110 protein-coding genes, 5 tRNA genes, 4 pseudogenes and 1 riboswitch (1 of these 120 only partly in view) are annotated in these 113,525 nt (G+C 53.1%); of the genes and pseudogenes, 52 read left to right on the top strand and 67 right to left on the bottom strand.

The window, feature by feature from the left end; translation table 11 throughout:
* Both clsB and OGY09_RS14725 read left to right on the top strand, forming a co-directional pair.
* On the top strand, positions 1 to 686 hold the 3' portion of the coding sequence (gene clsB, locus OGY09_RS14730) for a cardiolipin synthase ClsB (RefSeq protein WP_032942766.1). It extends 556 nt beyond the left edge of the window; the window shows 686 of its 1,242 coding nt (coding positions 557–1,242); its start codon lies off the left edge, out of view; it ends in the stop codon at positions 684 to 686.
* Positions 686 to 1,648 (top strand): lysylphosphatidylglycerol synthase domain-containing protein, encoded by a 963-nt coding sequence (locus OGY09_RS14725; RefSeq protein WP_032942764.1) that lies wholly within the window; start codon positions 686 to 688, stop codon positions 1,646 to 1,648. Before clsB ends, OGY09_RS14725 begins: the two co-directional genes overlap by 1 nt.
* 72 nt (positions 1,649 to 1,720) lie before the next feature.
* Here the strand turns inward: OGY09_RS14725 and OGY09_RS14720 are convergent, their stop codons facing one another.
* The 6 genes from OGY09_RS14720 to moaA all read right to left on the bottom strand — a co-directional run bounded on the left by OGY09_RS14720 (position 1,721) and on the right by moaA (position 5,168).
* Positions 1,721 to 2,425: a Bax inhibitor-1/YccA family protein gene (locus OGY09_RS14720; protein WP_003831536.1), complete on the bottom strand. Its 705-nt coding sequence runs from the start codon at positions 2,423 to 2,425 to the stop codon at positions 1,721 to 1,723.
* Positions 2,426 to 2,466: 41 nt separating this feature from the next.
* Positions 2,467 to 2,919 carry a molybdopterin synthase catalytic subunit MoaE gene (gene moaE / locus OGY09_RS14715; protein WP_008784190.1) on the bottom strand — a complete coding sequence of 151 codons (453 nt, stop codon included), beginning with the start codon at positions 2,917 to 2,919 and terminating at the stop codon, positions 2,467 to 2,469.
* Between the two features lies 1 nt (position 2,920).
* A complete protein-coding gene (moaD, locus tag OGY09_RS14710; RefSeq protein WP_003831530.1) occupies positions 2,921 to 3,166 on the bottom strand; it encodes a molybdopterin synthase sulfur carrier subunit in 246 nt (81 codons plus the stop codon).
* Positions 3,159 to 3,644, bottom strand: a complete 486-nt coding sequence (gene moaC, locus OGY09_RS14705) for a cyclic pyranopterin monophosphate synthase MoaC (protein WP_003035188.1) — start codon at positions 3,642 to 3,644, stop codon at positions 3,159 to 3,161. The genes moaD and moaC overlap by 8 nt, the downstream gene beginning before the upstream one ends.
* Before the next feature lie 2 nt (positions 3,645 to 3,646).
* Entirely contained in the window at positions 3,647 to 4,159 is a 513-nt protein-coding gene (gene moaB, locus OGY09_RS14700; RefSeq protein ID WP_003035187.1) for a molybdenum cofactor biosynthesis protein B, read from the bottom strand.
* A gap of 19 nt (positions 4,160 to 4,178) precedes the next feature.
* Positions 4,179 to 5,168: a GTP 3',8-cyclase MoaA gene (gene moaA / locus OGY09_RS14695; protein WP_275399145.1), complete on the bottom strand. Its 990-nt coding sequence runs from the start codon at positions 5,166 to 5,168 to the stop codon at positions 4,179 to 4,181.
* A riboswitch (molybdenum cofactor riboswitch) is annotated at positions 5,156 to 5,301 on the bottom strand. (Overlaps the previous gene by 13 nt.)
* A gap of 329 nt (positions 5,302 to 5,630) precedes the next feature.
* On the opposite strand from moaA, the gene yvcK reads away from it, so the two are divergent.
* Positions 5,631 to 6,539, top strand: coding sequence for a uridine diphosphate-N-acetylglucosamine-binding protein YvcK (yvcK, locus tag OGY09_RS14690; RefSeq protein ID WP_003831525.1), 909 nt, complete (start codon positions 5,631 to 5,633; stop codon positions 6,537 to 6,539).
* 121 nt (positions 6,540 to 6,660) lie between these two features.
* Here yvcK and uvrB read toward each other — a convergent pair whose 3' ends face one another.
* Positions 6,661 to 8,682: an excinuclease ABC subunit UvrB gene (gene uvrB, locus OGY09_RS14685; RefSeq protein WP_008784186.1), complete on the bottom strand. Its 2,022-nt coding sequence runs from the start codon at positions 8,680 to 8,682 to the stop codon at positions 6,661 to 6,663.
* Between the two features lie 768 nt (positions 8,683 to 9,450).
* On the opposite strand from uvrB, the gene OGY09_RS14680 reads away from it, so the two are divergent.
* Positions 9,451 to 10,173 carry an ABC transporter ATP-binding protein gene (locus OGY09_RS14680; protein WP_008784184.1) on the top strand — a complete coding sequence of 241 codons (723 nt, stop codon included), beginning with the start codon at positions 9,451 to 9,453 and terminating at the stop codon, positions 10,171 to 10,173.
* Here the strand turns inward: OGY09_RS14680 and bioD are convergent.
* From bioD to bioB, 4 genes are read right to left on the bottom strand one after another with little or no spacing between them, the layout of a single operon-like run.
* A complete protein-coding gene (gene bioD, locus OGY09_RS14675; RefSeq protein ID WP_032942763.1) occupies positions 10,139 to 10,837 on the bottom strand; it encodes a dethiobiotin synthase in 699 nt (232 codons plus the stop codon). The genes OGY09_RS14680 and bioD overlap by 35 nt on opposite strands.
* Positions 10,830 to 11,585 carry a malonyl-ACP O-methyltransferase BioC gene (gene bioC / locus OGY09_RS14670; RefSeq protein WP_032942762.1) on the bottom strand — a complete coding sequence of 252 codons (756 nt, stop codon included), beginning with the start codon at positions 11,583 to 11,585 and terminating at the stop codon, positions 10,830 to 10,832. Before bioC ends, bioD begins: the two co-directional genes overlap by 8 nt.
* Positions 11,569 to 12,726 (bottom strand): 8-amino-7-oxononanoate synthase, encoded by a 1,158-nt coding sequence (gene bioF, locus OGY09_RS14665; RefSeq protein WP_208744517.1) that lies wholly within the window; start codon positions 12,724 to 12,726, stop codon positions 11,569 to 11,571. Before bioF ends, bioC begins: the two co-directional genes overlap by 17 nt.
* Positions 12,723 to 13,763 (bottom strand): biotin synthase BioB, encoded by a 1,041-nt coding sequence (gene bioB, locus OGY09_RS14660; RefSeq protein ID WP_008784180.1) that lies wholly within the window; start codon positions 13,761 to 13,763, stop codon positions 12,723 to 12,725. The genes bioF and bioB overlap by 4 nt, the downstream gene beginning before the upstream one ends.
* Before the next feature lie 76 nt (positions 13,764 to 13,839).
* On the opposite strand from bioB, the gene bioA reads away from it, so the two are divergent.
* Both bioA and OGY09_RS14650 read left to right on the top strand, forming a co-directional pair.
* Positions 13,840 to 15,129, top strand: a complete 1,290-nt coding sequence (gene bioA, locus OGY09_RS14655; RefSeq protein WP_032942760.1) for an adenosylmethionine--8-amino-7-oxononanoate transaminase — start codon at positions 13,840 to 13,842, stop codon at positions 15,127 to 15,129.
* A 57-nt stretch (positions 15,130 to 15,186) separates the two neighbouring features.
* A complete protein-coding gene (locus OGY09_RS14650) occupies positions 15,187 to 15,663 on the top strand; it encodes a kinase inhibitor (RefSeq protein ID WP_008784178.1) in 477 nt (158 codons plus the stop codon).
* 95 nt (positions 15,664 to 15,758) lie between these two features.
* Here the strand turns inward: OGY09_RS14650 and hutH are convergent, their stop codons facing one another.
* The 5 genes from hutH to hutI form a co-directional block, all read right to left on the bottom strand.
* The gene (gene hutH / locus OGY09_RS14645; protein WP_032942757.1) at positions 15,759 to 17,279 is read right to left on the bottom strand and encodes a histidine ammonia-lyase; all 1,521 of its coding nucleotides are present in this window, start codon (positions 17,277 to 17,279) and stop codon (positions 15,759 to 15,761) included.
* 1 nt (position 17,280) lies between these two features.
* Positions 17,281 to 18,966: a urocanate hydratase gene (gene hutU, locus OGY09_RS14640; protein ID WP_032942756.1), complete on the bottom strand. Its 1,686-nt coding sequence runs from the start codon at positions 18,964 to 18,966 to the stop codon at positions 17,281 to 17,283.
* Positions 18,967 to 19,102: 136 nt separating this feature from the next.
* Positions 19,103 to 19,822, bottom strand: a complete 720-nt coding sequence (locus OGY09_RS14635) for a histidine utilization repressor (protein WP_003831502.1) — start codon at positions 19,820 to 19,822, stop codon at positions 19,103 to 19,105.
* Between the two features lie 87 nt (positions 19,823 to 19,909).
* Positions 19,910 to 20,851 carry a formimidoylglutamase gene (hutG, locus tag OGY09_RS14630; RefSeq protein WP_032942754.1) on the bottom strand — a complete coding sequence of 314 codons (942 nt, stop codon included), beginning with the start codon at positions 20,849 to 20,851 and terminating at the stop codon, positions 19,910 to 19,912.
* Positions 20,848 to 22,077: an imidazolonepropionase gene (gene hutI / locus OGY09_RS14625; protein ID WP_032942753.1), complete on the bottom strand. Its 1,230-nt coding sequence runs from the start codon at positions 22,075 to 22,077 to the stop codon at positions 20,848 to 20,850. Before hutI ends, hutG begins: the two co-directional genes overlap by 4 nt.
* A gap of 224 nt (positions 22,078 to 22,301) precedes the next feature.
* Between hutI and OGY09_RS14620 the strand changes: the two genes are divergently transcribed.
* The gene (locus OGY09_RS14620) at positions 22,302 to 23,585 is read left to right on the top strand and encodes a putative acyl-CoA thioester hydrolase (protein ID WP_032942752.1); all 1,284 of its coding nucleotides are present in this window, start codon (positions 22,302 to 22,304) and stop codon (positions 23,583 to 23,585) included.
* Positions 23,586 to 23,667: 82 nt separating this feature from the next.
* On the opposite strand, the gene pgl is transcribed toward OGY09_RS14620, so the two are convergent.
* Positions 23,668 to 24,663: a 6-phosphogluconolactonase gene (gene pgl, locus OGY09_RS14615; protein WP_020996535.1), complete on the bottom strand. Its 996-nt coding sequence runs from the start codon at positions 24,661 to 24,663 to the stop codon at positions 23,668 to 23,670.
* 165 nt (positions 24,664 to 24,828) lie between these two features.
* Between pgl and OGY09_RS14610 the strand changes: the two genes are divergently transcribed.
* Positions 24,829 to 25,647, top strand: a complete 819-nt coding sequence (locus OGY09_RS14610) for a pyridoxal phosphatase (RefSeq protein ID WP_032942751.1) — start codon at positions 24,829 to 24,831, stop codon at positions 25,645 to 25,647.
* Here OGY09_RS14610 and modC read toward each other — a convergent pair whose 3' ends face one another.
* The 4 genes from modC to OGY09_RS14590 all read right to left on the bottom strand — a co-directional run bounded on the left by modC (position 25,648) and on the right by OGY09_RS14590 (position 28,520).
* A complete protein-coding gene (gene modC / locus OGY09_RS14605; RefSeq protein ID WP_003831474.1) occupies positions 25,648 to 26,706 on the bottom strand; it encodes a molybdenum ABC transporter ATP-binding protein ModC in 1,059 nt (352 codons plus the stop codon).
* Positions 26,707 to 26,708: 2 nt separating this feature from the next.
* Entirely contained in the window at positions 26,709 to 27,398 is a 690-nt protein-coding gene (gene modB / locus OGY09_RS14600) for a molybdate ABC transporter permease subunit (protein ID WP_032942750.1), read from the bottom strand.
* Positions 27,398 to 28,171 (bottom strand): molybdate ABC transporter substrate-binding protein, encoded by a 774-nt coding sequence (gene modA / locus OGY09_RS14595; protein WP_032942749.1) that lies wholly within the window; start codon positions 28,169 to 28,171, stop codon positions 27,398 to 27,400. Before modA ends, modB begins: the two co-directional genes overlap by 1 nt.
* Before the next feature lie 199 nt (positions 28,172 to 28,370).
* A complete protein-coding gene (locus OGY09_RS14590) occupies positions 28,371 to 28,520 on the bottom strand; it encodes an AcrZ family multidrug efflux pump-associated protein (protein ID WP_020996536.1) in 150 nt (49 codons plus the stop codon).
* Between the two features lie 129 nt (positions 28,521 to 28,649).
* Between OGY09_RS14590 and modE the strand changes: the two genes are divergently transcribed.
* From modE to gpmA, 7 genes are all read left to right on the top strand, one after another.
* A complete protein-coding gene (modE, locus tag OGY09_RS14585) occupies positions 28,650 to 29,438 on the top strand; it encodes a molybdenum-dependent transcriptional regulator (RefSeq protein ID WP_032942748.1) in 789 nt (262 codons plus the stop codon).
* 67 nt (positions 29,439 to 29,505) lie between these two features.
* Positions 29,506 to 30,978 carry a molybdate ABC transporter ATP-binding protein ModF gene (gene modF, locus OGY09_RS14580; RefSeq protein ID WP_032942747.1) on the top strand — a complete coding sequence of 491 codons (1,473 nt, stop codon included), beginning with the start codon at positions 29,506 to 29,508 and terminating at the stop codon, positions 30,976 to 30,978.
* Between the two features lie 217 nt (positions 30,979 to 31,195).
* Complete coding sequence (gene galE / locus OGY09_RS14575) at positions 31,196 to 32,212, top strand: UDP-glucose 4-epimerase GalE (protein WP_003831462.1); 1,017 nt, start codon at positions 31,196 to 31,198, stop codon at positions 32,210 to 32,212.
* A gap of 9 nt (positions 32,213 to 32,221) precedes the next feature.
* Positions 32,222 to 33,268, top strand: coding sequence for a galactose-1-phosphate uridylyltransferase (gene galT, locus OGY09_RS14570; RefSeq protein ID WP_032942745.1), 1,047 nt, complete (start codon positions 32,222 to 32,224; stop codon positions 33,266 to 33,268).
* Between the two features lie 3 nt (positions 33,269 to 33,271).
* Complete coding sequence (gene galK, locus OGY09_RS14565) at positions 33,272 to 34,420, top strand: galactokinase (protein WP_032942744.1); 1,149 nt, start codon at positions 33,272 to 33,274, stop codon at positions 34,418 to 34,420.
* Positions 34,414 to 35,454, top strand: a complete 1,041-nt coding sequence (galM, locus tag OGY09_RS14560) for a galactose-1-epimerase (protein ID WP_032942743.1) — start codon at positions 34,414 to 34,416, stop codon at positions 35,452 to 35,454. The genes galK and galM overlap by 7 nt, the downstream gene beginning before the upstream one ends.
* 232 nt (positions 35,455 to 35,686) lie before the next feature.
* Entirely contained in the window at positions 35,687 to 36,439 is a 753-nt protein-coding gene (gpmA, locus tag OGY09_RS14555) for a 2,3-diphosphoglycerate-dependent phosphoglycerate mutase (RefSeq protein ID WP_003022999.1), read from the top strand.
* 108 nt (positions 36,440 to 36,547) lie between these two features.
* Here the strand turns inward: gpmA and aroG are convergent, their stop codons facing one another.
* Positions 36,548 to 37,600, bottom strand: a complete 1,053-nt coding sequence (aroG, locus tag OGY09_RS14550) for a 3-deoxy-7-phosphoheptulonate synthase AroG (RefSeq protein WP_032942742.1) — start codon at positions 37,598 to 37,600, stop codon at positions 36,548 to 36,550.
* A gap of 317 nt (positions 37,601 to 37,917) precedes the next feature.
* On the opposite strand from aroG, the gene OGY09_RS14545 reads away from it, so the two are divergent.
* Positions 37,918 to 38,292, top strand: coding sequence for a YbgS-like family protein (locus OGY09_RS14545; RefSeq protein WP_003022994.1), 375 nt, complete (start codon positions 37,918 to 37,920; stop codon positions 38,290 to 38,292).
* Between the two features lie 113 nt (positions 38,293 to 38,405).
* The gene (gene zitB, locus OGY09_RS14540; RefSeq protein ID WP_032942740.1) at positions 38,406 to 39,347 is read left to right on the top strand and encodes a CDF family zinc transporter ZitB; all 942 of its coding nucleotides are present in this window, start codon (positions 38,406 to 38,408) and stop codon (positions 39,345 to 39,347) included.
* Here the strand turns inward: zitB and pnuC are convergent.
* From pnuC to cydA, 18 genes are all read right to left on the bottom strand, one after another.
* Positions 39,344 to 40,063, bottom strand: a complete 720-nt coding sequence (gene pnuC / locus OGY09_RS14535) for a nicotinamide riboside transporter PnuC (protein WP_003831446.1) — start codon at positions 40,061 to 40,063, stop codon at positions 39,344 to 39,346. The two genes, zitB and pnuC, sit on opposite strands and share 4 nt — an antisense overlap.
* 26 nt (positions 40,064 to 40,089) lie before the next feature.
* Positions 40,090 to 41,133 (bottom strand): quinolinate synthase NadA, encoded by a 1,044-nt coding sequence (gene nadA / locus OGY09_RS14530; protein WP_003837113.1) that lies wholly within the window; start codon positions 41,131 to 41,133, stop codon positions 40,090 to 40,092.
* Between the two features lie 281 nt (positions 41,134 to 41,414).
* Positions 41,415 to 41,490 (bottom strand) — tRNA-Lys (locus tag OGY09_RS14525).
* A gap of 32 nt (positions 41,491 to 41,522) precedes the next feature.
* A tRNA-Lys gene (locus OGY09_RS14520) sits at positions 41,523 to 41,598 on the bottom strand.
* Positions 41,599 to 41,643: 45 nt separating this feature from the next.
* Positions 41,644 to 41,719 (bottom strand) — tRNA-Lys (locus tag OGY09_RS14515).
* Between the two features lie 3 nt (positions 41,720 to 41,722).
* Positions 41,723 to 41,798 (bottom strand) — tRNA-Val (locus OGY09_RS14510).
* 137 nt (positions 41,799 to 41,935) lie between these two features.
* Positions 41,936 to 42,011, bottom strand: a tRNA-Lys gene (locus tag OGY09_RS14505).
* A gap of 165 nt (positions 42,012 to 42,176) precedes the next feature.
* Entirely contained in the window at positions 42,177 to 42,968 is a 792-nt protein-coding gene (gene cpoB / locus OGY09_RS14500) for a cell division protein CpoB (protein ID WP_003831441.1), read from the bottom strand.
* A 9-nt stretch (positions 42,969 to 42,977) separates the two neighbouring features.
* Entirely contained in the window at positions 42,978 to 43,496 is a 519-nt protein-coding gene (pal, locus tag OGY09_RS14495; protein WP_003022983.1) for a peptidoglycan-associated lipoprotein Pal, read from the bottom strand.
* 34 nt (positions 43,497 to 43,530) lie between these two features.
* A complete protein-coding gene (gene tolB, locus OGY09_RS14490; RefSeq protein WP_003022981.1) occupies positions 43,531 to 44,823 on the bottom strand; it encodes a Tol-Pal system beta propeller repeat protein TolB in 1,293 nt (430 codons plus the stop codon).
* 128 nt (positions 44,824 to 44,951) lie between these two features.
* Positions 44,952 to 46,208: a cell envelope integrity protein TolA gene (gene tolA / locus OGY09_RS14485; RefSeq protein ID WP_008784157.1), complete on the bottom strand. Its 1,257-nt coding sequence runs from the start codon at positions 46,206 to 46,208 to the stop codon at positions 44,952 to 44,954.
* A 64-nt stretch (positions 46,209 to 46,272) separates the two neighbouring features.
* Positions 46,273 to 46,701 carry a colicin uptake protein TolR gene (tolR, locus tag OGY09_RS14480; RefSeq protein WP_003022978.1) on the bottom strand — a complete coding sequence of 143 codons (429 nt, stop codon included), beginning with the start codon at positions 46,699 to 46,701 and terminating at the stop codon, positions 46,273 to 46,275.
* A gap of 3 nt (positions 46,702 to 46,704) precedes the next feature.
* On the bottom strand, positions 46,705 to 47,397 hold the full coding sequence (gene tolQ / locus OGY09_RS14475) for a Tol-Pal system protein TolQ (protein WP_003022976.1): 693 nt from the start codon (positions 47,395 to 47,397) through the stop codon (positions 46,705 to 46,707).
* Complete coding sequence (ybgC, locus tag OGY09_RS14470) at positions 47,394 to 47,798, bottom strand: tol-pal system-associated acyl-CoA thioesterase (RefSeq protein ID WP_003831439.1); 405 nt, start codon at positions 47,796 to 47,798, stop codon at positions 47,394 to 47,396. Before ybgC ends, tolQ begins: the two co-directional genes overlap by 4 nt.
* Positions 47,799 to 48,340: 542 nt before the next feature.
* Positions 48,341 to 48,634: a cyd operon protein YbgE gene (gene ybgE / locus OGY09_RS14465; RefSeq protein ID WP_003831434.1), complete on the bottom strand. Its 294-nt coding sequence runs from the start codon at positions 48,632 to 48,634 to the stop codon at positions 48,341 to 48,343.
* The gene (gene cydX, locus OGY09_RS14460) at positions 48,634 to 48,747 is read right to left on the bottom strand and encodes a cytochrome bd-I oxidase subunit CydX (RefSeq protein WP_003022970.1); all 114 of its coding nucleotides are present in this window, start codon (positions 48,745 to 48,747) and stop codon (positions 48,634 to 48,636) included. The genes ybgE and cydX overlap by 1 nt, the downstream gene beginning before the upstream one ends.
* 14 nt (positions 48,748 to 48,761) lie before the next feature.
* Positions 48,762 to 49,901, bottom strand: a complete 1,140-nt coding sequence (gene cydB, locus OGY09_RS14455) for a cytochrome d ubiquinol oxidase subunit II (protein ID WP_003831431.1) — start codon at positions 49,899 to 49,901, stop codon at positions 48,762 to 48,764.
* A 15-nt stretch (positions 49,902 to 49,916) separates the two neighbouring features.
* Positions 49,917 to 51,485: a cytochrome ubiquinol oxidase subunit I gene (gene cydA / locus OGY09_RS14450; RefSeq protein ID WP_008784156.1), complete on the bottom strand. Its 1,569-nt coding sequence runs from the start codon at positions 51,483 to 51,485 to the stop codon at positions 49,917 to 49,919.
* Positions 51,486 to 52,704: 1,219 nt separating this feature from the next.
* Here cydA and glmS point away from each other — a divergent pair.
* From glmS to cobO, 10 genes and pseudogenes are all read left to right on the top strand, one after another.
* Positions 52,705 to 53,154 (top strand): methylaspartate mutase subunit S, encoded by a 450-nt coding sequence (glmS, locus tag OGY09_RS14445; protein WP_003022963.1) that lies wholly within the window; start codon positions 52,705 to 52,707, stop codon positions 53,152 to 53,154.
* A complete protein-coding gene (gene glmL / locus OGY09_RS14440) occupies positions 53,154 to 54,542 on the top strand; it encodes a methylaspartate mutase accessory protein GlmL (RefSeq protein WP_275399144.1) in 1,389 nt (462 codons plus the stop codon). Before glmS ends, glmL begins: the two co-directional genes overlap by 1 nt.
* Before the next feature lie 18 nt (positions 54,543 to 54,560).
* Positions 54,561 to 56,006 (top strand): methylaspartate mutase subunit E, encoded by a 1,446-nt coding sequence (locus tag OGY09_RS14435; RefSeq protein ID WP_003831428.1) that lies wholly within the window; start codon positions 54,561 to 54,563, stop codon positions 56,004 to 56,006.
* Complete coding sequence (locus OGY09_RS14430) at positions 56,006 to 57,247, top strand: methylaspartate ammonia-lyase (RefSeq protein WP_032942736.1); 1,242 nt, start codon at positions 56,006 to 56,008, stop codon at positions 57,245 to 57,247. The genes OGY09_RS14435 and OGY09_RS14430 overlap by 1 nt, the downstream gene beginning before the upstream one ends.
* Positions 57,248 to 57,250: 3 nt before the next feature.
* Positions 57,251 to 58,621, top strand: a complete 1,371-nt coding sequence (locus tag OGY09_RS14425) for an acyclic terpene utilization AtuA family protein (RefSeq protein ID WP_003022951.1) — start codon at positions 57,251 to 57,253, stop codon at positions 58,619 to 58,621.
* Positions 58,618 to 58,935 (top strand): DUF4387 domain-containing protein, encoded by a 318-nt coding sequence (locus OGY09_RS14420; RefSeq protein WP_003831425.1) that lies wholly within the window; start codon positions 58,618 to 58,620, stop codon positions 58,933 to 58,935. The genes OGY09_RS14425 and OGY09_RS14420 overlap by 4 nt, the downstream gene beginning before the upstream one ends.
* 169 nt (positions 58,936 to 59,104) lie before the next feature.
* Positions 59,105 to 60,386, top strand: a pseudogene (locus OGY09_RS14415) (dicarboxylate/amino acid:cation symporter); the annotation flags it as partial.
* Positions 60,387 to 60,537: 151 nt separating this feature from the next.
* The gene (glsA, locus tag OGY09_RS14410) at positions 60,538 to 61,539 is read left to right on the top strand and encodes a glutaminase A (protein WP_032942734.1); all 1,002 of its coding nucleotides are present in this window, start codon (positions 60,538 to 60,540) and stop codon (positions 61,537 to 61,539) included.
* Positions 61,540 to 61,648: 109 nt separating this feature from the next.
* Complete coding sequence (locus tag OGY09_RS14405) at positions 61,649 to 63,301, top strand: class I fumarate hydratase (protein ID WP_032942733.1); 1,653 nt, start codon at positions 61,649 to 61,651, stop codon at positions 63,299 to 63,301.
* 9 nt (positions 63,302 to 63,310) lie between these two features.
* Positions 63,311 to 63,913, top strand: a complete 603-nt coding sequence (gene cobO / locus OGY09_RS14400) for a cob(I)yrinic acid a,c-diamide adenosyltransferase (protein WP_032942732.1) — start codon at positions 63,311 to 63,313, stop codon at positions 63,911 to 63,913.
* Positions 63,914 to 63,995: 82 nt separating this feature from the next.
* Here the strand turns inward: cobO and OGY09_RS14395 are convergent, their stop codons facing one another.
* Positions 63,996 to 64,898: a LysR substrate-binding domain-containing protein gene (locus OGY09_RS14395; protein WP_003022936.1), complete on the bottom strand. Its 903-nt coding sequence runs from the start codon at positions 64,896 to 64,898 to the stop codon at positions 63,996 to 63,998.
* Positions 64,899 to 65,303: 405 nt separating this feature from the next.
* Between OGY09_RS14395 and cobA the strand changes: the two genes are divergently transcribed.
* Positions 65,304 to 66,092, top strand: coding sequence for a uroporphyrinogen-III C-methyltransferase (cobA, locus tag OGY09_RS14390; protein WP_003831416.1), 789 nt, complete (start codon positions 65,304 to 65,306; stop codon positions 66,090 to 66,092).
* Here the strand turns inward: cobA and OGY09_RS14385 are convergent.
* Complete coding sequence (locus OGY09_RS14385; RefSeq protein ID WP_032944354.1) at positions 66,071 to 66,964, bottom strand: PocR ligand-binding domain-containing protein; 894 nt, start codon at positions 66,962 to 66,964, stop codon at positions 66,071 to 66,073. The genes cobA and OGY09_RS14385 overlap by 22 nt on opposite strands.
* Before the next feature lie 372 nt (positions 66,965 to 67,336).
* On the opposite strand from OGY09_RS14385, the gene otnK reads away from it, so the two are divergent.
* From otnK to OGY09_RS14345, 8 genes are read left to right on the top strand one after another with little or no spacing between them, the layout of a single operon-like run.
* Complete coding sequence (gene otnK, locus OGY09_RS14380) at positions 67,337 to 68,593, top strand: 3-oxo-tetronate kinase (protein WP_032942731.1); 1,257 nt, start codon at positions 67,337 to 67,339, stop codon at positions 68,591 to 68,593.
* Positions 68,590 to 69,234 carry a 3-oxo-tetronate 4-phosphate decarboxylase gene (gene otnC, locus OGY09_RS14375; RefSeq protein ID WP_008784146.1) on the top strand — a complete coding sequence of 215 codons (645 nt, stop codon included), beginning with the start codon at positions 68,590 to 68,592 and terminating at the stop codon, positions 69,232 to 69,234. The genes otnK and otnC overlap by 4 nt, the downstream gene beginning before the upstream one ends.
* Positions 69,235 to 69,240: 6 nt before the next feature.
* Positions 69,241 to 70,050 carry a DeoR/GlpR family DNA-binding transcription regulator gene (locus OGY09_RS14370; protein WP_172313033.1) on the top strand — a complete coding sequence of 270 codons (810 nt, stop codon included), beginning with the start codon at positions 69,241 to 69,243 and terminating at the stop codon, positions 70,048 to 70,050.
* Positions 70,031 to 70,807, top strand: a complete 777-nt coding sequence (locus OGY09_RS14365) for a hydroxypyruvate isomerase family protein (RefSeq protein ID WP_032942728.1) — start codon at positions 70,031 to 70,033, stop codon at positions 70,805 to 70,807. The genes OGY09_RS14370 and OGY09_RS14365 overlap by 20 nt, the downstream gene beginning before the upstream one ends.
* A gap of 28 nt (positions 70,808 to 70,835) precedes the next feature.
* Positions 70,836 to 71,648: a beta-keto acid cleavage family enzyme gene (locus tag OGY09_RS14360; RefSeq protein WP_008784143.1), complete on the top strand. Its 813-nt coding sequence runs from the start codon at positions 70,836 to 70,838 to the stop codon at positions 71,646 to 71,648.
* A 21-nt stretch (positions 71,649 to 71,669) separates the two neighbouring features.
* A complete protein-coding gene (locus OGY09_RS14355; RefSeq protein ID WP_032942727.1) occupies positions 71,670 to 73,016 on the top strand; it encodes a bile acid:sodium symporter family protein in 1,347 nt (448 codons plus the stop codon).
* A gap of 5 nt (positions 73,017 to 73,021) precedes the next feature.
* On the top strand, positions 73,022 to 73,441 hold the full coding sequence (locus tag OGY09_RS14350) for a GlcG/HbpS family heme-binding protein (RefSeq protein WP_032942726.1): 420 nt from the start codon (positions 73,022 to 73,024) through the stop codon (positions 73,439 to 73,441).
* Positions 73,438 to 74,091, top strand: coding sequence for an aspartate/glutamate racemase family protein (locus OGY09_RS14345; RefSeq protein ID WP_032942725.1), 654 nt, complete (start codon positions 73,438 to 73,440; stop codon positions 74,089 to 74,091). The genes OGY09_RS14350 and OGY09_RS14345 overlap by 4 nt, the downstream gene beginning before the upstream one ends.
* 96 nt (positions 74,092 to 74,187) lie before the next feature.
* On the opposite strand, the gene sucD is transcribed toward OGY09_RS14345, so the two are convergent.
* The 8 genes from sucD to sdhC all read right to left on the bottom strand — a co-directional run bounded on the left by sucD (position 74,188) and on the right by sdhC (position 83,862).
* Entirely contained in the window at positions 74,188 to 75,057 is an 870-nt protein-coding gene (gene sucD, locus OGY09_RS14340) for a succinate--CoA ligase subunit alpha (protein WP_003022929.1), read from the bottom strand.
* On the bottom strand, positions 75,057 to 76,223 hold the full coding sequence (gene sucC, locus OGY09_RS14335) for an ADP-forming succinate--CoA ligase subunit beta (protein WP_003022927.1): 1,167 nt from the start codon (positions 76,221 to 76,223) through the stop codon (positions 75,057 to 75,059). The genes sucD and sucC overlap by 1 nt, the downstream gene beginning before the upstream one ends.
* Before the next feature lie 90 nt (positions 76,224 to 76,313).
* On the bottom strand, positions 76,314 to 77,537 hold the full coding sequence (gene odhB, locus OGY09_RS14330) for a 2-oxoglutarate dehydrogenase complex dihydrolipoyllysine-residue succinyltransferase (RefSeq protein ID WP_003022925.1): 1,224 nt from the start codon (positions 77,535 to 77,537) through the stop codon (positions 76,314 to 76,316).
* A gap of 14 nt (positions 77,538 to 77,551) precedes the next feature.
* Complete coding sequence (gene sucA / locus OGY09_RS14325) at positions 77,552 to 80,353, bottom strand: 2-oxoglutarate dehydrogenase E1 component (protein ID WP_003831411.1); 2,802 nt, start codon at positions 80,351 to 80,353, stop codon at positions 77,552 to 77,554.
* A 265-nt stretch (positions 80,354 to 80,618) separates the two neighbouring features.
* Positions 80,619 to 81,335 carry a succinate dehydrogenase iron-sulfur subunit SdhB gene (gene sdhB, locus OGY09_RS14320; protein ID WP_003022921.1) on the bottom strand — a complete coding sequence of 239 codons (717 nt, stop codon included), beginning with the start codon at positions 81,333 to 81,335 and terminating at the stop codon, positions 80,619 to 80,621.
* 15 nt (positions 81,336 to 81,350) lie between these two features.
* The gene (gene sdhA, locus OGY09_RS14315) at positions 81,351 to 83,117 is read right to left on the bottom strand and encodes a succinate dehydrogenase flavoprotein subunit (RefSeq protein WP_003831409.1); all 1,767 of its coding nucleotides are present in this window, start codon (positions 83,115 to 83,117) and stop codon (positions 81,351 to 81,353) included.
* Complete coding sequence (gene sdhD / locus OGY09_RS14310) at positions 83,117 to 83,464, bottom strand: succinate dehydrogenase membrane anchor subunit (protein WP_003831408.1); 348 nt, start codon at positions 83,462 to 83,464, stop codon at positions 83,117 to 83,119. The genes sdhA and sdhD overlap by 1 nt, the downstream gene beginning before the upstream one ends.
* Positions 83,458 to 83,862, bottom strand: coding sequence for a succinate dehydrogenase cytochrome b556 subunit (sdhC, locus tag OGY09_RS14305; RefSeq protein WP_003831406.1), 405 nt, complete (start codon positions 83,860 to 83,862; stop codon positions 83,458 to 83,460). The genes sdhD and sdhC overlap by 7 nt, the downstream gene beginning before the upstream one ends.
* 383 nt (positions 83,863 to 84,245) lie before the next feature.
* Here sdhC and OGY09_RS14300 point away from each other — a divergent pair.
* The 3 genes and pseudogenes from OGY09_RS14300 (at position 84,246) to OGY09_RS14290 (ending at position 87,065) form a co-directional block, all read left to right on the top strand.
* Positions 84,246 to 84,356, top strand: a pseudogene (locus OGY09_RS14300) (hypothetical protein).
* A 203-nt stretch (positions 84,357 to 84,559) separates the two neighbouring features.
* Positions 84,560 to 85,843 carry a citrate synthase gene (locus tag OGY09_RS14295; protein ID WP_003831404.1) on the top strand — a complete coding sequence of 428 codons (1,284 nt, stop codon included), beginning with the start codon at positions 84,560 to 84,562 and terminating at the stop codon, positions 85,841 to 85,843.
* Positions 85,844 to 86,018: 175 nt separating this feature from the next.
* The gene (locus OGY09_RS14290; RefSeq protein ID WP_032942724.1) at positions 86,019 to 87,065 is read left to right on the top strand and encodes an AbrB family transcriptional regulator; all 1,047 of its coding nucleotides are present in this window, start codon (positions 86,019 to 86,021) and stop codon (positions 87,063 to 87,065) included.
* On the opposite strand, the gene nei is transcribed toward OGY09_RS14290, so the two are convergent.
* Genes nei through ybgI form a run of 8 tightly spaced genes read right to left on the bottom strand, consistent with a single transcriptional unit; the run spans position 87,062 to position 93,357 of the window.
* Positions 87,062 to 87,853, bottom strand: coding sequence for an endonuclease VIII (nei, locus tag OGY09_RS14285; RefSeq protein WP_032942723.1), 792 nt, complete (start codon positions 87,851 to 87,853; stop codon positions 87,062 to 87,064). The genes OGY09_RS14290 and nei overlap by 4 nt on opposite strands.
* A gap of 14 nt (positions 87,854 to 87,867) precedes the next feature.
* Positions 87,868 to 88,512, bottom strand: coding sequence for a pyroglutamyl-peptidase I (pcp, locus tag OGY09_RS14280; protein ID WP_008784132.1), 645 nt, complete (start codon positions 88,510 to 88,512; stop codon positions 87,868 to 87,870).
* Between the two features lie 9 nt (positions 88,513 to 88,521).
* On the bottom strand, positions 88,522 to 89,517 hold the full coding sequence (locus OGY09_RS14275; protein ID WP_032942722.1) for a DUF979 domain-containing protein: 996 nt from the start codon (positions 89,515 to 89,517) through the stop codon (positions 88,522 to 88,524).
* The gene (locus tag OGY09_RS14270; protein WP_048235867.1) at positions 89,514 to 90,236 is read right to left on the bottom strand and encodes a DUF969 domain-containing protein; all 723 of its coding nucleotides are present in this window, start codon (positions 90,234 to 90,236) and stop codon (positions 89,514 to 89,516) included. Before OGY09_RS14270 ends, OGY09_RS14275 begins: the two co-directional genes overlap by 4 nt.
* 55 nt (positions 90,237 to 90,291) lie before the next feature.
* A complete protein-coding gene (gene pxpA / locus OGY09_RS14265; RefSeq protein ID WP_032942719.1) occupies positions 90,292 to 91,026 on the bottom strand; it encodes a 5-oxoprolinase subunit PxpA in 735 nt (244 codons plus the stop codon).
* Positions 91,016 to 91,948 (bottom strand): 5-oxoprolinase subunit PxpC, encoded by a 933-nt coding sequence (gene pxpC / locus OGY09_RS14260; RefSeq protein WP_032942717.1) that lies wholly within the window; start codon positions 91,946 to 91,948, stop codon positions 91,016 to 91,018. Before pxpC ends, pxpA begins: the two co-directional genes overlap by 11 nt.
* Positions 91,942 to 92,598, bottom strand: a complete 657-nt coding sequence (gene pxpB, locus OGY09_RS14255) for a 5-oxoprolinase subunit PxpB (RefSeq protein WP_032944353.1) — start codon at positions 92,596 to 92,598, stop codon at positions 91,942 to 91,944. Before pxpB ends, pxpC begins: the two co-directional genes overlap by 7 nt.
* Before the next feature lie 15 nt (positions 92,599 to 92,613).
* The gene (gene ybgI / locus OGY09_RS14250; protein WP_032942716.1) at positions 92,614 to 93,357 is read right to left on the bottom strand and encodes a radiation resistance protein YbgI; all 744 of its coding nucleotides are present in this window, start codon (positions 93,355 to 93,357) and stop codon (positions 92,614 to 92,616) included.
* A 289-nt stretch (positions 93,358 to 93,646) separates the two neighbouring features.
* On the opposite strand from ybgI, the gene dtpD reads away from it, so the two are divergent.
* Entirely contained in the window at positions 93,647 to 95,128 is a 1,482-nt protein-coding gene (gene dtpD, locus OGY09_RS14245) for a dipeptide permease DtpD (protein WP_032942714.1), read from the top strand.
* 47 nt (positions 95,129 to 95,175) lie between these two features.
* Here dtpD and OGY09_RS14240 read toward each other — a convergent pair whose 3' ends face one another.
* From OGY09_RS14240 to OGY09_RS14225, 4 genes are all read right to left on the bottom strand, one after another.
* Positions 95,176 to 96,090, bottom strand: coding sequence for an Rpn family recombination-promoting nuclease/putative transposase (locus OGY09_RS14240; RefSeq protein WP_032942713.1), 915 nt, complete (start codon positions 96,088 to 96,090; stop codon positions 95,176 to 95,178).
* A gap of 162 nt (positions 96,091 to 96,252) precedes the next feature.
* Positions 96,253 to 97,671, bottom strand: a complete 1,419-nt coding sequence (gene phrB / locus OGY09_RS14235; RefSeq protein WP_032942711.1) for a deoxyribodipyrimidine photo-lyase — start codon at positions 97,669 to 97,671, stop codon at positions 96,253 to 96,255.
* Between the two features lie 18 nt (positions 97,672 to 97,689).
* A complete protein-coding gene (locus OGY09_RS14230) occupies positions 97,690 to 98,244 on the bottom strand; it encodes a DUF1722 domain-containing protein (RefSeq protein WP_122973777.1) in 555 nt (184 codons plus the stop codon).
* Positions 98,245 to 98,341: 97 nt separating this feature from the next.
* The gene (locus tag OGY09_RS14225; protein WP_003022870.1) at positions 98,342 to 98,548 is read right to left on the bottom strand and encodes a YbfA family protein; all 207 of its coding nucleotides are present in this window, start codon (positions 98,546 to 98,548) and stop codon (positions 98,342 to 98,344) included.
* 308 nt (positions 98,549 to 98,856) lie between these two features.
* Here OGY09_RS14225 and kdpF point away from each other — a divergent pair, with 308 nt between their 5' ends.
* From kdpF to kdpE, 6 genes are read left to right on the top strand one after another with little or no spacing between them, the layout of a single operon-like run.
* On the top strand, positions 98,857 to 98,946 hold the full coding sequence (kdpF, locus tag OGY09_RS14220; RefSeq protein ID WP_001670793.1) for a K(+)-transporting ATPase subunit F: 90 nt from the start codon (positions 98,857 to 98,859) through the stop codon (positions 98,944 to 98,946).
* On the top strand, positions 98,946 to 100,625 hold the full coding sequence (kdpA, locus tag OGY09_RS14215; RefSeq protein WP_032942710.1) for a potassium-transporting ATPase subunit KdpA: 1,680 nt from the start codon (positions 98,946 to 98,948) through the stop codon (positions 100,623 to 100,625). Before kdpF ends, kdpA begins: the two co-directional genes overlap by 1 nt.
* A 20-nt stretch (positions 100,626 to 100,645) precedes the next feature.
* Positions 100,646 to 102,694 carry a potassium-transporting ATPase subunit KdpB gene (gene kdpB, locus OGY09_RS14210; RefSeq protein WP_032942708.1) on the top strand — a complete coding sequence of 683 codons (2,049 nt, stop codon included), beginning with the start codon at positions 100,646 to 100,648 and terminating at the stop codon, positions 102,692 to 102,694.
* A gap of 8 nt (positions 102,695 to 102,702) precedes the next feature.
* On the top strand, positions 102,703 to 103,269 hold the full coding sequence (gene kdpC / locus OGY09_RS14205) for a potassium-transporting ATPase subunit KdpC (RefSeq protein ID WP_032942707.1): 567 nt from the start codon (positions 102,703 to 102,705) through the stop codon (positions 103,267 to 103,269).
* 10 nt (positions 103,270 to 103,279) lie between these two features.
* Positions 103,280 to 105,964 carry a two-component system sensor histidine kinase KdpD gene (gene kdpD / locus OGY09_RS14200; RefSeq protein WP_032942706.1) on the top strand — a complete coding sequence of 895 codons (2,685 nt, stop codon included), beginning with the start codon at positions 103,280 to 103,282 and terminating at the stop codon, positions 105,962 to 105,964.
* On the top strand, positions 105,961 to 106,638 hold the full coding sequence (gene kdpE, locus OGY09_RS14195) for a two-component system response regulator KdpE (protein ID WP_008784118.1): 678 nt from the start codon (positions 105,961 to 105,963) through the stop codon (positions 106,636 to 106,638). Before kdpD ends, kdpE begins: the two co-directional genes overlap by 4 nt.
* 88 nt (positions 106,639 to 106,726) lie before the next feature.
* On the opposite strand, the gene pgm is transcribed toward kdpE, so the two are convergent.
* Positions 106,727 to 108,367: a phosphoglucomutase (alpha-D-glucose-1,6-bisphosphate-dependent) gene (gene pgm, locus OGY09_RS14190; RefSeq protein WP_008784117.1), complete on the bottom strand. Its 1,641-nt coding sequence runs from the start codon at positions 108,365 to 108,367 to the stop codon at positions 106,727 to 106,729.
* 24 nt (positions 108,368 to 108,391) lie between these two features.
* Positions 108,392 to 108,934 carry a replication initiation negative regulator SeqA gene (seqA, locus tag OGY09_RS14185; RefSeq protein WP_003022848.1) on the bottom strand — a complete coding sequence of 181 codons (543 nt, stop codon included), beginning with the start codon at positions 108,932 to 108,934 and terminating at the stop codon, positions 108,392 to 108,394.
* Between the two features lie 194 nt (positions 108,935 to 109,128).
* Between seqA and ybfF the strand changes: the two genes are divergently transcribed.
* From ybfF to OGY09_RS25455, 6 genes and pseudogenes are all read left to right on the top strand, one after another.
* Entirely contained in the window at positions 109,129 to 109,902 is a 774-nt protein-coding gene (ybfF, locus tag OGY09_RS14180; RefSeq protein WP_032944349.1) for an esterase, read from the top strand.
* Positions 109,903 to 110,030: 128 nt separating this feature from the next.
* Positions 110,031 to 110,318 carry a LexA regulated protein gene (gene ybfE / locus OGY09_RS14175; protein ID WP_003831362.1) on the top strand — a complete coding sequence of 96 codons (288 nt, stop codon included), beginning with the start codon at positions 110,031 to 110,033 and terminating at the stop codon, positions 110,316 to 110,318.
* Between the two features lie 155 nt (positions 110,319 to 110,473).
* Positions 110,474 to 111,004, top strand: coding sequence for a flavodoxin FldA (gene fldA, locus OGY09_RS14170; RefSeq protein ID WP_032942704.1), 531 nt, complete (start codon positions 110,474 to 110,476; stop codon positions 111,002 to 111,004).
* A 210-nt stretch (positions 111,005 to 111,214) separates the two neighbouring features.
* Positions 111,215 to 111,301, top strand: coding sequence for a ryhB-regulated fur leader peptide (locus tag OGY09_RS14165; RefSeq protein ID WP_100247215.1), 87 nt, complete (start codon positions 111,215 to 111,217; stop codon positions 111,299 to 111,301).
* The gene (gene fur / locus OGY09_RS14160) at positions 111,294 to 111,740 is read left to right on the top strand and encodes a ferric iron uptake transcriptional regulator (protein WP_032942703.1); all 447 of its coding nucleotides are present in this window, start codon (positions 111,294 to 111,296) and stop codon (positions 111,738 to 111,740) included. Before OGY09_RS14165 ends, fur begins: the two co-directional genes overlap by 8 nt.
* A 103-nt stretch (positions 111,741 to 111,843) precedes the next feature.
* Positions 111,844 to 112,191, top strand: a pseudogene (locus OGY09_RS25455) (IS3 family transposase); the annotation flags it as partial.
* Positions 112,192 to 112,437: 246 nt separating this feature from the next.
* Here the strand turns inward: OGY09_RS25455 and OGY09_RS14150 are convergent.
* The 3 genes and pseudogenes from OGY09_RS14150 to OGY09_RS14140 all read right to left on the bottom strand — a co-directional run.
* Positions 112,438 to 112,676, bottom strand: a pseudogene (locus OGY09_RS14150) (RHS repeat-associated core domain-containing protein); the annotation flags it as partial.
* Positions 112,669 to 112,917 (bottom strand): hypothetical protein, encoded by a 249-nt coding sequence (locus tag OGY09_RS14145; RefSeq protein WP_008784112.1) that lies wholly within the window; start codon positions 112,915 to 112,917, stop codon positions 112,669 to 112,671. The pseudogene OGY09_RS14150 and the gene OGY09_RS14145, both read right to left, overlap by 8 nt.
* 11 nt (positions 112,918 to 112,928) lie before the next feature.
* On the bottom strand, positions 112,929 to 113,525 hold a 597-nt coding region (locus OGY09_RS14140), incomplete at its 5' end, for an RHS repeat-associated core domain-containing protein (protein WP_286590566.1).

Here is a 113,525-nt window from a genome sequence, read left to right as displayed (position 1 = left end):
ATCATCGCCCCGGAGAAGCGCAGGCGCTGTTCGTCTGGCGCGATAACGAAGAGCATCGCGATGATATTGAACGCCACTATCTTAAAATGCTGACCCAGGCCCGACGGGAAGTGATCATTGCCAATGCCTATTTCTTTCCCGGTTATCGCCTGCTGCATGCCCTGCGTAAAGCAGCACGACGCGGCGTTCGGGTAAAACTCATTGTGCAGGGTGAACCGGATATGCCGATTGTGAAAGTGGGTGCCCGCCTACTGTACAACTATCTGGTTAAAGGTGGCGTCCATGTCTACGAATACCGCCGTAAACCTCTGCATGGCAAAGTGGCGCTGATGGACGATCACTGGGCGACGGTGGGCTCCAGCAATCTTGATCCGCTGAGCCTGTCGCTGAATCTGGAAGCGAATCTGATTATTCATGACCGCACGTTTAACCAGACCCTGCGCGACAACCTGAACCCTATTATTGCGCAGGACTGCAAGCGGGTTGATGAATCTATGCTGCCAAAACGCACCTGGTGGAACCTGACTAAGAGCGTGCTGGCCTTCCACTTTTTACGCCACTTCCCGGCGCTGGTCGGCTGGCTTCCGGCGCATACCCCGCATCTGGCCGAGGTAGAGCCGCCCGCGCAGCCCGCTCTGGAAACTCAGGACCGTATACAAACTGAGGATGCAGGAGGGAAAACCTGATGGCAAAAAATCACCGACGCTGGCGGTTAGCGAAAAAGATCCTCACATGGTTATTTTTTATTGCGGTGATCGTGTTGCTGGTCGTTTATGCCAGCAAAGTCAACTGGCAGGAAGTGTGGACGGTAATTCGCGATTACAACCGGATCGCCCTGCTCAGCGCCGTGGGGTTGGTGATCGTCAGTTATTTACTTTACGGTTGTTATGATCTGCTCGGGCGCTACTACTGCGGGCACAAGCTGGCAAAACGCCAGGTCATGTTGGTGTCGTTTATCTGTTACGCGTTCAACCTGACGTTAAGCACCTGGGTGGGCGGTATTGGGATGCGATATCGGCTCTACTCGCGTCTCGGGTTGCCGGGGGGCACAATAACGCGGATTTTTTCGCTGAGCATTACCACTAACTGGCTGGGCTATATTCTGCTGGGCGGTTTTATATTTACCTTCGGCGTCGTCGAACTGCCCGATCACTGGTATATCGATGAAGGCACATTGCGCATTTTAGGCATAGCGCTGCTGCTTATTATTGTTGTTTATCTGTGGTTTTGCACCTTCGCTAAACATCGTCACATCACCATCAAGGGCCAAAAGCTGGTGCTCCCCTCCTGGAAATTTGCCCTCGCGCAGATGGCGATATCCGGGACTAACTGGATGGTTATGGGGGCGATTATCTGGTTGTTGCTGGGTCAGAATATTAACTATTTCTTCGTGCTTGGCGTGCTGCTGGTGAGCAGTATTGCCGGGGTTATTGTGCATATTCCGGCAGGGATCGGCGTGCTGGAGGCGGTTTTTATGGCGCTGCTGGCGGGAGAGAATACGTCTCAGGGCACGATCATTGCTGCCCTGCTCGCGTATCGCGTGCTGTACTATTTTATTCCGCTACTGCTGGCGCTGTTGTGTTATTTGCTGTTGGAGAGTCGGGCGAAAAAGCTACGGACAAAGAACGAGAAGGCGATGGCGAAATGAGGATGTATATAGTGCCGGATGCGGCGTAACGCCTTATCCGGCCTACTTTTTATACCATCCGGCAACAGACAATTAACGACGATTGCCGAAAATACGCAGCAGCATCAGGAACAGGTTGATGAAGTCCAGATACAGCGTTAAGGCCCCAAGAATTGCGTATTTACGCAGATTGGAGCTGTCGCGCAGGTCGATCTGCTCACCGATATTTTTCAGCTTCTGCGTGTCATAGGCGGTCAGACCGACAAACACAATCACCCCGATATAGGTCACCGCCCACATCAGCGCTTCGCTCTTCAGCCAGAAGTTAACCAGCGAGGCCAGCACAATACCGATCAGCGCCATAAACAGCATATTGCCGAAGCCGCTCAGATCGCGCTTGGTGGTGTAGCCATACAAACTCATGATCCCGAACATCCCGCCAGTGACCACGAAGGTGCTGGCGATAGACGAGTAGGTATAGACAATAAAGATGCTTGATAGCGTCAACCCGGTTAATGCCGAATAGAGCATAAACAGCGTGGTCGCCATACCCGCGCTCAGCCTTTGCACCATGCCGGACAGAACAAACACCAGCGCCAGTTGAGCGATGATCAGGCCAAAGAAGGTGATTTTGCTGGAGAAGACAAACATCATCACCGCGGGCGTATTTGCCGCATACCAGGCGATAAACGCCGTCAGCAACAGTCCGCAGGTCATCCAGCCGTACACCTGCGCCATATACGTTTGCAGGCCGGAACGGGCCTGTACAATAGAATCGGATCGTGGGAATCGGTCCATGACAATCTCCTGAATCAGTATGAGCCTACAACAATTGTACTCTACCAGCGTTTTGCTGCTAGCTTATCACTGTCGCGGGCATCAACCCAGCGCTCACCTTCCGGCGTGGCCTCGCGCTTCCAGAACGGCGCGCGGGTTTTCAGATAATCCATAATGAACTGCCCGGCATCAAACGCGCTGCTGCGATGCGCGCTGGTCACGCCAACAAAAACGATTTCGTCACCCGGCCACAGTTCGCCAATGCGATGGATCACCGTCACCCGACCCAGCGGCCAGCGCGAACGCGCTTCGTCGACAATCTCCGCAAGTGCTTTTTCGGTCATTCCCGGATAGTGTTCCAGCGTTAACGCCTTAACGCTGTCACCGAGATTGTGATTGCGCACTTTACCGGTGAAAGTGACTACCGCGCCGTCTTCATCGCGCTCTGCCAGCCAGGGATACTCATCCCCGACGCTGAACGGCGCATGGCCAACAACAATTCGCGTTTCAGCCATTTTAGCCTCCGGTTACCGGCGGGAAGAAAGCGACTTCATCACCCGCGTTAAGAGGATGGTCAAAACTGACCAGCGTCTGATTCACCGCCGCCAGCAGCTTGCCGTCTTCCAGCGCCAGCGCCCAGCGATCGCTTTGCGCCGCCAGATGCTTGCGCAGCGCTTCTACCGTTGCAAACTCGGCGGCAACTTCTAACGCATCGGTGTTCACCAGTTCCCGTACCTGAGCAAAGAAAAGAACCTTAATCATGCGCATCCACCTTAAAATCACCCGATTTGCCGCCGCTTTTTGCCAGCAAACGCACCGGACCAATCACCATATCCTTTTGCACCGCTTTGCACATATCGTAGATGGTCAACGCCGCCACGGAGGCTGCCGTTAACGCTTCCATTTCAACGCCGGTTTTACCGGTCAGGCGACACAGCGTTTCAATACGTACGCGATTGTGCTCCGGCTCGGCGTGCAAATTGACTTCGACCTTGCTCAACATCAGTGGGTGACACAGTGGGATAAGATCCCAGGTCCGTTTGGCAGCCTGAATACCGGCAATACGCGCCGTGGCGAAAACATCACCCTTATGGTGACTGCCGTCGATGATCATCGCCAGCGTTTCGCTACGCATGGTTACAAATGCTTCTGCACGCGCCTCGCGTACGGTTTCCGCTTTGGCGGAGACATCCACCATATGCGCTTCGCCAGCGGCGTTAATATGAGTCAGTTGCGACATACTTATTTCTTCAAATGTGGGTGGAAATTACACGGACGCGTACGGGCATCAAGCTGCGGCGCAATGATATTTTCCCAGGCAGTACGACACGCTTTGGTCGAACCCGGCATGGCAAAAATCAGCGTTTTATTCGCCACCCCGGCAATCGCACGGGATTGCAGCGTCGCGGTGCCAATCTCTTCAAACGACAGCATACGGAATACTTCGCCAAACCCTTCGACTTCTCTGTCGAACAGCGGTTGCAGCGCTTCCGGCGCCTGGTCCCCTTCGGTTAAGCCAGTGCCACCGGTAATGAGCACCACCTGTACATCGTCACTGGCAATCCAGGCAGAAACCTGGGCGCGGATGGCGTAGCGGTTCTCTTTGACAATCGCCTTATCGACAATCTGATGACCCGCTTCTTGCGCCGAGTCACGCAGATAATGGCCGGAGGTGTCATCTTCTTCGCCGCGACGGTTGGAAACAGTAAGAATAGCAATGCGTGTCGGGATAAATTCAGCGCTTACCTGACTCATGAAAAACTCCTTTTAGCGATCAGCCGCCAATGTAAGATAAGTTTTGCGTAATACCGGTATTGTTCTGATGCAGGAAATGGGTCTGCTTTTTCTCCAGCAGCGCGGCTGAAATACGTTCTTCCAGCGCCGGTTGCTGAGCATCGTCTTCCAGCAAATCACGCAGGCTTACGCCGCCTTCACCAAATAAACACAGATGAAGCTTGCCGACAGAGGAAACGCGCAGACGATTACAGGTGGCGCAGAAGTCTTTCTCATAAGGCATGATCAGACCAATTTCGCCAACATAATCAGGATGACAGAAAACCTGAGCCGGGCCGTCGCTACGCTGTCGGATCTGGTGGATCCAGCCGCGACGCAGCAGCTCATCGCGCAGTACCTGTCCGGAAATATGGTGTTTACGGAAGAGAGAGCTGCCCTCGCCCGTTTCCATCAGTTCAATAAAACGCAGTTGGATTGGTCGAGGTTGGATCCACGCCAGGAAGGTGTCCAGTTGATGATGGTTTACGTCGCGCATCAGCACGGTGTTGACTTTCACTTTTTCAAAACCGGCATCAAAGGCGGCATCAATGCCCGCCATCACCTGCTGAAACTTGTCCTGTCCGGTAATGGCGTGAAACTGACGGGCGTCGAGGCTGTCGACGCTGACGTTGAGCGCGATCAGTCCGGCATCGCGCCAGGCGGCGGCATCGCGCGCCAGACGATAACCATTGGTGGTTACCGCAATCTGGCGAATGGCGTCGTTTTCGCGCACGGCGGCGATAATGTCAGTGAAGTCGCGACGCAGTGAAGGTTCGCCCCCCGTCAGACGCACTTTTTCCGTTCCCAGACTGGCGAACGCACGCGTGACACGGCGAATTTCATCAACGGTTAAAAAGCCGTTATTGGTGACCCCGCCGGGCTTATAGCCATCCGGCAGGCAGTAGGTGCAACGAAAGTTACACACATCGGTAATCGACAAACGTAAGTAGTAAAACTTACGTGCGAAAGCATCGGTAAGTTGAGAGCCCATGTACACCTTTCCAAATACGGGAGACGTAGTCATTTCTTCCTGCGCCCTGGTGACAAACTTTTTCAAGTCTTGTCACGGCCAAAGCACCGTATCATTTGACCCAGGTGCAGAGGCTAGAGTGTTTATACTCATCATACTTCGAGTTGCAGATGCGTTGGCTTCCGGCAACTCAAATTCTTAAGAGTACTTTGTGGTTATGCCGATACTAGCGTGTAAATGGCGCTTTTGCCATGTACACTTTCGCTGTATAAATATGTATATAGCGACATGATCGTGCAATTTCGCTACAGAATAAGCAAAAATCACAGTTTTGCATTGATATACATCATCTTGCCATCAGGTGAGTGTCGTCAGAAAGGAGTAGATCGCAGAAAAAAATTACGGCAGATGCCGACTGGATAATTGCTGAAAACACGCTATTTACGTTACTGTAGCGCCGATCAATTGATATCAGGAAAATATATGCGCACTCGCACGCTGGCAGATTTGGACCGCGTTGTCGCTCTCGGCGGAGGGCATGGATTAGGACGCGTTCTCTCCTCTCTTTCCCCATTAGGTTCCCGCCTGACGGGTATCGTCACCACCACCGATAACGGCGGGTCGACAGGTCGTATTCGTCGCTCTGAAGGAGGGATTGCCTGGGGAGACATGCGTAACTGTCTGAACCAGTTAATTACCCAACCCAGCGTTGCATCCGCTATGTTTGAGTATCGTTTTGGCGGTAATGGCGAACTTTCCGGGCATAACCTCGGAAATCTGATGTTAAAGGCGCTCGATCACCTCAGCGTGCGGCCTCTGGAAGCTATCAATTTAATTCGTAGCCTGCTGAAAGTTGACGCACATTTAATTCCGATGTCGGAGCTGCCGGTGGATCTGATGGCCATTGATGACCAGGGACACGAAGTTTATGGCGAAGTGAATATCGATCAGCTCACCGTCCCACCTCAGGAACTGATGCTTTCGCCAAAAGTCCCGACTACACGGGAGGCCGTTGAGGCTATCGCTGAAGCGGATTTAATTTTGATAGGCCCCGGCAGTTTTTACACCAGCCTGATGCCGATTCTTTTACTCGATGAAATGTCACAGGCATTACGTCGCACACCGGCTCCGATGGTCTACATAGGCAATCTTGGACGCGAATTAAGCCTGCCAGCAGCCAGCCTGACGCTTAGCGATAAGCTGGCCATTATTGAACAGTACGTCGGGAAGAAAGTGATTGATGCGGTGGTTGTGGGGCCGAAAGTGGATGCTTCCGCCGTTACCGACCGCGTTGTGATCCAGGAAGTGCTGGAAGCCAGCGATATTCCCTACCGTCATGACCGCCAGCTATTGCATAGTGCGCTGGAGAAAGCGGTGCAGGCGCTGGGCTGAACGGATTTGCCTGATGCGCTGCGCTTATCAGGCCTACAAAACGAATTGCTCCGGCATCCGGCCTACGTACGCTATCTACCCCGTAGGTCGGATAAGGGTTTACCCCGCATCCGACACCGTCTTACGATGCCGCAATAAACAACTCGCGCAACTGATGCAACTGGTCACGGATTGTCGCGGCCTCTTCAAACTCGAGATTCTGCGCGTGTTGCATCATCTGCCCTTCCAGCTCGTGAATCTTCTGCTGCAGCGCTTTTGGCGTCATATCCAGTTCGACAACCTCAGACTTCGCGCCTGCGCGTGACTTCCCTTTGCCTTTCGCTTTGGTCTTCGCAATATTCTGACCCAGCGCCAGAATATCGACCACTTTCTTGTTGAGCCCCTGCGGCGTAATACCGTGTTCTTCGTTATAGAGCTGCTGCTTCTCACGGCGACGTTCGGTTTCACCAATCGCTTTAGCCATAGAGGCGGTAATTTTATCGCCGTAGAGAATCGCCTTACCGTTGATGTTACGCGCCGCACGACCAATGGTCTGAATAAGTGACCGCTCAGAACGCAGGAACCCTTCTTTGTCTGCGTCCAGAATCGCCACCAGGGAGACCTCAGGCATGTCCAGACCTTCACGTAGCAGGTTGATACCCACCAGCACATCAAACTCGCCCAGACGCAGATCACGAATGATTTCCATACGTTCCACGGTATCGATGTCAGAGTGCAGATAACGCACCCGTTCACCGTGCTCTTCAAGATACTCGGTGAGATCCTCCGCCATCCGTTTGGTGAGCGTGGTGACCAGCACACGTTCGTTAATCGCCGCACGGGTGCGGATCTCAGATAGCAGATCGTCAACCTGCGTCGCCACCGGGCGCACCTCAATGACCGGATCCAGCAGGCCGGTCGGTCTTACTACCTGATCGACCACATCATCGCCGGATTTCTCCAGCTCATAGTTGCCCGGCGTCGCCGAAACGTAGATGGTTTGCGGGGCCAGCGCTTCAAACTCTTCAAATTTAAGCGGACGGTTATCCAGCGCAGACGGCAGACGGAATCCGTATTCGACCAGGGTTTCTTTACGCGCCCGGTCACCGCGATACATGCCGCCAATTTGCGGGATAGTCACGTGAGATTCATCCACCACCAGCAGGCCATCGGCAGGCAGGTAATCAAACAGCGTCGGCGGCGGCTCGCCCGGGCCACGCCCGGACAGATAGCGGGAATAGTTTTCAATCCCCGAGCAGTAACCCAACTCGTTCATCATTTCCAGATCGAACTGAGTACGCTGACTTAAGCGCTGTTCTTCCAGCAGTTTGTTATTTGCCAACAGGACTTTTCGCCGCTCTGCCAGCTCAACCTTAATTTCTTCCATCGCCTGAACAATACGTTCGCGCGGCGTCACGTAGTGCGTTTTGGGATAGATGGTAAAGCGCGAAATAGTGGATTCGACCTGTCCGGTAAGCGGGTCAAACAGCGACAAACGTTCGACCTCTTCATCAAACAGTTCCACGCGCAACGCGATGTCGTCAGATTCCGCCGGGAATATGTCGATCACTTCACCGCGCACGCGGAAGGTCCCGCGCTGGAATGCCTGATCGTTACGAGTATATTGCAGCTCCGCCAGACGACGCAGGATCGCGCGCTGGTCGATAATCATCCCCACCGTCAGGTGCAGCATCATTTTCAGGTACAGGTCCGGGTCACCCAGACCATAAATCGCGGAAACCGACGCTACGACGACGACATCCCGTCGCTCAAGCAACGCTTTGGTTGCTGACAGACGCATCTGCTCAATGTGTTCGTTAACCGAAGCATCCTTCTCGATGAAGGTGTCAGAACTTGGCACGTAGGCTTCCGGCTGATAATAGTCGTAGTAGGAGACGAAATACTCCACCGCGTTATCCGGGAAGAACTCTTTCATCTCACCGTACAACTGCGCGGCAAGCGTCTTATTGGGGGCCAGCACCATGGTAGGGCGCTGTAGGTCCGCAATCACGTTCGCGATGGTGAATGTTTTCCCCGACCCCGTCACCCCCAGCAACGTCTGATGCGCCAGACCATCCTCCAGACCTTCTTCCAGGCGACGTATCGCCTCAGGCTGATCGCCAGAGGGTTTAAAAGCGGAATTTAGTTTGAACGGTTTACTCATGAGCAGCTACCTGAAGCAATGGGCGGGCAGGTGTGTAATTTTACTCGCAGCAGTATATTTTGCCAGTAAAATATACTGGATGAAAAAACAGTAACGCGCCAGAATATTTCTGTTACGCCAGCAAAATGGCCGTGACTACAGGCTAAAATTTGTCCGCAGGCAAGATAAAACACCAGCAAAAATGTGTTATCCCCAAACCAATGACTTTTTTAACATTTGTCAAGCTACCCGATGAAAGTTTTGTGGCAACACATGACACTTCTGCGACAGCCATTGCATTTATCTAACACACTGTAATTTAATGACTATTATCTCAAGCCGTCTTTCGCATCAATTTAGTCGCAGGCCGCGTCTTCTCTCGCTTACCTTGTGTTTTCTAACTCTAATACACAAGGTTATCCACAGGAATAGTGGATAACTGCCTCCAGCCCGTACGGACTGTAGCCTGGCAAAAACGTCCTGATGATCTTTTCTGGTGGGATAAAAAAAAATTATCGCTATTTTTTGATATTTATCAGCTAACGAAGCGACCTGGGATGGCCGAGATCTTGCTCGCATTTTCATCATTTTCCTGCCTGCACCATCACAACGCCACCAGGCACTGACAATGTGCACACTGCGGCGCTCATCCACAACAAGCCGGATACCGCAACCCGCTCAATACTCTATTCTGCTGTATTTTCCCCTAATTCCGCTTCTGGCAAGAGATTTGCAGTTTTCTCCCGACCATCAGCCCGCAAGGCGGATATCATCATGAGGGAGAAATCTATGTTGAGTCTTCGTGCAGTGAATCACTATTACGGTAATCAACACTCGCTTTGGGATGTCGATCTCGACCTGTTGCCCGGTAAATGTACCGCCGTGCTGGGTCTTCCAGGGATGGGAAAAACCACGCTGGCCAATTGCATCATCGGCAATTTACCGATTGAGAGCGGAACCATGTTCTGGCATCAGGCTGGCGCACCACCTTGCGATCTGCTTCAGATTCCGGCGGCAAAGCGCATTGCGCTGGGTATTAACTGTGTATCGCAGGAACGGCGAATTTTTTCGCAGCTGACGGTAGAGGAAAATCTGCACATTGCGCGCCAGGCGGTTGAGGAAAGCGAAGCGATGAACAGCAGCGATATTTACCGCCTGTTTCCACAGCTGTTTGTACTGCGTCAGGCCAAAGGGGTGGCATTGTCGGAGGAAAATCAGCACCAGCTTGCACTCGCCAGTGCACTGGTCACTCGCCCGCGCCTGCTGATCCTCGATGAGCCGACGCGAGGAAGTGGCCAGGCGTATATCCACAAACTGGGGAATCTGATTGTGAGGCTAAGCCAGGAGCTTGGCATCGCCATTATGCTCGCGGAGCAGAGCCTGCCGTTCATTCGTCGGGTCGCCGACTGCTATTGCTTGTTACATCGTGGACGCAACGTGGCTCAAGGGCAAATAACACAATTCAGCGACCCGCTAATCAACGACTGGTGGATGCCGGAGACAAAGCGCTAAGATCGATATAACGACCTGTCGATGCTCGTTCCGGCTCTTCTGCCAGCCAGGGTATTTCCCCCAGTAGCGGAGCCGCAAGCGCACGCTTTAGCGTCGCCATATATTCAGCATGACGCTTGCCAGGTGGCATCACATCATTGGCAACCCATCCGGCGAGCATCAGCCCGGCCTGCTGCACCGCCTGGGCGGTCAAAATGGCATGGTTGATACAACCGAGCTTAACACCAACCACCAGAATCACCGGCAGTTGTTCCGCTTTTACCCAGTCAGAAAAACTCAGCGTTGGTGAAAGTGGCGTAAACCATCCGCCTGCGCCTTCCACCAATACCCAGTCAGCCTGTTCTTCAAGCAAGCGTAAACCCGCAGACATCACTGAGGCCTGAATGGGGCGTCCTTCGTCAGCACTGATGATATGCGGTGAGGTAGGTTCGGCGAAGGTATACGGATTGATGGCCGCATAATCCACTGCCACAACACTGTTGCGCTGTAGAGCCATCGCATCGCTGTTTCGCAGACCTTCAGCCGTCATTTCACTGCCTGACGCCACCGGCTTATAGCCGACCGTTCGCAACCCCAGCTGTCCCGCCGCCTGAAGCAACGCACAGCTGGCGATAGTTTTACCTACTTCGGTGTCCGTCCCGGTGACAAAATACGTGTTAGTCACGTTGAATTACTCCCAAAAAAAGATGATAGGTCAGCGGATATTTCCCCTGCTGACAGGGCCAGGCGAGCTGTAACTGGCGCAACTGCGAGCGGGTCAGCACACGCTGCTCACGTCCATCATGCAAATGCGTCGCGCCAATGCCCTTCAGCGAGCGCATGGCACTCAGCGCATCGTCAAACCACAGCGTGACGGCATGAGACTGGTATTCAACGTCCCAGCCGCACAGAGCGTTTTCCAGTTGCTCCACAGGCAAAAAACGGTTGGCGTGCTCCCGATCATCAACCGCTCTCCACGCCTGACGAAGTTCCGGCATCGACCCTTGCGCCAGCGTACTAAACGCCACCGCCCCTCCAGGACGCACCACCCGGTATAGCTCGCGTAACGCGCCGCGCAGGTCGTTGCACCACTGCACGGCCAGATTGCTCCAGGCTAGGTCGAAAGTGGCAGCGGCCTGCGGAATGGCTTCGATATCCGCCAGCAGATAGTGATGGGCGACATCGTGACGCTGCGCTTGCGTAAGCATTTGCGCCGACAGATCCAGCGCACAGACCTCGCTCCCCTGCTCCCGCCAGTAACGACTCATACGCCCAGGCCCACAGCCCGCGTCCAAAACCCGTGAGAACGCCCGGCCATTGAGTTGCGCCAGTAACGCATCGGCGCTCTGACGCTGAAGCTCCGCATGTTGCTCATAGTGCGTGGCCGCGCGACCAAACGCAGCGGCAATCGCCTGCTTATTGACCTGCGCCATGCAGCACCTCCAGTAAGTTGTCGATATCCTGGACTTCATGCGCCTGGGTCAGCGTAATCCGCAGCCTGGCCGTCCCAACCGGCACCGTCGGTGGACGAATCGCCGTCACCCAGCATCCCTGTTGCCGTAACGTCTGTGCCAGTTGCAAGGCTTTATGATTGTCGCCAACGATCAGCGGTTGAATAGCGCTGTCTGAATGTGCCAGCGTCAAATCCGTAGTATTCACCCCTGCGCGAAAACGCTGGATCAGCATCGCCAGCTTTTCTCTGCGCTCATCGCCTTCGCGGCTGCGGATCACCGCCAGCGCGGCGCGCAAGGCCTGAGCCTGGGCTGGCGGCATGCTGGTGCTGTAGATCAGATGACGGGCAAACTGCAGCAGATAATCGGCCACGCTATCAGAACACAGGATCGCCGCACCGCTGACGCCGAACCCTTTGCCAAATGTCACCACCAACAGCTCAGGTTTCACCTGCTGTCGGGAGCACGAACCACGCCCTTCCTCACCGCTTACGCCAATCCCATGCGCATCATCCACCAGCAGCCACGCGCCCTGCCGTTTCGCCACCGCGTGGATTTCTGCCAGCGGCGCGCTGTCGCCATCCATGCTGAACACGCCTTCGGTGACCACCAGCTGCTGCCCCGGACAGGGGGCTGTCAGCAGACGATCCAGATGTTGCGAGTCGTTATGAGTAAAGCGACGTAACACGGCAGGGCTAAGACTGGCAGCCTCCAGCAGCGAGGCATGGCTGAGCCTGTCGGCAACAATCTTGTCATCTTTTCCCATCAGTGCGGCAATGACCGCCTGATTGGCGGCAAAACCAGAGATGAACAACAGCGCCCGGGAATAGCCGAGCCACTGCGCCAGGTCTTCTTCCAGAGCCTGATGAGCAACGGAATAACCGCTGACATGGCCCGAGCCGCCGCTGCCGACGCCAAAACGCTCAGCGCCCTGCTGCCACGCGCAGATAATCTGCGGATGGTGGCTTAAGCCGAGGTAGTCGTTGCTGGAGAAATTCAGATACTGGCGACCGTCGGCCTGCAGCCAGCGCCCGGCTCCCTGCGTCACTGCATAGCGCTGACGCAGGGCATCAGCACGACGACGCGCTGTTAGCGCATCGTCAATTTTTTGCTGCCAGGTCATACGGTTGCCGCGTTGTAGTAATCGTCGGTATCCGGGGTACGCAGCGCCTGTTCCAGACGTTGTTGCTGTTCGTTATCGCCCGCCAGTACCGCCGTTTGCTGCGGGTTAAGACCCAGCTTGCGAAATAACAGCAAATCTTTATCTTCGTTCGGGTTCGGAGTGGTCAGCAGTTTGCAGCCGTAGAAAATCGAGTTGGCCCCGGCCATAAAGCACATCGCCTGGGTTTGTTCGTTCATCTGCTCGCGCCCGGCAGAAAGACGCACGTATGAGGTCGGCATCATGATACGCGCCACGGCGATAGTACGAATAAAATCAAAAGCATCTACGTCGTCGTTATCGGCAAGCGGCGTGCCCTTCACTTTCACCAGCATGTTGATCGGCACACTTTCCGGCGGCGTCGGCAGATTCGCTAATTGCAGCAGCAGACCCGCGCGGTCGGTCACCGTTTCGCCCAGCCCAACAATCCCGCCGGAGCAAACTTTAATGCCCGCCTCGCGCACTTTATCCAGCGTATCCAGGCGCTCCTGGTACGAGCGGGTGGTGATGATATTGCCGTAAAATTCCGGCGAGGTGTCGAGGTTGTGGTTGTAGTAGTCCAGACCGGCATTGGCCAGGCGCTGGGCCTGAGATTCGTCCAGCGTGCCCAGCGTCATACAGGCTTCCAGCCCTAGTTCTTTCACGCCCTGAACCATTTGTTCCAGGTACGGCATATCGCGCTCATGCGGGTTCTTCCACGCCGCGCCCATGCAAAACCGCGTTGAACCGGCCTGCTTCGCCTTACGTGCCGAGTCCAGTACCTGTTCAACCTCCATCAACCGTTCAGTTTCCAGACCGGTTTTATAGCGGGAGCTTTGCGGGCAGTATTTGCAATCTTCCGGGCAAGCACCGGTCTTAATCGACAGCAGCGTACTAACTTGTACCTGCTGCGGATCGAAATGCTGACGATGAACCTGCTGCGCTTCAAACAGCAGATCCAACAGTGGTTTTTCAAATAATTCGGTGACTTGCGACATTGTCCAGCGAGAAGAATGAGCCATATTGGTATACGTTTCGTTGTTAGTTTGGTGTAGACTCGTAAACCTAAATCTTTTTAATTTGGTTTACAAGTCGATTATGACAACGGACGATCTTGCGTTTGACCAACGCCATATCTGGCACCCATACACCTCCATGACCTCCCCGTTGCCGGTTTATCCGGTGGCGCGTGCCGAAGGTTGCGAACTGATCTTAGCCAGCGGTGAGAAGCTGATTGACGGCATGTCATCCTGGTGGGCGGCAATCCACGGTTACAATCACCCACAGCTGAACGCCGCGATGAAAACGCAGATTGATGCCATGTCGCATGTGATGTTTGGTGGCATTACCCATGCCCCGGCCATTGCGCTGTGCCGCCAGTTGGTGGCGATGACGCCAGAGGCACTGGAGTGCGTTTTTCTCGCAGATTCAGGGTCGGTCGCCGTAGAAGTTGCAATGAAAATGGCACTGCAATACTGGCAGGCTAAAGGCGAACCCCGCCAGCGTTTCCTGACATTTCGTAATGGTTATCATGGTGATACCTTCGGCGCGATGTCGGTCTGCGATCCTGACAACTCAATGCACAGTCTGTGGAAGGGGTACCTGCCGGAGAACCTGTTTGCCCCTGCCCCACAAAGCCGCATGGGCGGCGAGTGGGACGAACTGGATATGGTGCCTTTTGCCCGTCTGATGGCCGCGCATCGCCACGAAATTGCGGCAGTGATCCTAGAGCCAATCGTACAGGGCGCTGGCGGTATGCGCATGTATCATCCCGAATGGTTAAAACGCATCCGTAAGATGTGCGACCGTGAAGGGATCCTGCTGATTGCCGATGAAATCGCCACCGGATTTGGTCGTACAGGCAAGCTTTTTGCCTGCGAGCATGCCGACATCACTCCGGACATTTTATGCCTGGGCAAAGCGTTAACCGGCGGAACAATGACCCTTTCTGCAACCCTCACCACCCGCCAGGTTGCGGAAACCATCAGCAACGGTGAAGCCGGATGCTTCATGCACGGCCCGACCTTTATGGGCAATCCGTTGGCCTGCGCCGTCGCCTCCGCCAGCCTGTCGTTAATCGAAACCGGCGAGTGGCGCGCGCAGGTAGCGGCCATTGAAGCGCAACTGCGGGCAGAACTCGCCCCGGCGGTAGATTCCTGCTGGGTCGCGGACGCACGCGTGCTCGGCGCCATCGGCGTCATCGAAACCACCCATCCGGTGAATATGGCAGCGTTACAGAAGTTCTTTGTCGAACAGGGCGTGTGGATAAGACCGTTTGGCAAGCTCATCTACCTGATGCCGCCGTACATTATCCAGCCCGATCAGTTACGTCGCCTGACGCAGGCCGTGAACGAGGCTGTGCGCAATGCAACATTTTTTAGCGATTAATCAGCGGTAAGCTCTACGGTTTCTGGCTACACTTTTTGGCTAACGAGAGGAGTCAGCATGAAACTAATCAGTAACGATTTGCGCGATGGCGATAAGCTTGGGCATCGCCACGTCTTTAACGGCATGGGGTATGACGGGGATAATATTTCCCCGCATCTGGCATGGGATGACGTACCCGCAGGAACCAAAAGCTTTGTCGTGACCTGCTTTGATCCTGATGCGCCAACCGGCTCCGGCTGGTGGCATTGGGTGGTGGTAAATCTGCCGGCTGATACCCGCGTACTCCCACAAGGATTCGGCTCCGGGCTGGTTGCGCTGCCGGATGGGGTGATTCAGACCCGTACAGATTTTGGCAAAGCCGGTTATGGCGGCGCTGCGCCGCCGAAGGGTGAAACCCACCGCTATATCTTTACGGTTCACGCCCTGGATGTGGAGCGTATTGATGTCGATGAAGGTGCCAGCGGCGCGATGGTTGGATTTAACGTCCATTTCCACTCGCTCGCCAGCGCCTCGATTACGGCGATGTTTAGCTAAGCTGTGTTGTGCCGGATGTCGGCTTCACCTCATCCGGCCTACAAAGCAGACCGTGGGCCTGATAAGACGCGTCAGCGTCGACATCAGGCAATTTTCTACAGAAATTCAGGCAGCAATTGCAGCAACGTTCCTTGCGCTAACAGCTCGGTCGCGCACTCAATATCCGGGGCAAAAAAGCGATCCTGCGTGTAGTGGGCAACCTGCTCGCGCAGCGCCTGTCGCGCCTGCTCCAGCAACGGACTGGAGGTTAACCCTTCACGCAGGTCAATCCCCTGACACGCCGCCAGCCACTCCACGGCAATCACGCCGCGCGTATTTGCTGCCATCTCCCACAGTCTGCGCCCCGCCGCCGGCGCCATAGAAACATGATCTTCCTGGTTGGCGGAGGTCGGCAAGCTGTCCACGCTGTGCGGATGCGCCAGCGCTTTGTTCTCGCTCGCCAGCGCGGCGGCGGTTACCTGAGCAATCATAAAGCCGGAGTTAACCCCGCCATTTTTCACCAGGAACGGCGGCAACTGCGACATATGTTTGTCCATCATCAGCGCAATGCGCCGCTCTGACAAAGAGCCGATTTCCGCAATCGCCAGCGCCAGATTATCTGCCGCCATCGCCACCGGTTCAGCATGGAAATTCCCACCGGAAATCACATCGCCCTCTTCGGCAAACACCAGCGGGTTGTCGGAAACCGCGTTGGCTTCAACCAGCAGAACATCCATCACCTGGCGCATTTGTGTCAGACACGCCCCCATCACCTGTGGCTGACAGCGCAGAGAATACGGGTCCTGCACCTTTTCACAGTTATGATGCGACTGCGAAAGTGCGCTGGAGTCGGTCAACACATGACGGTATAGCGTTGCGGCATCAATCTGCCCACGCTGCCCTCGCGCGGCATGAATACGGGCGTCAAACGGACGACGGGAGCCCAGCACGGCTTCTGTGGTCAGCGCCCCGCACACCGTCGCAGACGCAAACAGTTCCTGAGCTTCAATTAACCCGCGCAGTGCAAAGGCGGTGGAAGCCTGAGTGCCGTTGAGCAGCGCCAGTCCCTCTTTCGCCTCCAGCGTGATCGGCTCCAGTCCGGCCTTTTTCAGCGCGTCGGTAGCCGGGAGCCATTCCCCCTGCCAGCGCGCTTTACCTTCGCCCAGTAGCGTCAACGACATATGTGCCAGCGGCGCCAGGTCGCCCGATGCGCCCACCGACCCTTTCGCCGGGATCAGTGGATACACCTCGGCATTCACCAGCGCAATCAGCGCTTCAATCACGCTCAAACGAATGCCGGAAAAACCGCGCGCCAGGCTGTTGATTTTCAGCACCATAATCAGGCGAACCATTGCGTCATCCAGCGCCTCGCCAACGCCTGCCGCATGGGAAAGCACCAGCGAACGCTGTAAATTCTGCAAATCTTCCGTGGCGATACGGGTCTGAGCCAACAGGCCAAAGCCGGTATTAATGCCATACGCCGTACGGCCTTCTGCGACAATATTATTGACGCAGGCGACGCTGGCGTTGATTGCATCAATCGCCCCGGCATCCAGGCTCAGTTTGACCGGCTGCTGCCAGATTTCACGTAGCTGGGTAAAACTCAGATGGCCCGGCGTGAGTGTCATGGTGTTCATATCAGCGTTTCTCCTGCGTCGCAGCAATCATTGGCAAATTCAGCCCTTCTTCAACGGCGCACTCCACCGCAATGTCATACCCGGCGTCGGCGTGGCGCATCACCCCGGTAGCCGGATCGTTATGTAATACCCGGGCGATGCGCGCCGCGGCTTCATCGGTGCCATCGCAAACAATCACCATCCCGGCATGCTGAGAGAAGCCCATGCCAACCCCGCCGCCGTGATGCAGCGACACCCAGGTCGCTCCGCTGGCGGTGTTAAGCAGCGCGTTCAGCAGCGGCCAGTCGGATACGGCGTCTGAACCGTCGCGCATAGCTTCTGTTTCGCGGTTTGGGCTGGCAACAGAACCGGAGTCCAGATGATCACGGCCAATAACAATCGGCGCAGATACTTCACCGCTGCGCACCATCTCATTAAACGCCAGCCCCAGCTTTTGTCGCCACTCCAGGCCGACCCAGCAGATACGCGCTGGTAAGCCCTGGAAGTTGATCCGCTCACGCGCCATATCCAGCCAGTGATGAAGGTGCTTATCATCAGCCACGATCTCTTTCACTTTGGCATCTGTCTTATAAATATCCTGCGGATCGCCCGACAGCGCCACCCAACGGAACGGGCCTATACCGCGACAGAACAGGGGGCGAATATAAGCAGGTACGAAGCCGGGGAAATCAAAGGCGTTTTCCACGCCCATCTCTTTGGCCATCTGGCGAATGTTATTACCGTAATCAAACGTCGGTACGCCCATTTTGCTAAACGCCAGCATCGCTTCGACATGCGTTGCCATTGAACGTTTCGCCGCCTGCACCGTACCCTGCGGATCGGACACCGCTTTCGCCTGATACTCTTCCCAGCTCCAGCCGGACGGCAGATAACCATGCAGCGGATCGTGGGCGCTGGTCTGGTCGGTGACCATATCCGGGCGCACACCGCGCTTCACCAGTTCCGGCACAACGTCGGCGGCATTAGCACACAGCGCAATGGACACAGCTTTACCCTCGCGGGTGTATTTGTCGATACGCGCCAGCGCATCGTCAAGCGATGTCGCCTGCTCGTCGACATAACGGGTACGCAGACGGAAATCAATTCGGCTTTGCTGGCATTCAATGTTCAGCGAACACGCACCCGCAAGTGTAGCGGCTAGCGGTTGTGCTCCGCCCATGCCGCCCAGCCCGGCGGTCAGCACCCAGCGTCCGCTGAGGTTACCCTGATAATGCTGACGCCCGGCCTCAACGAAGGTTTCATAAGTCCCCTGCACGATGCCCTGGCTGCCGATGTAGATCCAGCTTCCGGCAGTCATCTGGCCGTACATCGCCAGCCCTTTGGCGTCCAGTTCGTTGAAGTGTTCCCAGGTAGCCCAATGCGGCACCAGGTTGGAGTTAGCAATCAGCACGCGCGGTGCGTTGTCGTGAGTTTTGAATACGCCTACCGGTTTACCAGACTGGACCAGCAGAGTTTCATCGGTCTCCAGTTTGGTCAGCGCGTTGACGATAGCGTCATAACATTCCCAGTCCCGCGCGGCGCGGCCAATCCCACCGTATACCACCAGCTCATGCGGATTTTCCGCCACATCGGGATCCAGATTATTCATTAACATGCGCAGCGGCGCTTCGGTCAGCCAGCTTTTGGCCGTTAAGGTGGTGCCGCGTGGGGCACGAATATCCTGCTGACGATATTTGCTATGGGACATGACAGAAAACTCCTCGCGAACGTCGGATAGATAAGCAACATATACCTGTCTATACAAGTCATCGCAAGGATGATTTTAACAATTAGGATACATTTTTATTATATTGCGTCAGCAATCACGGTTTTCATGTCCTGTATCAGGACATAAACCGTCCTTGCAGGCGATAGCGGGAACCTGGAAACAGCAAGCGGGCATGAGAGACTATGGACGACGCAGACCAGGTCTTACGACGAATCAGCAGGCAGGGATCGTGTTCTTTAATATTCAGCAGCGCGCACTCTTCAGCGCTGGCACGTACCGCTTCAACAATATGCTCACCTTCCGTTAAAGGGGCTATCAACGACAGGTATGCGTGCGGCGTGGTCTGGCTGTAATCCTGCGCCAGATACTCCGGCACAATTTCGGCATTCACGCAGCGATCTTCAATCTGTACCGGCAGATCGTTCTCGTAGTGCACCATGACAGAGTGAAAAATGGAGGTGCCTTCTTTGACATTTAACACCAAAGCCTGCTGCGCGTTGGCCTGGGTTTTTTCCAGCGTCAGCACTTCGCACCGGTGCTGATGCTGACGGGCGTTGATTTCATCCGCGATGCTGCGGATTTCAAACAGCGCAGACTGACCTTTGGGCTCGGCGACAAACGTCCCGACGCCCTGCAAACGCACCAGTAAACCTTCATCCGTTAACTCACGCAGCGCCCGGTTGATGGTCATGCGGCTGAAACCATATTGCGCCACCAGCTCTGCCTCAGACGGAATGCGATCGTGAGGCTGCCAGATACCGCTGGCAATTTTTTCGCTGATCTCCTGTTTGACCTTTTCGTAAAAAGGAGCCGGAGCAGAACGGGATGGGAGCATGCGTGAGCCTTCCTTAAGCTGAAAATGTGAGTGGGTAGAGTTTACAGGCATTACCCGAGCCTGATAAGCGCAACGCCATCAGGTATATCAGTGCCACCAGTGGGCGATTTGCCAGCCTAATCGCGCCGCCACGCGTGCTGCTCTGCCATCATCGTCAAAGCGTGGATTAAATTCAACCATATCCACCGCCAGGAGTTTACCGCTACGACACAGAGGCTCAATCAGTCTCAGCAGCGTCGCCAACGGTACGCCAAGCGCGGCGGGGGCCGACACGCCGGGCATTTCCCACACCGGCAGCACGTCGAGGTCGATTGTCAGATAGATGACATCCAGATTGGCAATGAACTGCGCTAACTGCGCCTGCGCCGTATCACAATGCAGATCCTCCACCACGGTAACACCGAGCCGCTGGGCCTCATCCCAAAGCGCCTGGGTGTTTGCCGCCCGACTGACGCCGATACAGGCATAGTGAAATTCACGCTGCTGTTCATCGCAAAGCTGCGCCAGCTGGCGAAATGGCGTACCGGATGTAGCTTGTTCAGCTTTGCGCAAATCGAGATGCGCATCGAAGTTGACTATCCCCACTTTCGCCTGCGGGAACGCATCCAGTACGCCCGCGCCGTGCGCAAAGGCAGTTTCGTGTCCCCCGCCCAAAACAAAGGTACGCATGTTCTCGTGCTGACATCGCTGTACCGCATTGCGTAACGCCTGCTGCGCGCCCTCAAGATCGGGAGCCTGCGCCACAATATTTCCCAGATCCACCAGCCGATTGTGCCCATCATGACTGGCTAAATTCGCCAGCGCCTTGCGCAGCACATCGGGCGCTCCCGCGGCGCCCGTGCGCCCCTGATTGCGTTTAACGCCTTCGTCGCAGGCAAACCCGAGTAACGCTATCTGCTCGCGGTACATTTCTGGGCTAAACGTCTGGCTCAGGGTGATAGTCTGAAACAGGCGCAGCGCATTCGGCGATTCGGCGCGGTCATCACGTCCCTGCCACAGCGCAGGTGAGGCTGGTTGCCAGTTGGTCATGCTATTTGTCCTTTGAATACGCGTTGGTAGAGCGGATTGCGCCCGGGTTCATACAGGATCTCGACCGGGAGGGTTGCATCCCACACCACAAAATCGGCCACAAACCCGGCCTTCAATTGACCGTGGGTGGCATGACGCCCCAGTGCCCGGGCCGCATGACGGGTTACGCCCGCCCATGCTTCTTCCGGCGTTAGGCCAAACTGAACGCAGGCCATATTCATCGCCCAGTGCAGGCTGATAAACGGACTGGTACCGGGGTTAAAATCTGTCGCTACCGCCATCGGTACCTGATATTGACGCAGCAACGCTACCGGTGGGCGCTGCTGCTCTTTGAGGAAATAGAATGCGCCGGGCAGCAGCACACCGACCGTACCGCTTTGGCTCATCGCCGCTACACCCGCTTCATCGAGGTATTCAATATGATCGGCGGATAGCCCGTGGTAGCGGCTTACCAACTGTGCGCCGCCAAGCAATGACAGTTGTTCGACATGGCCTTTAATCGGGATGCCCAGCGCCTGTGCAGCCTGAAACACCCGCTCGCTCTGCGCCAACGAAAAACCAACGCTTTCACAGAACAGATCGACGGTCTCAAACAGCCCTTGTTCCCACAATTGCGGCATAATGGTCTCACACACCAGCGTAATATAGCCGTCAGGATCATCCCGGTATTCCGCTGGAGTTGCATGCGCAGCCAACAGCGTCGGGCTGATTTCAACGATATTCTCTGCCGCCAGCGCTGCCACCACGCGCAATATTTTCTCTTCTGTCGGCAAATCCAGGCCGTAGCCGGATTTTATTTCCAGCAGCGTAACACCTTCTTTGATCAGCTGTTCCATCCGCTGATGGGCTACGTGTAAGAGTTGTTCATCCGTGGCGCTGCGGGTCGCCGATACGGTGGCATTGATCCCCCCACCCTGAGCGCTTATCTGCTGGTAGGAGACACCATTTAGCCGCTGCTCCCACTCACCTGCGCGGTTTCCGCCAAAGACCAGATGCGTATGGCAATCAATCAGGCCAGGCGTAATCAGCCTGCCCTGCATATCAAAAGTATTGTCATGCGTGAGATATAACGATGATTCCGGGACGATATCGCGAATCTTGCCCTGGCGGACGATCAGCGCGTGACCATCCAACAGCCCATATGGGGTACCACGTTCAGGGTCCATAGTCGCCAGACGAACATTGCGCCAGATAACATCATCAGGATCAGGGAAGAATTGCTGCATTCGACTCACCACTTGTCATAGGTTGTATAGACATTTATTTTTGATTATAGGGATGTTGTCAACCTGAAGGACCGTAATTGTTATGTATTTGTGATATAAGGACTCTCCGCACCGGGCTTTGTGGTGATAAAAACAACTTTTTACCTTTTAACCTTCCCGTTTCGCTCAACTTAGTATAAAAAAGCAGGCTTCAATGGATAACTTTTCAAAGCCCGGAGCAACCTGTGAACATATCATCAGTTTCCCGTCTGGCGCTGGCTATGGCTTTTGGCGTGACGCTGACCGCCTGTAGCTCTACGCCGCCCGATCAAATTCCTTCCGATCAGACCGCGCCAGGCACCTCTTCGCGCCCGATCCTGTCGGCCAATGAAGCGAAAAACTTCGTTGCTGCGCACTATTTTTCCGCACTGACGCCAAACACCGCGCCGTGGAGCCCTTCTTCTATTTCTCTGCCTGCACAGCCTGACTTCGTCGTTGGCCCGGCAGGGACTCAGGGCGTCACCCATACCAGCATTCAAGCCGCTGTTGATGCAGCAATCATCAAACGTACTAACAAACGTCAGTACATCGCGATTATGCCAGGCGAGTACCAGGGCACGGTATATATTCCGGCAGCAACAGGTAGCCTGACGCTGTACGGTATGGGCGAAAAACCGCTTGATGTGAAAATTGGCCAGGCCATTGACGGTGAAATGAGCACCGCTGACTGGCGTCGTACGGTGAACCCAGCCGGTAAATATATGCCGGGTAAACCTGCGTGGTATATGTTTGATAATTGCCAGAACAAACGTGGCACAAATATTGGTGTGATGTGTTCTGCTGTCGTCTGGTCGCAAAATAACGGTCTGCAATTGCAGAATCTGACCATCGAAAACAACCTGGGTGACAGCGTTGATGCGGGTAACCACCCAGCCGTTGCACTGCGTACCGATGGCGATAAAGTGCAGATCAACAAGGTCAATATCCTGGGCCGCCAGAATACCTTCTTCGTGACCAATAGCGGCGTACAAAACCGTCTGGAAAACGATCGTCAGCCGCGTACGCTGGTTACCAACAGCTACATTGAAGGCGATGTGGATATCGTTTCCGGTCGCGGTGCCGTAGTGTTCGATAACACCGATTTCCGTGTAGTGAACTCCCGTACCCAGCAGGAAGCCTATGTCTTCGCACCGGCTACCCTGTCTAACATCTACTACGGTTTCCTGGCGATTAATAGCCGCTTCACGGCAAGTGGCGATGGCGTGGCGCAGTTAGGCCGCTCGCTGGATGTCGATTCCAACACTAACGGTCAGGTTGTTATTCGTGACAGCGTGATTAACGAAGGCTTTAACATGGCAAAACCATGGGCTGACAGCGTTATCGCAAAACGCCCGTTTGCCGGTAATACCGGTGCGGAAGATGACAAAGGTGAAATCCAGCGTAATCTGAACGACACCAACTTCAACCGTATGTGGGAATACAACAACCGTGGTATCGGTAGCAAAGTGGTTGCTGAACCTAAGCAGTAAACGTCATTCTCTGATGTAAACCCGGCAGATTCATGCTCTGCCGGGCAATGTGCCGGATACTCATCCGGCATTAGACGCAATATTAGTACGCGTTAACCACCACCCACATCGGGCCTTGTCCTACCGCGTAACGACCTTTCTCCGTCAACAGTCCTTGTTCGCCAGCAATCTCGTATACCGCGATATGGTGCGATTTTTGTCCGGCTGCAATCAGGTATTTACCTCTGTTATCGATATTAAAACCGCGTGGCTGAGTTTCGGTAGGTTGGAAACCTTCTTTGGTCAACACGCTGCCATCTTCAGAGACGCTAAAGACCGTAATCAGGCTGGCGGTGCGATCACAGGCATACAGATGGCGACCATCCGGTGTGATGTGAATATCTGCTGCCCAACGGGTATCCGCGAAATCAGCAGGCATCATATCCAGCGTCTGCACACACTCAATCTTGCCGTACGGATCTTTCAGCTCCCAGACATCAACAGAGCTATTCAGCTCGTTCACGCAGTAGGCATATTGCTTATTCGGATGGAACGCCATATGACGCGGGCCCGCGCCTTCAACGGTAGTCACTTCAGCCGGTTCCTGCGCAACCAGATGGCCATCATCGCTAACGTCAAACAGGCAGATACGATCCTGTTTCAACGCCGGAACCCAAAGGGTACGGTTATCCGGAGAGATGTTGGCTGAGTGGCAACCATCCAGACCTTCTACCACGTCAACCAGTTCCACCGGCAGGCCGTCTTCCAGACGCGTGACACTCACGCTACCCGCGTTATAAGAGCCAACGAACACGAAACGTCCCTGATGATCGGTAGAAATATGCGTCGGGCTACCCGGCAGCGCTGACTCTGCCGCGAAGGTCAGCGCTCCGTCATCAGGCGCAATACGATAAGCCAACACGCGAAACTCCGGGCGCACACCAACATAGAGGTAACGCTTATCCGGGCTGACGACCATCGGCTGTACCTGACCCGGTACATCAACCACCTGCGTCAGCGTCAGAGAACCATCGTGATTCAGGCTCCAGACGTGGATTTGCTGACTTTCAGGGCTGGCGGTATAAACGGTTTGCTTCATGAATACTCCTTTGCTTTTTGGCAGGTGGCTGCAATTGCCTGACACACGCCTAAGGTAGACGCTTTTAACGGTGAATGCTTAATTAAGGCTCAGAATTTTGTCCGGCTCCCGTCTCGGTGTACCATTCCAGCAGACAAAATTCTCAACCTTAATCTGGAAAAAACTATGACCGCACGCGTGATTGCCCTGGATTTAGACGGTACCCTGTTGACCCCGAAAAAAACCATGCTGCCATCCTCCCTCGAAGCGCTCTCGCGCGCCAGAGAAGCAGGCTACCAACTTATCATTGTCACAGGTCGCCATCACGTTGCTATTCATCCTTTTTATCAGGCACTGGCGCTGGATACACCTGCAATTTGCTGTAACGGTACTTACTTGTATGATTATCAGGCAAAAAAGGTACTGGAATCCGATCCCCTCCCGGTAGACCAGGCATTACAGCTGATCGAAATGCTGGATGAACATCAGATCCACGGGCTGATGTATGTGGATGAGGCCATGCTGTATGAGCGCCCAACCGGGCATGTGGTGCGTACCGCTAACTGGGCGCAAACTCTGCCGCCGGAACAGCGCCCGACCTTCACCCAGGTTCCTTCGCTGGCGCAGGCCGCACATGACGTCAACGCCGTCTGGAAATTTGCCCTGACCGACGAAGATATTCCGAAATTGCAGCAGTTTGGTCGGCACGTCGAGCAACAGCTGGGGCTGGAGTGTGAATGGTCCTGGCACGATCAGGTCGACATTGCCCGTAAAGGCAACAGCAAAGGACGACGCCTGACCCAGTGGATTGAAGCACAGGGCGGGTCAATGGAAAACGTGATTGCCTTTGGCGATAACTTTAACGACATCAGCATGCTGGAAGCCGCAGGTACCGGAGTGGCGATGGGCAACGCGGATGACGCGGTCAAAGCCCGCGCCAACATCGTGATTGGTGACAACACCACAGACAGCATTGCGAAATTTATCTACTCCCACCTGCTGTAATCAGGCGGTAATCGATACGCTCTTAATTTGCGCGTACAGCCACAGGCCAGGTTTGATACCCAGTTCATCCCTGGCCCACGGGCTGATCCTTGCCCACAGCGTCTTACCGCCCACCTCAAGCTGAACTTCCACCTGACCGTTATCGTCATAACATTGCGCGACTTTTGCCCGGAGAACGTTACGAATACTGGTCTGCTGGGGGGGTTGGAGCACCAGTGAAACATCAGAGGCCTGAATACGAATACGCAGCGCGGTTTGCAGCGGTTGCTCCAGCTTATTGACCCACAGATGCTGATCGCCGAGCGCCAGCGCGGTCATCGCATAGTGTGGATGATGTTCCAGCACGCTGACTTTCAGAATACTGCTTTGCTGTTCCTTAGGCAGCCAGGGGTGCATCACGCTGCTACCCCAGACATCTTCCAGCGAACCAAACGCTTTGACCTGCCCGTTCTCCAGCACCATCACTTTATCCGCCAGGTGCAAAATCTCATCAAGCGAGTGGCTGACATACAGCATCGGAATATTGATTTCACGTGCAAGGCGTTGCAGGTAAGGCAGCAGTTCGCGTTTACGCGGTATATCCAGTGAGGCTAACGGCTCATCAAGCAGCAATAACTCAGGCGCGGTCAGCAGCGCCCGACCGATGGCGACACGCTGCTTTTCACCGCCAGAAAGACCGCCAGGCAGACGGTCAAGCAGCGGTTCAATGCCCAACAGCGCCACCAGCTTATCAAACTGTCCGGCCATGCTTTTCGCCATTCCGTAACGCAGGTTGCCGCGCACTTTATAGTGCGGGAACAGGCGCGCATCCTGGAAAACATAGCCCACCCGGCGTTTTTCCGGCGTTAAACAGATACCGTTCTCGACGTCGTTTAAGACCCGACCATTTAGCACGATGCGTCCGGACTGCGGCTGCGTCAGGCCGCTGATGGCGTTAATCAGTGAGGTTTTGCCCGCGCCGGAAACGCCAAAAATAGCGGTGATGCCGCTGGCTGGCAGCGTTTCGTTGAGCGTCAGGCAATGCGTCCCCAGCGTCTGGGAGAAATTGAGTTCCAGCATAATTATCGCCCCGTCCGCTCACGGCTAATACGCGCCAGCCATTCAGAAATCAGCAGCGAAATCAGCGCTAAAACAATAGAAATGATACACAACCTCGCCGCCGCGCTTTCGCCGCCGGGAGTCTGGATCAGGGTATACATCGCCGAAGGAATGGTGCGGGTTTCGCCAGGAATGTTGGAAACAAAAGTAATGGTTGCGCCGAATTCCCCGAGGGAACGCGCGAACGCCAGCACCGTACCGACAATAATGCCGGGCAGCATCAGCGGTAGCGTAATGGTCATGAATACACGCCAGCGTCCGGCTCCCAGCGTGCGGGCCGCCTGCTCCAGCTTGACGTCGACACCTTCCAGCGCCAGACGAATTGCCCGTACCATCAGAGGAAAAGACATCACCGCCGCAGCCAGTACCGCACCGCGCCAGCTAAAGGCAAAGGTAATGCCAAACCAGTCGTACAGCCATTCGCCAATGAATCCGCGCCGCCCCATAGCAATCAACAGCAGATAGCCCACCACCACCGGCGGCAGAACCAGCGGCAAATGCAGAACGCTGTCGAGCAGTGCTTTGCCCGGGAACTTGCATCGCACAAGCAGCCAGGCAAAGAAGATCCCAAACGGCAGGCTAAACAAGACGGCCAGGGAAGAAACTTTCAGGCTCAGTATGACGGCCTGCCATTCAGGATCGGTCAGTATCATTACTTGGTCGTAAATCCATAACGTTTAAAGATTTCAGCAGCCTGCGGTCCTTTCAGGTAATCATAGAACGCGCTAACCGTTGCGTTTTTGTGCCCATCAACAATCGCGATAGGGTATTCCACTTTTTTGTGCGAATCTTCCGGGAAAGTCGCAACGACTTTTACGCCTTTGCTGGCGACGGCATCGGAACCATAGACGATACCCAGCGGCGCTTCGTTACGCTCTACCAGCGCCAGCGCACCGCGCACATCTTCAGCAGGTGCCAGTTTCGGGGCCAGGGTATCCCATGCACCCAGTTTTTGCAGCGCTTCTTTGGCATAAATGCCCGCCGGAACATGTTCCGGATCGCCAACGGCCAGACGTCCACCGTTCAACAGGCTGGTCCAGTTGGTTTTGCTGTCAATAGTGAAGTCTTTCTGTGCACTGGCTTTCGGCGCGACCACCACCAGGCTGTTACCTAACAGCGTTGCACGCGTTGCGGTATCAATCGACTTTTTGTCTACCGCGTAATCCATCCATTTCTGATCGGCAGAAATAAACAGATCGGCCGGTGCGCCTGCTTCAATCTGACGCGCCAGTGTGGATGAAGAGGCAAAAGAGGAGACAACATCAACGTTCTTCTCTTTTTTGTATTGCGTCGCAATGTCCTGCATCGCGTTGGTCAGTGAAGCCGCGGCAAACACCGTAATTTTGCCTTCATCCGCCAGCGCATGCCCGGCAACGGTAAGAGAAAGTGTTGCCCCTGCAAACAAGCGTAACCATGTACGTGCCATCTGTAACTCCTTTGCGTTTCGTTATGTAGGCGCAAATATAACGAGTAAATCAGGATTTTCCCAGAGGTTATTGATACCAATTAGAGGTTAGACAAAGAAAATATCGGCAGGGAAAGCAGGATCTTGAGAAACTGTAGTCAGCGAAAACGGGTTGGCAGGCGAAAAATATAAACGCCCGACTGAGCGGGCGTTTGGGGAATCAATGATTCTGTCTGGACTGGTCTTTCTGACCGATAGAGGAGAAGATGTTGAACACTTCACCCAGTCCGTAAATCAGCCCCAGGATGACAGCCATCACCACAGGAACCATAATTACGGCGAATACCAGACTTTTCAATAACTCTAACATGGTCAACTCCAGATATAGTCCTTAGTTGTATTCTAACCACATAACACAGAAAAGCACTCCCCTTTTGTGCGGTTGGCTTTGCGCGCGCGCGGTTTTCCGTCACAATACCCCTTTTGCCAGGAGCTTGTGATGCAGGCCGAAATCCTTCTTACGCTGAAACTTCAGCAAAAACTGTTTGCCGATCCCCGTCGCATTTCTCTGCTTAAGCACATTGCGCTTTCCGGCTCCATCAGTCAGGGCGCGAAGGATGCAGGTATCAGCTATAAAAGCGCCTGGGATGCGATTAACGAAATGAATCAACTCAGCGAGCAGACGCTGGTTGAGCGCGCCACTGGCGGCAAAGGCGGCGGCGGCGCGGTGTTAACGCGCTACGGCCAACGCTTAATCCAGCTGTATGATTTATTAGCGCAAATCCAACAGAAAGCCTTCGATGTTTTGAGCGATGACGACGCACTGCCGCTCAATAGCCTGCTGGCGGCGATCTCTCGCTTTTCGCTGCAAACCAGCGCCCGTAACCAGTGGTTTGGCACCATTACCGCCCGCGACCACGATCAGGTTCAACAGCATGTCGACGTGCTGCTGGCGGATGGCGAAACGCGCCTGAAAGTGGCAATCACTGCGCAAAGCGGCGAGCGTCTCGGGCTTGAAGAAGGCAAAGAAGTACTGATTCTGTTGAAAGCGCCATGGGTGGGAATCACTCAGGACGACGCGATCGCTCAGGCCGCCGATAACCAGTTGCAGGGCACGATTAGCCATATCGAACGCGGAGCGGAGCAGTGTGAAGTGTTGATGACCTTGCCAGACGGCCAGACGCTGTGCGCGACTTTGCCGATAGAGCAGGCCCACACATTAACGGAAGGCGCTAACGTCACAGCATATTTTAATGCGGACAGGGTGATTATCGCCACACTGTGCTGAGTTAATTGACATCAGCCTGAAGAACACGTATCCCTGTTATTCATCGCTGCAAATAATGGGATACAAAATGTCATCATTGCAAATTTCGCAAGGCACGTTTCGTCTTAGCGACACAAAAACGCTCCAGTTAGATGCGTTGACGTTAAACGCGGGTGATAGCTGGGCGTTTGTTGGCTCTAACGGCAGCGGGAAATCTGCGCTGGCCCGCGCGCTGGCGGGCGAGTTACCGCTTCTGAAAGGCGAACGTCACTGTCATTTCACACGTATTACCCGACTCTCTTTTGAGCAGCTACAAAAGCTGGTCAGCGACGAGTGGCAGCGAAACAACACCGATCTTCTTAGTCCCGGTGAAGACGACACCGGGCGCACTACCGCAGAAATCATTCAGGACGAAGTTCACGACCCCGCCCGCTGCGCTGCACTGGCGCAGCAGTTTGGCATTTCATCCCTACTTAACAGGCGTTTCAAATACCTTTCCACCGGTGAAACGCGCAAAACCCTACTCTGCCAGGCATTAATGTCCACACCGGATTTACTGATCCTTGATGAACCCTTTGACGGGCTGGACGTGGCGTCCCGTCGCCAGTTAGCAGAGTTGCTCGCTGAGTTGCACCGGGCCGGTTTAACGTTGGTACTGGTGCTTAATCGCTTTGATGAAATTCCTGAGTTCGTGCAGTTTGCCGGCGTACTTGCCGACTGCACGCTGACGGAAACCGGTGCAAAACCCGACCTTCTGCAACAGGCATTAATCGCTCAGCTTGCCCATAGCGAACGGCTGGAAGGCATCCAGTTACCCGAACCGGATGAGCCTTCGGTGCGCCACACGCTGTCAGATAACGAGCCGCGCATTGTGCTTAACGACGGCACCGTCTCGTATAACGATCGCCCTATCCTGCATCATCTGAGCTGGCGGGTAAATCCGGGGGAACACTGGCAAATCATCGGCCCCAACGGTGCGGGGAAATCAACCCTGCTCAGTTTAATCACCGGCGATCATCCCCAAGGATATAGCAACGACCTGACCCTGTTTGGCCGCCGCCGGGGCAGCGGTGAAACTATCTGGGATATCAAAAAACACATTGGCTATGTCAGCAGCAGCCTGCATCTGGATTACCGGGTAAGTACGACAGTTCGCAACGTTATTCTCTCCGGTTATTTCGATTCAATCGGCATTTATCAGGCCGTCTCCGACAGACAGCACAAGCTGGTACAACAGTGGCTGGATATTCTGGGCATCGATAAACGTACCGCGGATGCGCCATTTCATAGTCTTTCCTGGGGGCAGCAGCGGCTGGCATTGATTGTTCGTGCACTGGTGAAACATCCTACGTTGCTGATCCTCGATGAACCGTTGCAAGGATTAGATCCGCTCAACCGTCAACTGATCCGTCGGTTTGTGGATGTCCTGATCGGTGAAGGTGAAACTCAGCTTTTGTTTGTCTCTCATCACGCCGAAGATGCCCCGGCCTGCATTACCCATCGGCTAGAGTTTGTACCCGAGGGTGATATCTACGCCTATCGACAAACCTCTCTGCGTTAATTTTCATGCCAGGGCGTTTATCACGCCCTTTTTTCTGCTTTTTTTTCAGACAAGTGCTGAAATAACAACCTAACACAATGATTTATAATAAAATAACTGGCAGCATCTAGTGAAAACACCGGAGTGTAAACGATTCCACTAATTTATTCCGTGTCACACTTTTCGCATCTTTGTTATGCTATGGTTATTGCATACCATAGGCTTAACGGAGCGAATTATGAGAGTATTGGTTACAGGTGGTAGCGGTTACATTGGAAGCCACACTTGCGTGCAGTTGCTGAAAAACGGTCACGAAGTGGTGATCCTGGATAATCTCTGCAACAGCAAGCGCAGCGTACTGCCCGTCATTGAGCGTTTAGGCGGCAAGCATCCGACCTTCGTGGAAGGAGACATCCGTAACGAAGCGCTGATAACCGAAATTCTGCACGATCATGCCATTGATACGGTCATCCATTTTGCCGGTTTAAAAGCCGTTGGAGAATCCGTTGCCAAGCCGCTGGAGTACTATGACAACAACGTCAACGGCACTCTGCGTCTGGTGAATGCAATGCGCGCTGCCAACGTGAAAAACTTCATTTTCAGCTCCTCCGCGACCGTCTATGGCGATCAGCCGCAAATTCCTTACGTTGAAAGCTTCCCCACCGGCACGCCGCAAAGTCCGTACGGCAAAAGCAAGCTGATGGTGGAACAGATCCTGACCGATCTGCAAAAAGCACAGCCCGACTGGAGCATTGCCCTGCTGCGCTACTTTAACCCGGTTGGCGCTCATCCATCGGGAGATATGGGGGAAGATCCGCAAGGTATTCCAAACAACCTGATGCCTTACATCGCGCAGGTTGCCGTTGGCCGTCGCGAATCTCTTGCCATATTTGGCAATGACTACCCTACTGAAGATGGCACCGGCGTACGCGACTACATCCACGTGATGGATCTCGCCGACGGCCATGTTGCTGCCATGGAAAAACTGGCGGGCAAACAGGGCGTACATATTTACAACCTCGGTGCAGGCATCGGTAGCAGCGTGCTGGACGTGGTCAACGCCTTCAGCAAAGCTTGCGGTAAACCGGTGAATTACCATTTCGCCCCGCGCCGTGATGGCGATCTTCCGGCCTACTGGGCTGACGCCAGCAAAGCCGATCGCGAGCTCAACTGGCGCGTGACCCGCACACTGGATGAAATGGCACAAGATACCTGGCACTGGCAGTCACGCCACCCGCAGGGATATTCGGATTAAGGACCAATCATGACGCAATTCAATCCTGTCGATCATCCACATCGCCGTTTTAACCCGCTCACCGGGCAGTGGATCCTCGTATCACCACATCGCGCCAAACGCCCGTGGCAAGGGGCGCAGGAAACTCCGTCTAAGCAGGTACTGCCTGCACATGACCCGGACTGCTTCCTGTGCGCTGGCAATACGCGCGTTACCGGCGACAAAAACCCGGATTACACCGGGACCTATGTCTTTACCAATGACTTTGCGGCGCTGATGTCCGATACCCCGGACGCGCCGGACAGTCACGATCCGTTAATGCGCTGTCAGAGCGCGCGCGGTACCAGCCGTGTAATTTGCTTCTCACCCGATCACAGCAAAACGCTGCCGGAACTCAGCGTCCCTGCGCTAACAGAAATTGTGAAAACGTGGCAGGAGCAGACTGAAGACTTAGGCAAAACCTATCCCTGGGTGCAGGTATTTGAGAATAAAGGCGCAGCGATGGGGTGCTCGAACCCGCATCCACACGGACAAATTTGGGCCAACAGCTTTTTGCCTAACGAAGCCGAACGTGAAGATCGCCTGCAGAAAGCGTACTTCGCCGAACAAGGCGCGCCGATGCTCGTTGATTACGTCCAGCGTGAGCTGGCGGACGGCAGCCGTACGGTCGTTGAAACCGAGCACTGGCTGGCAGTTGTCCCTTACTGGGCCGCGTGGCCGTTCGAAACGCTGCTGCTGCCGAAAGCGCACGTGTTGCGAATTACCGATTTGACCGACGAACAGCGTGCTGACCTGGCGCTGGCGTTGAAAAAACTGACCAGTCGTTATGACAACCTGTTCCAGTGCTCATTCCCCTATTCTATGGGCTGGCACGGCGCACCGTTTAACGGTGAAGAAAACCAACACTGGCAGTTGCACGCACACTTTTACCCGCCGCTGCTGCGTTCCGCGACTGTGCGTAAATTTATGGTCGGTTATGAAATGCTGGCAGAAACCCAGCGCGACCTGACGGCAGAACAAGCGGCTGAACGACTGCGTGCGGTCAGCGACATCCATTTTCGCGAATCCGGAGTTTAAATAATGAGTCTGAAAGAAAAAACACAATCTCTGTTTGCTGAAACATTTGGCTACCCTGCCACCCATACTATTCAGGCACCGGGTCGTGTGAACCTGATCGGTGAACATACCGATTATAACGACGGCTTCGTTCTGCCCTGCGCTATCGACTATCAAACCGTTATCAGCTGTGCGGCACGCGACGATCGAAAAGTCCGTGTGATCGCCGCTGATTACGACAATCAGGTTGATGAGTTCTCGCTTGATGCGCCAATTATCGCTCATGACAGCCAGCAGTGGTCAAACTACGTGCGTGGCGTAGTGAAACATCTGCAAAAGCGCAATAACGCCTTTGGCGGTGCTGATCTGGTGATCAGCGGTAACGTCCCGCAGGGTGCGGGCTTAAGCTCTTCTGCCTCACTGGAAGTCGCTGTGGGTACGGTATTCCAGCAGCTCTATCATCTGCCGCTCGACGGCGCGCAGATTGCCCTGAATGGCCAGGAAGCTGAAAACCAGTTTGTCGGCTGTAACTGCGGCATTATGGATCAACTGATCTCGGCACTTGGTAAGAAAGATCATGCGCTACTGATCGACTGCCGAACGCTGGGCACCAAAGCCGTTTCCATGCCTGAGGGCGTAGCGGTGGTGATCATCAACAGTAACTTTAAACGCACATTGGTCGGTAGCGAATACAATACCCGTCGCGAACAGTGTGAAACCGGCGCGCGTTTCTTCCAGCAGCCAGCGCTGCGTGATGTCAGCCTTGAAGCGTTTAACGCCGTCGCCCACGAACTGGATCCGATTGTCGCCAAACGCGTTCGCCACGTGATCACGGAAAATGCGCGTACCGTTGAAGCCGCACAGGCGCTGGAAAAAGGCGACCTGCTGCGCATGGGCCAGCTGATGGCGGAATCTCACGCCTCAATGCGCGATGACTTTGAAATTACCGTGCCGCAAATTGATACGCTGGTCGAGATTGTCAAAGCGACCATCGGCGATAAAGGCGGTGTCCGTATGACCGGCGGCGGCTTCGGCGGCTGCATCGTGGCGCTGATCCCGCAAGATTTGGTACCTGCCGTACAGCAGGCCGTCGCGGAACAATACGAAGCAAAAACCGGTATCAAAGAAACATTCTACGTCTGCAAACCTTCACAAGGAGCAGGACAATGTTAAGCGAAATCCCTGTGCAGGCTCCGGACGGTCAGCCGTTTCGCCTGCTCACCCTGCGCAATGACGCAGGGATGGTCGTCACGCTCATGGACTGGGGCGCGACGCTGCTCTCTGCGCGTATTCCGCTTAGCGATGGTAGCGTGCGTGAAGCATTGCTCGGGTGCGCCAGTCCGGAACAATACCCGGAGCAGGCTGCGTTTCTGGGCGCTTCAATTGGTCGCTACGCTAACCGTATCGCCAACAGCCGCTATACCTTTGCCGGCGAAACCGTTGAGTTGGTACCAAGTCAGGGCAACAACCAGCTGCACGGCGGGCCAGACGGTTTCGACAAACGTCGCTGGCAGATAGTCAATCAGAATGACCGTCAGGTGCTGTTCGCCTTAACATCTGACGATGGCGATCAGGGTTTTCCTGGCCATCTATGCGCCACCGCGCAGTATCGCCTGACTGACGATAATCGTATTTCGATAACCTACCGCGCCACGGTCGATAAGCCCTGTCCGGTGAATCTGACGAATCACGTTTATTTTAACCTCGACGGTGACAAAACGGATGTGCGCCAGCATAAGCTGCAAATTATGGCGGACGAGTACTTGCCGGTTGATGAAATGGGCATCCCGCATGACGGGCTGAAATCCGTCGCTGGTAGCACTTTCGATTTCCGCACGCCTAAAATGATCAGTAGTGAATTTCTTGCCGATGACGATCAGCGCAAGGTGAAAGGTTACGATCACGCCTTCCTGCTTCAGGCACAGGGCAATGCGCGTACGCCGGTCGCCCGACTGTGGTCCCAGGATGAAAAACTGCAGATGGTGGTATACACCTCCGCCCCGGCATTGCAGTTTTACTCCGGCAACTTCCTCGGCGGTACACCATCTCGTGGACCAGACGCCTACGAAGACTGGCAAGGTCTGGCGCTGGAAAGTGAGTTTCTCCCGGACAGCCCGAACCATCCAGAGTGGCAGCAGCCGGACTGCTTCTTACGCCCGGGTGAAGAGTATGCCAGCGTGACGGAATATCAGTTTATTCCAGTCTGATCCTTTCCCCTCACAGGCCCGACGACGTAACGTAGCGGGCCTGTTATTTGTTTATCACAGTAGAACCGCTCAAATCCCCACCACTCAAAGACAAAATCGCAACCTTGAATTCACAAGAACCTTACACTGTGGCGCTATTTTCGCTATGGTTATGCGTAAGCATTGCCGCTGACGCTTTACGGCAATATAATGAGAATTATTATCATTCAATATGATTTATAGGAGTGAGTGTATGGCTGTAACTAAGCTGGTTCTGGTACGTCACGGTGAAAGTCAGTGGAACAACGAAAACCGTTTTACCGGTTGGTATGACGTTGATCTGTCAGAGAAAGGCGTGGGCGAAGCAAAAGCGGCAGGTAAACTGCTGAAAGAAGAAGGCTACAGCTTCGATTTTGCTTATACCTCTGTGCTGAAACGTGCCATCCACACCCTGTGGAACGTACTGGACGAACTGGATCAGGCCTGGCTGCCGGTTGAAAAATCCTGGAAACTGAACGAACGTCATTACGGCGCGCTGCAAGGTCTGAACAAAGCTGAAACCGCTGAAAAATACGGTGACGAGCAGGTTAAACAATGGCGTCGCGGCTTTGCGGTAACGCCACCGGAACTGACCAAAGATGACGAGCGTTATCCGGGTCACGATCCGCGTTATGCGAAGTTGACCGACAAAGAGTTACCGGTTACCGAAAGCCTGGCGCTGACCATCGATCGCGTTATCCCCTACTGGAACGAAACCATTCTGCCGCGCATGAAAAGCGGTGAGCGCGTAATTATCGCCGCTCACGGTAACTCTCTGCGTGCGCTGGTTAAATACCTGGATAACATGGGCGAAGATGAGATCCTTGAACTGAACATCCCGACCGGCGTACCGCTGGTATATGAGTTCGACGAAAACTTCAAACCAATCAAACATTACTATCTGGGTAATGCTGACGAGATCGCAGCAAAAGCGGCAGCCGTGGCGAACCAGGGTAAAGCGAAGTAATTTTCATCTTGGGTCAAACGAAAAAAGCGTGGAATGCTCCACGCTTTTTTATTGCCGAATGACGGCGTTGCCTTATACGGCCTACCGAGCGTAGCCCGGATGAATTTTTTAACCGCGGCGCACTTTTACCGCATCCGCCAGCTGGCGCAACACCGCATCGGTATCTTCCCAGCCAATGCAGGCGTCGGTGATGCTCTTACCGTAGGTCAGCGGCTCACCGCTATCCGGGTTTTGATTGCCTTCTACCAGATGGCTTTCGATCATCACGCCAATAATTGCTTTTTCGCCCCCAGCAACTTGTCCGCAAACATCTTTCGCGACATCCATCTGCTTTTTGAACTGCTTGCTGGAGTTGGCATGGCTAAAGTCGATCATCACCTGCGCTGAAAGCCCTGCTTTGATCAGACCTTCTTTCACGTCGGCAACGTGCTGAGCGCTGTAGTTCGGCTCTTTGCCGCCGCGCAAAATAATATGGCAATCGCCATTACCACTGGTATTTACGATCGCCGAATGACCCCATTTGGTCACAGACAGGAAGCAGTGCGGCGCTCCTGCGGCGTTAATCGCATCAATCGCTACTTTGATGGTGCCATCAGTACCGTTTTTAAAGCCAACCGGGCAGGACAGACCAGACGCCAATTCGCGATGCACCTGAGATTCTGTGGTACGTGCCCCAATCGCGCCCCAGCTCATCAGGTCGGCGAGGTATTGCGGCGTAATCATATCGAGGAATTCACCCGCAGCAGGCAATCCGCTGTCATTGATATCCAGCAGCAGTTTACGCGCAATGCGCAGCCCATCGTTGATCTGGAAGCTGTTGTCCATGTGCGGATCGTTGATAAGCCCTTTCCAGCCAACGGTAGTTCGCGGTTTTTCAAAATAGACGCGCATAACGATTTCAAGCTCGTCTTTTAACTCTTCACGCAGTGCCAGCAGGCGAGCGGCATACTCTTTGGCGGCTGCCGGATCATGAATAGAGCAAGGCCCAATCACTACCAGCAGGCGATCGTCACTCCCTTTCAGGATTTTATGAATCGCCTTACGGGCATGAGCCACCGTGTTTGCGGCATTTTCAGTAGCGGGGAATTTTTCCAACAATGCGACTGGCGGTAATAACTCGTTGATCTCTTTAATGCGTAAATCGTCGTTCTGATAATTCATGATTATTCCAGCGTTGCCATACTTATATAAATGAATGCAATCCCTCCAATCTATATCTTCAGTCATAAAGTGTAAACGGGGTTTTACACTTTGGACGGATTAATCCTGGAATTGGCCAAAAAAACGCAATAAAGTAGCGAAAAACGAGATCCAACCTACAATTTATAACTGTAACGGCTTTAATTTTCATAAATTTCAAGATTCTATGCTGGGTTTAATTTCTCTGGCAAAACTATTAACCACATATTGATGATGTAACTGGCACATGCACTGTTGGAAGACGTTATCCGACATATCGACCATAACAGGAGCATATTATGCATATGACAAAGCTGGCTTCACTCTTTCTTACCGCTACACTCAGCCTCGCCAGCGGCGCGGCGCTGGCAGCTGAAACCAATACGCAGTCCAATAACGGCCAGGCAAATTCCTCGGCGGATGCCGGTCAGGTCGCCCCAGACGCACGCGAAAACGTGGCACCAAATAATGTCGACAACAGTAACGTGAATTCGGGTGGCACAATGCTGCACCCGAACGGTTCATCAATGAACCATGAAGGGATGACCAAAGACGAGATGCACAAAAACACAATGTGTAAGGACGGTCGCTGCCCTGATGTGAATAAGAAAGTTGAGACCGGAAACGGCATTAACAATGATGCTGAGACAAAAACTGATGGCACTACGCAGTAACGCTGAAAATAAAGCTAATAATGGGAGAGCAATAGCTCTCCTTTTTAATTTTATCATCCCAAAAACGGTATGATGGCATACAGTAAAGATGAGAATAACAAAGGGATGGCATAATGGCGCACTCGCATACTCATACTTCTTCTGAGCAACCCAAGGACAATAATGCCCGCCGCTTGATGTTTGCATTCTGCATTACAGCCGGATTTATGTTGGTTGAAGTGGTGGGTGGCATACTTTCAGGTTCACTGGCCTTGTTGGCCGATGCCGGGCATATGCTCACTGATGCCGCAGCGCTCCTTTTTGCGCTACTGGCCGTCCGGTTTTCCCATCGCCCGCCCACAATACGACACACCTTCGGCTGGCTGAGGCTCACGACACTGGCCGCGTTTGTTAACGCCATCGCATTGGTCGTGATCACCATTTTAATCGTCTGGGAAGCCATTGAGCGCTTCCATACGCCCCGCCCCGTGGCTGGCGGCATGATGATGGTTATAGCTGTCGCGGGTTTACTGGCTAACGTGCTGGCTTTTTGGGTTCTACACCGCGGCAGTGAGGAGAAAAACCTGAACGTCCGCGCCGCGGCACTACATGTGATGGGCGATTTACTCGGCTCGGTCGGGGCGATCATCGCTGCGCTGATTATTATCTGGACGGGCTGGACGCCTGCGGACCCGATTCTCTCGATTCTGGTTTCCGTGCTGGTACTGCGTAGCGCCTGGCGACTGTTAAAGGATAGCGTTAATGAATTACTGGAAGGCGCCCCGCTGACGCTGGATATCGCCGCACTACAACGCCATCTCAGCCGGGATATCCCCGAAGTCCGCAATGTGCACCATGTCCATGTCTGGATGGTGGGTGAAAAACCGGTAATGACGCTGCATGTGCAGGTGGTCCCGCCGCACGATCACGACGCGCTGCTGGAGCGTATTCAGCATTTCCTTATCCATCACTACCAGATTGAACACGCCACGATCCAGATGGAGTATCAGCCGTGTAATGGGCCGGACTGCCACCTGTATCAGGGGGTATCCGGCCATTCACACCATCACCATTAATGGGACAGCGCGTGGGAACCCCGCTCGCGCGCGCTGTTAATCCACATCCTGCTACCGTTCAGTGCGATAACCGTCAGGATCACATATTCCAGCGACATGGCATATACGCCTTGCAGGGCGAAAATCACTACGCTTATTACGTTAATGATCACCCACAGCAGCCAGTTTTCAACGTACTTACGCGTCATCAGGATCATCGCCGCAATCGACAACACCATCATGCAGGAGTCCCAGAACGGGAATGCATCGGGTTGCAACTCAGGCACAACAACCTGCAATCCTAATGCCTGCATAATGTTCACCGCAATGCGGGTCAGGAACGCAAAGACCGGATCGATATAGACCGACATCAGGCCGATCGCCACCACGCAAGCCGCCAGCCAGCCGATCGCTTTTGGTAACGGCAACCAGCGAATTTTCAGTTCCGCTTCATGCTGGTTGGTTTGCCTGGACCAGGCATACCAGCCGTAGATGTTGGCGGCAAAGAAGAAAACTTGCAGCAACAGGCTTGCATAGAGCTGGATCTGAAAGAAGATAATCGCAAACAGCGTGACGTTTATCAGGCCGAAGAAGTAATTGCTGATTTTCTCAAGGCTTGCCAGGCCAATACACAGCAACCCGGCGATCGTCCCCACAGCTTCGATCCACGACAGATCGTAACCGCCAGCGCCAATCGGAATATGTACCAGAATGTTCTGCGTGCTAAAAAAGTCCATCTTTTCCCCCAGAGCAAAAAAATTAATTAAGCTCGAAGTGTAGCCGCAAATTCCAACATGCGGTTTAACGGCAACAACGCCCCTTCTCGCAGCGCAGCATCAACATGTATCTCATGAGCCGCTCCGCCTTGTTCCAGGCCCTCAGCAATCGCCTTGAGGCCGTTCATCGCCATCCACGGACAATGCGCACAGCTGCGGCAGGTTGCCCCCTCACCAGCCGTCGGCGCTTCAAGCAATTCTTTATCCGGAACGGCCTGCTGCATTTTGTAAAATATGCCCCGGTCAGTCGCCACAATCAGCTGTTGATGCGGTAACGATTTAGCTGCGTTGATTAACTGGCTGGTTGAGCCAACCGCATCGGCCATATCAACGATAGACTGAGGGGACTCCGGGTGCACCAACACCGCGGCATCAGGGTAAAGCCCCTTCATGCGTGTTAAAGCCTGAGTTTTAAATTCGTCGTGGACGATACAGGCCCCCTGCCAACAAAGAACGTCTGCACCGGTCTGTTTTTGGACGTAGTTGCCCAGATGTCTGTCCGGAGCCCAGATGATTTTTTCACCCAAACTATCAAGATGCTCAATAAGTTCTACCGCGATACTGGATGTGACGACCCAGTCCGCACGTGCTTTAACGGCGGCTGAGGTATTGGCGTAAACCACCACGGTACGATCCGGGTGCGCATCGCAAAACGCGCTGAACGCATCAATCGGACAGCCCAGATCTAATGAGCATTCCGCCTGTAGGGTCGGCATCAGGATGGTCTTTTCCGGGCTGAGGATTTTGGCGGTTTCCCCCATAAACCTCACGCCTGCAACCAACAGCGTAGAGGCAGAATGTTTTGAGCCGAAACGCGCCATCTCCAGAGAATCAGAAATACAACCACCGGTCTCTTCGGCCAACTGCTGAATTTCAGGATCGGTGTAATAGTGCGCGACCATAACGGCATCACGCTCTTTCAGCAGGCGCTTGATTTTTTCACGATAAAATTGCTTTTCATCCACACTCAGCGGGGCTGGCTTCGGCGGAAACGGATAAATTGCTGCTTCTGGATCAAACATCACGCTCATCTTGCTTTCTCGTTTTACTGGCTTAACGAAATAACCGATTAAAAGCGTGACGCACGCCGTATTCGGTTAGATTTGTTTTATATGCTAAACAAGATAGCGGATTGGCGTAAGAAAGTCACAATAATTGCGTGTGAGGAATGCCGGAAGGCGACTGACGTCTTATCCGGCTTACGTGAATAGTGTCGTCTGTAGGACTGATAAGCGAAGCGCATCAGGCAAGCAGATTCGAATCTTATAAATCGCAGATAGCAAAAAGGCGCCTTTAGGGCGCCTTTTTACACTGGTGGGGCGTGCAGGATTCGAACCTGCGACCAATTGATTAAAAGTCAACTGCTCTACCAACTGAGCTAACGCCCCCTTATGGGGTTTACTTCTTTATACTTTCAGGATGGTGGGTCGTGCAGGATTCGAACCTGCGACCAATTGATTAAAAGTCAACTGCTCTACCAACTGAGCTAACGACCCGCTCGGGTATAACCTGAAAATTTTTACTCGGTGCCACCAATAAATTGGTGGGGCGTGCAGGATTCGAACCTGCGACCAATTGATTAAAAGTCAACTGCTCTACCAACTGAGCTAACGCCCCGAGTGGTGGGTGATGACGGGATCGAACCGCCGACCCCCTCCTTGTAAGGGAGGTGCTCTCCCAGCTGAGCTAATCACCCGATACTGCGCTGGATACTACTTACTAACTAAGTTAGTGGTGGGTCGTGCAGGATGACTCGGCTTCGCCTCGCCCTACGGGCCGTTGCTTACGCAACGTTATCCTTCACGTTTTACAATCGCGTTCCACCTTAGCGATTGGTGGGTCGTGCAGGATTCGAACCTGCGACCAATTGATTAAAAGTCAACTGCTCTACCAACTGAGCTAACGACCCACTTTTTTTGCCGCTTTCGGGCTGTTTGATATCCCTTGGCAACGGCGGCATATATTACTGATTTCAGATTTTAGCGCAACAAAAATTTCGATGTAAATAACTCAACTGCTTAGGAATCACACGACGCGACCAGAATTAACACGATTTCTGGTCGCATGGTGTTCATTACATCGCGCCAAGGCGTTTTTGCGCTTGTTTCGCGCCATCAGTGCCAGGGTATTTAGTGATAACCTGCTGATAAACGGCTTTCGCTTTCTCTTTATCACCTTTGTCCTGCATGATGACGCCGACTTTATACATCGCGTCTGCAGCCTTTGGTGATTTCGGGAAGTTTTTGACTACTGAAGCAAAATAGAACGCTGCATCATCTTTTTTCCCCTTGTTGTAATTCAACTGACCCAGCCAGTAATTCGCATTTGGCAGGTAAGTTGAGTCTGGGTACTTTTTAATGAAGTTCTGAAATGCTTCAATCGCGTCATCCTGGCGGGATTTATCCTGCACCAGAGCAATGGCCGCATTGTAATCGGTATTCGCATCGCCAGTTTGTACCGGAGCACCTGACGCTGCCGCTGCACCCGCATCAGGTGCAGGGGTTGCTGCTGCCCCACTCTGATCGCCGCCCGCAGATTGCGCCGCAGGTGCACTACCGCTACCAAGATTATTCATCTGCAGCAATATCTGCTTCTGGCGTTCAACAACCTGATTCAGTTGATACTGATTTTCCTGAATTTGACCGCGCAGGGAATCAATATCGGACTGATTATCGGAGAGTTGTTGCTGGAGTTGGGTTAAAAGCTGACTGTGAGCGTTAGAAATACGCTCGAGTTGAGTGACACGGTCTTCGACCGAGCCAGAGCCGACACTACTGATTGGCGCCTGTGCAAAAGCGGCCCAGGGGGCCGCTATGCCAACCAGTAACGACAGACTCAACAGATGATGTCTGAAGTTACTGCTCATGCAATTCTCTTAGTAAACCAGTACGGCGCGACGGTTTTTGGCGTAAGCCGCTTCGTCATGACCCAGTACTGCAGGTTTTTCTTTACCGTAAGAAACGATGGAGATCTGGTCAGCAGAAACGCCTTTACCCTGCAGGTACATCTTAACGGCGTTCGCACGACGCTCACCCAGGGAGATGTTGTACTCAGGAGTACCACGTTCGTCCGCATGACCTTCTACGGTGACTTTGTAAGACGGGTTGCTACGCAGGAAGTTAGCGTGAGCATCCAGCATTGCAGCGAAGTCAGAACGGATATCGTACTTGTCCAGATCGAAGTAAACGATGTTGTTCTGCTGCAGCTGTTGCATCTGAAGACGCGCTTGCTCTTCAGAAGACATGTTGCCGCTGCCGTTTGCATCCATACCAGTGCCGGCACCCAGCATGCCTTCGCTGCCGTCATTGCTGGCGTTCTTGTTAGAAGAACACGCTGCAATAGCCATAACAGGCAGAGCAATCATCAGCCCTTTCAGCACTTTGTTCAGTTGCATTTCAATGATTCCTTTATTAATCAATTATTTATTATCACAGATACGGCGACCAGGCAGGGAATTTAACCTGTCCATCAGTTGCCGGAAGACGCGCTTTGAAACGCCCATCTGTAGAAACCAAATTCAGCACGGATCCCATCCCCTGAGAAGAGCTGTAGATTACCATAGTGCCGTTAGGTGCCAGACTTGGCGTTTCGTCCAGGAACGTTGACGACAGAACTTGTACGCCACCCGCTACCAGATCTTGTTTGGCAATGTGCTGCTGACCGTTGGCCGAGCTTACCATTACCATAAATTTACCGTCGCTGCTCACATCCGCATCCTGGTTTTGCGAACCTTCCCAGGTAATGCGCTGCGGAGCACCGCCGTTGACGTTAACTTTATATACCTGCGGACGACCGGCCTGGTCAGACGTAAAGGCCAGGTTTTGGCTGTCCGGGAACCAGGTAGGTTCCGTGTTGTTGCTACGACCATCCGTCACCTGACGGATCTGACCTGAACCAATGTCCATGACATACAGGTTCAGGCTACCGGTTTTAGACAGGGCAAACGCCAGTTTGCTGCCATCCGGAGAAAACGCAGGCGCACCGTTGTGACGTGGGAACGAGGCTACCTGACGAACCGCGCCGTTAGACAGTGTCTGAATAACCAGTGCAGAACGACCGCTTTCGAAGGTAACGTACGCCAGTTTTGAACCGTCCGGGGACCACGCCGGAGACATCAGCGGCTGCGGAGAACGGTGTACCACGAACTGGTTGTAACCATCGTAGTCGGACACACGTAATTCGTACGGGAACTGACCACCGTTAGTCTGAACAACATAAGCGATACGGGTACGGAATGCACCTTTAATGCCGGTCAGTTTTTCAAACACTTCGTCACTTGCAGTATGGCCCGCGTAACGCAGCCACTGCTTGTTCACTTTATAGGTGTTCTGTGCCAGTACGGTACCCGGTGCGCCACCGGTGTCAACCAGCTGATAGGCAACGCTGTAAGAACCATCCGGGTTCGGCGTAACCTGGCCGACGACTACGGCATCAATGCCCAGCGCAGACCACGCGGCAGGTTGAACTTCCTGCGCGGTACCGGGCTGCTGAGGCAGACGAGAACGGTCTAACGGGTTAAATTTACCGCTGTTACGCAGGTCAGCACCTACGATACCACCGATATCTTCAGGTGCAGCACCCGGTCCTGCCCACTGGAAGGGGACAACACCAATCGGGCGCGCCGAGTCCACCCCCTGGGTGATCTCGATACGTACTTCTGCGTGCAGCACCGCTGCCCACAGCATCAGAAAACCAAATGCTACTCGTAATGCCTGCTTCATCATATCTCCCTTATCTGGACGGAAAGCCCACGATAATTTAGCAGAATGTTAACAAACTCAAATACACAAAACTACCAGAACTCTGTCTCAACCTTAGACCGTTTCCCCTGATTTCTCAGGGGGCGTTATTACAGTTTGAAGTCCAGTTTGGCATCTTTTACTTTTTCATAAACTGCCTGGCTAGGCGGTTTAGGAATTCTGGCGGTTTTCGCAGCCGTCAGCGCAGCCTGACACAATGCCGGATCCCCGCCCTCTTCGGTCACATCCAGTAACAGACCATCGGGTGCTAACTTGATATGTAATACGCAAGATTTACCTGCATACAAATCTGCACCATACAGACGGCTCTGGATCGCATTACGAATTTGAGATGCGTAAGCACTGATATCAGCGCCAGATGCACCGCCATTGGCACCACTTGTACCACTATCTTTCGCCGGTTGGCCGTTTCCTTTCGCTCCACCGCCCGATTTCGGTGCATTCTTACCAGAGCTCAGGTCGCCCAACAAGTCGTCAACGCCAGAGGCTGCAGCGGCTTTTTCGGCCGCAGCCTTTTTAGCAGCAGCTGCTTTATCTGCCGCAGCTTTCTTATCGGCAGCGGCTTTCTCAGCTGCAGCTTTTTTGTCTGCCGCTGCTTTTTCTGCAGCGGCTTTCTTATCAGCCGCCGCTTTTTCAGCAGCGGCAGCTTTCGCGGCAGCGGCTTTTTCTGCTTTCTCAGCAGCAGCTTTCTCGGCTGCAGCTTGCTTAGCGGCCTCAGCCTGTGCTTTCTTCGCAGCGTCCGCAGCTGCCTTAGCAGCTTGTGCTTCTGCAGCTTTCTTCGCATCAGCGGCGGCTTTAGCGGCTTCAGCCTCAGCTTTTTTCTGTGCGTCCGCAGCGGCTTTCTTCGCGGCATCTGCCGCTTGCTTCGCCTGAGCATCAGCTTTAGCCTTCGCGTCTGCAGCAGCCTTCGCCGCAGCCTCTTCAGCCTGTTTCTGTTGCTCTTGCGCTTTCGCTGCGGCGGCTTCAGCTTGCTTCTGCTGTTCCGCCTGTTCGCGCACTTTTTCCTGCGCGGCTAAACGTTCTTTTTCCAGCTGCTTCAGTCGCTCTTGCTCAGCTGCCTGCTTCTCGCGAAGTTCTTCAGCTTGCTGCTGCGCCTGCTTTTCACGCTGCTCTTCAGCACGTTTCGCACTTGCCTGCTGTTGCTGCTGCCTGTCGTACTGTTGCACAACGGCGCCTGGATCGACCATAACGGCGTCGATGGACGAACCGCCACCGCCGCCGGCTGAAGCATCAATGTGCTCATCGAACGAACTCCAGATCAGCGCTGCAAATAAAATGACATGCAGCACCGCTGAAATAATTATCGCCCTTTTGAGCTTGTCGTTTTGTTCGGTTGCCTTTGACACTCTCGGTTCCCAAAAAACTGTTCGCCTGTTACGTGCTATCTTTCAAGCCAGCAAAACGCAGTCATCAGATTGGCTGCGTCATCAAGCCAACCGATTTTACGCCTGCACTGTGTAACAAGTTCAGCGCTTTAATTATTTCATCATAAGGCACGTCTTTCGCACCACCGATTAAAAAGACCGTTTTCGGATTGGTCTGCAGGCGGCTTTTCGCCTCCGCGATAACCTGCTCCGGCGGCAGTTGATCCATACGATCTTTCTCAACTACCACGCTGTATTGCCCAATACCGGAAACTTCAATAATGACCGGGGGTTCGTCGTTACTGCTGACGGCTTGCGACTCGGTCGCATCCGGCAGGTCGACTTCCACACTCTGCGTAATGATCGGCGCGGTTGCCATAAAGATCAGCAACAGCACCAGCAGTACGTCGAGCAGCGGTACAATATTGATTTCGGACTTGAGTTCGCGACGACCTCGTCCACGCGTTCTGGCCATGGCTTACCCCTTGTTGCTCTCGCTAACGGTAAACGCCTGGCGGTGCAGAATCGCGGTGAACTCTTCCATAAAGTTGTCGTAATTCAGTTCCAGTTTGTTCACGCGCTGGTTCAGACGGTTGTAGGCCATAACCGCTGGAATTGCCGCAAACAGACCGATAGCCGTTGCAATCAACGCTTCTGCGATACCCGGTGCGACCATTTGCAGCGTCGCCTGTTTTACCGCGCCCAGCGCGATAAATGCGTGCATGATCCCCCAAACGGTACCGAACAGACCGATATACGGGCTAATGGAGCCAACGGTGCCGAGGAATGGAATATGCGTTTCCAGCGTTTCCAGTTCACGGTTCATCGAGATACGCATCGCACGGGAAGCCCCCTCTACGACCGCTTCCGGCGCGTGGCTATTTGCCCGATGCAAACGCGCAAATTCTTTGAATCCGCTATAGAAAATTTGTTCCGAGCCCGCCAAATTATCACGACGCCCCTGGCTTTCCTGGTACAGGCGCGACAATTCAATGCCGGACCAGAACTTGTCTTCAAATGCTTCGGCTTCACGTGAAGCAGCATTAAGAATACGGGTCCGTTGGATGATAATGGCCCAGGATGCGATTGAGAAACCAATCAAAATCAACATGATAAGTTTAACCAGAAGGCTTGCCTTCAGGAACAAATCAAGGATATTCATGTCAGTCACTGCTTAAACTCCGCGACAATAGACTTGGGAAGCGCACGAGGCTTCATTTTGAGTGGATCAACGCAAACAATCAGAACTTCGGCTTCATTCAGCACGGTGTTCTCTGCGTTGACAATGCGTTGCGTGAAAACCAATGAGGTGCCACGCATTGACGTAATTTCGGTTTGAACTTCGAGCATATCGTCGAGCCGGGCAGGCGCAAAATACTCGAGGGTCATCTTGCGCACCACAAAGGCTACACGTTCGGCCAACAGGACCTGCTGACTGAAGTGATGATGACGAAGCATTTCTGTGCGTGCTCTTTCATAAAAAGCGACGTAACTGGCGTGGTAAACCACCCCACCGGCATCGGTATCTTCATAATAGACACGAACCGGCCATCGAAACATATACTTATTCATTCCTACTGCCTCTTTGTTGGCTTCGCCCACTCGCACCAGTTACTTACCTTTGTAAGCGTCTGGTGATTCGCGTTCTTGCCGCCGCGATGCATCAAGAATGTCGTTGTATATCGCGCTGTCTTCACTGTACATCCCGGTAATGCAATTAGGTTGTGTCCTGTGGTTGTTCGCGGATGGCGCTGACGAAAATTTTTGCACAGAACAAGGCGCGAGTGGCGAAGTTTGGTAATTCCAAACAAGACGCAAGTAACGCAGTACTGTGCAAAAAGATTCTCAGCCCTTCGGGACGCGTTCCATCAGGATGTTCTCTGTGTTGTCGCACTTGGACATAGTTCTACGATGTCCAGCGCACTCCGCCTTGATAACGTCCTGATGGTACAGCGTCGCCACCGCACACAACCACAGGGCACAACCTCAGGTTAGTGCTTTCAAACTTCGCTACTATACGCGCGGGAATGGTGCTTTGGAATGGGGGAAAGTAAACGGAGAGTAAAAAATTATGGGCTTATGCAAGCCCATAAATATTTAAGGATGTTTCTTATTCAAAAGAAGAAGAAAATCAGACCAACAACGAGGACAATATCCGCGATCAGCGGGCAGAAGATGCCCTGCCAATGTACGGCGCGAGGACGGAAGCCAACGCCGTGAATAATGCCTGCGCAGACCGCCCACATCAGCAGGAAACCATGCCAGATTTCAAGCTCGCTGGTTTTGGCCGCGAAACGAGACGGATCCCAGAATATGCAGCCAGCCAACACGATTGCCAGCACAAATGAAAGCGCCCGCAAGGGGCGCTTGTCCATCGCGTTGTATACCATCGCGATAATGTTGGTCATTAGCTATCTTCTTGCCCGGCTTTGCCTGATTCAACGTGCTCAAGCGCCAGCGCTGTGATTATCCCAAATGCACAGGCAAGAAGCGTTCCCAAAATCCATGCGAAATACCACATTTTAAGCTCCTTACTTAGTACAGAGAGTGGGTGTTGCTTTCAATATCTTCTTTAGTGATGCGACCGAACATCTTCCAGTAACACCAGCTGGTGTACAGCAGAATGATCGGTACAAACACCGCCGCGACCCAGGTCATCAGATTCAATGTACGCTGGCTGGAGGTGGCATCCCACATGGTCAAACTTGCGTTCATCATGGTGCTGGATGGCATCACAAACGGGAACATTGCGATACCGGCAGTCAGGATGATGCAGGCTAACGTCAGTGAGGAGAAGACGAACGCCCATGCCCCTTTCTCCATGCGAGAAGTCAGGATGGTCAACAGCGGCAGAACCACGCCCAGAGCAGGAACCAACCACAGGATAGGTGCATTGTTAAAGTTCACCATCCATGCGCCAGCCACACGAGCCACTTCTTTGGTCAGCGGGTTAGAGGCGGCATGATGATCCAGTGCAGAGGTCACAACATAACCGTCAATACCGTAAATTACCCACACACCGGCCAGCGCGAAGCAGACCAGAGTCACCAGCGCCGCAACCTGTGAAGTTGCACGAGCACGCAGATGCAGTTCACCTACCGTACGCATCTGCAGATAGGTCGCACCCTGGGTGATGATCATCCCAACGCTCACGACACCTGCCAGCAGACCAAACGGATTCAGCAACTGGAAGAAGTTACCGGTGTAGTACAAACGCATGTAGTCATCTACGTGGAACGGAACCCCTTGCAGCAGGTTACCGAACGCCACGCCAATCACCAGCGGTGGCACGAAGCTACCAATGAAGATGCCCCAGTCCCACATGTTGCGCCAGCGCATATCTTCAATCTTAGAGCGGTAGTCAAAACCGACCGGACGGAAGAACAAGGACGCCAGAACCAAAATCATCGCCACATAGAAACCGGAGAACGCAGCGGCATACACCATCGGCCAGGCAGCGAACAGTGCGCCCCCCGCGGTGATGAGCCAAACCTGGTTACCGTCCCAGTGCGGGGCGATGGAGTTAATCATAATTCGACGCTCGGTATCATTACGACCGAGGAAACGGGTGAGCATGCCCACCCCCATGTCGAATCCATCAGTGACTGCAAAACCAATCAGCAGAATGCCAACCAGCAGCCACCAGATAAAACGCAATACTTCATAATCGATCATTTGACGACTCCTGTCTTAGCGTGCCGGCTGAGAAGTCACAGTGGACTGCTCGTAGTGATAACGACCGGTTTTCAGGCTACTCGGCCCAAGGCGTGCGAACTTGAACATCAGATACAGTTCAGCCACCAGGAACAGGGTATACAGGCCGCAAATCAACAGCATCGAGAAGATGAGGTCGCCAGCAGTCAGCGAAGAGTTCGCTACGGCTGTTGGTAACACTTCACCAATCGCCCACGGTTGACGACCGTACTCTGCAACAAACCAACCGGATTCAATAGCAATCCACGGCAGAGGAATCGCATACAGCGCGGTGCGCAGCAGCCATTTTTTCTCACCGATACGGTTACGAAGCACAGTCCAGAAGGACACCGCGATAATTGCCAGCATCAGAATGCCGCATGCCACCATGATACGGAAAGCGAAGTACAGCGGCGCAACACGAGGAATAGAATCTTTCGTTGCCTGCTGAATTTGCGCTTCGGTCGCGTCGGTAACTTTGTCCGTATAGCGTTTCAACAGCAGACCATAACCCAGGTCTTTCTTCATGCTGTTGAACTGGTCGCGAACGGCCTGGTCGGTAGTACCAGCACGCAGTTCTTCCAGCAGCTGATACGCTTTCATCCCGTTACGGATACGCTCTTCGTGTTGCACCATCAGGTCTTTCAGACCAATGACCGGTGTATCAACAGAGCGGGTGGCAATGATGCCCAGCGCATAAGGAATTTGAATCGCAAAATGGTTTTCCTGCGCATCCTGGTCCGGAATACCGAACAGCGTGAAGGAAGCCGGTGCAGGCTGAGTTTCCCATTCTGCTTCAATCGCAGCGAGTTTGGTTTTCTGCACGTCGCCCATTTCGTAACCAGATTCATCACCCAGAACGATAACAGACAGAATAGCAGCCATACCAAAGCTGGCAGCGATAGCAAAAGAACGTTTAGCAAACGCGAAGTCACGACCGCGCAGCATATAGTAGGAGCTGATACCCAGAACGAACATCGCGCCACATACATAACCAGATGCCACAGTGTGAACAAATTTCACCTGTGCTACCGGGTTGAGCACCAGTTCAGAGAAGCTCAGCATCTCCATACGCATGGTTTCGAAGTTGAAATCCGCTGCGATTGGGTTCTGCATCCAGCCGTTCGCAACCAGAATCCACAACGCGGACAGGTTAGAACCCAGAGCCACCAGCCAGGTGACACACATATGCTGGACTTTACCCAAACGGTCCCAGCCGAAGAAGAACAGACCTACAAAGGTGGATTCGAGGAAGAAGGCCATCAAACCTTCGATCGCCAGCGGCGCACCGAAAATATCCCCTACATAGTGGGAGTAGTAAGACCAGTTAGTCCCGAACTGGAACTCCATGGTCAGACCGGTAGCCACACCCAGAGCGAAGTTGATACCAAACAACTTGCCCCAGAACTTGGTCATATCTTTATAAATCTGTTTGCCGGAAAGGACGTAGACCGTTTCCATGATGGCCAACAAGAACGCCATACCGAGCGTCAGTGGCACAAACAGGAAGTGGTACATCGCGGTCAAGGCAAACTGTAAGCGCGACAGTTCGACTATATCTAACATCATGACTCCTTGCTCATCGCATGAAGACTCCGAGAGTGAACCCCGTTAGAAAGGGTCACACGCATGCCCCAATACAAATTTATCTGCTTCCTTCCGCCGCTACCCTTTCCTCTCATTTGAAGAAAGGACAATGATGAAAGGTTACAAACATGTTAATAAAACACTCAAATTGATCCCGCAATTATATTACGCCGTAAAATCCTTACAATAAACAGGTTTTTATCGAGACAAATTTGCATTTTTCGATAGTGATCAATTTATAGCTAATTTACCACTTTCAGACCAATTTGATCTGAAGCAATTTACCCTCTTTTGATGCTGTTTTCCAAGTTTTAAACATTGATTTAAATCAATTTTCAAATTTAATGTTAATAGTGTTTAGCACTCACGCTACTAGTAAACGCGATGTTAACAACATGTTTTTCAATGAGTAATTGCCGTTACTACAAATGATAGGATATTTATTTAAATGTACACGATCTTTTAACCAGCCCAGCTGACAAAATTGATAACAGATAAAGAATCACTAATGCTGGGTAGCTCACAGTTTTTTGTTTAGCAAGTCATGGATTTGTTATTTCATACAAATTATTCATTTAAATTTTACTTATAATTAACACCGAGATGTAACTATCTCAACTGGAAGCGAAAACGTTCCACAATGACCGATGCATTGCGTTTGTCGTTCTGCGACAGAACGCTGACGTTTCGCTTAAATCATCACTGAAAGTTATCATTACCCCCCCCCCTCTTCTCTTATGTGGCAAAGATTAAATATGCCACAAACATTTCCTTATCATTTTTATCCTAAATTTAACAAAAATGAATTGTGACATATAAGATTAAAAAATAAAAAACCGTTATGTCGTTCACAAGTTAATTAGTAATTGGGATTTTTGAAATTATTTAAAACACGTCATAAACGGCGCGCATAACAAAATAAGATTTCGATCACAAACATGGCAAGTCATTTATTACCCAATTCCCTAACAAATTAAACCCAGCTAAGAAAAGATAATCCATCACATTGATTATGAAAGGGTTTTATAGATAACAAACATAACAATCATTTTTGTCAGGATATTTTGAAAATAGATCAATTGCTTCCTTTTTCGCTTCCACAGAAACTCCAACCCTATTAAGAGGTTGTCACAATCCATGTTCTAAATATTAGAAAATAATTTCACTTATTGACCATCAGCCCTACAGAGGATTACCCATGAAGAAATCTACACTTGTTATTGGCGTCATCGGTGCTGACTGCCATGCAGTAGGTAATAAAGTTCTGGATCGCGTTTTTACTGCTCATGATTTTCACGTAATCAACCTCGGGGTGATGGTGAGCCAGGATGAATATATTGATGCTGCGATTGAAACAGGCGCCGATGCCATCGTGGTGTCCTCTATCTACGGTCATGGCGACATTGACTGCCTCGGACTACGTGAGCGCTGCATCGAACGCGGCCTTGGCGACATTCTGCTGTACGTCGGCGGCAACCTGGTCGTCGGTAAACATGACTTCGCCGACGTGGAAGTGAAGTTTAAAGAGATGGGCTTTAACCGGGTCTTCGCCCCCAGCCACGATCTGGAAGATGTTTGCGCGCTTATCACTAATGATATTCACCAACACAATGGCCTCGAACAGCGTTGCCTGGAAGAGGCCATCTGATGCAAACAGTTTCTGTCGATATCGGCTCGACATGGACCAAGGCAGCCCTCTTCGCACATGAAGGCGAGGAATTAACCCTGGTAAACCATGTCCTGACCCCAACCACCACACATCATCTGGCAGACGGTTTTTTTGCCAGCCTGAATCAGGTGCTGAATGTTGCCGATGCTCGCCCGTTACTGAAAAGTGGTGAAGTGCAGTTGAAATACTCCTCCTCAGCGAAAGGTGGGCTCGCCGTTGCAGCAATGGGGCTGGTGCCTTCCATTACGCTGGAGTCGGCAAAAGTTACCGCCCATTCGGCAGGAGCGAAAATCGCGCAATATTATTCGTACAAGCTGAACCGTCATGACATCCAGGAGCTGGAATCATCACCGCCAGACATTCTGTTGTTTACCGGCGGGACAGACGGTGGCGAAGAAAGTTACGGCCTGGCGAATGCGCACGCGCTGGCAGGCTCAAAGCTTGATTGCGCCATTATCTACGCCGGAAATCGGGACATTCAGGACGAAATACAAACGATTCTGGGACATAAGGATCTGACCACGGTAGACAACATTCTGCCGGACCTCGATCACCCGAATCCGTTTGCCGCTCGCCAGGCGATTTGCGATGTGTTCTTGTCACGCATCGTCAAAGGCAAAGGTCTGGACGTTATCGTCGGCGAAACAGGCGAAGAGCCTATGCCGACGCCATGGACGGTATATGAGTTAGTCAAAGCCATTAGCGATTACGACAGCGCATGGAAGGAATTCATGCTGATTGATATGGGCGGAGCCACCACGGATGTCTATTCGGCCAGCGCGAATACCCTCTCCCCCGATACCGTCCTGCATGGTGTTCCTGAACCGTTCGTCAAACGTACCGTTGAAGGCGACCTTGGAATGCGCGTTTCCGCCGCTGTGGTGGGAGAAAGCACGCAGGATATGGTGAAAGTCATCTTCGCCCAGCAGCCACAGCGCGAGGAAGCGTTTTACCGCTATCTACGCCACCTGGTTGGGCAACCGGATTACCTGCCACTCAGCGAGGAAGAGAAATATTTCGACACCCTGCTGGCAGGTTTATGCGTGGGCTATGCCGCTGAGCGCCACGCGGGCACTAAAAAGCAGGTTTGCACCTGCGTGGGTAATGTGGATTTACAGATGGGTCGCGATCTCACCACCGTACGCAAAATCGTCGGTTCAGGGGGATGGCTCTCTCGCGCCAGCCAGTTCGATATCCATAACTGGCTCAAATACAGGGAGCTGGACGACCAGGGTAAAAGAATTCTGTTACCGAATCAGTTTGAGTATTACCGCGATTCAAATGGCCTGCTCCCTCTACTGGCAAACGTCGCCAGGCTGTACCCGCAAGCCGCTGCTCGCACCAGCATTCAGTGTTTAACCCTATAAAACTTAAGGCAGCTACGAATGGAACTTCGAAATAAAAAATTGACCCACGACGAATTCATGACCGAAAGGCATCAGGTGTTACAAACCTGGGAAACCGGCAAAGACGTTGAGAACTTCGAAGATGGCGTGAAGTACCAGCAATCAATTCCAGAGAAAAAGCGTTTCTCCCTCGCCCTGCTGAAGGCCGATCAGGAAGGTAAAACTCTGAGCCAGCCGCGCGCAGGTGTGGCATTAATGGATGAGCATATTGCGCTGCTCAAAACATTGCAGGAAGAGTGCGACCTCCTGCCAAGTACTATCGATGCCTATACCCGTCTGAACCGCTATGAAGAAGCCGCTGTCGGGATCCAAAAATCCATCGAAGCAGGTACTTCCAAGCTGAATGGTTTACCGGTCGTCAATCACGGGGTTGCTGCCTGCCGTCGTATGACTGAATCGCTGGATAAACCGATCCAGGTTCGCCACGGTACACCGGATGCGCGTCTGCTGGCAGAAATCGCCATGGCCAGTGGCTTTACCAGCTACGAAGGCGGCGGTATCTCCTACAACATCCCTTACGCCAAACGCGTCACCCTGGAAAAATCTATCCGTGACTGGCAGTACTGCGACCGTCTGATGGGTCTGTACGAAGAGAACGGCATTCGCATCAACCGTGAGCCGTTTGGTCCGCTGACCGGCACGCTGATCCCGCCGTTCATGTCCCACTCAGTCGCGATTATCGAAGGTCTGCTGGCGCTGGAGCAGGGCGTGAAGTCTATTACCGTCGGTTACGGCCAGGTCGGTAGCCTGACACAGGATATCGCTGCTATTCAGGCACTGCGTGAACTGTCCCACGAATACTTCCATAACCATGGCTTCGACGATTACGAGCTGAGCACCGTTTTCCACCAGTGGATGGGCGGATTCCCGGAAGATGAAGCAAAAGCCTTCTCCGTTATCGCCTGGGGCGCAGCGGTTGCCGGTATGTCTGGTGCCACAAAAGTTATTACCAAAAGTCCGCACGAAGCATTCGGTATCCCAACCGCGGCAGCTAACGCCCAGGGTCTGAAAGCGTCACGCCAGATGCTCAACATGGTCAGCGATCAGAAATTCCCGCAGTGCGCTGCCGTGGAGCAGGAAGTTGACCTGATTAAGAGCGAAGTCCGCGCGGTATTGAAGAAAGTCTTCGAACTGGGCAATGGCGACATTGCGCGCGGTACGGTGCTGGCCTTTGAAGCTGGCGTGCTGGATGTGCCTTTCGCTCCTGCCGCCTGTAACGCCGGTAAGATCCTGCCTGTTCGCGATAACACAGGCGCAATCCGTATTCTTGAAGCCGGTGCCGTGCCGCTGCCGAAAGATATTCTCGCCCTGCACCACGACTACGTTGCAGAGCGCGCACATTTCGAAGGTCGCAAGCCTTCTTTCCAGATGGTCATTGATGACATCAACGCCGTATCCCACAGTAAATTAATAGGAAGACCATAATGAAAATTAAACAGGCCCTTTTCACAGCTGGCTACTCCTCATTTTATTTTGACGATCAGCAGGCCATCAAAAACGGCGCCGGTCATGACGGGTTTATCTATACCGGCGATCCGGTAACGCCAGGATTTACGTCTGTTCGTCAGGCGGGTGAATGTGTTTCCGTACAGCTGATTCTGGAAAACGGCGCGGTAGCTGTGGGCGATTGCGCAGCGGTGCAATATTCAGGTGCAGGCGGTCGTGACCCGCTGTTCCTGGCTGAAAACTTCATTCCGTTCCTCAACGACCACATCAAGCCGTTGCTGGAAGGTCGTGACGTTGATTCGTTCCTGACCAACGCCCGTTTCTTTGACGAACTGCGTATTGACGGCCATCTGCTGCATACCGCCGTACGTTATGGTCTGTCTCAGGCGCTGCTCGACGCGGCGGCACTGGCTACCGGTCGTCTGAAAGCCGAAGTGGTTTGTGATGAATGGCAGCTGCCATGCGTCCCGGAAGCCATTCCGTTATTTGGTCAGAGCGGCGACGACCGTTATATCGCCGTCGACAAGATGATCCTCAAAGGTGTGGATGTCCTACCGCATGCGCTGATCAATAACGTAGAAGAGAAGCTGGGCTTTAAAGGTGAAAAACTGCGTGAGTACGTCCGCTGGTTATCTAACCGCATCCTGAGCCTGCGCACCAACGATAGCTATCACCCAACGCTGCACATTGATGTCTACGGCACCATCGGTCTGATCTTCGATATGGATCCAGTGCGTTGCGCCGAATACATCGCCAGCCTGGAAGCCGAAGCGCAAGGCCTGCCGCTGTACATTGAAGGCCCGGTTGATGCCGGTAACAAGCCGGATCAGATCCGCATGTTAACCGAGATCACTCAGGAGCTGACTCGTCTGGGTTCTGGCGTGAAAATCGTTGCGGATGAATGGTGTAACACCTATCAGGACATCGTGGACTTCACCGACGCGGGCAGCTGCCACATGGTGCAGATTAAAACCCCGGACCTGGGCGGCATTCACAACATCGTTGATGCAGTGCTGTATTGCAACAAACACGGAATGGAAGCCTATCAGGGCGGTACCTGTAACGAAACGGAAATCAGTGCTCGTACCTGCGTACACGTCGCGCTGGCCGCGCGTCCAATGCGCATGCTGATCAAACCGGGTATGGGTTTCGATGAAGGTCTCAACATCGTGTTTAACGAAATGAACCGCACCATCGCGCTGTTGCAAACTAAGGATTAAGAGATGGCACGCACATTTAAGATCTTATCGCCTACGGCTATCCTGGGTTATGGCTTCCCGGAAGAAAGTTTTCGTAAAGCCATGGAAGAGTCACCGGATCTTATTGCTGTTGACGCAGGTTCCTCCGATCCTGGCCCTCACTACCTGGGGGCAGGTAAACCCTTTACTGACAGGGCCGGTGTGAAACGCGATCTGCGCTATATGATTGTGGCAGGCGTTAAGAACAACATCCCTGTCGTGATCGGCACAGCCGGTGGTTCTGGTGCAGCTCCGCATCTGGAGTGGTGTCGCCAGATAATCCATGAGATCGCGCAGGAAGAAAAACTGTCTTTCTCAATGGCGCTGATTCCGTCTGATGTCGACAAAGAAATCGTTCATCAGGCGCTGGATAACGGCAAAATCACCGCGCTCGATTTTGTGCCTGAACTGACTCACGAGGCCATTGAAGAGAGCACCTACATTGTCGCGCAGATGGGCGTCGAGCCTTTCCAGCGTGCGCTGAAAGCCGGTGCGCAGGTGGTCCTGGGCGGACGTGCCTACGATCCGGCCTGCTTCGCCGCGCTGCCGATTATGCAGGGCTTTGATGAAGGTCTGGCGCTTCATTGCGGTAAGATCCTTGAGTGTGCAGCCATTGCCGCCACCCCTGGCTCCGGCTCAGATTGTGCGATGGGAATCATTGACGATAACGGCTTTACGCTGAAGGCGTTCAATCCCAAGCGTAAGTTCACCGAGACTTCCGCCGCAGCGCACACCCTGTACGAGAAGTCAGATCCGTACTTCCTGCCAGGGCCAGGCGGTGTGCTGAACCTGAAGGCATGCACTTTCACCCAGGTTAACGAGGGTGAAGTGTATGTCAGCGGTTCACGGCATGAAGAAACACCGTATGCGTTGAAACTGGAAGGTGCACGCCAGGTTGGCTTCCGTTGCCTGACCATCGCCGGAACACGTGACCCTATTATGATTGCCGGGATTGACACGATTCTTGAAGAGGTACAGGCAAGCGTTGCACGTAACCTCTCACTGAATGACGACAGTATCCGCATGACGTTCCACCTTTACGGTAAGAACGGTGTGATGGGCAACCATGAGCCGATGAAAACTGCGGGCCATGAACTGGGAATTCTACTGGATGTCGTTGCGCCAACGCAGGATATCGCCAACAGCGTTTGCTCGCTGGTGCGCTCTACCCTGCTGCACTACGGCTATGAAAATCGTATTGCGACTGCGGGCAACCTCGCCTTCCCGTTCTCGCCATCTGATATTCAGAGTGGACCGGTGTATGAGTTCTCGATCTATCACCTGATTGAAGCGAGCGATGCGCTGCGTTTTGATTTCCACATTGAACAGGTGACGCCAGAAGGAGTTCAGGCATGAAACACTCAATTTGTTCACTGGCGCAAGTAATTCGTTCCAAAAACGCCGGACCGTACGAACTGGTTTTAGATATTTTATTTAAAACAAGGGAAGACTATCAGCGGGTAAAAGCCTGCGAGCAATTAACACCGCAGCTTATTGCCGGTTTATATAATGTTGAGCCTGAATTTATTCACAATATCGTCTGGTTCGATCCAGCGAATGCCGTAAAAATCGTCATGCCACGAGATATTATTTCCGGCAACGTCGGTGACAATGATGTTTATGGTGCGCAGCAACACGCTCCATTATTAAGTATTGAGTTCGACTTGTAACAAAAAAACACAATAACAACCATTGGAGCACAGAATTCAGCTGTATCACAGTGCTTCGAATTATTCATGCGGTTGGTCACAACAGGCGTGCGTCTGAGCTGCTGTCCAGGTTCAGGCGCACGCCACCCTACACAATTCCAATTACCAGCCTTTATCCGATGGAGTACACATGAAGAAAATTAGTTTAACGAAGATGATCATATTAGGCCTGATACTCGGCATGATTGCCGGGGTGGCCATAAATAATATGGCCGCGGCTGAAACAGCAAAATCTTATGCAGCAGATATTTCCATTTTCACCACCATATTCTTACGTATGGTGAAAATGATTATCGCTCCATTGGTTATTTCAACTCTGGTTGTGGGTATTGCCAAAATGGGCGATGCCAAAACGCTGGGACGTATATTTTCGAAAACCTTCTTCCTGTTTATTTGCGCCTCTCTGGTGTCAATTGCACTGGGTCTGGTTATCGTTAATATCTTCCAGCCAGGCGCAGGTATCAACTTTGTGCCACATGACGTCGGAGCCGTTGCCGCCGTTAAGTCAGAGCCATTCACGCTGAAAGTATTCATCTCACACGCGGTACCGACCAGTATTGTCGATGCGATGGCGCGTAACGAAATTCTGCAGATCGTCGTGTTCTCAATCTTCCTCGGTTGCAGCCTCGCTGCGATTGGTGAAAAAGCCGATCCTATCGTGAAAGTGCTGGATTCACTGGTGCACGTCATGCTGAAGCTGACGGGTTACGTCATGCTGTTTGCACCATTGACCGTTTTTGCCGCTATTTCAGGTCTGATTGCCGAACGTGGTCTGGGTGTGATGGTTAGCGCCGGGATCTTCATGGGTGAGTTCTACCTGACGCTGGGTATGCTGTGGGCGATCCTGATTGGCCTGTCTACGATGATCGTCGGGCCTTGCATCGCACGGTTAACTAAATCAATCCTCGAACCCGCTCTGCTGGCCTTTACCACTTCAAGCTCTGAAGCCGCCTTCCCGGGTACGCTGGACAAGCTGGAAAAATTCGGTGTTTCGTCAAAAATCGCCAGCTTCGTTCTGCCTATCGGTTATTCCTTTAACCTGGTCGGTTCCATGGCTTATTGCTCATTTGCCACCGTCTTTATTGCCCAGGCGTGCAACATCGAACTGAGCATGGGCGAGCAAATCACCATGCTGTTAATCCTGATGCTGACCTCAAAAGGAATGGCAGGCGTACCGCGCGCATCAATGGTGGTTATCGCTGCAACCCTGAACCAGTTCAACATTCCAGAAGCAGGTCTGATTCTGCTGATGGGTGTCGATCCGTTCCTCGATATGGGTCGTTCCGCCACGAACGTTATGAGTAACGCCATGGGAGCAGCCATTGTCAGCCGTTGGGAAGGTGAACACTTCGGCCAGGGTTGCCGTGGCTCTGCACCAGTGAAGTCCCCGGAGCAGGAACGTCCGGTTACCGAACCGTCAGAAGTTGCCATGTCCTGACACAACGCCATTGCCGGATGGCGCTCGCGCTTATCCGGCCTACATAACGTTTAACCATCCGTAGGCCGGATAAGGCGGTACGCCGCCATCCGGCACCAAGATGAGCACACCAACAGGAATGCATAATGAATAAAACAATTCTCGGCGTGAGTCTCTTTTCTTTCAGCGTCTTGTTTAGCGCAACCACATTCGCGCAAACCACGCCCGACTACGCCAAGCTGATAGAACAGGCTCATCAGAAGTACAAAAGTAACAACGATGGAAAAGTCGCCGACTACATCCCTGCTCTGGCGACCTATAGCCCGAAAAATTTTGCCATCACCATTGCGACGGTGGACGGCAAGATCTACCAGGTTGGCGATGTTAACAAACCTTTCCCTATGGAATCCCTGAGTAAAGTGTTCACCATGGCGCTCGCCATGGAGCAGCACGGTCCTCAGGTAGTGCTGGATAAACTTGGCGCCAATGCCACCGGTATGCCATTCAACTCAGGTTTAGCCGTTGAACTGACCAAAGGCGCGCCTGAAAACCCTCTGGTAAACGCCGGGGCCATGAGCACCGTTAGCCTGATCGAAGCCAAAGACAAAACCGATCGTTGGAACAAAATCCTCGACAACCTGAACGTCTGGGCCGATGCCACTCTCACCGTGAACGAACCGGTTTTCAAATCTGAAATGGAAACCAACCAGCACAATCAGGCGCTGGCCAAGCTGATGGAATCCTATAACAGCTTCTATGGCAACACTGACGAAGCCGTTGAAATTTATACCCGCCAGTGCTCGGTGGATATCACCGTTGAGCAACTGGCCAAAATGGGTGCTGTACTCGCGAACAAAGGCAAATCTCCGTTCAACGGTAAACAGTTGCTGAATGAGAAATATGTTCCGCAGGTGCTGGCAGAAATGGCAATTGCCGGGCTTTACGACGGTAGCGGTAAATGGCTGTACACCGTTGGCATCCCGGCGAAAAGCGGCGTCGGCGGCGGCATGGTTGCCGTTGTCCCAGGCGAATATGCGATTGCGGTCTATTCTCCACCGCTTGATGAAGCCGGAAACAGCGTTCGTGCCCAGAAAACTATCGAATATGTCGCCGAAGCGACAAAAGCCAATGTCTTTTTAGCCAAATAACTTTACGCCGGATGGCGCTTCGCTTATCCGACCTACATCAATGCGTTAATCGTAGGCCGGATAAGCGAAGCGCCATTCGGTAAACAACACGAAGAGGTGAGAAGTAAACATGTCTAAACCATTTGTCTGGCAGGAACTCTTTGTTCAGAGTAAAGATAGTACCGAGTATGAATTACTTAGTAACCAGCACGTTACGGTAACGGAGTTAGACGGAGAGGAAGTGATCAAGGTTGCACCGGAAGCGTTAACCTTGTTAGCACAGCAGGCGTTTTATGAGGCTTCATTTTTCCTGCGCGCCGGACATTTAAAACAGATTGCCAGCATTTTGCACGACCCACAGGCCAGCAGTAACGATAAGTACGTCGCATTGCAGCTGCTGCGCAATGCAGAGGTTTCAGCTAAAGGCGTACTGCCCAACTGCCAGGATACCGGGACGGCAACCATAGTGGCCAGCAAAGGACAACATGTCTGGACCGGCGGCGATGACGCAGAAGCATTAAGCAAAGGCGTGTATTCCACCTTTACCGAAAACAACCTGCGTTACTCGCAAAATGCCCCGCTGGATATGTATACCGAGGTCAATACCCAGACCAACCTGCCCGCACAAATCGATATTAGCGCCACCCCAGGTAACGAATACCGTTTCCTGTTCGTCAATAAAGGTGGTGGCTCAGCTAACAAAGCGGCGCTGTTCCAGGAAACCAAATCCATTCTACAGCCGGAAAAACTCACTGCGTTCTTGATCGAAAAAATGAAATCACTGGGTACAGCCGCTTGTCCGCCGTATCACATCGCTTTTGTGGTTGGGGGCTTATCCGCCGACCAGGCGCTGAAAGTCGCCAAACTGGCTTCAACCAAATATTACGATAATCTACCCACCAGCGGGAACGAGCTGGGCCAGGCGTTCCGTGATACGGCGCTGGAAGCCGAGTTGCTCAATGCCAGCCGCGAGTTTGGCATCGGGGCGCAGTTTGGCGGCAAATACTTTGCCCACGATATCCGCGTAATTCGCTTACCGCGCCACGGCGGCTCCTGCCCAATCGCGATGGCCCTCTCCTGCTCTGCCGACCGTAACATTAAGGCCAAAATTAATAAACACGGTATCTGGCTGGAGAAACTCGAGCATAATCCGGGCAAATTCATTCCTGATTCTCACCGGATAGAAAACGGCGCTCAGACCGTACAACTGGATCTGAACCGTCCGCTGCGTGACATCCTGCATGACCTTTCCGCTCTACCCATTGGTACACGCCTGTCGTTAAGCGGCCCGATTGTTGTCGCTCGCGATATCGCCCACGCGAACATCAAAGCACGACTGGATAACGGCGAACCGATGCCGGAATACATGAAAAAACATATCGTTTACTACGCGGGTCCCGCCAAAACCCCGGAAAATCAGGCTTGTGGCTCAATGGGGCCCACCACCGGCGGGCGCATGGATGGGTATGTCGATGCTTTCCAGGCACAAGGCGGCAGCCTCATTATGCTCACCAAGGGTAACCGCAGCCAGCAGGTCACTGATGCCTGTCAGAAACACGGTGGGTTTAGCCTCGGCAGCATTGGCGGTGCAGCAGCCCTGCTGGCGCAGCAGTACGTGAAAAGCCTGCAGTGCCTTGAATATCCCGAACTGGGAATGGAAGCCGTATGGATGATGGAAGTTAAAAATATGCCGGCCTTCGTATTAGTGGATGACAAAGGCAATAACTTCTTTAGCCAGTTCGAGCAGCAGCATCGCTGCGCAACTTGTCCGGCGGGGCATTAAGGAGTTTCCATGGAAGCGCGCGCCAATAACGACAGACACCGTCAGCGTCAGCAGAAGCTGAAAGAGCAGGTTGATACCCGCGTAGCGGCGGCAACGGAGAAGAAAGGGATCCTGATTGTCTTCACCGGCAACGGAAAAGGAAAATCCACCGCAGCCTTTGGCACGGCAACGCGCGCAGTGGGTCACGGAAAAACCGTTGGCATCGCGCAGTTTATTAAAGGTCAGTGGGATAATGGCGAGTACAACACCCTGCACCCCCTCGGCGTCGAGTTCCATATTATGGGCACCGGATTTACCTGGGAAACCCAAAATCGGCAAGCAGATATCGAGGCAGCAACGGTTGTCTGGCAGGAAAGTAAGCGCATGCTGGCTGATGCGCATTACGATCTAGTGGTGCTGGATGAACTCACCTACATGCTTGCTTACCACTATCTGGATGCCCAGGAGGTTATCAGCGCCATCGAAAATCGTCCTGCCGGTCAGAGCGTTATCGTCACAGGACGCGGATGCCATACGCTGTTACTGGAACTGGCCGATACGGTCAGTGAAATTCGCCCGGTCAAACACGCGTTTGACCGCGGTATTCAGGCACAGGTTGGGATCGACTGGTAGCCGTTCTTTTGCCGGATAACGATGCTAACGCGTCTTATCCGGCCTACCCATCGTTGTAGGCCTGATAAGGCGCAAGCCATCCTCAGGCAGCCGATACCACGGACTTACTGAGCAACCAGTTACGGAAAATCTGTAAATGCTCGGATTCCGATTTCTCTTCACGCCACGTCATAATAAATCGATTCCCGGTACGCATTGGAACATCGCAAGGAATGACCATATCACCGCTGTCCAGATCGTGCTGAATGGCAAAACGTGGGAGCAGCGCAACGCCCAGATTAGAGCGGACCGCCGCGATCAGCATCGATAACAAATCAAATCTCGGACCTTTGTTCACCAGCGGACTGCTGACATCTGACAGCGCAAACCACTCCTGCCACCCTTTGATGCGCGTGCTTTGGTGCAAGAGCGGAAATTCGTTTAGTAATTCGTTCACCGCCAGTTTTCGTTCCGGTTCGGCCAGCAAACAGCGGCTGCAAACCGGCAGAATTTCCTCTTCAAACAGGTACTCAACCCCTGACCATGGCGAATAAAAGTCTTCGCGCATGATTGCCGCGTCATACTCTCGATTGAGAAAATCACCAATATTCGCCAGGGAATGAATGTTCACGATAATATCAGGATTAAGTTTGTTAAACTCACGCAGGTTTGGGATCAGCCAGTGCGTGCTGAACGTCGGATTCACCGCCAGCTCAATAACCTGTACCGTCGGCTGCCAGGTCATTATCGTCGTCGTATCTCGTTCAAGTTTATTTAACGTTTCTTTAACGATACTTAAATAGTGTTTGCCGGCCGCATTTAAGAAAATGCGTTTTTTGGCATGATTAAATAGCGCGGTATTGAGAAAATCCTCCAGTGCATTTACCTGGCGGAAAACAGCACTTTGTGTCAAAGCCAGCTCTTCAGCTGCCCGGGTATAACTTTCGTGACGCGCAACAACTTCAAAAGTTACCAGCAACTCCGTCTTGGGTATTTTTCCTCTCATAACCTCTTCCATATGCAGCGTACAAAAATAGTTTAATTTATAAAAAATAATTCAAGCTACCCAGATAAGCACCGAGAGTTATATTTTATTTCATCCATTAATGTCATTGATCCAATCCATGATTTACTCACACTGATGGCGGATAAATATTAACCAATAATACTCAAGAGCAGCAATAAACACAATTTAAATAAGGTTAAACCTAAGCAAATGGTGCCAATAAGTTCTTAATAATTTTTCAAGTTATCTTGTTTATTGCAGAAAAAACTTTGCGAGATTAATCAATATTATCAGTGCGATAATTTTGGATAATTTCACGTTATAACTTACGGGCAAACGACTGCTTTTTATCATTCCTTGATGTAGTTTCTGCCTTTTTTTGATTGATGTGATAAAGGACACAATGTGAAAACTTTCGGAAAGGTCTGGCTCGTTGGGGCAGGTCCCGGTGATATTTCATTACTTACCCTCAAAGCAATGATGTGCATTAAACAGGCTGATGTCATTATTTACGATCGGCTGGTCAATCCTAAAATTTTGGAATGGGCATTACCTGATTGTCTGCTTATCAATGTCGGCAAAAACCCAGGCTTCCATTGTGTACCGCAGGATGAAATCAATGCACTGCTTGTCCAGTATGCCCAAACGCACAATAATATTGTGCGTTTGAAAGGCGGCGATCCGTATGTTTTTGGACGCGGGGCTGAAGAAGTTGAGGATCTCGTCGAGACAGGCATCCCGTTTGAAGTGGTGCCGGGTATTAGCTCAACCATTGGTGGCCTGACCTATGCCGGGATTCCGGTAACACACCGCGATTTCGCCTCGGGATTTCACGTGGTAACCGGTCATACGCGGGAGGGCAACCAACAGCAGGACTGGCGTCAGCTGGCCAAACTGAATGGTACGCTGGTTATCGTCATGGGTATCGCCAATCTGGCGTTTATCTGTGAGGAATTATTGATGGGTGGAAAATCAGCAGATACGCCTGCAGCGCTAATTATGTCCGCCACCCGCGATAACCAACGCCGACTGACCTGTACGCTCGGTTCACTACTGAGCAAGGCGCAGGAAGCTAACATCCTCCCCCCTGCGCTGATAGTGATTGGTGATGTGGTAACCCTGAGCGATCGGCTCTCTTTTATCCCTGAAGCCATCACGCTGCCGGAAAACCTTTACTGTGACAGTCTGGCATGACGAAAAGACTGGGGCGACGTTTGATGCGCCGCCCGGAAAACACGGCAAAAGTAACTGGTTTGTGCGTATTGGAGTTTCCGGGCAATGCTGTCTATTGAATGAACGGGATCGTGCAATAACTCCCCCGCTTTTTGCATTTTTTTCTGATTCACCCAGGTTTTAAAGTTAACGCCCTGGCGTTTCTTAAAAAAACGGCTGAAATAGTTTGCGCTTAAGCAAACGTGAGCTGCTACGGATTCCAGGGATAATTCACTATATAAATTCTCATCAATATAACGCAACGCTGCCAGAAGCTTTTTCTCGTGTCGGGAAGGCTCTGTAAAATAATGACGCATGTAACTGGTCGGTGGGATAACAAACTCATCAGGTTGTTGCTGTTCTGTCTCAAAATTATCAACAATAAAATTTAATAAATTAGCTGATGCCACCAGCGTGTTATTATCGACTACCGCCACCTGACTCCATTCAGCTTTTATTTTTGGTTCATCCATCCATGAGCATTCATTATCAATAACGATAGCTTTATATTCCTGATATTTTGCCCGCACCTGCCCACAGAGCATAAAACCGTACAGATGCCCATCGCGAATTAATGGCATAGAAAACAGACTTAGCCCTGCGTGGCAGCTGAGTATTCTGGGTTTAAGGTGTTTTAAACCTTCAAAAGCACAATATTTGTCACACTTTTGGCAACTCGTACAATAGCGTTCATCCGCCCGCATTAATGTGCAGAACGAATTAAAGTTATGGCAATCCGAGAGAGTTTTTCCGTTTACATCAACCACAACCGTGGCTAATCCAGTCGCACTGGAGAATACTTTTGCTATCGAGAAAAAACGTTGTAGATAATCATCCTGGATTTTCAACGACACGGTATCCTCCGGCATTAATGAAATTAAAGCCGGTAATATGCAGAATTTAATCAAGAGAAAGAATGATGCTCACCGCAAAAAATAATCTCATTTATGCAGATGATTATGATCAATTGGCAAGAGAGTTAAAGCAACCACGATAATACTCCGCTGCATGCTACTGACTTCGCTTTCTCAAAGATTAACGAATCTTCACACTCTCTTGTGAGACTCTTTTCGCAAAACAAAACATCTTTCTCCATTATTTTCAATAGATTACTCATTTTTACTGTGAATCAATGATGTGCTTATTTGTGATAATCATCATGTGAATGTGAAAGGCCCTCCTGAATAATATGTTCAATTAGCAAACAATCTGAACGGAGTTGATCCATGGCCGTCACCACAGGCGTTATCGCCGACGATTTCACCGGCGCAACGGACATTGCAAGCTTTATGGCGCAGCAGGGGTGGCGCGTTGCGCTACTGCCCGGAATGCCTGATACCACTCAATGCTGGAATGAAGAGGTCGAAGCTATCGTCATCTCGCTGAAAAGCCGCTCATTACCCGCAGAACAGGCCATCGCACAATCTCTGTCCTGTGCCCGCTGGCTGAAACAAAAGGCAGGTGTCCGCCAGATCTATTTTAAATATTGTTCGACGTTCGACTCCACGCCAACAGGCAACATTGGACCGGTCAGCGATGCGTTGATGAACGAGCTGCATACACCCGTGATTGTCCACTGCCCCGCCCTGCCGCAAAACGGGCGCACGGTGGTGCATGGCCATCTTTTTGTAAACGGCGTACTGCTTAACGAATCCGGGATGGAAAAGCATCCGCTTAATCCTATGACCGATGCCAGCCTGCCGCGCCTGCTGAGCGCGCAAACGCCAGGTAAGGTTGGTTGCATTAACCTCACGATACTGCGTCAAGGTGTGGAAGCGGTCACTAACGCTCTGGCCCAACTTCAGGCTGAAGGTACGCGTCACGTTATCGTCGATACGCTGGATGAAGCAGATCTCAACACGCTGGCGCAGGCACTCCATGCCAGCCCTCTGTTAGCCGGGGGCTCCGGGCTCGGTGGCGCACTGGCCGCCTGCACCGGAACTCAGCAAACCATGCCGCTGGACGCTTTTCCACTACCTGCTAAAACGGTGGTGTTCTCCGGTAGCTGTTCTGCAATGAGTAATCGTCAGGTCAATCGCTATAAGGCCGCAGCAGCCTCTCGTGTACTCGACGTGGCCCGCTGCCTGTCTGATACAGAACGCTACACTGATGAACTATGTGCCTGGGCGATGACGCATATCAACGACCCATTCGCGCCGATGATATACGCCACCCAGCCGCCAGACATACTCCAACGCATTCAACAAGAGTACGGCGAACAGGCTGCCAGCCAGGCGATCGAACACGCTTTTTCCCGACTGAGCGCAAAGCTACAAGTTGCAGGTGTAAACACCTTTATCGTCGCAGGCGGAGAAACATCCGGCACCGTGGTAGAGGCACTGCAGGTGAAGCGTCTGTCCGTTGGCAAAGCCATTGCGCCTGGCGTGCCGTGGGTATTTTCCTCCGGTCTGGCGCTGGCGCTGAAGTCAGGCAACTTTGGTGACGAAGATTTCTTTTTTACAGCCCAGGAGTACGCATTATGAATCCGGTGAGTGAACACCAACTACGCGAACTACTCGTCCACTATGGCCGTTCCTTGTTTATGCGTGGTTACAGCAGCGGCGGCTCCGGCAACCTCAGCGTCAAATTGCCGGATGGCGGCTATCTGGTGACCCCGACCAACTCCTGCCTGGGTGAGCTTGATCCTGCCACGCTAAGTAGGCTGGATGCCAACGGCGTGCATCTTAGCGGCGACAAACCGTCAAAAGAGGTGCCCATGCATTTGGCGTGGTATCGGCATCGGCCATCCTGCGGCGCGGTTGTGCACCTGCATTCTCCATGGCTGACCGCGCTCTCCTGTCTGCCTTGCTCTACGCCAGAAAACTGTCTACCGCCACTAACGCCATACTATGTGATGCGCGTCGGACAGCTACCGCTGCTGCCTTATTTCAAGCCCGGCCATGAAGGCATTGCCAGCGCATTGAGTGAAATCGCGGCAGATCATACGGCTGCGTTGCTGGCCAATCACGGGCCGGTAGTAAGCGGTCGCTCGCTGCGTGAGGCGGTGTTTAACGCCGAGGAACTGGAAGACAGCGCCCGCATCTGGCTGACATTAAAACCGCTCGGCTATGTTCCGCTCTCAGAAGAGGCGGTGGCCGAACTTGAACATTCCCGGCAAGCGTGAGGTGACATGATGATCCCCGAGCAACGACGTGATTTTATCTACCGCTACGTGCACGAAAAGAATGCCGCCTCATTTAATGAACTGGCAGATCTGATGAGCGTGTCGCATATGACCGTGCGTCGCGACATTCAGTTGCTGGAAGAAGAAGGCAAAGTTATTGCCATTAACGGCGGCGTAAAGCTCAATAACCTGCTGAAATCCGAACTGCCGTGGCGGGAAAAAGCCGAGTTGAATCATGACGTGAAGCGTAAGATGGGCCAGCTCGCCGCAATGCTCATTGAGCCCGGACAAACGCTGTATCTGGATGCCGGAACGTCGTTGTTTGAAGTGGCGAAAGCGGTGGCCGCCAGCCACTGTTTCAATCTGACGGTCGTCACCAACGATTTTTCCATCAGCCACTATCTGATGGATATGCCACACATTACGCTCTATCACACCGGCGGTCTGGTGGATCAGCGTAACCGCTCATGTCTTGGCAAAAGCGCCGCCAGTTTTCTGCGCACCATTAATATTGATGTGGCGTTTCTCAGTTCATCGTCGTGGGATACCGAGCGCGGCATGTCGACACCGAGTGAAGGGAAAGCCTCGGTCAAAGAAGCGGTACTCACCGTCTCCCGGCGTCGGGTGCTGGTCTGCGACAGCAGTAAGTTTGGCAAATACGGCATGTTCCACATCTGTGGGCTGGAGCAGTTAACCGACATTATTTCTGATAACCGGTTACCGGAAAATGCGCAGCAGACTATTGCCAGCCAGGGCGTTAAGCTGCATCTGGTTGATGGCCGGGAGGGTGCACGCCATGCTGAAGTTAGCGGCTAACCTCGACTGGTTATTTACTGATTTACCGATAGAGGGTCGATTTCAGGCGGCAAAAGCAGCCGGTTTTCGCGGCGTAGAAGGGCTGTTTCTCTGGCAGCACCCGCTGGAGCATTTGCGGGCCGCTCAGCGGGAAACATCTCTGCCGGTGGTGCTGATGAACGCCCCGGCTGGCAACTGGGCACAGGGTGAACGGGGACTCGCTGCATTGCCCGGTCGAGACCAGGAATTTCATCACAGCCTGAACGTGGCGCGAGATTACGCCACGGCGCTGGGCTGTCGCCGGGTTCACGTTATGTCCGGCTTGCGCTGCAATGACCTGACGCTGCACGCCCAGCGCGACCTCCTGACGAATCGACTGCGCATCGCCTGCGATGTGATGGCAGACGCGGAAATCGATGTACTGATTGAACCATTAAATTCGCAGGATATGCCCGGTTATTTTATTGACAGTTTCCCGCTGGCTGAATCTATCATTCACGAGGTTGGTAAGAAGAATATCGGCTTACAGTTTGATATTTACCACTGTCAGAAAACTCATGGCAACGTGGCGAAAAATATCGAACGCTATTTTACCCTTATTAAACATTTTCAAATCGCTTCTGTTCCTTATCGCCATGAACCAGGAACCGGGGAGTTAAATGAAGCATGGCTATTTAATTTTATAAGAAAAATGAATTACCAGGACTGGATTGGCTGTGAATATCAACCGTCAACATCAGGGCCGGAATCATTACGCTGGATAACGCCTTACCTATAATTTTAATATCTCTGTACCGGAGGAAAAAATGTCGGATACTGTTATTATTTCGCTGGCACCCGTTGCCGCGGATTGCCCCAGAGTTATACCCGAAGAACTGGCGCAGGAAATACTCGCCAGCGTAGAACATGGCGCGTCCATCGTCCATTTACACGTTCGCGATAAACAGGGACGCCTGACGCCAGATACTACCGACTTTCAGGCAACAATTGACCGCGTTATGCGCCATTCAAACCTGATTATTCAGGCTTCTACCGGCGGCGTCTCTTCGATGTCCATCGCCGAGCGCTGCGCGCCACTGGCCTGCCCCGGCGTGGAGATGGCCTCGCTGAACGTCGGTTCCGTTAACCTCGGTGATGCGGTGTATTTTAATCCCGGTCCGGACGTGGAATATTGTTCACGGCAAATAACTGAACGCAATATTATTCCAGAGTTTGAAGTTTTTGAAATCGGCATGATAAATAACATCCTGAACCTTGAAGATAAAATAAAATTTCAAAAACCTATGCTCTTTAATATTGTTCTCGGTCACCGCGGCAGTACGCCTGCAACCGTTGATGCATTAATTGCTCTGCGTAGCATGATCCCACGCGACGCCTTATGGGGAATTACTCATTTTGGCAGAAGGAATTTCGATATTATCGCTGCCGCGGTCGCTATGGGTGCCAGTGAAGTGCGAATCGGCTATGAAGATAGTTATTATTTAAGCGCCGAAGAAAAAGCGCAGCATAATTATCAGCAGGTAGCCAAACTCGCTACGCTCATTCGCAGTATGGATAAAAAAGTTGCTACGCCGGAAATTGCGCGGCGCATGTTATCTATTCCACCCCGGCAGCAATAACAACAGCAAGGACATTTCAACATGACTATGACCACTGTTATTCACAAAACCGGACTCGGCGTCAGCGTTGCGGGCGTGGTGCTGGCGATTATCGGCGCGCTCATCCAGTCCGCGGCGCTGTGGCAGCCGGGGCTGGTGATGTTCACCGTCGGATTCGCCGCCGGTGCAGGCTACTGGCCTGGTTTACGCAGCTATCAGTTTACGCTGTGGATCATCGCTGGTTTTGTTGCCGCCATGACCTGGTCTACGGATCTGATCGTCTGGGGCGGTTTCAATATCACTCATAAATGGATCGTGTTCCTTGTGATTCAGGCCACCATGTTCAGCATGGGCACCAAGCTAACGATCCAGGATTTTATTGATGTCGCCAAAATGCCGTGGGCAGTTTTTATCGGTACCTTCTGCCATTTCGTGATCATGCCCCTGCTCGGCCTGAGCATTACCCTGATCTTTGATTTTCCGCCTGAAGTAGCGGTGGGCATTTTGTTGATTGGCGCTTGCCCCAGCGGTCTCTCGTCGACGGTGATGGTTTACATCGCCAACGCCAACCTCGCGCTGGCGGTATCAATCGCCGCAGTCTCAACGCTGGCGGCAACGGTAATGACGCCGCTGTGGGTTAATCTGCTGGCGGGTTCAATGATTGATATCCAGCTCACCGCGATGGTGATGGACGTGGTGAAAATCGTATTAATTCCCATCGGCGCAGCAATTCTGCATGACTATCTGAAAACCTATGCAGGCGTGCGCGGACGCCGTGTTGTCCAGATGCTGGCCGGGATCGGCGCAATTTGGCTGCTGTATATGATTGCCGGCGGCTGGGACGCGCTGTTTGGTCATGCCAGCGCCGAAGCGCAGATGTACGCGGTGGTCCTCAACTTCGTAGCAGGCGGCCTCGTTTGGGCATTGTTCTACAACTGGCTGTATGGCCGCGTGGCGGGCGTGAAGAAGGTCATGCCAACCATCTCAATGATGGGGATCATTTTCTTTACCACCACCGCCGCCGCCGCCGGGCGCGACAACCTGGTGCAGGTCGGTTTCCTGCTCTGCTTCGCCATGTTGATGCATAACCTCGGCGGCTTCCTGATTGGTTATCTGATGAGCCGCTGGATCTTCCGCATGGACGTGCAGTCTGCCCGTACCGTGGCCTTTGAAGTCGGCCTGCAAAACGGCGGTATGGCGTCAGGGCTTGCCGCCGCGATGGGCAAACTGGCAACGGTTGGACTCGCATCAGCGGTGATGACACCGCTGGGTAACGTTAGCGGATCGCTGCTCGCTAACTACTGGCGCAAAAAAGACGCCAGACAGGCGCAGGTAGCAGCAGCCAAAGATCCCGTTCAACCTGCTTGCGAAAATCTGTCGAAAGGATAATCACGATGACAACTCTCACTCTGGGACACGCCCTGCGCGCCGTAACCTATGCGCTCGAACTCGCCGAAACACGTTATGCAAATCGCCCGTTAAGCGTGGCCGTATGCGATGCCAATGGAGAACTGCTCAGCTTTGCGCGGATGGATAACGCCAAACTGTTAACCATCGAGTTAACCCAGCGTAAAGCGCGCACCAGCAGCCGCCTGGGCTGCACCACGCAGGCATTTTTACAGCGTCTGCAAAAAGAGCAGCTGGATATTAGCTATTTTGCCGATCCGCGTTTTACGGCGCTGCCGGGCGGGATCCCGATTCTGCACCAGGGGAAATGCCTTGGAGCCGTCGCGGTGGGCGGTTTATCCGCGCAGGAAGATCATGATGCGGCGCTGTCCGTCGCGGAAACGTTACTTAAGGAGATTGCCCAATGAAAAAGGTCGCCATGCTGCATACCAGTGCAGCCACCCTTGCAATGATGCAACAGCTGATCGCCGACATTATGCCGGAAGTGGAAGTGATGCATCTGGTCGAGGAGTCGATGATTAAACAGGTGATGAAAGCCGGAGGCGTATCACCAAATATTGCCGCCCGCATCGCCGACTATGTGCATATTGCTGAAAAGGCGGACTGCGATATCTTTATTACCGCCTGTTCTTCAATTGGTACTGCGGTGGAGCAATGCCAGTTTATGACTCCACTCCAGCTCGCGCGCATTGACTGCGCGATGGTGGAAGAGGCGATTGGAAAAGGCGAGCGGATCGCCGTGTTGGCAACTGTGGCAACCACGCTGAAGCCAACGCTGGATTACGTCCAGCGTAAAGTTCAGCAAAGCGGTAAATCACGAACCATTACGCCTGTATTAATGGAGGATGCATTCCACGCGCTGCTGGCGGGAGATATGGATACCCATGACCGTATCGTCAGTGAAGGGTTACAGAGCGCCTTTACCCAGGCGGATGTCGTGATGCTGGCGCAGGCTTCGATGGCGCGCGTTTTACAACAGCTCCCTTCCCCGCCGGTGCCGGTAATGACCTCACCGGAAAGCGGAATTCGCTGGTTGAAAACGCTGGCTGAACGCTAAATTCCCGGCAAAAAAAAGGCCATCATCAGATGGCCAACCATGTCGAAACGGGACCAGCCCTTGACTATGCAGAGAGTCAGGGCTGTTTTTTATTTCTTACTTAATAACGGTTTTCAGCGCTTCGCCGATATCGGCCAGGCTACGAACAGTTTTCACACCTGCAGCTTCCAGCGCAGCGAATTTCTCATCCGCTGTACCTTTACCACCCGCGATGATCGCACCCGCGTGACCCATACGCTTACCTTTCGGCGCAGTCACACCCGCGATGTAACCCACAACCGGCTTGGTCACATGATCTTTAATATAAGCAGCTGCTTCTTCTTCCGCGCTACCGCCGATCTCACCGATCATGACGATCGCTTCAGTCTGCGGATCTTCCTGGAACAGCTTCAGGATGTCGATGAAGTTAGAGCCTGGGATCGGGTCGCCACCGATACCCACACAGGTAGACTGGCCGAAACCATAGTCGGTGGTCTGCTTAACCGCTTCATAGGTCAGGGTACCTGAACGGGAAACGATACCCACTTTACCCGGCTTGTGAATGTGGCCCGGCATGATACCGATTTTACATTCACCCGGAGTGATAACGCCTGGGCAGTTCGGGCCGATCATGCGTACGCCAGCTTCATCCAGCTTCACTTTCACGGTCAGCATATCCAGCGTTGGGATACCTTCGGTGATGGTGATGATAAGCTTGATGCCTGCATCGATTGCTTCCAGAATGGAATCTTTGCAAAACGGTGCCGGAACATAGATAACGGTGGCGGTTGCGCCGGTCGCTTCTACCGCTTCACGTACGGTGTTGAACACTGGCAGACCCAGATGCGTGGTGCCGCCTTTGCCCGGCGTAACGCCCCCGACCATTTGCGTACCGTAAGCGATCGCTTGTTCGGAGTGGAATGTCCCCTGGCTACCGGTGAAGCCCTGGCAGATAACCTTGGTATCTTTATTAATTAAAACTGACATTATTTCCCCTCCACTGCGGCAACAACCTGCTGAGCTGCATCCGTCAGACTTTTCGCTGCAATAATATTCAGGCCGCTATCAGCCAGTTTTTTCGCGCCGAGTTCAGCGTTGTTACCTTCCAGACGTACCACGACCGGAACGTTTACACCTACTTCTGCTACCGCGCCGATGATACCGTCAGCGATCAGATCGCAACGTACGATACCGCCGAAGATGTTAACCAGTACGGCTTTAACATTGTCATCAGAGAGGATAATTTTGAACGCTTCGGTTACACGCTCTTTGGTCGCACCGCCGCCAACGTCGAGGAAGTTAGCCGGTTCGCCGCCGTGCAGCTTAACGATGTCCATGGTGCCCATTGCCAGGCCCGCACCGTTAACCATACAACCGATGTTGCCGTCCAGTGCGACGTAGTTCAGTTCCCACTGTGCAGCCTGCGCTTCACGCGGATCTTCCTGAGACTGGTCGCGCATTTCGCGCAGGTCAGCCTGGCGGAACAGTGCGTTGCCGTCAGCGCCCAGTTTGCCGTCGAGGCAGATCAGGTCTCCCTGCTTGGTCACAACCAGTGGGTTGATTTCGATCAGCGCCAGATCGCGCTCCAGGAAGATAGTCGCCAGACCCATGAAGATCTTGGTGAACTGCTGAACCTGTTTACCTTCCAGACCCAGTTTGAACGCCAGCTCACGCCCCTGGTAAGGCATCGGGCCTGCCAGCGGATCGAGCGCCACTTTGTGGATCAGGTGCGGGGTTTCTTCCGCTACTTTTTCGATTTCCACGCCGCCTTCGGTAGAGGCCATGAAGACCACGCGACGGGAGCTACGGTCAACAACTGCGCCGAGGTAAAGTTCTTTACCAATGTCGGTCGCGGCTTCAACCAGAATCTGATTTACCGGTTGGCCATGAGCATCTGTCTGGTAAGTGACCAGACGTTTACCCAGCCAGTGTTCAGCAAAAGCGCGAATGTCTTCTTTGCTGTTTACCACCTTCACACCGCCCGCTTTACCACGGCCACCAGCGTGAACCTGACATTTCACTACCCACGGGCCAGCGCCGATTTTAGATGCAGCTTCTTCGGCTTCACGCGGAGTAGTACAGGCATAACCCACCGGTGCCGGTAAGCCATAGCGGGCAAAAAGTTGTTTTGCCTGATATTCATGTAAGTTCATGTGTTCTGTCCATCCTTCAGGTAATCGTTATCTTTTACCCGTAGGTCTGATAAGCGTCCAGACCTACGGGGCAGGTGATACTCTTATTAACTACACGTCCAGCAGCAGACGCGTTGGATCTTCCAGCAACTCTTTAATGGTTACCAGGAAGCCTACTGACTCACGACCATCGATCAGACGGTGGTCATAAGACAGCGCCAGATACATCATCGGCAGGATTTCAACCTTGCCGTCTACCGCCATCGGACGATCTTTGATGGCATGCATACCCAGGATGGCGCTCTGCGGTGGGTTGATGATCGGCGTAGACATCAGGGAACCGAACACACCACCGTTAGTGATGGTGAAGTTACCACCCGTCAGATCTTCGACCGTCAACTTGCCGTCGCGACCTTTAACTGCCAGTTCTTTAATATTCTTCTCAATGTCAGCCATACCCAGCAGATCCACATCACGCAGGACCGGCGTGACCAGGCCACGCGGCGTGGAGACCGCCATGCTGACATCAAAGTAGTTGTGGTAAACCACGTCATCGCCGTCGATGGACGCGTTCACTTCCGGATAGCGTTTCAGCGCTTCAACAACCGCTTTCACGTAGAAAGACATAAAGCCCAGACGGATACCGTGGCGTTTCTCGAACGCATCACCGTATTGCTTACGCAGGTCCATGATTGGCTTCATGTTGACTTCGTTGAACGTGGTCAGCATGGCGGTAGAATTTTTCGCTTCCAGCAGACGCTCGGCTACGCGTTTGCGCAGACGGGTCATCGGAACACGTTTTTCGCCACGCGCGCCCAGTTGAGCCTGCGGTGCAGGTGCTGCAGCCGGCGCTTTTGCTTCGGCTTTCGCAGCCGGAGCTTTCGCCAGATGTTTTTCAACATCTTCACGGGTGATACGACCGCCGACACCGGTGCCGTTGATAGCGCTGGCTTCGAGGTTATGCTCACCCAGCAGGCGACGGATCGCCGGGCTCAGGGCATCGTTGTTCTGCTCAGCAAGAGACGCCTGCTGGCGCTGTGCCGGAGTAGAATCTTTCTCTTCAGACTTAGCACTGGTTTCTTTACCGGTGCTGTTGCCTTCACGCAGGCGACCGAGGATCTGGCGAGAAGTGACGGTTGTCCCTTCATCTTCCAGAACCGCATCAAGAATACCGTCCGCTGATGCCGGTACTTCCAGTACCACTTTGTCAGTTTCGATTTCTACCAGTACTTCATCACGACGTACTGCATCGCCCGGTTTTTTGTGCCAGGTTGCAACCGTTGCATCCGCTACGGATTCAGGCAGGTCGGGAACAAGAATATCTACGCTACTCATTATTTATCCTTTATTTAATCGACGTTCAGCGCGTCATTTACCAGATCTTGTTGCTGCTTCTGGTGAACGGACATATACCCTACTGCCGGAGAGGCAGAGGCCGGGCGACCTGCATAACGCAGAGCTGACCCAAATGGAATTACTTCACGGAAATGATGCTGGCTGCAGTACCATGCGCCCTGGTTGAGCGGCTCTTCCTGGCACCAGACAAAATCATGTACGTGAGCAAATGGTTTCAGCGCCTCCTGCACCGCTTTATGCGGGAACGGATAGAGCTGTTCGATGCGCACAATGGCGACATCTTTTTGGTCGTTCTTGCGGCGTTGCTCCAGTAGGTCGTAATAAACCTTACCAGAACACATCACGACGCGCTTCACGCCTTTAGGATCAAGTTCATCTACTTCGCCAATGGCTGGCAGGAAAGTACCATTTGCCAGTTCGTCCAGCGTAGACACCGCCAGCGGATGACGCAGCAGCGACTTCGGTGACATCACCACCAGCGGACGACGCATACCGCGCAGCGCCTGACGACGCAGCATGTGGTAAACCTGCGCCGGGGTAGACGGGACGCAAACCTGCATGTTTTGCTCAGCGCAAAGTTGCAGATAACGTTCCAGACGCGCGGAGGAGTGCTCCGGACCCTGACCTTCATAGCCGTGCGGCAGCAGCATAACCAGACCACACATACGGCCCCATTTCTGCTCGCCGGAAGAGATGAACTGGTCGATAACGACCTGTGCACCGTTAGCGAAGTCACCGAACTGTGCTTCCCAGATGGTTAGCGTGCGCGGTTCTGCTGTGGCATAACCGTACTCGAACGCCAGCACGGCTTCTTCAGACAGCACGGAGTCCCATACGCGGAAGGTGCCTTGTCCGTTATGCACATGCTGCAGCGGAGTGTAGGTTGAACCGTTCGCCTGGTTATGAATCACCGCGTGACGGTGGAAGAAGGTTCCGCGACCGGAGTCTTCACCCGACAGACGGACCGGAATGCCTTCGTCAACCAGCGTGGCGTAAGCCAGATTCTCTGCACCACCCCAGTCAAACAGCTTCTCGCCTGCGGCCATGGCCTGGCGGTCGCCGTAAATCTTGGCAACACGCGACTGCATTTCAACCGCTTCAGGTACGGTGCTGATGCGTTTTGCCAGCTCCTGCAGACGCTTCATCTCAACTTTGTTCGGGTAGTTTTCATCCCATTCGTGGTTGAGGTACGGCGACCAGGTGAAGGAGTGCATGTTCATTGGACGCCACTCTTTCACTACGCATTCGCCAGCATCCAGCGCGTCACGGTACAGATTGACCATCTCGGTCGCATCTTCCAGCGTGGCGACCTTGTCCGCTTCCAGCTTATCAGCGTAGATTTTGCGCGGGGTCGGATGCTTTTTGATTTTCTGATACATCAGCGGCTGGGTTGCGCTCGGCTCGTCGGCTTCGTTGTGGCCGTGACGGCGGTAGCACACCAGATCGATAAAGACATCGCGTTTAAAGGTATTACGGAAATCCAGCGCCAGGCGGGTCACGAAAGCGACCGCTTCCGGGTCATCCGCGTTCACGTGGAAAATCGGCGCCTGAACCATCTTACCGATGTCGGTACAGTACGGTGTAGAACGCGCATCCAGCGGGTTAGACGTAGTGAAGCCCACCTGGTTGTTGATAACGATGCGAACGGTACCGCCCACTTCGTAACCACGCGCTTTCGACATGTTCAGGGTTTCCTGAACCACGCCCTGCCCGGTAACTGCCGCATCACCGTGAATGGTGATTGGCAGGACTTTATTGCTGCTCGGCTCGTCCAGACGATCCAGACGTGCACGTACAGAACCGATAACCACCGGGCTAACGATTTCCAGGTGCGACGGGTTAAACGCCAGCGCCAGGTGCACCAGGCCGCCTTCGGTTTCGATATCTGATGAGAAGCCCATGTGGTACTTCACGTCACCGGTGCCGAGATGTTCTTTATGTTTGCCCGCAAATTCGTCGAACAGTTCCTGCGGGCGTTTGCCCAGTACGTTAACCAGAACGTTCAGACGACCACGGTGCGCCATGCCCAGTACCACTTCACGGGTACCGCTGTTACCGGCGTGGCGGATCATCTCTTTGAGCATTGGGATTAACGCATCGCCGCCTTCCAGCGAGAAGCGTTTCGCGCCCGGGAACTTAGCGCCCAGGTAGCGTTCCAGACCTTCTGCTGCGGTCAGTTCACTGAGGAAGCGTTTCTTCTCTTCGCTGCTGAATGCGGCACGGCCAGACTCGATACGCTGCTGAAGCCAACGTTTTTCTTCGGTGCTGGTGATGTGCATATACTCGGCGCCAATTGGGCCGCAGTAGGTTTGCTTCAGCGCAACAACCAGGTCGCTCAGCTTCATCGTGTCTTTGCCGCCGGCAAAAGAACCTACGTTAAAGCTTTCCTGGAAATCCGCATCGGTCAGATCGTGGAAAGACGGGTCCAGATCGGCCACATTTTCTTGCTGCCACAGTCCCAGCGGATCAAGATTCGCATGCTGATGACCGCGGAAACGATAGGCGTTAATGAGCTGCAGGACTTTAACCTGCTTCACATTGGCATCAGGGTCGGAAATAGAAGAAGAGTAACGTGGGGTAATCAACGCCTGTCGACGGAAATAATCACGTGTTTTTGAGTGAAGTTGATCCGGTTTGACTCCGGTACCAGGTAACTGCTGGAACGTCGAACGCCAGTTAGCATCTACCGAGTCAGGGTCGGTTAAGAAGTCTTCATAGAGCTGTTCTATCCAGCTCTGGTTAGAACCAGAGAGGTAAGAAGAGTCCAACCAGGCTTTCAAAGCGCTGTTCTGCATCGTGATCCCTTAAGCATTTGTATGCTTACTTCGCCGTGGATACTACCACGCACACCGATGTGCGTGCCGGGGTTCACTTGTTGCGGACTGTCGTGTCATCTGCGTCCGCTAAGGAACCTTTAAAAACTGTCTAATAATGTGGCAGTTTTTAGAGGTTTCCTGCACTTAAATTGCCTGATGGCGCTTCGCTAATCAGGCCTACAAGGTACGTAACCCGTAGGCCGGATAAGACGCTACGTCGCCATCCGGCAACCACTACAACTACTTACGCACTACGTTTGAGCAGCATCGACTTAATATGGCCGATGGCGCGCGTCGGGTTCAGTCCTTTCGGACATACGCTGACGCAGTTCATGATGCTATGGCAGCGGAATACGCTGAAAGCGTCACTTAAACCTTCCAGGCGGCTGTCGGTCTCGGTATCGCGGCTATCAATTAAGAAGCGATACGCTGCCAGCAGACCTGCCGGGCCAATAAACTTGTCCGGGTTCCACCAGAATGATGGGCAGGACGTTGAGCAGCATGCACACAAAATACATTCATACAGCCCATCGAGCTTCTCACGCTGCTCTGGCATTTGTAAATGCTCACGAGCTGGCGGATTTTTCCCATTATTCAACAAGTAAGGCTTAATCTTCTCATACTGTGCGTAGAATTGCCCCATGTCTACCACCAAATCGCGCACAACCGGTAAACCCGGCAGCGGGCGAATGACAATTTTTTTGCCCGGCTGATTCAGCGCAGAAATAGGAGTGATACAGGCCAGTCCATTTTTGCCGTTCATGTTCAGACCGTCGGAGCCACAAACCCCCTCACGGCACGAGCGGCGGAACGACAGCGACGGATCTTTTTCTTTCAGCTGCATCAAGGCATCCAGCAGCATCATGTCGCGCCCTTCTTCCGCCTCCAGGGTGTAATCCTGCATGCGCGGAGCGTCGTCAACATCCGGGTTATAGCGATAAACTGAAAACTCGAGTTTCATTGTCCTGTCTCCGCATTAATAAGTACGAATCTTCGGCGGGAATGCCGGGCGCAGCTTCGGTTCCATATTGACTTGACGTCGCGTCATGGATTCCGACTCTGGCAGGTACAGGGAATGGCACAGCCAGTTTTCATCATCACGTTCCGGGAAGTCGAAGCGGCTATGCGCGCCACGGCTTTCGGTACGGAAGTTTGCAGATACTGCAGTGGCGTACGCGGTCTCCATCAGGTTATCCAACTCCAGACACTCAACGCGCTGGGTGTTGAACTCGCTGGAGGTATCGTCCAGACGGGCATTTTTCAGGCGTTCGCGGATCGCTTTCAGCTCTTCCAGACCTTTCGCCATCGCATCGCCTTCGCGGAATACCGAGAAGTTATGCTGCATACATTCTTGCAGCGCTTTGCGAATCGCCACCGGGTCTTCACCGTTACGGTTACCGTTCCAGCGGTTCAGACGCGCCAGAGAAGCGTCGATTTCATCTTCGGTCGCATCCAGCAGGTCACCCTGCTCAGCGATGGATTCCTGCAGATGCAGACCAACCGCACGACCAAATACTACCAGGTCCAGCAGCGAGTTGCCGCCCAGACGGTTGGCGCCGTGAACCGACACGCAGGCGATTTCGCCGACGGCAAACAGCCCAGGGATCACCACATCTTCGCCCTGCTCATTCACGGTCAGCGCCTGACCGGTTACTTTGGTCGGAATACCGCCCATCATATAGTGGCAGGTTGGGATAACCGGAATCGGCTCTTTGACCGGGTCAACGTGAGCAAAGGTACGGGACAGTTCGAGAATACCCGGCAGACGGGATTCCAGTACTTCTTTACCCAGGTGGTCGAGTTTCAGTTTGGCGTGCGGACCCCACGGGCCGTCGCAGCCGCGACCTTCGCGAATTTCGATCATGATGGAACGCGCCACCACGTCACGACCCGCCAGGTCTTTCGCATTCGGGGCATAACGCTCCATGAAGCGCTCGCCATGTTTGTTCAGCAGGTAGCCACCTTCACCACGGCAGCCTTCTGTTACCAGAACGCCTGCACCGGCGATACCGGTTGGGTGGAACTGCCACATCTCCATATCCTGCACCGGCACGCCAGCGCGGATAGCCATACCAACACCGTCACCGGTATTGATGTGGGCATTAGTGGTGGACTGATAAATACGGCCAGCACCACCGGTCGCCAGCACGGTCGCGCGGGCTTTGAAGTAAACCACTTCACCGGTTTCGATACACAGCGCGGTACAACCGACAACGGCGCCATCGGCGTTTTTCACCAGGTCCAGCGCATACCACTCGGAGAAGATGGTGGTATGGTTTTTCAGGTTCTGCTGATACAGCGTGTGCAACAGTGCATGACCGGTACGGTCGGCCGCTGCCGCAGTACGTGCCGCCTGCTCGCCGCCGAAGTTCTTCGACTGGCCGCCAAACGGACGTTGATAAATTGTGCCATTGTCGAGGCGAGAGAACGGCAGCCCCATGTGGTCCAGCTCCAGAATCGCTTCCGGACCGGTTTTACACATATATTCAATAGCGTCCTGGTCACCAATGTAGTCCGACCCTTTAACGGTGTCGTACATGTGCCATTCCCAGTTATCTTCATGGGTATTACCGAGCGCAACGGTGATGCCACCCTGCGCGGATACGGTATGGGAACGGGTTGGGAACACTTTGGAGAGCAGCGCACAGGTCTGACCGCTCTGGGAAATTTGCAGCGCCGCGCGCATACCTGCGCCGCCGGCACCAATCACAACAGCATCAAATTCTCTGACTGGCAGTTTCATTACACACCCCACACCACAACAAATCCATAAATGACGTAAACCACCAGCGCAACGACGATAGCCAGTTGCAGAATCAGGCGCACAGCCAGAGGTTTAACGTAGTCGGTCAACACCTGCCACATGCCAATCCAGGCATGAATCAAGATGGAGAAGAGTGCCAGCAGGGTGAAGACTTTGGTGAATGCCGATGAGAAGAAACCGGTCCAGACTTCATACGTCAGCTCGCCGCTGGTGGCGAAGAAACCGACCATATAGATGATGTATAACGTCAGAACGATAGCGGTAGCACGGACCAGAATGAAGTCATGTACGCCGTTGCGTCCTAATGCGGAGGCGTTGCTTACCATACGAGGACTCCTGCGAGAAGTGAAAGCACGACAATGATAACGAAACAAATTTTGGCGGAGCGTGTCCCTGCTTCGAGGGTTTCTTCGATATAGCCAAAATCCATCAACAGATGGCGAATACCCATTACGGCGTGATATGCCAGCGCAATCAGGATCCCCCACAGAATTAACTCCACAAAGAAGTTATTCATAATGGATGACGCGGTGAGGAAACCTTCAGGGGAGGAAAGGCTGGTACCCAATAACCACAACAGAATCCCGACCGCCACAAAGGTGATCACTCCGGATACGCGATGGAGAATGGACGCTATCGCCGTGATTGGGAACCGGATCGTTTGCAGATCCAGATTGACAGGTCTTTGTTTTTTCACATTTCTTATCATGAATAACGCCCACATGCTGTTCTTATTATTCCCTTTAGACTTCGGGTACAGAAGATGAAGACACCTGTAGCCTGAAAGACGACGGGATTTCCTTCCTCCGGTCTGCGTGCGGGTCAGACAGCGTCCTTACTATAACTACGCGTCATATAAAACACTGCTTCCAGATGCTAAAACGACACGTTACAACGCTGGTTGGCTCGGGATTGCAGGGTATTCCGGAGACCTGGCGGCAGTATAGGACGTTCACAAAATCATTACAATTAACCTACATATAGTTTGTCGGGTTTTATCCCGAACAGTGACATAGGTCACGATAACAACATTATTTTAATTTTTAATCATCTGATTTGACAATCATTAAACAAAGTTGTTACAAACGACACCAGAAAAAGCATATAATGCGTAAAAGTTATGGGGTCACTCTTTCACCGGAGATTTAGTTATGTAACAGTGTGGAAGTATTGACCAATACCTTCAGGACAGTTATTAGTGATAGACAGGTTAAATAATTCGGATTGCTAAGTTCTTGATTTGCAGTTTATTCGCCATGAAAAGACCGTTTTACCTGCAAGCGCCCATAGCTCTGTACCCAGGTCATCCCCTCTTTCGCAGAGCGGCGAGCCAAATAACAAACTGGTAACGGTTTATTGATGCACGAAGGCAAATTTAAGTTCCGGCAGTCTTAAGCAATAAGGCGCTAAGGAGACCGTAAATGGCTGATACTAAAGCAAAACTCACTCTAAATGGTGACGCTGCTATTGAACTGGATGTGCTGAAAGGTACGCTCGGTCAAGATGTTATTGATATTCGTAGCCTTGGCTCAAAAGGGATGTTTACTTTTGACCCAGGTTTCACCTCTACCGCATCCTGCGAATCCAAAATTACTTTCATCGACGGTGACGAAGGTGTTTTGCTGCATCGCGGCTTCCCGATTGACCAACTGGCGACCGAGTCCAACTATCTGGAAGTGTGTTATATCCTGCTGTACGGCGAAAAACCGACGCAGGAAGAGTACGACGAGTTCAAAACCACAGTCACTCGCCATACCATGATCCACGAGCAGATCACCCGTCTGTTCCACGGTTTCCGCCGCGACTCTCACCCGATGGCCGTTATGTGCGGTGTTACCGGAGCGCTGGCAGCGTTCTATCATGACTCGCTGGATGTAAACAACGCACGTCACCGTGAAATCGCCGCCTTCCGCCTGCTGTCCAAAATGCCAACCATGGCAGCGATGTGCTACAAATATTCCATCGGGCAGCCGTTCGTGTACCCACGTAACGATCTCTCCTACGCCGGTAACTTCCTGAACATGATGTTCTCTACGCCGTGCGAAAAATACGAAGTGAATCCGATTCTGGAACGCGCAATGGACCGTATCTTAATCCTGCACGCCGACCACGAACAGAACGCCTCAACCTCTACCGTACGTACCGCGGGCTCTTCTGGCGCTAACCCGTTTGCCTGCATCGCGGCAGGTATTGCTTCCCTGTGGGGACCGGCACACGGCGGCGCAAACGAAGCTGCGCTGAAAATGCTGGAAGAAATCAGCTCTGTTAAACACATTCCGGAATTTGTTCGCCGCGCGAAAGACAAGAATGATTCCTTCCGCCTGATGGGCTTTGGTCACCGTGTTTATAAAAACTATGACCCGCGCGCTACCGTCATGCGTGAAACCTGCCATGAAGTACTGAAAGAACTGGGCACCAAAGATGATCTGCTGGAAGTGGCGATGGAACTTGAGCACATTGCGCTCAACGACCCGTACTTCATCGAGAAGAAACTCTACCCGAACGTAGACTTCTACTCCGGCATCATCCTGAAAGCGATGGGTATTCCGTCCTCCATGTTCACCGTTATCTTCGCCATGGCACGTACCGTTGGCTGGATTGCACACTGGAACGAAATGCACACCGACGGCATGAAAATCGCCCGTCCTCGTCAGCTGTACACCGGCTACGACAAGCGCGATTTTAAGTCTGATATTAAGCGTTAATTGTCTGCCGGATGGCGCTAGCGCTTGTCCGGCTTAAAGTTATAAACGCTCCCAGGCCGGATAAAGCAGTGATGCCTATGTCCGGCCTGTTTTTATTTGATCCACATTATTTTATTCTTATCGTGCTTTCTCTATGATTTACTGAGATTTCTCACATTTTACTCAGGAGCATGGGATGCCTGTTTTGCAGTGGAGCCTGTTGTTTGTGCTATCGCTCCTTCTTTCCCTGCTCTTTCTGTTTATCCATCTTCCAGGCCCCTTGCTGCTCGGTTCGATGATCGTCGGCATCATTTTCAGTATGCGCGGCATCTCGCTGCATCCTCCTCGCTGCACATTTCTTGGCGCACAGGCGATTCTCGGCTGCATGATTGCCCAAAATCTGACCAGTTCAATCTTCACAACCCTTGCAGCCCACTGGCCGATGGTGATTGTTATCCTGCTGGCAACCCTTATCAGCAGCGCGATAATCGGCTGGCTGCTGGTTCGTTATAGTAATCTACCGGGGAATACCGGTGCGTGGGGCTCGTCACCAGGCGGTGCAGCGGCAATGGTCGCAATGGCCCAGGATTATGGCGCCGACATCCGGCTGGTGGCGTTTATGCAGTATCTGCGCGTACTGTTGGTGGTCGGCGCGGCAGCGCTGGTCACCCGGCTGGTGATGGGCGACCAGGCCCAAACGGTCAGTGAACAAATCATCTGGTTTCCGCCGCTAAGCGGCAATCTTTTCAGCACTCTGATACTGGCCGCCGTTGCCGGCACGGCTGGACGCCTACTGCGTATTCCCTCTGGCGTTATGCTATTGCCAATGCTGGTGGGTGCCATGCTGAATGCAAGCGGAGTGATGGTGATTGAACTGCCGGAATGGCTACTGGCTATAGCCTACATGTCAATTGGCTGGCAAATCGGTCTTGGCTTTGACAAGCAGATCTTTTTGATGGCATTACGACCACTGCCACAGATCCTGTTGTCTATTTTTTCACTGATGGCGATCTGCGCAGCCATGGCCTGGGGACTGGCGCATTACATGCAGATCGATTTTCTCACTGCCTATCTGGCAACCAGTCCTGGAGGAGTGGATTCTGTTGCGGTGATCGCCGCAGGAAGCCACGCTGATATGGCGCTCATCATGGCGATGCAAACCCTGCGACTGTTCAGCATTTTGTTAACTGGCCCCGCAGTCGCGCGGTTTATTTCGGTGCACGCACCAAAACAACCCGCTTAGTGCTGACAACCCGGGCACCAGTAAAAGGGGCGCGAAGAGAGCATCGTTTTCTCGATTATTCCACCACAACGCTCACAGGTTTCGCCGTCCCGATGAAAGACCTTAAAGCGAAACAACGCACCGTGATGTTTATTCTCATCGACCAGGCCGCGGGTAGTATAAGACAACCGCGGAATATCAAGCAGCGCATGTGCCAGTTGATCCAGTTGCTCATCACTAAGCTGCGACGCTTTATGCTGCCCGGTCAACCCAACCTGCCAAAGGATCTCTACCCGCAGGTAGTTACCTAATCCCGCCAGAAACGCCTGGTCCAGTAGCAGACCAGAAAACTGGCGATTGCGAAAACGCGGAGATAACAGACGCGCTTTAACCTCATCGGGCGTTAAACGTAAATCCAGTACATCCGGCCCTACCCGTTGCAGGAACGGATGGGTGGAGAGCTGTTCTGGCGTCAGCATTTCGATATCAGACGCGCTATAGAGCAGGATAGTTTTGTCGTGTGTCTGCAGACTGACACGCAGTACCCGCGAAGTTTGCGGAATTTTGCCTGTATCCACCACTCGCCACACGCCATAGAGCTGATTGTGACTGTACAGCGTCAGGCCATTAGAAAAATGGGTCAGTAATGCTTTCCCCCGCGTTTCAAGCTGGGTAACACGTTGCCCAATCAGTTGAGATTGATACGGTTTTAACTGCTCAAAGGCAAACCAGACATCCGTCAGGGGTTTGCCTTTGACTGCCGCCTCCAGGTTATCCGCCGCGCGGCGGATCTCCGGGCCTTCAGGCATAATACTGTCCTTTGTTAATGTGTTGCGCCGCCCGTCACTGCGATATCGCTTTCCACCTGCAAGGCGGTGGCAATCGCAATCTCCAGCGCACGGCGCACCGTTTCTGTCGCCATACTTGGCGCCCCGGGATGCTGTGCAGCCTGTTGCGGCAAATAAGGGATATGAATAAAGCCGCCCTTCACCGCCGGTACGTCGCGTAGTTTATGCAGCAGGCCATACATCACGTGGTTACACACGAAAGTACCCGCAGTCTGGGAAACCGAGGCCGGAATTCCCGCGTTGCGCATGGCGACAACCATCGCTTTAATCGGCAACGAACTAAACCATGCCGCCGGGCCATCGACCACAATCGGCACATCTACCGGCTGTTGCCCCTGGTTATCCGCAATACGCGCATCGTCAACGTTAATTGCCACGCGTTCCACGGTGATATCCGTGCGACCACCCGCCTGCCCCACCGCCAGCACCAGTGATGGCGACAACGCGTCAATCGCGGCGTTGAGTACAGCGAGGGACTCGCCAAAGACACACGGTAGTTGGCGGGCTATTACGCGGCATCCGCCGATAATAGCATTGTCGAGGCTCGAGACCACTTCCCAGGAAGGGTTAACTGACTCGCCGCCAAAGGGTTCAAATCCCGTGATGAGTACTGTTTTCATCCTTCCTCCTTACAGGAACATCAGGAAATACATCAGGAACACGTTGACCAGCAGCAGCAGTATGCCGGTTGGCACCTGCGCTTTAATCACCGCATTTTTGTCCGGTAGTTCCAGCAACGCTGCAGGAACAATATTAAAGTTCGCCGCCATCGGCGTCATCAGCGTCCCACAATAGCCGGAGAACATACCAATCGCCGCCATTACCGCTGGGTTGCCGCCGTGTTGCAGTACGAGGATTGGAATACCAATCCCAGCGGTCACGATCGGGAAAGCAGCAAACGCATTACCCATAACCATGGTCAGCAATGCCATGCCGATGGTGTACACCGCCACCGCGATAAAGCGACTATCCACCGCCAGATATTCCTGCGTCAGGTATGAAATGCCGCTACCGACACCCGCAGCTGTAAACAGCAACCCAAGCGTAGCCAGAATCTGCGGCAGAATGAACGCCCAGCCAATGGAGTCCAGCAGACGGCGTGCCTCCTGAATCGGTTGATGCACCCGCTCATGGGTCATTTTTATCGCCATCGCCAGACCAATCAACGAACCCGCTGTCATTGAAAAGAGCGTCACCAGAGTGGCGTGATTACCCGGCCCGAACAGCGCATCCTGTAAGCCCGGAATATGGTTGAACATCAGTACGCCAATGACCGTTACCACCGGGATCGCCAACGCTGGGAAAAACAGGCGGTTGCCCAGGCGGCTGGCGCTTTCTTCGCGCTGTTGCTGCGTGCGTTGATGGTAGCTTCCCAGCTTCACACCGCCAAAACCCGCGATCAGGGCCAGCACGACCACCGCAACGCCGACGGCAATATGCACTGCGCGTTTATCGCCAAACAGCGAGTATGTCCAGTCACCAAGCAGAAACAGTACGCCATATATGCCCCAAAACAGGCCTGTGGTGAAACGGCGCGGGTTTGCTTTGTCCTGCCAGGACATCAGCGCCACAATCAGTAATACCGCACCTGCCAGCCAGTAGAGATAGCTTTGTTGAAAATTCATTTCGCTTCCCCTTTCGCTGCGGCATTTGCTTTCGCCACCTCACGTTGCAAATAGCTATCCAGACGCCACAAACGCGTGCCGTGGATCAGGAAAGCACAAATTGCCGTTGGGATCCCCCACAAGGCGATATGCAGAGGTTCGGTCTGGATCCCTCCAGACTCCAGCATAAAGTTGTGCATGAATATGATCGCGCCGAAGGCAACAAAGATATCTTCACCGAAAAACAGCCCGACGTTATCGGTCGCCGCTGACATTGCGCGCAGGCGATAGCGAACCGCGCCGGGTATCTCGCCGTGATTTTTCTCGGCGGCCCCTTCCGCCATTGGCGCCAGCAGCGGGCGCACCATCTGCGGATGCCCGCCCAGACTGGTCAGCCCTAACGCAGCGGTCGCTTCGCGAATGAACAGATAGACAATAAGCAGACGGCCACTGGTGGCACTGCGGATTTTCGCAATCCACGCCTGAGCACGCTCTTTGAGTCCGTGACGTTCCAGCAGGCCAATAACCGCCAGCGGGATCAGCAGGATAAACGGCAGGTTGCGGGTGTTAAGAAAACCTTCACCCAGCTTCTCGAGGATGGTGGCAATCGGCATATGCGCCGCCAGTCCCGTGACGATCCCGGCAATAATAACCACCAATACCGGATTAAAACGTAAAAGAAATCCGACCACGATGACGGCGATCCCCGCCAATGGCCAGAGAGAAATTACCTCTCCCATAATTCATTCCCGTATATGTTGTTGTGTAATATATTGTTGTTTTGTATGGTAAATCTTATGCACCAATTTCAATATTGCATGCATTAAAGGCGCTACGCAAGCGACGGGCAAAAGCGAGTGCGTGCTCGCCATCCCCATGAATGCATACCGTCTGGGCGGTCACGCTTGCCCATGTTCCACTTTGGCTTTTTACTCTGCAGGATTGCACCATTTCTAACGTTTGCGCCAGCGCCTGCTCTTCATCCTCAATCAGTGCGCCCGGCTGGCTGCGAGGTACCAGACTGCCATCAGCCTGATAACCCCGATCGGCAAAAACCTCCTGACGCGTTATCAAGCCATAGTGTTCTCCAGCGCGAATCAGTTCGCTTCCCGCCAGCCCGACCAGAACCAGCGACGGATCGCAGGCATGAACCGCTTTCGCAATCGCATCGGCCAATTGAGGATCTTTCGCCGCCTGGTTATAGAGCATGCCATGCGGTTTGACATGGCGCATCACGCCGCCTTCTGCCCGCGTGATGGCAGCCAGCGCGCCAATTTGATACAGCGTCTGCGCATACACCGTTTGTGCAGGCAGTGCCATGGCGCTACGACCAAAATTTTCCCGATCCGGAAAGCTGGGGTGCGCACCTACCGCCACACCATTTTTTAACGCATCACGCACGCTTGAGAGCATAGTTTGCGCATCGCCTGCGTGATACCCACAGGCGATGTTGGCCGATGACACCAATTGCAGCAACGCTGCATCGTTCGCACATCCCTCACCGAGGTCTGCATTGAGATCAATTTTCATTGTTAAGTCGCCATGCTAACTGTTCCAGATAACGCTGCTGGTCGTACCGCGCCTTCAGCGCTTCCTCCAGTGAACACTGCACAAAATGAATCGGCTGACCGAGCGGGATCTGCGCCAGATGATACATATCTGCCTCGACAATACAGGCGATGCGGGGATAGCCACCCGTCGTCTGAGCATCGTTCATCAGCACGATTGGCTGGCCATTATGCGGAACCTGCACCACGCCGGGGAGCAAACCATGCGACAGCAGCTCGCGATCGGTCGTGCGCGTCAGCGGTTGCCCCTGAAGACGATACCCCATACGGTTACTTTGCGGGCTAAGCTGCCACGGCGAGCGCCAGAAAGAGGCCTGCGATACCTCATCAAACTCCTGATATTCAGGGCCGGGCAGTGCGCGAATGAGATTACCCCACATCAGTTGTTTTACACCTTGTGGCCCGCTGAATTGCCGGGTCGATACGCCAATCGCCAGTCGATCGCCATCACGCAGCAGACGCCCTTCAAACCCACCAATGCCCACTTTCAGATCGGTACTACGCGAACCCATCACTTCAGGAACATCAATACCGCCCGCTACCGCCAGATAACTGCGCATGCCATGAAGCGGGCGTTTTAGCGTCAGGCGCTGCCCGGCTTTTACCGGTAACCGCCATCCGCTCCATACGGGAGTTCGATCCAGATGCGCTTCGCATCCGGCACCGGTAAGGGCAAACCAGCCATCGGCTTCAAACTCCACCACCAGTTGCCCCAGCGTGATTTCCAACGCTGCGGCATTCGCATCATTACCCACCAGCAGGTTAGCCACGTTCAAGGCCGGTTTATCCAGCGCGCCACAGTGACTAATTCCGGATTGACGAAAACTATGGCGTCCCCCGTCCTGTACTGAGGTGTACATGCCAGCGCGGATGATGTTTAACATATCCCCTCCTTCTGCGGGACAAAACGCACGGTATCGCCAGCCCGTAACAGAATCGGCTCCTCCCGTTTTGGATCAAATAACGCAACGGAGGTACGCCCAATCAATTGCCATCCACCAGGTGTTGCAAGCGGGTAGATCCCCGTTTGAGATCCACCGATACCGACAGAACCTGCCGGAACAAGCAAACGCGGTTCCGCACGTCTGGGGGTATGCAGCTGTTCAGGTAAGCTCCCGAGATAGGGAAATCCCGGCTGAAAACCGATAAACCACACCACATAGTCAACTGACGCATGAAGTTCGACGACCTGCTTGTCGCTTAATCCGCTGTGTCGGGCGACCTCTGCCAGATCGGGGCCAAACTCACCGCCATAGGTCACAGGTATTTCAATAAAGCGTGAATCCGGCTCCAGTGCTTCGCTCTCTTCCCACCAGCGCTGCAGGCGTTCAATCGCATCCAGAGCCAGTGTGTGCGGGTCGCGCAGGGTAACCGTGATATTGTTCATTCCCGGAATAGCTTCAAGCACATTCGGGGCGTCAACTAAACGCTGAGCCAGACGCCAGATGCGTTTCTGAGTCGCCAGCGTGATGGGGGGCTCCAGTTCAAGAACCACCGCCGTTTCACCTAACAGATAACAACGCGCTCGCTGCACTTTCATCCCTCTTTATTACGCTGGATTAGGAATATCGATAAAGGTTACGTCCAGATCGGTATTTTCATTCAGCCATTCGCTTAATGCGCGAATGCCGCCGCGTTCGGTCGCATGGTGACCGGCAGCATAAAAATGCAGCCCCTGCTCGCGGGCTGAGTGAATGGTTTGCTCAGAGACTTCACCGGTAATAAAGGCGTCGACACCAAATCGGGCTGCGCTATCAATAAAACTTTGACCGCCCCCGGTACACCATGCAACGCGCTGAACTTTCTCCGGCCCGGTATCACCGCACCATAAGGGTTTACGGCCTAAACGCGCTTCAATCCACGATGCCAGCTCCAGCCCCGGAACCGGCATGGAGAGTTCTCCCCATGGCACCAGCGGTTCAATTTCCCCCATCACGGTGATACCCAACAGCGCAGCCAACTGCGCGTTATTCCCCAATTCCGGGTGTGCATCCAGCGGCAAGTGCCAGCCATACAGGTTGATATCATTTTCTAACAACGTTTTCAGACGATTGCGCTTCATGCCGCGAATAACCGGAGATTCGCCTTTCCAGAAATAGCCGTGGTGAACAATAACCGCATCCGCTTGCTGGCGTACCGCCTCGTCCAGCAATGCCTGGCTTGCAGTCACACCGGCCACGATTTTATGCACCGTCTCTTTGCCCTCAACCTGCAAACCATTCGGCGCATAATCGCTAATGGCGGCGCTGTTTAGTTTGTCGTTGATCAGTTGTTCCAGTTCGGTGTTTTTCATCATCGTCCTCGTAGTCATCATTTCTGCCTGCCCAATCAGCAACACAGCTTAGGTTAAAATAGCGTCCCCGCCTGCGTTCGTCGATAGCCATTTCACTGACACATAAAGAAACAATCACACCCGCTTTGAACGTGATTTGCTTACCACTACGCGATCTAATTCATGTATATTTATGCAATCAGACAGCATATTGCAAAAATAATCAGATCTGTATCAAAGTTACAACTTTAAGGAAACACACTCGCGCAGCACGTTCAGCCAGCCGCGAGGCATTTACTTCGAGAAAATAATGAATAAACAAGCATCTCAACCACGGGCGATATACTACGTTGTCGCGCTACAAATCTGGGAATACTTCAGTTTTTACGGCATGCGTGCGCTGCTGATCCTGTATCTCACTAACCAGCTTAAGTACGACGATAATCACGCATATGAACTGTTCAGCGCCTACTGCTCGCTGGTCTATGTCACCCCTATTCTCGGGGGATACCTGGCCGATAAAGTGCTCGGCAATCGAATGGCGGTGATGATCGGCGCATTTTTAATGGCGGTGGGACATCTGGTATTAGGTGCCAGTGAAATGGCTCCGGCGTTCCTCTATTTGTCGCTGGCGATAATTGTCTGCGGTTACGGTCTGTTTAAATCAAATATCAGTTGCCTGCTGGGCGAGTTATATCAACCTGAAGACCCGCGTCGCGACGGTGGATTCTCTCTGCTCTACGCCGCCGGTAACATCGGTTCGATCATCGCACCAATTGCCTGCGGATACGTGCAGGAAGAGTACAGTTGGGCGATGGGCTTTGCGCTGGCTGCCATCGGCATGCTGGCAGGGCTGGTGATTTTCTTATGTGGTAATCGCCATTTCGCCCACACCACCGGCGTCAACAAGGCCGTTCTGTGTGCTAAAACCTTTATTCTGCCAAACTGGGCCTGGCTGTTAGTTCTGCTAGTTACCACACCGCTGCTGATTACCGTGCTGTTCTGGAAAGAGTGGTCCGTTTATGCACTGATTGTTGCCACTGTTATTGGTCTGGCAGTTCTGGCGAAGATTTATCGCCAGGCACAGACGCAGAAACAGCGCAAAGATCTGGGGCTTATCGTCACACTGACCTTCTTTAGCCTGTTGTTTTGGGCCTTTGCTCAACAGGGCGGCAGTTCGATCAGCCTGTATATCGACCGCTTCGTTAACCGCGATATTCTGGGGTATTCCGTCCCTACCGCGATGTTCCAGTCGGTTAACGCTTTTGCCGTTATGCTGTGCGGTATCGTACTGGCGTGGGTAGTCAAAGAAAGCGTGAGTGGCAATCGTACCGTACGTATCTGGGGTAAATTTGCCCTTGGCCTCGGCTTAATGAGCGCTGGGTTCTGTATTCTAACCTTGAGCGCTCGCTGGTCCGCTGCTTACGGCCACTCTTCCATGCCGCTGATGGTACTTGGGTTGGCGGTCATGGGCTTTGCCGAACTGTTTATCGATCCGGTGGCAATGTCACAAATTACGCGTATTGAGATCCCTGGTGTTACCGGCGTATTAACCGGCATTTATATGCTGCTTTCCGGTGCCATCGCCAATTACCTGGCAGGTGTTATCGCCGATCAGACCTCACAAGGCTCGTTTGATGCTGCCGGCGCTATCAACTACTCCATCAATGCCTATATTGATGTCTTTAGTGAAATTACCTGGGGTGCGCTGGCCTGTGTGGTGCTGGTGCTGCTGATTTGGCTATACCAGTCGCTTAAGTTCAGAAACCGTCCGCTGGCGGTAGAATCCTGAGTGTAGGGGCCCGATGATGTAATCTGATTCGGGCTTTTTTTCAGGAATTACGCATGGCTGGCAGTCAACTCCTCTTCAGAAAGACCTGTAACCAGAAGCACCATGTTGCGATCTATTCCCTGCTCCAACATAGTTTGCGCTATACGTAATGCGGCTTCTCGTTTGCCTTGCTGCAACCCTCGCTGCAACCCTTCCTGTAATCCATCTAAGCGTAACCGCTCGGCAATCGTCATCAGCTTCTCCTTATGTTGGGGGATCCGTTGCGCCATCTCTTGTATAAATTCATTAAAGCGAGATTCATCGCCGGATTGCAGGATGTAATTAAACATCGCCTGTAGTTGCGTGTCATTAGCGCACCCTGTAAGTAACAGCGTGGCCAGTTGATCTACCAGCCCCATCAAATCCCGCTGACGGATATGTTTTTGCATTAGTTCCAGCAGTGCCATTCGCCTGTGAGCCATGATTTCGTCATCGGGCACCACTGTGATATCCACCAATGGAAATGCGCTGGCATAAAGTTGCCGTGCCGTTACAGGATCGGTAAACGCATCAAGCCAGCACAGTGAGTACGGATACGGACTTCGACAGCCATGATAAAACAGCATGGGTATCACAATCGGCAGTTCTTTGTGCCCGGCATCCAAATGACGCTGCATCGCCGCTATTGCGTAACGCAGCAGACGAAAAGCCATATGCGGATCGGCTGAACTCTGGTGTTCTATAACCACGTATACATAACCTTCACCATCGTGCGTATGCACAGACCAGAGCACGTCGGAGTAGCGGGTACGTAAATCCGCTTCAATAAAGCTTTCTGACTCCAGCTTCAGCGTATTTAAATCGCAAAGCGTTTGCAGATCTGCGGGTAGATGAATTTCGAGGAAGTCCCGAGCTGTTTCTGGATGATGTAAAAACGTTTTAAATACCGCATCGTGCGGTGTAGATGTCGTTGGTGTTGTCATCAAATTCCGTCACCTGAATGAAGATGACGGCACTTTACTGCTGGCGGAAAACCTCTTCATCAAGGCATTAGCAGCCTTGCGTACACGCTTCAGCGCTAAATGCCCCCCCACTGCAACATATTCATTCTGTTGGAAGGTATTACGCAGAAATCCGCTGCGTGCTTATCCCTTACGTGCCGCCTCATATGCCGCCAGCGTCGCCAGCCTTGCCTGTTTATGATCCACAATCGGGCGAGGATAACTCAGTGTTACCTGCGCTTTTTCAGCCCACGACCACGGTTCATGAATGGCTTTACCCGGCACGTCGCGCAGTTCCGGCAGCCACTGGCGGATAAACTCACCGTCACGGTCGAATTTTTCGCCCTGCGTCGTGGGGTTAAAGATACGGAAATACGGTGCGGCGTCAGTTCCGGTTGAGGCTGCCCACTGCCAGCCGCCGTTATTGGCCGCCAGGTCGCCATCGATCAGTTGCGACATGAAATATTGTTCGCCTTTACGCCAGTCGATCAGCAGGTCTTTCACTAAAAAACTGGCGGTAATCATGCGTAAACGATTATGCATCCAGCCCGTGGCGTTGAGCTGACGCATGGCCGCATCCACAATGGGGTAGCCTGTATTCCCTGTTTTCCAGGCCTGGAAATGGGTCGGATTATTCTGCCATTGCACGCGTTCGGTCCAGCGAATAAAAGGTTGATACCGACATAGCGCCGGATGGTAAGTCATCAAGTGGCGATAAAACTCACGCCAGATAAGCTCATTCAACCAAACGCTGCCTGCCCCATCCTCAAGCGCCTGCGGCTGCTCCACGAGCAGTCGATTCAGGCACTGGCGCGGTGATAGTCCTCCTGTCGCCAGGCTCGCGGATAATCGACTGGTTCCGTCAATCGCCGGAAAGTCACGCAGTTGTTCATATTCTCCGGCGGCCTGCTGGCAAAAATGGCGTAACTGCGCGATGGCCAATTTTTCTTCTGCCGGAAATTTCTGCGTATCAAAATCCTGCTGCGGGTAGCTCAGCGCGATGGATGTTAATGGAGAGTCAAGAGCACCGCTTTCTCTCACCTTCGGCGCACTGACACATTCCGGGATCCCGTCTTTTATCCGCTTCAGCCAGGCATTTTTAAACGGCGTAAAGACTTTATACATCTCGTGATTACCGGTCATGACCGCCCCCGGAGGCAGGATCACGCTGTCGTCAAACCCTTCGCACACCACCTGAGGTAATGACTTTTCGACGGCAGCATCACGCTGGCGTTCGTTTATTTCATATTGATAGTTATAAAATATTCGACTGACGCCATGCTGTACGCAGACGTTTTTGACGGTTTCCACACTGGTCGCAAAATCACCGACTTCATGAAACAGAAGCGGGATGCCCTTTTCTGCCAGCGCCGTTTGCAACGCGTTCAACTGCGCGTTAACCAATGCCGCCTGACGTGGGGCCATATCATGCGCCTTCCACTGTTCAGGCGTGGAGATATAGAGCGCGAGTACATGTGCAGAACGATCCCGACAAGCCGCCGCCAGCGCGAGATTGTCATGCAGGCGTAAATCACGCCGAAACCAGACCAGATGCGTGGTCATAACACTCCCTGATAAAAATTAATCATTGCCCTGTAAACGCCAAATCGCAGGCCAGAGTTCAAAATAACGTTGCCCGGACAACCAGGTGTTCGGGTGCTCAGCCATATAGTGTTTGAGGAGCATTAAGGGTGCAAGTAGCGGCTGCGCCTCGCGTCGATAGTTATCGATTATCGAGGTCAATTCCTGACGTTGATGCAGATCGAGCTGATTACGGAAATAGCCCTGTACGTGCATCAATACATTGGTATGGTTACGCCGGGTAGCAGGATTTAATAACAGATGGGTCAATCGTAGGCGATACTCGGTAAAAAAAGCATCGAGATCTTGCCATTCATGGATTGCGGCAACGAAGGGGCCAAGCTCCCGATACTCTGGCTGGGAATGCGCCAGTAGTACCAGTTTGTAGCGGGTATGATAGTCAATTAATGCGCCCCGCGTTAATTTTCGCTGACGCAGGCGGTGCAATTCATGCAAAGCGTAAACACGAATTAATGTATTTTCGTCGAACTGAGGTGCCTCACTCGCTTCTGTGGTCAGACAGGTGCGGATACCAACAGGAATTCTCGTGCTCATCGCCACTCCTTATCCGTTACTCAGATAAGTGTAGACGTCGGCGTATAAAAAAACCGCCACATTGCTGTTGGCGGTTTTCTTGAACAATAACGACAACTTAATAGAAGTCGCAGGTAGCTTTTTCAGCCTGCTCCATCCACACCGGTTTATCACTAGTTTTGGACCAGACGCGGTGCAGATAGCTGTAAAAACGGGCGCGGTCTTTCCAGAACAACATGACCGGCAGCGCCAGCACGCCCGCCACAACGGCAAAGGTACGGCGCAAGAAAACAATGTGTGCTGGATATTCTTTATAAAAGTCCATAATCCTCTCCCATATATCTGTTCGGTGAATCGCACCGGAAAAATAAACTTGGTTAACTGATGAAAATAATACCGCCTTGTGTGTAATTTTGCTACTCATCCGACCACTTATTTTTATCTATTGATGCTCCGTTTAGCTAAAAACCGTAATTAAGTTACATAAAAGTTAAATTAATACTAATCATTAGTTAAATAATGGTCTTTGCCATTTTTATACTTTTTTTACACCCCTCCCACTGATTTTTGCGAAATCTTTGCAAGCAAAAATCTACGCTCTGGTTATCACATTTATGCCACTGGAGGTGCACCGTGAGTGCAGGCGTGATAACCGGCATTGTGCTGGTCTTTTTATTATTAGGTTATCTGGTGTATGCCCTGATTAATGCGGAGGCGTTCTGATGGCGGCCCAAGGATTTTTACTCATTGCCAGTTTCTTGCTGGTACTGTTTATCATCGCCAGACCGCTGGGTTTTGGCTTGGCTCGGCTGATCAATAATACGTCCCTGCCGGGCCTGGCTGGCGTGGAACATCTGCTCTGGCGCGGTCTGGGCATCTCGCAGCAGGAGATGAACTGGCGGCAGTATCTGTTGGCGATCCTCGCGCTCAATGTGCTGGGGTTGCTGGTCCTGTTTTCAATGCTGATGGCGCAAAACCTGCTGCCGCTAAATCCGCAACAGCTACCTGGGCTTTCGTGGGATTTGGCGCTCAACACGGCGGTAAGTTTTGTCACCAACACCAACTGGCAATCCTATGCTGGCGAAACCACCTTAAGCTACTTCAGCCAGATGGTCGGGCTGACCGTGCAGAACTTCCTGTCAGCGGCAACCGGGATTGCGGTGATTTTTGCCCTGGCCCGTGCCTTTACTCGCCAGAGTATGAACACGCTGGGCAACGCCTGGGTCGATCTGGTTCGCATTACGCTGTGGATCCTGCTCCCCATTGCATTGCTCATTGCGTTGTTCTTCATTCAGCAAGGTGTGCTGCAAAATGTGTTGCCCTATCAGCCCATTACTACCCTTGAAGGGGTGAAACAGCTGCTGCCAATGGGGCCCGTCGCCTCACAGGAAGCGATTAAGATGCTTGGCACTAACGGGGGCGGGTTCTTTAACGCTAACTCATCACATCCGTTTGAAAACCCTACCGCGTTGACCAATCTGGTACAGATGCTGGCCATTTTCTTAATTCCTACCGCGCTGTGTTTTGCCTTTGGTGATGTGGTTGGCGATCGTCGCCAGGGGCGGACCCTGCTGTGGGCCATGTCGCTGATATTTGTAGTCTGCGTAGCCGTGGTGATGTGGGCCGAAGTTCAAGGCAACCCGCACCTGATGGCATTCGGTGCAGACAGTAATATCAACATGGAAGGCAAAGAAAGCCGCTTTGGCGTGCTGGCCACGAGTCTTTTTTCCGTCGTGACGACAGCGGCATCTTGCGGCGCTGTCGATGCGATGCATGACTCCTTCACCGCGCTGGGCGGGATGGTGCCGATGTGGCTAATGCAGATTGGCGAAGTGGTCTTCGGTGGTGTCGGTTCGGGCCTGTACGGCATGCTGCTGTTCGTATTGTTGGCGGTGTTTATCGCGGGCCTGATGATTGGTCGCACGCCGGAATATCTGGGTAAGAAAATAGACGTGCGTGAAATGAAAATGACCGCGCTGGCGATTCTGGTCACCCCTGCGCTGGTCCTGCTCGGTACGGCGATAGCGATGATGAGCGACGCCGGACGCAGCGCCATGCTCAATCCTGGTCCACATGGCTTTAGTGAGGTGTTGTACGCCGTATCGTCTGCCGCGAACAACAACGGCAGCGCCTTCGCCGGATTAAGCGCCAACAGCCCGTTCTGGAACTGTCTGCTGGCCCTGTGCATGTTCTTCGGCCGTTTCGGCGTGATCATTCCCGTGATGGCAATTGCCGGATCGCTGGTCAGTAAAAAGATCCAGCCAGCAAGCCCTGGCACGCTGCCTACTCACGGTGCACTGTTTGTCGGGTTGTTAATCGGTACGGTGTTACTGGTTGGCGCCCTCACCTTTGTTCCTGCCCTGGCGCTTGGCCCGGTCGCAGAATACCTGTCATTACACTGAGTGATGCGGAGCACATGACTATGAGTCGCAAGCAACTGGCGCTGTTCGAACCCTCTCTGGTCGCACAGGCGCTGATGGATGCCGTGAAAAAATTAAGCCCACATACCCAGTGGCGCAATCCGGTGATGTTTATCGTCTGGCTGGGCAGTCTGCTGACAACCCTGTTAACGTTGGCAATGGCCACAGGCCATATACAAGGCAATCCGTGGTTTACCGGCGCGATAAGTCTGTGGCTGTGGGTCACCGTTCTGTTCGCCAACTTTGCCGAAGCGCTGGCGGAAGGACGCAGTAAGGCTCAGGCTAACAGTCTGAAAGGAGTGAAAAAAACCGCTTTTGCTCGCAAACTCCGCGAACCGAAATACGGTGCCGCCATGGATCACGTTCCGGCGGAGGATTTGCGCAAAGGAGATATCGTGTTAGTAGAAGCGGGCGATATTATCCCGTGTGACGGCGAGGTCATCGAAGGTGGCGCATCGGTAGATGAAAGCGCCATTACCGGTGAATCCGCGCCGGTCATTCGTGAATCCGGTGGTGATTTCGCCTCCGTCACCGGCGGGACCCGCATCCTCTCCGACTGGCTGGTGATCGAATGTAGCGTGAACCCTGGTGAAACGTTCCTCGACCGGATGATCGCCATGGTTGAAGGCGCGCAGCGGCGTAAAACGCCGAATGAAATCGCCCTGACGATCCTGTTGATAGCCCTGACCATCGTTTTTCTGCTGGCGACCGCCACGCTGTGGCCATTTTCCGCCTGGGGTGGTAGTGCGGTTAGCGTCACGGTACTGGTTGCCCTGCTGGTGTGTCTGATCCCCACCACCATCGGTGGGTTGCTCTCTGCAATTGGCGTCGCCGGGATGAGCCGCATGCTGGGCGCGAACGTCATCGCCACCAGCGGACGTGCAGTAGAGGCCGCGGGCGACGTGGACGTACTGCTGCTGGACAAAACCGGCACCATTACGCTGGGTAACCGCCAGGCTTCAGATTTCCTGCCCGCCCAGGGCGTGGACGAAAAAACGCTGGCCGACGCCGCGCAGCTTTCATCGCTGGCCGATGAAACCCCAGAAGGCCGCAGCATCGTGATTCTGGCTAAACAGCGCTTTAATCTGCGTATTCGCGACGTGCAATCGCTGCACGCCACCTTTGTACCGTTTACCGCCCAAAGCCGAATGAGCGGGATCAACATCGACAACCGTATGATCCGCAAAGGGTCGGTCGATGCTATTCGTCGTCACGTTGAAGCCAACGGCGGCCACTTCCCTGCCGACGTGGAGCAGAAGGTCGAAAACGTCGCACGCCTTGGCGCTACGCCGCTGGTGGTTGCCGAAGGCTCCCGCGTGCTGGGCGTGATTGCCCTGAAAGATATCGTAAAAGGCGGAATCAAAGAACGTTTTGCCCAACTGCGTAAAATGGGCATCAAAACGGTGATGATCACCGGCGATAACCGTTTAACCGCCGCCGCGATTGCGGCAGAAGCCGGGGTAGATGACTTCTTAGCTGAAGCCACGCCGGAAGCCAAGCTGGCGCTGATTCGTCAGTATCAGGCGGAAGGTCGTCTGGTAGCGATGACCGGCGACGGAACCAATGACGCCCCGGCGCTGGCGCAAGCCGACGTGGCAGTCGCCATGAACTCCGGGACCCAGGCGGCGAAGGAAGCAGGCAACATGGTGGATCTCGACTCTAACCCCACCAAGCTGATTGAAGTGGTGCACATTGGTAAACAGATGCTGATGACGCGTGGTTCGCTGACCACCTTCAGTATCGCCAACGACGTGGCGAAGTATTTCGCCATTATCCCGGCCGCGTTTGCCGCCACCTACCCGCAGCTCAATGCGCTTAACGTGATGGGTCTGCATTCGCCGGATTCGGCGATCCTCAGCGCGGTTATCTTTAATGCGCTGGTTATCGTCTTTCTGATCCCGCTGGCGCTTAAAGGCGTGAGCTACAAACCGTTATCCGCATCCGCAATGCTGCGCCGTAATTTGTGGATCTATGGTCTGGGTGGTCTGGTTGTGCCGTTTATCGGTATCAAAGCAATTGATTTACTGCTGACCCTGCTGGGTCTGGTGTGAGGTTTCAGATGAGTGGATTACGTCCTGCATTATCAACATTGATTTTCCTGACGCTTATCACCGGCGGGGCTTACCCGTTGTTGACCACCGCGTTGGGGCAATGGTGGTTTCCCCACCAGGCTAACGGCTCGCTTCTACGCGAAGGTCAGGTCGTTCGCGGCTCTGCGCTCATTGGGCAACATTTTACCGCGGCCGGTTATTTTCAGGGACGCCCGTCTGCTACAGCAGAAATGCCCTATAATCCAATGGCTTCAGGCGGCAGCAATCTGGCAGCCAGCAACCCGGAACTGGATAAACAGCTGCAAAGCCGGATAGCCGCGCTGCGTGCAGCTAACCCGCAGGCAAATCCTGTCGTTCCGGTAGAGCTGGTAACGGCTTCTGCCAGCGGGCTGGATAACAATCTGACACCCGCCGCGGTGGCCTGGCAAATCCCCCGCGTTGCGCAGGCTCGCAACCTCAGCATTGAAGAGGTCACGCGCCTGGTTGCACAATACACGCAAAAGCCGTTGGTCAGTTTTATCGGCCAGCCGGTGGTGAACCTGGTGGAACTTAATTTAGCGCTGGATAAGCACTGAGAAAAAGGACATGCATAACGAACCCTTACGCCCCGACCCCGATCGCCTGCTGGAGCAGACCGCTGCCCCGCACCGCGGAAAACTGAAAATTTTCTTCGGCGCGTGTGCAGGCGTCGGTAAAACCTGGGCCATGCTGGCAGAGGCCCAGCGGCTGCGGGCGCAGGGGTTAGATGTGCTGATTGGCGTGGTGGAAACCCACGGACGCAAAGAGACCGCCGCGCTGCTGGACGGTCTCAGCATCCTGCCGCTAAAGAGACAGGCGCGCCATGGTCGTCATATCAGCGAGTTCGATCTCGACGCGGCGCTGGCCCGCCGTCCGGCGCTCATTTTGATGGATGAACTGGCGCACAGTAATGCGCCTGGCTCACGCCATCCTAAGCGTTGGCAAGATATTGAAGAACTGCTCGAAGCCGGCATTGACGTTTTTACTACCGTCAACGTGCAGCATCTGGAAAGCCTCAATGATGTGGTCAGCGGCGTCACAGGCATTCAGGTTCGCGAAACCGTCCCCGATCCTTTTTTCGATGCCGCCGACGATGTGGTGCTGGTCGATCTTCCCCCCGACGATTTGCGCCAACGCCTGAACGAAGGCAAGGTCTATATCGCCGGTCAGGCGGAAAGAGCCATCGAGCATTTCTTTCGCAAAGGGAACTTGATCGCGCTACGTGAGCTGGCCCTGCGCCGCACGGCCGATCGGGTTGACGATCAGATGCGTGCCTGGCGAGGGCGTCCGGGGGAAGAAAAAGTCTGGCATACCCGTGACGCCATTTTACTGTGTATTGGACACAATACCGGCAGCGAAAAGCTGGTGCGTGCAGCCGCGCGTCTGGCAGCGCGCCTCGGCAGCGTCTGGCATGCAGTGTATGTCGAAACGCCAGCGCTGCACCGACTGCCCGAAAAACAGCGCCGGGCAATCCTAAGCGCTCTGCGGTTAGCCCAGGAGCTGGGTGCAGAAACCGCCACCCTCTCCGATCCCGCTGAAGACAAGGCGGTAATCCGCTACGCCCGTGAGCATAATCTGGGAAAAATTGTCCTCGGACGTCCGACTACACGACGCTGGTGGCGCAGTGATTCCTTTGCTGACAAACTGGCCCATCGCGCACCGGATCTCGACCTGATGATTGTTGCGCTTGATGAGCCACCTTCGCGCCCTGTGCTACAAACTGCGGATAACCGCACCTTTAAGGATAAATGGCGGGTACAAATTCAGGGTTGTGTGGTTGCCGTCGCGCTGTGCGCCATCATTACGTTGATTGCCATGCAGTGGTTGATGGCCTTTGACGCCGCCAACCTGGTGATGATCTATTTATTGGGCGTGGTGGTTATCGCCCTCTTTTACGGACGCTGGCCGTCGGTGCTGGCAACTTTTATTAACGTCGCCAGCTTCGATCTCTTCTTTATTGCTCCGCGTGGCACGCTGGCCGTTTCCGATGTCCAGTACCTGCTCACCTTCGCCGTGATGCTAACGGTAGGGCTGGTTATTGGTAATCTGACCGCCGGAGTGCGTTATCAGGCGCGGGTGGCCCGTTATCGTGAACAACGTACGCGCCATTTGTATGAGATGTCGAAAGCGCTGGCCGTTGGGCGTAGTCAGCAAGATATTGCCGCCACCAGCGAACAGTTTATTGCCTCAACGTTCCAGGCCCGCAGCCAGGTTTTACTGCCCGGTGAGAACGGTAAGCTGGCCCCTCTCACCCATCAACAGGGCATGACGCCGTGGGATGATGCCATTGCCCAATGGAGCTTTGATAAAGGGCAACCGGCTGGCGCAGGTACTGACACGTTGCCAGGTGTGCCGTATCAAATTTTACCGTTAAAAAGTGCCGACAAAACGCATGGGCTGCTGGTGGTGGAACCGGGAAATTTACGCCAGCTGATGATCCCCGAACAGCAACGCCTGCTGGAAACTTTCACTTTACTGGTCGCCAGTGCGCTGGAGCGTCTGACGCTGACTGCCAGCGAAGAGCAAGCCCGGTTTGCCAGCGAGCGTGAAAGCATTCGCAACGCGCTGCTCGCCGCCCTTTCCCACGATTTACGTACGCCGCTAACGGTGCTGTTTGGTCAGGCAGAGATCTTAACGTTGGATCTGGCAAGCGAAGGATCGCCGCACGCGCGCCAGGCCAGTGAGATTCGCCAGCACGTCCTTAATACGACCCGACTGGTTAATAACCTGCTGGATATGGCACGAATTCAGTCTGGCGGCTTTAATCTTAAGAAGGAGTGGTTAACACTGGAAGAGGTGGTCGGCAGCGCCCTGCAGATGCTGGAGCCAGGACTCTCTGCTCCTATTAATTTGTCGCTACCAGCACCGTTGACGCTGATCCACGTCGATGGCCCACTCTTTGAACGGGTGCTGATTAATCTGCTGGAAAACGCCGTTAAATACGCAGGTCCAGCGGCGCAAATCGGTATTGATGCCAGCGTCGATGGCGAGCACCTGCAACTGGACGTCTGGGATAATGGTCCCGGCATTCCATCGGGTATGGAGCAGCGAGTTTTTGACAAGTTTTCCCGGGGAAACAAAGAGTCATCGGTACCGGGCGTTGGGCTGGGGCTGGCAATCTGTCAGGCCATTGTGGACGTGCACGGCGGTACGATTTCCGTCCACAATCGCGCACAGGGAGGAGCATGTTTCCGTGTTACACTGCCCCAGGAAATCCCCCCTGAACTTGAAGATTTTCATGAGGATATGTGACGAACGTACTGATTGTTGAAGATGAACAGGCTATCCGTCGCTTTCTGCGCACCGCGCTGGAAGCCGATGGTCTGCGTGTATATGAAGCGGAAACGCTGCAACGTGGTCTGCTGGAAGCCGCCACGCGAAAACCCGATCTCATCATTCTCGATCTCGGTCTGCCGGACGGTGACGGCATTGATTTTATTCGTGACCTGCGACAATGGAGCGCAATACCGGTAATTGTGCTCTCAGCCCGCAGCGAAGAAAGCGATAAAATCGCCGCTCTGGATGCCGGTGCCGATGACTATCTCAGTAAACCCTTTGGTATTGGCGAGCTACAGGCGCGATTACGCGTGGCATTGCGCCGCCACGCCAGCGGCGTGTCTCCCGAGCCGGTGGTGCATTTTTCCAACGTAAAAGTAGATATCGCCGCCCGGCTCGTACATCGTGGTGATGAAGAGATTCATCTGACGCCGATTGAGTTTCGCCTGTTAGCGGTACTGCTGAATAATGCCGGAAAGGTACTAACGCAACGCCAGTTGCTAAATCAGGTTTGGGGACCGAACGCCGTCGAACACAGTCACTATCTGCGAATTTACATGGGACACCTGCGCCAGAAGCTGGAACAGGACCCGGCGCGTCCGCGTCATTTTCTGACCGAAACCGGGATTGGCTATCGGTTTATGCCGTGAATCTAAGCCGAATAAAAAAAGCCGGATCAGCGCAAAGCTATCCGGCTTTTTAATTCATGCCGGATAGCGACGCTATCCGGCCTACGGTTTACGCGTTTTTCAGCACTTCGCTGACGATCTCAACCGCTTCTTTTTCGATCTGCTTGCGGTGTTCTTCACCGAGGAAGCTCTCGCAATAGATTTTATAAGCGTCTTCGGTGCCGGACGGACGAGCGGCAAACCAGCCGTTGTCAGTCATCACTTTCAGACCGCCGATAGAAGCACCGTTGCCCGGTGCAGCCGTCAGACGTGCGGTGATCGGGTCGCCCGCCAGCGTGCTGGCACTCACCATTTCCGGAGACAGCTTAGACAGCGCCGCTTTCTGTGCGGAGGTCGCACTTGCCTGCAGGCGGTTGTAGCTCGGCGCACCAAAGCGGGCAGCCAGTTCGTTGTAGTGCTCCTGCGGATTCTTACCGGTCACTGCGGTAATTTCTGCCGCCAACAGGCACATGATGATGCCGTCTTTGTCGGTCGACCACGGTGTACCGTCGAAACGCAGGAAAGATGCCCCCGCGCTCTCTTCACCACCAAAGCCAAAGCTGCCGTCGAACAGACCGTCAACAAACCATTTAAAGCCAACCGGCACTTCGACCAGTTTACGCCCTAAATCATTCACCACGCGGTCAATCATCGCCGAGGACACCAGTGTCTTACCAACGGCAACGTCTTTGCCCCACTGCGGACGATGCTGGAACAGGTAGTTGATCGCCACCGCCAGATAGTGGTTCGGATTCATCAGCCCTGCCGGGGTGACGATACCGTGACGGTCGTAGTCTGGGTCGTTGGCAAAGGCCAGATCGAACTTGTCGCGCAGCGCCAGCAGGCCCGCCATCGCGCACTCGGAGGAGCAGTCCATGCGGATTGCGCCATCTTTGTCGAGATGCATAAAGCGGAAAGTCTGATCAACGTGATCGTTAACGATAGTCAGGTTCAGGTTGTAGTGCTTAGCAATACGCTTCCAGTATTCGATACCGGAACCGCCCAGCGGATCGACACCCAGCGTCAGACCCGCTTTTTGGATCGCCGCCATGTCGACGATGTCAGCCAGTCCTTCAACAAACGGCTGAACCAGATCCTGCTCTGTTACATGACCAGATGCCAGCGCAGCGTCCAGCGACATGCGCTTCACGCCTTGCAGACCGTCAGCCAGCAGCGCGTTGGCTCTGTCTTCCACCACTTTGGTGACGTTGGTATCTGCCGGACCACCGTTTGGCGGGTTGTATTTAATGCCGCCATCTTCCGGCGGGTTGTGGGACGGCGTGATCACAATGCCGTCAGCCAGCGGGCCGCCTTTTTTATTGTGGACCAGGATAGCATTCGACACAGCAGGGGTTGGCGTAAAGCCGTTATTTTCCTGCACGATGACGTCAACGCCGTTCGCCGCCAGCACTTCCAGTACAGAGATAAAAGCCGGTTCAGACAGCGCATGGGTATCCTTGCCCACATAGCACGGGCCAGTAATCCCGTTTTTCGCACGTTCTTCAGCAATCGCCTGAGCGATAGCCAGAATATGCGGCTCGTTAAAACTATGACGACCTGCACTGCCGCGATGTCCGGACGTACCGAACTTAACGGCGTGCTCAGCGTTCCCTGCTGTTGGTTTCAGTACATAGTACTGTGCCGTCAGTTGGGCGACGTTAATCAAATCACTCTGTTGCGCAGGTTGACCTGCACGGTTGTGGATTGCCATTGCCTGGTCCTTCTAATGCAAGGATTAAATTGTTCCGCAAACCTTTTCAATCAATTCCGCAGGGAATTGCATTGACTGCATGATGTGTTCAACCATGCTGCATTTACGGCCGGTATTGGTGTTGGTGATCACCCAGTACGGCGTGCCTGGCACGTGTTTCGGTTTGGTTTGATTACCATTTTTCAGCAGCGTCTGTTCATCCGCTGCAAAATAAACGCGCGTACGGCCATGCAACGATTCCGTTGCTTCGGCGAACGCGTTTTGATCCAGTGAATAGAGTGTAGACAGCACCAGCATAAAGCGATTTACTGCTTTCTTCTGTTCCGCGTATTCGTCGGACAGCAGCAGTTCACGCATCGCGCGCACTTTATCTTTTACGGGGTTAACCGGCTTAGCTTCCACGACAGGTTGCACAGCGCGGACTTCTTTGACTATCGGAGTGACAGGCTGTGATGCGGCGGAAAATTTCAACATACGCCGTAAAATGTCGGATGCGCTCTCGCCAATATGCTTGGTGTGGCTGGCAATATAGCTATAGAGTTCATCATCAACTTCAATCGTTTTCATCTTAATCCAGTGCAGTGTTTAGCTGAATACAAGTTGTCGGGGTAAACACACGTAGTGTAAAGGCAAATCCCAACAGCGGATAGCGTCAAGCCTGGTGGCCAGCAAAACTCAGAGTAACCGTAGTTGTTGCAGCCATGTGGCAGAATGGTCAACATGATACCCTAACCCGTGAGTGTGAAAAAAAGAACTTTGCCATGAAATTGAATATCCGAGCGCAATCTGCGCAAAACCTGCACAATAATTCTCCCATCGTCCTGGTTCACGGCCTGTTTGGCAGTCTGGATAACCTGGGGATCCTGGCACGCGATCTGGTGGTCGATCACGATATCATCCAGGTCGATATGCGAAATCATGGCCTCTCCCCTCGTTCCCCTGAGATGAATTATCCGGCCATGGCGCAAGATTTGCTGGATACGCTGGAGGCTCAGCAAATAGAAAAGGCGACCTTTATTGGTCACTCGATGGGGGGGAAAGCCGTCATGGCGTTAACCGCGCTGGCTCCTGATCGTATCGATCGACTGGTGGCCATTGATATTGCGCCGGTCGACTATCATGTTCGCCGTCACGATGCGATCTTTACCGCTATTAATGCCGTAACCGATGCCCAGGCCACTTCGCGTCAGCAGGCGGCCAGCGTCATGCGTCAACATCTGCATGAGGAAGGCGTAATCCAGTTTCTGCTGAAATCTTTCGTCGACGGCGAATGGCGTTTTAACGTTCCCGTGCTGTGGGATCAATATCCTCATATCGTCGGTTGGGAAACCATTCCTGCGTGGGAGCACCCGGCGCTGTTTATCCCTGGCGGCAACTCACCGTATGTTACCGAAGCGTATCGCGAACAACTGCTGACACAATTCCCACAGGCTCGGGCGCATGTTATTGCAGGAGCCGGTCATTGGGTGCATGCGGAAAAACCGGAGGCGGTGCTGCGCGCCATCCGTCGTTATCTGAACGAACAGGCTAACTGATTAAAAACTCAGCGTCTGCGCGCGATTACGCGCGTGGGCGTTGGCGTGTCACCCCTGCTGATGTATTATGGCGCGCTATCCATCCGGGCAGACGCCTGGCTGATTGTTTCCCCGAAGTCACCAAGATCATGGCCAAAGAACAAACGGACCGTACGACATTAGATCTGTTCGCGCAGGAGCGTCGCCCGGGACGACCCAAAACTAATCCGCTCTCGCGTGATGAACAGTTACGTATTAATAAACGTAATCAGCTTAAGCGTGACAAAGTTCGCGGGCTTAAGCGTGTCGAACTGAAACTGAACGCTGATGCCGTTGACGCTCTGAACGAGCTGGCTGAGGCGCGTAACATGAGTCGCAGTGAACTCATCGAAGAGATGCTGATGACCCAACTCAGCACATTGCGCGGTCAGGCATAGTCTGAATTTCTGCTCTAAATCATAAATCGTGTAGCACAGAGTGCAGTCCTGCGTGTTTGCTGTTTCCGCATGCCTGACTGTTCTGCTATGATTGCCCTTATCCGTGGGCAATGCGCCACCACCATTTCAATAAGTTTCAAGAGGTTATTTTACTCATGGCAATCACTGGCATCTTTTTCGGCAGCGACACCGGTAATACCGAAAACATCGCAAAAATGATTCAAAAACAGCTTGGTAAAGACGTTGCCGATGTTCATGACATTGCAAAAAGCAGCAAAGAAGACCTCGAAGGTTATGACATTCTGCTGCTCGGCATCCCAACCTGGTACTACGGTGAAGCGCAGTGTGACTGGGACGACTTCTTCCCTACCCTCGAAGACATTGATTTTAATGGAAAACTGGTTGCATTGTTCGGCTGCGGCGACCAGGAAGATTACGCAGAATATTTCTGCGATGCGTTAGGGACCATTCGCGACATCATCGAACCGCGCGGCGCAACTATCGTTGGTCACTGGCCGACTTCGGGTTATCACTTTGAAGCGTCTAAAGGTCTGGCTGACGACGACCACTTTGTCGGTCTGGCTATCGATGAAGATCGCCAGCCAGAACTGACAGCAGAACGCGTAGAAAAATGGGTTAAGCAGATCTCTGAAGAGCTGCACCTCGACGAAATCATTAATGCCTGATTTCGTGCGGCGTAGATTTCCATCTGCGCCGCATCAATAGATAAAACCAATCAAAATAATTGCTACAAATTTGTAACTTTTTCGTCTGACCCTGTACAATGGCTGGATGCCAATCGGGTGTTGCACAGTGTGTTTGTCGGCGATACCACGTTTTGATTAACAATATATGCCAGAGACTTGCAGTTTTCATTTAGCCATGGCAGTTCTATAATGATACGCATTATCTCAAGTGCAATTTCTGTCACTTCTGTTAATGAAGTGAATCGTTTAGCTACAGGACAGATTCCGCATGACTGACAACAATACCGCATTAAAGAAGGCTGGCCTGAAAGTAACGCTTCCTCGTTTAAAAATTCTGGAAGTTCTTCAGGAACCGGATAACCATCACGTCAGTGCGGAAGATTTATACAAACGCCTGATCGATATGGGTGAAGAGATTGGTCTGGCGACCGTGTATCGTGTGCTGAACCAGTTTGATGATGCCGGTATCGTGACCCGCCATAATTTTGAAGGCGGTAAATCCGTCTTCGAACTGACTCAACAGCATCACCACGATCACCTCATTTGCCTCGACTGCGGCAAAGTGGTCGAGTTCAGCGATGATTCCATCGAAGCGCGCCAGCGTGAGATTGCGGCTAAACATGGTATTCGTTTAACCAACCATAGTCTCTATCTCTACGGCCACTGCGCTGAAGGCGATTGCCGCGAAGATGAGCATGCCCACGACGACAAATAATGTAATGCTTTCTGAAAAGCCAACCCTCCGGTTGGCTTTTTTTATGGGCGTGACTCGTCCTGAATAGCGTTGATACGTTCCTGACTTAAATCCGGAGAACGTGATGATAACTGAGTTCAAACGCACCCAACGTAATTTTCTTCTATCCTTTAAAATAGCCATCGTTGAGCAGGTCGAAAAAGGTGAGATGACCTATAAGCAGACCCAGCAACGATACGGCATTCAGAGGCGCTCCACCGTTCTTGTCTAGGGCCGGCTTGACTGGATCACCGGACTTTCTGACCAGGTGAAGAGGAAACAGCCTGTGGCTCAGACGATTGTCCCGCTTACACCCGAGCAAAGAGCTAGGGAGCCTGAAGAACAACTTGAACTGACAAACCAGAAAGTTGAGTTTTTTGAGTCGGTTATCAATATTCTGAAAAATGATTACGGGGTGAGTATCGTAAACCGATTGCAGATGAAGGGGTACCAGTTAATACACTCCCACCATTTTTTTCATTATATGAGTAGCTTCCAGAAAGACCGCTACCCAATGCGGTTATCCTTGAGACTCGGCACTCTCTCGATATAGGTGATGGTGGTGATAATGGCGCCAGAGCTTTAACTATTTGATCTGTAGACGTTCTATTTTGAGCCATCCACAAACCAAGGGATGCGCGATCGGTAGTTGCGTTCCCCATATTAATACTATTCCATGATTGAACCCTAAGGGATCTATCTTCCTAATAGGATTTAGCGGGTATGTATACGAGTTTAAACCGCCTTCCAGCCCTATAGGATCCGGGGTGATATACCGACCTGCCCCGGGCTGTAGTACCGGTGCCGGTTGTAATACAGCCCCGACTCCTCATCATACTGCTGCCCCGGCATTCTTATGAACTGGCACAACCGCTGTAGATTGTCTTCCCGCACCATGCTCGCCCACGAGTCAGGTTCCGCCTGAGTGTACTGAAACTCTCTTGACCAGAGTTAAATCAATACAATCCTCTGCGTAATATACAAGTCCAGCTTGTGGAGATTTCACCATTATCCCCGTTTTAAAATCGCCCCATTCATCTTTATCAAAACCTTTAGCAAACTCTTCGTTTTCAAAATGACAAACAACGACTCCGGTCATACCTCCCCCAAGAGTAACGATATCTCCTAGTAAAATATTGCTACCATCTGGATACTTCATACTCGATCCTTTTAAGGGGCAAATGGTTCTATAGGTATAGAACCTGTTGGAGGTGGAAGACCGTTAGCAGCATCAGCAGCACCACTTTCTTTCCAAAAACATTGACAATTATTAGGATTCTGATTTGCTTTGTACAGATTATAATGGTCGCCTGTATATGGATGGTGAGGCTTTCCTGGCGGGACCAGATCATGACGATATCCGATAGTTCCACGTGGTACTATGTCCCCACTAATCGTTTTACAAGGTGGGCAGGGCTTTTTTTCCTCACATTTAGCTAAATGTTCTGTTTTTGTTTTAGATTGTTCTGAATCCCCGGATGTTGCCAGCACCGTACCGCCTGCTGCCGCACTTCCCCAGAATAACCAGTTAATTCCTTCCAGTATGGCCGGAATGGCGAAAGCCCACAACCCCAACGGATCCACTTCTGTAACCGGATTTAATGGATACTGATATGGATTTAATCCCCCCTCCAGCCCAATCGGGTCCTGGGTGATATACCGCCCCAGTCCCGGATTGTAGTACCGATGGCGGTTGTAGTGCAGTCCGGATTCGTCGTCATACTGCTGGCCCGGCAGGCGGATAAGCTGTTGCAGATTATGTGGATT

The sequence above is a fragment of the Citrobacter sp. Cpo071 genome (genome assembly GCF_030332765.1).
GTDB classification, from domain to species: domain Bacteria; phylum Pseudomonadota; class Gammaproteobacteria; order Enterobacterales; family Enterobacteriaceae; genus Citrobacter; species Citrobacter portucalensis.
The sequence above is the reverse complement of the archived record's forward strand: the minus strand, read 5'-3'. Positions and strand labels throughout refer to the sequence as shown.

What these genes read in the sequence shown, in the direction of transcription:
- OGY09_RS14725 (WP_032942764.1), top strand. Translation starts at nt 686, where the DNA reads ATGGCAAAAAATCACCGACGCTGGCGGTTAGCGAAAAAGATCCTCACA.
- OGY09_RS14720 (WP_003831536.1), bottom strand. Translation starts at nt 2,425, where the DNA reads ATGGACCGATTCCCACGATCCGATTCTATTGTACAGGCCCGTTCCGGC.
- moaE (WP_008784190.1), bottom strand. Translation starts at nt 2,919, where the DNA reads ATGGCTGAAACGCGAATTGTTGTTGGCCATGCGCCGTTCAGCGTCGGG.
- moaD (WP_003831530.1), bottom strand. Translation starts at nt 3,166, where the DNA reads ATGATTAAGGTTCTTTTCTTTGCTCAGGTACGGGAACTGGTGAACACC.
- moaC (WP_003035188.1), bottom strand. Translation starts at nt 3,644, where the DNA reads ATGTCGCAACTGACTCATATTAACGCCGCTGGCGAAGCGCATATGGTG.
- moaB (WP_003035187.1), bottom strand. Translation starts at nt 4,159, where the DNA reads ATGAGTCAGGTAAGCGCTGAATTTATCCCGACACGCATTGCTATTCTT.
- moaA (WP_275399145.1), bottom strand. Translation starts at nt 5,168, where the DNA reads ATGGGCTCTCAACTTACCGATGCTTTCGCACGTAAGTTTTACTACTTA.
- yvcK (WP_003831525.1), top strand. Translation starts at nt 5,631, where the DNA reads ATGCGCACTCGCACGCTGGCAGATTTGGACCGCGTTGTCGCTCTCGGC.
- uvrB (WP_008784186.1), bottom strand. Translation starts at nt 8,682, where the DNA reads ATGAGTAAACCGTTCAAACTAAATTCCGCTTTTAAACCCTCTGGCGAT.
- OGY09_RS14680 (WP_008784184.1), top strand. Translation starts at nt 9,451, where the DNA reads ATGTTGAGTCTTCGTGCAGTGAATCACTATTACGGTAATCAACACTCG.
- bioC (WP_032942762.1), bottom strand. Translation starts at nt 11,585, where the DNA reads ATGGCGCAGGTCAATAAGCAGGCGATTGCCGCTGCGTTTGGTCGCGCG.
- bioF (WP_208744517.1), bottom strand. Translation starts at nt 12,726, where the DNA reads ATGACCTGGCAGCAAAAAATTGACGATGCGCTAACAGCGCGTCGTCGT.
- bioB (WP_008784180.1), bottom strand. Translation starts at nt 13,763, where the DNA reads ATGGCTCATTCTTCTCGCTGGACAATGTCGCAAGTCACCGAATTATTT.
- bioA (WP_032942760.1), top strand. Translation starts at nt 13,840, where the DNA reads ATGACAACGGACGATCTTGCGTTTGACCAACGCCATATCTGGCACCCA.
- OGY09_RS14650 (WP_008784178.1), top strand. Translation starts at nt 15,187, where the DNA reads ATGAAACTAATCAGTAACGATTTGCGCGATGGCGATAAGCTTGGGCAT.
- hutH (WP_032942757.1), bottom strand. Translation starts at nt 17,279, where the DNA reads ATGAACACCATGACACTCACGCCGGGCCATCTGAGTTTTACCCAGCTA.
- hutU (WP_032942756.1), bottom strand. Translation starts at nt 18,966, where the DNA reads ATGTCCCATAGCAAATATCGTCAGCAGGATATTCGTGCCCCACGCGGC.
- OGY09_RS14635 (WP_003831502.1), bottom strand. Translation starts at nt 19,822, where the DNA reads ATGCTCCCATCCCGTTCTGCTCCGGCTCCTTTTTACGAAAAGGTCAAA.
- hutG (WP_032942754.1), bottom strand. Translation starts at nt 20,851, where the DNA reads ATGACCAACTGGCAACCAGCCTCACCTGCGCTGTGGCAGGGACGTGAT.
- hutI (WP_032942753.1), bottom strand. Translation starts at nt 22,077, where the DNA reads ATGCAGCAATTCTTCCCTGATCCTGATGATGTTATCTGGCGCAATGTT.
- pgl (WP_020996535.1), bottom strand. Translation starts at nt 24,663, where the DNA reads ATGAAGCAAACCGTTTATACCGCCAGCCCTGAAAGTCAGCAAATCCAC.
- OGY09_RS14610 (WP_032942751.1), top strand. Translation starts at nt 24,829, where the DNA reads ATGACCGCACGCGTGATTGCCCTGGATTTAGACGGTACCCTGTTGACC.
- modC (WP_003831474.1), bottom strand. Translation starts at nt 26,706, where the DNA reads ATGCTGGAACTCAATTTCTCCCAGACGCTGGGGACGCATTGCCTGACG.
- modB (WP_032942750.1), bottom strand. Translation starts at nt 27,398, where the DNA reads ATGATACTGACCGATCCTGAATGGCAGGCCGTCATACTGAGCCTGAAA.
- modA (WP_032942749.1), bottom strand. Translation starts at nt 28,171, where the DNA reads ATGGCACGTACATGGTTACGCTTGTTTGCAGGGGCAACACTTTCTCTT.
- OGY09_RS14590 (WP_020996536.1), bottom strand. Translation starts at nt 28,520, where the DNA reads ATGTTAGAGTTATTGAAAAGTCTGGTATTCGCCGTAATTATGGTTCCT.
- modE (WP_032942748.1), top strand. Translation starts at nt 28,650, where the DNA reads ATGCAGGCCGAAATCCTTCTTACGCTGAAACTTCAGCAAAAACTGTTT.
- modF (WP_032942747.1), top strand. Translation starts at nt 29,506, where the DNA reads ATGTCATCATTGCAAATTTCGCAAGGCACGTTTCGTCTTAGCGACACA.
- galE (WP_003831462.1), top strand. Translation starts at nt 31,196, where the DNA reads ATGAGAGTATTGGTTACAGGTGGTAGCGGTTACATTGGAAGCCACACT.
- galT (WP_032942745.1), top strand. Translation starts at nt 32,222, where the DNA reads ATGACGCAATTCAATCCTGTCGATCATCCACATCGCCGTTTTAACCCG.
- galK (WP_032942744.1), top strand. Translation starts at nt 33,272, where the DNA reads ATGAGTCTGAAAGAAAAAACACAATCTCTGTTTGCTGAAACATTTGGC.
- galM (WP_032942743.1), top strand. Translation starts at nt 34,414, where the DNA reads ATGTTAAGCGAAATCCCTGTGCAGGCTCCGGACGGTCAGCCGTTTCGC.
- gpmA (WP_003022999.1), top strand. Translation starts at nt 35,687, where the DNA reads ATGGCTGTAACTAAGCTGGTTCTGGTACGTCACGGTGAAAGTCAGTGG.
- aroG (WP_032942742.1), bottom strand. Translation starts at nt 37,600, where the DNA reads ATGAATTATCAGAACGACGATTTACGCATTAAAGAGATCAACGAGTTA.
- OGY09_RS14545 (WP_003022994.1), top strand. Translation starts at nt 37,918, where the DNA reads ATGCATATGACAAAGCTGGCTTCACTCTTTCTTACCGCTACACTCAGC.
- zitB (WP_032942740.1), top strand. Translation starts at nt 38,406, where the DNA reads ATGGCGCACTCGCATACTCATACTTCTTCTGAGCAACCCAAGGACAAT.
- pnuC (WP_003831446.1), bottom strand. Translation starts at nt 40,063, where the DNA reads ATGGACTTTTTTAGCACGCAGAACATTCTGGTACATATTCCGATTGGC.
- nadA (WP_003837113.1), bottom strand. Translation starts at nt 41,133, where the DNA reads ATGAGCGTGATGTTTGATCCAGAAGCAGCAATTTATCCGTTTCCGCCG.
- cpoB (WP_003831441.1), bottom strand. Translation starts at nt 42,968, where the DNA reads ATGAGCAGTAACTTCAGACATCATCTGTTGAGTCTGTCGTTACTGGTT.
- pal (WP_003022983.1), bottom strand. Translation starts at nt 43,496, where the DNA reads ATGCAACTGAACAAAGTGCTGAAAGGGCTGATGATTGCTCTGCCTGTT.
- tolB (WP_003022981.1), bottom strand. Translation starts at nt 44,823, where the DNA reads ATGAAGCAGGCATTACGAGTAGCATTTGGTTTTCTGATGCTGTGGGCA.
- tolR (WP_003022978.1), bottom strand. Translation starts at nt 46,701, where the DNA reads ATGGCCAGAACGCGTGGACGAGGTCGTCGCGAACTCAAGTCCGAAATC.
- ybgC (WP_003831439.1), bottom strand. Translation starts at nt 47,798, where the DNA reads ATGAATAAGTATATGTTTCGATGGCCGGTTCGTGTCTATTATGAAGAT.
- ybgE (WP_003831434.1), bottom strand. Translation starts at nt 48,634, where the DNA reads ATGACCAACATTATCGCGATGGTATACAACGCGATGGACAAGCGCCCC.
- cydX (WP_003022970.1), bottom strand. Translation starts at nt 48,747, where the DNA reads ATGTGGTATTTCGCATGGATTTTGGGAACGCTTCTTGCCTGTGCATTT.
- cydB (WP_003831431.1), bottom strand. Translation starts at nt 49,901, where the DNA reads ATGATCGATTATGAAGTATTGCGTTTTATCTGGTGGCTGCTGGTTGGC.
- cydA (WP_008784156.1), bottom strand. Translation starts at nt 51,485, where the DNA reads ATGTTAGATATAGTCGAACTGTCGCGCTTACAGTTTGCCTTGACCGCG.
- glmS (WP_003022963.1), top strand. Translation starts at nt 52,705, where the DNA reads ATGAAGAAATCTACACTTGTTATTGGCGTCATCGGTGCTGACTGCCAT.
- glmL (WP_275399144.1), top strand. Translation starts at nt 53,154, where the DNA reads ATGCAAACAGTTTCTGTCGATATCGGCTCGACATGGACCAAGGCAGCC.
- OGY09_RS14435 (WP_003831428.1), top strand. Translation starts at nt 54,561, where the DNA reads ATGGAACTTCGAAATAAAAAATTGACCCACGACGAATTCATGACCGAA.
- OGY09_RS14430 (WP_032942736.1), top strand. Translation starts at nt 56,006, where the DNA reads ATGAAAATTAAACAGGCCCTTTTCACAGCTGGCTACTCCTCATTTTAT.
- OGY09_RS14425 (WP_003022951.1), top strand. Translation starts at nt 57,251, where the DNA reads ATGGCACGCACATTTAAGATCTTATCGCCTACGGCTATCCTGGGTTAT.
- OGY09_RS14420 (WP_003831425.1), top strand. Translation starts at nt 58,618, where the DNA reads ATGAAACACTCAATTTGTTCACTGGCGCAAGTAATTCGTTCCAAAAAC.
- glsA (WP_032942734.1), top strand. Translation starts at nt 60,538, where the DNA reads ATGAATAAAACAATTCTCGGCGTGAGTCTCTTTTCTTTCAGCGTCTTG.
- OGY09_RS14405 (WP_032942733.1), top strand. Translation starts at nt 61,649, where the DNA reads ATGTCTAAACCATTTGTCTGGCAGGAACTCTTTGTTCAGAGTAAAGAT.
- cobO (WP_032942732.1), top strand. Translation starts at nt 63,311, where the DNA reads ATGGAAGCGCGCGCCAATAACGACAGACACCGTCAGCGTCAGCAGAAG.
- OGY09_RS14395 (WP_003022936.1), bottom strand. Translation starts at nt 64,898, where the DNA reads ATGAGAGGAAAAATACCCAAGACGGAGTTGCTGGTAACTTTTGAAGTT.
- otnK (WP_032942731.1), top strand. Translation starts at nt 67,337, where the DNA reads ATGGCCGTCACCACAGGCGTTATCGCCGACGATTTCACCGGCGCAACG.
- otnC (WP_008784146.1), top strand. Translation starts at nt 68,590, where the DNA reads ATGAATCCGGTGAGTGAACACCAACTACGCGAACTACTCGTCCACTAT.
- OGY09_RS14370 (WP_172313033.1), top strand. Translation starts at nt 69,241, where the DNA reads ATGATGATCCCCGAGCAACGACGTGATTTTATCTACCGCTACGTGCAC.
- OGY09_RS14365 (WP_032942728.1), top strand. Translation starts at nt 70,031, where the DNA reads ATGCTGAAGTTAGCGGCTAACCTCGACTGGTTATTTACTGATTTACCG.
- OGY09_RS14360 (WP_008784143.1), top strand. Translation starts at nt 70,836, where the DNA reads ATGTCGGATACTGTTATTATTTCGCTGGCACCCGTTGCCGCGGATTGC.
- OGY09_RS14355 (WP_032942727.1), top strand. Translation starts at nt 71,670, where the DNA reads ATGACTATGACCACTGTTATTCACAAAACCGGACTCGGCGTCAGCGTT.
- OGY09_RS14350 (WP_032942726.1), top strand. Translation starts at nt 73,022, where the DNA reads ATGACAACTCTCACTCTGGGACACGCCCTGCGCGCCGTAACCTATGCG.
- OGY09_RS14345 (WP_032942725.1), top strand. Translation starts at nt 73,438, where the DNA reads ATGAAAAAGGTCGCCATGCTGCATACCAGTGCAGCCACCCTTGCAATG.
- sucD (WP_003022929.1), bottom strand. Translation starts at nt 75,057, where the DNA reads ATGTCAGTTTTAATTAATAAAGATACCAAGGTTATCTGCCAGGGCTTC.
- sucC (WP_003022927.1), bottom strand. Translation starts at nt 76,223, where the DNA reads ATGAACTTACATGAATATCAGGCAAAACAACTTTTTGCCCGCTATGGC.
- odhB (WP_003022925.1), bottom strand. Translation starts at nt 77,537, where the DNA reads ATGAGTAGCGTAGATATTCTTGTTCCCGACCTGCCTGAATCCGTAGCG.
- sucA (WP_003831411.1), bottom strand. Translation starts at nt 80,353, where the DNA reads ATGCAGAACAGCGCTTTGAAAGCCTGGTTGGACTCTTCTTACCTCTCT.
- sdhB (WP_003022921.1), bottom strand. Translation starts at nt 81,335, where the DNA reads ATGAAACTCGAGTTTTCAGTTTATCGCTATAACCCGGATGTTGACGAC.
- sdhA (WP_003831409.1), bottom strand. Translation starts at nt 83,117, where the DNA reads ATGAAACTGCCAGTCAGAGAATTTGATGCTGTTGTGATTGGTGCCGGC.
- sdhD (WP_003831408.1), bottom strand. Translation starts at nt 83,464, where the DNA reads ATGGTAAGCAACGCCTCCGCATTAGGACGCAACGGCGTACATGACTTC.
- sdhC (WP_003831406.1), bottom strand. Translation starts at nt 83,862, where the DNA reads ATGTGGGCGTTATTCATGATAAGAAATGTGAAAAAACAAAGACCTGTC.
- OGY09_RS14295 (WP_003831404.1), top strand. Translation starts at nt 84,560, where the DNA reads ATGGCTGATACTAAAGCAAAACTCACTCTAAATGGTGACGCTGCTATT.
- OGY09_RS14290 (WP_032942724.1), top strand. Translation starts at nt 86,019, where the DNA reads ATGCCTGTTTTGCAGTGGAGCCTGTTGTTTGTGCTATCGCTCCTTCTT.
- nei (WP_032942723.1), bottom strand. Translation starts at nt 87,853, where the DNA reads ATGCCTGAAGGCCCGGAGATCCGCCGCGCGGCGGATAACCTGGAGGCG.
- pcp (WP_008784132.1), bottom strand. Translation starts at nt 88,512, where the DNA reads ATGAAAACAGTACTCATCACGGGATTTGAACCCTTTGGCGGCGAGTCA.
- OGY09_RS14275 (WP_032942722.1), bottom strand. Translation starts at nt 89,517, where the DNA reads ATGAATTTTCAACAAAGCTATCTCTACTGGCTGGCAGGTGCGGTATTA.
- OGY09_RS14270 (WP_048235867.1), bottom strand. Translation starts at nt 90,236, where the DNA reads ATGGGAGAGGTAATTTCTCTCTGGCCATTGGCGGGGATCGCCGTCATC.
- pxpA (WP_032942719.1), bottom strand. Translation starts at nt 91,026, where the DNA reads ATGAAAATTGATCTCAATGCAGACCTCGGTGAGGGATGTGCGAACGAT.
- pxpC (WP_032942717.1), bottom strand. Translation starts at nt 91,948, where the DNA reads ATGTTAAACATCATCCGCGCTGGCATGTACACCTCAGTACAGGACGGG.
- ybgI (WP_032942716.1), bottom strand. Translation starts at nt 93,357, where the DNA reads ATGAAAAACACCGAACTGGAACAACTGATCAACGACAAACTAAACAGC.
- dtpD (WP_032942714.1), top strand. Translation starts at nt 93,647, where the DNA reads ATGAATAAACAAGCATCTCAACCACGGGCGATATACTACGTTGTCGCG.
- OGY09_RS14240 (WP_032942713.1), bottom strand. Translation starts at nt 96,090, where the DNA reads ATGACAACACCAACGACATCTACACCGCACGATGCGGTATTTAAAACG.
- phrB (WP_032942711.1), bottom strand. Translation starts at nt 97,671, where the DNA reads ATGACCACGCATCTGGTCTGGTTTCGGCGTGATTTACGCCTGCATGAC.
- OGY09_RS14230 (WP_122973777.1), bottom strand. Translation starts at nt 98,244, where the DNA reads ATGAGCACGAGAATTCCTGTTGGTATCCGCACCTGTCTGACCACAGAA.
- OGY09_RS14225 (WP_003022870.1), bottom strand. Translation starts at nt 98,548, where the DNA reads ATGGACTTTTATAAAGAATATCCAGCACACATTGTTTTCTTGCGCCGT.
- kdpA (WP_032942710.1), top strand. Translation starts at nt 98,946, where the DNA reads ATGGCGGCCCAAGGATTTTTACTCATTGCCAGTTTCTTGCTGGTACTG.
- kdpB (WP_032942708.1), top strand. Translation starts at nt 100,646, where the DNA reads ATGAGTCGCAAGCAACTGGCGCTGTTCGAACCCTCTCTGGTCGCACAG.
- kdpC (WP_032942707.1), top strand. Translation starts at nt 102,703, where the DNA reads ATGAGTGGATTACGTCCTGCATTATCAACATTGATTTTCCTGACGCTT.
- kdpD (WP_032942706.1), top strand. Translation starts at nt 103,280, where the DNA reads ATGCATAACGAACCCTTACGCCCCGACCCCGATCGCCTGCTGGAGCAG.
- pgm (WP_008784117.1), bottom strand. Translation starts at nt 108,367, where the DNA reads ATGGCAATCCACAACCGTGCAGGTCAACCTGCGCAACAGAGTGATTTG.
- seqA (WP_003022848.1), bottom strand. Translation starts at nt 108,934, where the DNA reads ATGAAAACGATTGAAGTTGATGATGAACTCTATAGCTATATTGCCAGC.
- ybfF (WP_032944349.1), top strand. Translation starts at nt 109,129, where the DNA reads ATGAAATTGAATATCCGAGCGCAATCTGCGCAAAACCTGCACAATAAT.
- ybfE (WP_003831362.1), top strand. Translation starts at nt 110,031, where the DNA reads ATGGCCAAAGAACAAACGGACCGTACGACATTAGATCTGTTCGCGCAG.
- fldA (WP_032942704.1), top strand. Translation starts at nt 110,474, where the DNA reads ATGGCAATCACTGGCATCTTTTTCGGCAGCGACACCGGTAATACCGAA.
- OGY09_RS14165 (WP_100247215.1), top strand. Translation starts at nt 111,215, where the DNA reads ATGATACGCATTATCTCAAGTGCAATTTCTGTCACTTCTGTTAATGAA.
- fur (WP_032942703.1), top strand. Translation starts at nt 111,294, where the DNA reads ATGACTGACAACAATACCGCATTAAAGAAGGCTGGCCTGAAAGTAACG.
- OGY09_RS14145 (WP_008784112.1), bottom strand. Translation starts at nt 112,917, where the DNA reads ATGAAGTATCCAGATGGTAGCAATATTTTACTAGGAGATATCGTTACT.